Source organism: Kineococcus sp. R86509 (genome assembly GCF_042466365.1).
GTDB lineage: Bacteria > Actinomycetota > Actinomycetes > Actinomycetales > Kineococcaceae > Kineococcus.
In genome coordinates this window covers 3,540,874-3,655,616 of the sequence record NZ_JAXHCE010000001.1, presented here as the reverse complement: position 1 = coordinate 3,655,616, position 114,743 = coordinate 3,540,874, and the positions used below count along the sequence as shown (strand labels likewise).

111 protein-coding genes, 1 tRNA gene and 3 pseudogenes (1 of these 115 running past the window's edge) are annotated in these 114,743 nt (G+C 72.0%); 45 read left to right on the top strand and 70 right to left on the bottom strand.

Features of this window, described 5'->3' with window-relative positions; genetic code table 11:
- Window positions 1–55 precede the first annotated feature (55 nt).
- Window positions 56–196, bottom strand: coding sequence for a hypothetical protein (locus SJY07_RS17860; protein ID WP_328292876.1), 141 nt, complete (start codon window positions 194–196; stop codon window positions 56–58).
- Between the two features lie 294 nt (window positions 197–490).
- Window positions 491–631, bottom strand: coding sequence for a hypothetical protein (locus tag SJY07_RS17855; RefSeq protein ID WP_380160921.1), 141 nt, complete (start codon window positions 629–631; stop codon window positions 491–493).
- 17 nt (window positions 632–648) lie between these two features.
- Here SJY07_RS17855 and SJY07_RS17850 point away from each other — a divergent pair, with 17 nt between their 5' ends.
- The 4 genes from SJY07_RS17850 to SJY07_RS17835 all read left to right on the top strand — a co-directional run bounded on the left by SJY07_RS17850 (window position 649) and on the right by SJY07_RS17835 (window position 3,455).
- Window positions 649–831 (top strand): hypothetical protein, encoded by a 183-nt coding sequence (locus SJY07_RS17850; RefSeq protein ID WP_328292878.1) that lies wholly within the window; start codon window positions 649–651, stop codon window positions 829–831.
- Between the two features lie 70 nt (window positions 832–901).
- The gene (locus SJY07_RS17845; protein ID WP_328292879.1) at window positions 902–1,069 is read left to right on the top strand and encodes a hypothetical protein; all 168 of its coding nucleotides are present in this window, start codon (window positions 902–904) and stop codon (window positions 1,067–1,069) included.
- A 288-nt stretch (window positions 1,070–1,357) separates the two neighbouring features.
- Complete coding sequence (locus tag SJY07_RS17840) at window positions 1,358–1,975, top strand: hypothetical protein (RefSeq protein WP_380160918.1); 618 nt, start codon at window positions 1,358–1,360, stop codon at window positions 1,973–1,975.
- Window positions 1,976–2,159: 184 nt separating this feature from the next.
- Window positions 2,160–3,455, top strand: a complete 1,296-nt coding sequence (locus SJY07_RS17835; RefSeq protein WP_380160916.1) for a Fic family protein — start codon at window positions 2,160–2,162, stop codon at window positions 3,453–3,455.
- A 1,161-nt stretch (window positions 3,456–4,616) separates the two neighbouring features.
- Here the strand turns inward: SJY07_RS17835 and SJY07_RS17830 are convergent.
- The 5 genes from SJY07_RS17830 to SJY07_RS17810 all read right to left on the bottom strand — a co-directional run bounded on the left by SJY07_RS17830 (window position 4,617) and on the right by SJY07_RS17810 (window position 12,014).
- Window positions 4,617–7,430 carry an alkaline phosphatase family protein gene (locus SJY07_RS17830; RefSeq protein ID WP_380160915.1) on the bottom strand — a complete coding sequence of 938 codons (2,814 nt, stop codon included), beginning with the start codon at window positions 7,428–7,430 and terminating at the stop codon, window positions 4,617–4,619.
- A gap of 6 nt (window positions 7,431–7,436) precedes the next feature.
- On the bottom strand, window positions 7,437–8,792 hold the full coding sequence (locus tag SJY07_RS17825; protein WP_380160913.1) for an ABC transporter permease: 1,356 nt from the start codon (window positions 8,790–8,792) through the stop codon (window positions 7,437–7,439).
- Window positions 8,789–9,721, bottom strand: a complete 933-nt coding sequence (locus SJY07_RS17820) for an ABC transporter ATP-binding protein (RefSeq protein WP_328292884.1) — start codon at window positions 9,719–9,721, stop codon at window positions 8,789–8,791. Before SJY07_RS17820 ends, SJY07_RS17825 begins: the two co-directional genes overlap by 4 nt.
- 137 nt (window positions 9,722–9,858) lie before the next feature.
- Window positions 9,859–10,419 carry a hypothetical protein gene (locus tag SJY07_RS17815; protein ID WP_380160911.1) on the bottom strand — a complete coding sequence of 187 codons (561 nt, stop codon included), beginning with the start codon at window positions 10,417–10,419 and terminating at the stop codon, window positions 9,859–9,861.
- Complete coding sequence (locus SJY07_RS17810) at window positions 10,416–12,014, bottom strand: alkaline phosphatase family protein (RefSeq protein WP_328292886.1); 1,599 nt, start codon at window positions 12,012–12,014, stop codon at window positions 10,416–10,418. Before SJY07_RS17810 ends, SJY07_RS17815 begins: the two co-directional genes overlap by 4 nt.
- Window positions 12,015–12,389: 375 nt before the next feature.
- Here SJY07_RS17810 and SJY07_RS17805 point away from each other — a divergent pair, with 375 nt between their 5' ends.
- Entirely contained in the window at window positions 12,390–12,641 is a 252-nt protein-coding gene (locus SJY07_RS17805) for a WhiB family transcriptional regulator (RefSeq protein ID WP_328292887.1), read from the top strand.
- Between the two features lie 16 nt (window positions 12,642–12,657).
- On the opposite strand, the gene SJY07_RS17800 is transcribed toward SJY07_RS17805, so the two are convergent.
- The 7 genes from SJY07_RS17800 to hisD (SJY07_RS17770) all read right to left on the bottom strand — a co-directional run bounded on the left by SJY07_RS17800 (window position 12,658) and on the right by hisD (SJY07_RS17770) (window position 19,420).
- The gene (locus SJY07_RS17800) at window positions 12,658–13,347 is read right to left on the bottom strand and encodes an alpha/beta fold hydrolase (protein WP_380160908.1); all 690 of its coding nucleotides are present in this window, start codon (window positions 13,345–13,347) and stop codon (window positions 12,658–12,660) included.
- Between the two features lie 17 nt (window positions 13,348–13,364).
- Window positions 13,365–14,252: a carbohydrate ABC transporter permease gene (locus tag SJY07_RS17795; protein ID WP_380160906.1), complete on the bottom strand. Its 888-nt coding sequence runs from the start codon at window positions 14,250–14,252 to the stop codon at window positions 13,365–13,367.
- Window positions 14,249–15,121 carry a carbohydrate ABC transporter permease gene (locus SJY07_RS17790; RefSeq protein ID WP_380160904.1) on the bottom strand — a complete coding sequence of 291 codons (873 nt, stop codon included), beginning with the start codon at window positions 15,119–15,121 and terminating at the stop codon, window positions 14,249–14,251. The genes SJY07_RS17795 and SJY07_RS17790 overlap by 4 nt, the downstream gene beginning before the upstream one ends.
- A 51-nt stretch (window positions 15,122–15,172) precedes the next feature.
- Complete coding sequence (locus SJY07_RS17785) at window positions 15,173–16,477, bottom strand: ABC transporter substrate-binding protein (protein WP_380160902.1); 1,305 nt, start codon at window positions 16,475–16,477, stop codon at window positions 15,173–15,175.
- 74 nt (window positions 16,478–16,551) lie between these two features.
- Complete coding sequence (locus SJY07_RS17780) at window positions 16,552–17,331, bottom strand: HpcH/HpaI aldolase/citrate lyase family protein (protein ID WP_380160900.1); 780 nt, start codon at window positions 17,329–17,331, stop codon at window positions 16,552–16,554.
- Entirely contained in the window at window positions 17,331–18,098 is a 768-nt protein-coding gene (locus SJY07_RS17775; protein WP_380160898.1) for an SDR family NAD(P)-dependent oxidoreductase, read from the bottom strand. Before SJY07_RS17775 ends, SJY07_RS17780 begins: the two co-directional genes overlap by 1 nt.
- Window positions 18,095–19,420, bottom strand: coding sequence for a histidinol dehydrogenase (hisD, locus tag SJY07_RS17770; protein WP_380160896.1), 1,326 nt, complete (start codon window positions 19,418–19,420; stop codon window positions 18,095–18,097). The genes SJY07_RS17775 and hisD (SJY07_RS17770) overlap by 4 nt, the downstream gene beginning before the upstream one ends.
- A 134-nt stretch (window positions 19,421–19,554) precedes the next feature.
- Between hisD (SJY07_RS17770) and SJY07_RS17765 the strand changes: the two genes are divergently transcribed.
- The 3 genes from SJY07_RS17765 (at window position 19,555) to SJY07_RS17755 (ending at window position 22,852) form a co-directional block, all read left to right on the top strand.
- A complete protein-coding gene (locus SJY07_RS17765; protein ID WP_328292893.1) occupies window positions 19,555–20,550 on the top strand; it encodes a LacI family DNA-binding transcriptional regulator in 996 nt (331 codons plus the stop codon).
- Window positions 20,551–20,662: 112 nt separating this feature from the next.
- Entirely contained in the window at window positions 20,663–21,643 is a 981-nt protein-coding gene (locus tag SJY07_RS17760) for an ester cyclase (RefSeq protein ID WP_380160894.1), read from the top strand.
- A gap of 30 nt (window positions 21,644–21,673) precedes the next feature.
- A complete protein-coding gene (locus SJY07_RS17755; protein WP_380160892.1) occupies window positions 21,674–22,852 on the top strand; it encodes a cupin domain-containing protein in 1,179 nt (392 codons plus the stop codon).
- A gap of 9 nt (window positions 22,853–22,861) precedes the next feature.
- Here the strand turns inward: SJY07_RS17755 and SJY07_RS17750 are convergent, their stop codons facing one another.
- Window positions 22,862–23,788, bottom strand: coding sequence for a LysR family transcriptional regulator (locus SJY07_RS17750; protein WP_380160890.1), 927 nt, complete (start codon window positions 23,786–23,788; stop codon window positions 22,862–22,864).
- 79 nt (window positions 23,789–23,867) lie between these two features.
- Between SJY07_RS17750 and hisD (SJY07_RS17745) the strand changes: the two genes are divergently transcribed.
- Together hisD (SJY07_RS17745) and SJY07_RS17740 are read left to right on the top strand one after the other, a co-directional pair.
- On the top strand, window positions 23,868–25,193 hold the full coding sequence (gene hisD / locus SJY07_RS17745) for a histidinol dehydrogenase (protein ID WP_380160889.1): 1,326 nt from the start codon (window positions 23,868–23,870) through the stop codon (window positions 25,191–25,193).
- A 19-nt stretch (window positions 25,194–25,212) separates the two neighbouring features.
- On the top strand, window positions 25,213–26,028 hold the full coding sequence (locus tag SJY07_RS17740; protein WP_380160888.1) for a nitrilase-related carbon-nitrogen hydrolase: 816 nt from the start codon (window positions 25,213–25,215) through the stop codon (window positions 26,026–26,028).
- Window positions 26,029–26,102: 74 nt separating this feature from the next.
- Here the strand turns inward: SJY07_RS17740 and SJY07_RS17735 are convergent.
- The 5 genes from SJY07_RS17735 to SJY07_RS17715 all read right to left on the bottom strand — a co-directional run bounded on the left by SJY07_RS17735 (window position 26,103) and on the right by SJY07_RS17715 (window position 31,472).
- Window positions 26,103–26,175 (bottom strand) — tRNA-Lys (locus SJY07_RS17735).
- 98 nt (window positions 26,176–26,273) lie between these two features.
- Window positions 26,274–27,689, bottom strand: coding sequence for a gamma-aminobutyraldehyde dehydrogenase (locus SJY07_RS17730; protein WP_380162398.1), 1,416 nt, complete (start codon window positions 27,687–27,689; stop codon window positions 26,274–26,276).
- Window positions 27,690–27,706: 17 nt separating this feature from the next.
- A complete protein-coding gene (locus SJY07_RS17725; protein ID WP_380160886.1) occupies window positions 27,707–29,242 on the bottom strand; it encodes an APC family permease in 1,536 nt (511 codons plus the stop codon).
- Window positions 29,239–30,105: a universal stress protein gene (locus SJY07_RS17720; RefSeq protein WP_380160884.1), complete on the bottom strand. Its 867-nt coding sequence runs from the start codon at window positions 30,103–30,105 to the stop codon at window positions 29,239–29,241. The genes SJY07_RS17725 and SJY07_RS17720 overlap by 4 nt, the downstream gene beginning before the upstream one ends.
- On the bottom strand, window positions 30,102–31,472 hold the full coding sequence (locus tag SJY07_RS17715) for a flavin monoamine oxidase family protein (RefSeq protein ID WP_380160882.1): 1,371 nt from the start codon (window positions 31,470–31,472) through the stop codon (window positions 30,102–30,104). Before SJY07_RS17715 ends, SJY07_RS17720 begins: the two co-directional genes overlap by 4 nt.
- 119 nt (window positions 31,473–31,591) lie before the next feature.
- Here SJY07_RS17715 and SJY07_RS17710 point away from each other — a divergent pair, with 119 nt between their 5' ends.
- Genes SJY07_RS17710 through SJY07_RS17695 form a run of 4 tightly spaced genes read left to right on the top strand, consistent with a single transcriptional unit; the run spans window position 31,592 to window position 35,002 of the window.
- Entirely contained in the window at window positions 31,592–32,248 is a 657-nt protein-coding gene (locus SJY07_RS17710) for a TetR/AcrR family transcriptional regulator (RefSeq protein ID WP_328292909.1), read from the top strand.
- Between the two features lie 30 nt (window positions 32,249–32,278).
- Window positions 32,279–33,067, top strand: coding sequence for an SDR family NAD(P)-dependent oxidoreductase (locus tag SJY07_RS17705; protein ID WP_328292910.1), 789 nt, complete (start codon window positions 32,279–32,281; stop codon window positions 33,065–33,067).
- 25 nt (window positions 33,068–33,092) lie between these two features.
- Window positions 33,093–34,130, top strand: coding sequence for an alcohol dehydrogenase catalytic domain-containing protein (locus SJY07_RS17700; RefSeq protein WP_380160879.1), 1,038 nt, complete (start codon window positions 33,093–33,095; stop codon window positions 34,128–34,130).
- Window positions 34,127–35,002, top strand: a complete 876-nt coding sequence (locus tag SJY07_RS17695; RefSeq protein WP_380160877.1) for an NAD(P)-dependent oxidoreductase — start codon at window positions 34,127–34,129, stop codon at window positions 35,000–35,002. Before SJY07_RS17700 ends, SJY07_RS17695 begins: the two co-directional genes overlap by 4 nt.
- 177 nt (window positions 35,003–35,179) lie before the next feature.
- On the opposite strand, the gene SJY07_RS17690 is transcribed toward SJY07_RS17695, so the two are convergent.
- Genes SJY07_RS17690 through SJY07_RS17680 form a run of 3 tightly spaced genes read right to left on the bottom strand, consistent with a single transcriptional unit; the run spans window position 35,180 to window position 38,942 of the window.
- A complete protein-coding gene (locus SJY07_RS17690) occupies window positions 35,180–37,048 on the bottom strand; it encodes a CheR family methyltransferase (RefSeq protein ID WP_380160875.1) in 1,869 nt (622 codons plus the stop codon).
- Window positions 37,045–38,088, bottom strand: coding sequence for a chemotaxis protein CheB (locus SJY07_RS17685; protein WP_328292914.1), 1,044 nt, complete (start codon window positions 38,086–38,088; stop codon window positions 37,045–37,047). Before SJY07_RS17685 ends, SJY07_RS17690 begins: the two co-directional genes overlap by 4 nt.
- 26 nt (window positions 38,089–38,114) lie before the next feature.
- Window positions 38,115–38,942, bottom strand: a complete 828-nt coding sequence (locus SJY07_RS17680; RefSeq protein ID WP_380160873.1) for a GAF and ANTAR domain-containing protein — start codon at window positions 38,940–38,942, stop codon at window positions 38,115–38,117.
- Between the two features lie 58 nt (window positions 38,943–39,000).
- On the opposite strand from SJY07_RS17680, the gene SJY07_RS17675 reads away from it, so the two are divergent.
- Window positions 39,001–39,642: a trimeric intracellular cation channel family protein gene (locus SJY07_RS17675; protein ID WP_380160871.1), complete on the top strand. Its 642-nt coding sequence runs from the start codon at window positions 39,001–39,003 to the stop codon at window positions 39,640–39,642.
- Between the two features lie 27 nt (window positions 39,643–39,669).
- On the opposite strand, the gene SJY07_RS17670 is transcribed toward SJY07_RS17675, so the two are convergent.
- Entirely contained in the window at window positions 39,670–40,563 is an 894-nt protein-coding gene (locus tag SJY07_RS17670) for an SDR family oxidoreductase (protein ID WP_380160869.1), read from the bottom strand.
- A 94-nt stretch (window positions 40,564–40,657) separates the two neighbouring features.
- On the opposite strand from SJY07_RS17670, the gene SJY07_RS17665 reads away from it, so the two are divergent.
- Window positions 40,658–40,984: a DUF3140 domain-containing protein gene (locus tag SJY07_RS17665; protein ID WP_380160867.1), complete on the top strand. Its 327-nt coding sequence runs from the start codon at window positions 40,658–40,660 to the stop codon at window positions 40,982–40,984.
- Window positions 40,985–41,126: 142 nt separating this feature from the next.
- Entirely contained in the window at window positions 41,127–41,585 is a 459-nt protein-coding gene (locus SJY07_RS17660) for an SRPBCC family protein (protein ID WP_328292919.1), read from the top strand.
- Between the two features lie 174 nt (window positions 41,586–41,759).
- Here SJY07_RS17660 and SJY07_RS17655 read toward each other — a convergent pair.
- The 3 genes and pseudogenes from SJY07_RS17655 to SJY07_RS17645 all read right to left on the bottom strand — a co-directional run.
- Window positions 41,760–41,828, bottom strand: a pseudogene (locus SJY07_RS17655) (ANTAR domain-containing protein); the annotation flags it as partial.
- Between the two features lie 334 nt (window positions 41,829–42,162).
- Complete coding sequence (locus tag SJY07_RS17650; RefSeq protein WP_328292920.1) at window positions 42,163–42,306, bottom strand: hypothetical protein; 144 nt, start codon at window positions 42,304–42,306, stop codon at window positions 42,163–42,165.
- A gap of 23 nt (window positions 42,307–42,329) precedes the next feature.
- On the bottom strand, window positions 42,330–44,462 hold the full coding sequence (locus SJY07_RS17645; RefSeq protein WP_380160864.1) for a catalase: 2,133 nt from the start codon (window positions 44,460–44,462) through the stop codon (window positions 42,330–42,332).
- Window positions 44,463–44,722: 260 nt separating this feature from the next.
- Here SJY07_RS17645 and SJY07_RS17640 point away from each other — a divergent pair, with 260 nt between their 5' ends.
- Window positions 44,723–45,511, top strand: a complete 789-nt coding sequence (locus SJY07_RS17640) for a sigma-70 family RNA polymerase sigma factor (RefSeq protein ID WP_380160862.1) — start codon at window positions 44,723–44,725, stop codon at window positions 45,509–45,511.
- On the opposite strand, the gene SJY07_RS17635 is transcribed toward SJY07_RS17640, so the two are convergent.
- On the bottom strand, window positions 45,397–46,437 hold the full coding sequence (locus SJY07_RS17635) for an NAD-dependent epimerase/dehydratase family protein (protein WP_380160860.1): 1,041 nt from the start codon (window positions 46,435–46,437) through the stop codon (window positions 45,397–45,399). The two genes, SJY07_RS17640 and SJY07_RS17635, sit on opposite strands and share 115 nt — an antisense overlap.
- Before the next feature lie 173 nt (window positions 46,438–46,610).
- On the opposite strand from SJY07_RS17635, the gene SJY07_RS17630 reads away from it, so the two are divergent.
- A complete protein-coding gene (locus SJY07_RS17630) occupies window positions 46,611–47,495 on the top strand; it encodes a Rieske (2Fe-2S) protein (protein WP_328292924.1) in 885 nt (294 codons plus the stop codon).
- Between the two features lie 53 nt (window positions 47,496–47,548).
- Window positions 47,549–48,757: a zinc-dependent alcohol dehydrogenase gene (locus SJY07_RS17625; protein WP_380160857.1), complete on the top strand. Its 1,209-nt coding sequence runs from the start codon at window positions 47,549–47,551 to the stop codon at window positions 48,755–48,757.
- A 139-nt stretch (window positions 48,758–48,896) separates the two neighbouring features.
- Here SJY07_RS17625 and SJY07_RS17620 read toward each other — a convergent pair whose 3' ends face one another.
- The 4 genes from SJY07_RS17620 to SJY07_RS17605 all read right to left on the bottom strand — a co-directional run bounded on the left by SJY07_RS17620 (window position 48,897) and on the right by SJY07_RS17605 (window position 52,734).
- Entirely contained in the window at window positions 48,897–49,571 is a 675-nt protein-coding gene (locus SJY07_RS17620) for a glycosyltransferase (protein ID WP_380160855.1), read from the bottom strand.
- Window positions 49,568–50,965 (bottom strand): PIG-L family deacetylase, encoded by a 1,398-nt coding sequence (locus tag SJY07_RS17615; protein ID WP_380160853.1) that lies wholly within the window; start codon window positions 50,963–50,965, stop codon window positions 49,568–49,570. The genes SJY07_RS17620 and SJY07_RS17615 overlap by 4 nt, the downstream gene beginning before the upstream one ends.
- Window positions 50,953–51,933, bottom strand: a complete 981-nt coding sequence (locus SJY07_RS17610) for an acyl-CoA dehydrogenase (RefSeq protein WP_380160851.1) — start codon at window positions 51,931–51,933, stop codon at window positions 50,953–50,955. The genes SJY07_RS17615 and SJY07_RS17610 overlap by 13 nt, the downstream gene beginning before the upstream one ends.
- 63 nt (window positions 51,934–51,996) lie before the next feature.
- Entirely contained in the window at window positions 51,997–52,734 is a 738-nt protein-coding gene (locus SJY07_RS17605; RefSeq protein WP_380160849.1) for a GAF and ANTAR domain-containing protein, read from the bottom strand.
- Between the two features lie 247 nt (window positions 52,735–52,981).
- Here SJY07_RS17605 and SJY07_RS17600 point away from each other — a divergent pair, with 247 nt between their 5' ends.
- Window positions 52,982–53,884: a dihydrodipicolinate synthase family protein gene (locus SJY07_RS17600; RefSeq protein WP_380160847.1), complete on the top strand. Its 903-nt coding sequence runs from the start codon at window positions 52,982–52,984 to the stop codon at window positions 53,882–53,884.
- Window positions 53,885–53,989: 105 nt separating this feature from the next.
- Entirely contained in the window at window positions 53,990–54,946 is a 957-nt protein-coding gene (locus SJY07_RS17595; RefSeq protein WP_380160845.1) for an arginine deiminase-related protein, read from the top strand.
- Here SJY07_RS17595 and SJY07_RS17590 read toward each other — a convergent pair.
- A pseudogene (locus tag SJY07_RS17590) lies at window positions 54,937–55,661 on the bottom strand (alpha/beta fold hydrolase). The gene SJY07_RS17595 and the pseudogene SJY07_RS17590 overlap by 10 nt on opposite strands.
- Before the next feature lie 152 nt (window positions 55,662–55,813).
- On the opposite strand from SJY07_RS17590, the gene SJY07_RS17585 reads away from it, so the two are divergent.
- Window positions 55,814–56,377 (top strand): MarR family winged helix-turn-helix transcriptional regulator, encoded by a 564-nt coding sequence (locus tag SJY07_RS17585; RefSeq protein ID WP_380160843.1) that lies wholly within the window; start codon window positions 55,814–55,816, stop codon window positions 56,375–56,377.
- 10 nt (window positions 56,378–56,387) lie between these two features.
- Entirely contained in the window at window positions 56,388–57,305 is a 918-nt protein-coding gene (locus SJY07_RS17580; protein WP_328292934.1) for an NmrA family NAD(P)-binding protein, read from the top strand.
- Here the strand turns inward: SJY07_RS17580 and SJY07_RS17575 are convergent.
- Window positions 57,293–58,252 (bottom strand): glycoside hydrolase family 43 protein, encoded by a 960-nt coding sequence (locus SJY07_RS17575; RefSeq protein WP_380160841.1) that lies wholly within the window; start codon window positions 58,250–58,252, stop codon window positions 57,293–57,295. The genes SJY07_RS17580 and SJY07_RS17575 overlap by 13 nt on opposite strands.
- Window positions 58,253–58,331: 79 nt before the next feature.
- Here SJY07_RS17575 and SJY07_RS17570 point away from each other — a divergent pair, with 79 nt between their 5' ends.
- Genes SJY07_RS17570 through SJY07_RS17560 form a run of 3 tightly spaced genes read left to right on the top strand, consistent with a single transcriptional unit; the run spans window position 58,332 to window position 60,429 of the window.
- Window positions 58,332–59,180 carry an alpha/beta fold hydrolase gene (locus tag SJY07_RS17570; RefSeq protein WP_380160839.1) on the top strand — a complete coding sequence of 283 codons (849 nt, stop codon included), beginning with the start codon at window positions 58,332–58,334 and terminating at the stop codon, window positions 59,178–59,180.
- Complete coding sequence (locus SJY07_RS17565) at window positions 59,173–59,745, top strand: TetR/AcrR family transcriptional regulator (RefSeq protein WP_380160837.1); 573 nt, start codon at window positions 59,173–59,175, stop codon at window positions 59,743–59,745. Before SJY07_RS17570 ends, SJY07_RS17565 begins: the two co-directional genes overlap by 8 nt.
- 9 nt (window positions 59,746–59,754) lie before the next feature.
- The gene (locus tag SJY07_RS17560; RefSeq protein ID WP_380160835.1) at window positions 59,755–60,429 is read left to right on the top strand and encodes a hypothetical protein; all 675 of its coding nucleotides are present in this window, start codon (window positions 59,755–59,757) and stop codon (window positions 60,427–60,429) included.
- Window positions 60,430–60,441: 12 nt separating this feature from the next.
- On the opposite strand, the gene SJY07_RS17555 is transcribed toward SJY07_RS17560, so the two are convergent.
- From SJY07_RS17555 to SJY07_RS17545, 3 genes are all read right to left on the bottom strand, one after another.
- On the bottom strand, window positions 60,442–61,470 hold the full coding sequence (locus SJY07_RS17555; RefSeq protein ID WP_380160833.1) for an ABC transporter substrate-binding protein: 1,029 nt from the start codon (window positions 61,468–61,470) through the stop codon (window positions 60,442–60,444).
- Window positions 61,471–61,646: 176 nt separating this feature from the next.
- Complete coding sequence (locus SJY07_RS17550) at window positions 61,647–62,969, bottom strand: hypothetical protein (protein WP_380160831.1); 1,323 nt, start codon at window positions 62,967–62,969, stop codon at window positions 61,647–61,649.
- On the bottom strand, window positions 62,966–63,721 hold the full coding sequence (locus SJY07_RS17545; RefSeq protein ID WP_328292941.1) for an SDR family NAD(P)-dependent oxidoreductase: 756 nt from the start codon (window positions 63,719–63,721) through the stop codon (window positions 62,966–62,968). The genes SJY07_RS17550 and SJY07_RS17545 overlap by 4 nt, the downstream gene beginning before the upstream one ends.
- A 161-nt stretch (window positions 63,722–63,882) precedes the next feature.
- Between SJY07_RS17545 and SJY07_RS17540 the strand changes: the two genes are divergently transcribed.
- The 3 genes from SJY07_RS17540 to SJY07_RS17530 all read left to right on the top strand — a co-directional run bounded on the left by SJY07_RS17540 (window position 63,883) and on the right by SJY07_RS17530 (window position 66,548).
- Entirely contained in the window at window positions 63,883–64,608 is a 726-nt protein-coding gene (locus tag SJY07_RS17540) for a FadR/GntR family transcriptional regulator (protein WP_380162396.1), read from the top strand.
- A gap of 84 nt (window positions 64,609–64,692) precedes the next feature.
- Complete coding sequence (locus SJY07_RS17535) at window positions 64,693–64,992, top strand: hypothetical protein (protein ID WP_328292942.1); 300 nt, start codon at window positions 64,693–64,695, stop codon at window positions 64,990–64,992.
- Window positions 64,989–66,548: an amidase gene (locus tag SJY07_RS17530; protein WP_380160829.1), complete on the top strand. Its 1,560-nt coding sequence runs from the start codon at window positions 64,989–64,991 to the stop codon at window positions 66,546–66,548. Before SJY07_RS17535 ends, SJY07_RS17530 begins: the two co-directional genes overlap by 4 nt.
- A gap of 64 nt (window positions 66,549–66,612) precedes the next feature.
- Here SJY07_RS17530 and nrdF read toward each other — a convergent pair whose 3' ends face one another.
- The 8 genes from nrdF to SJY07_RS17490 form a co-directional block, all read right to left on the bottom strand.
- Window positions 66,613–67,584: a class 1b ribonucleoside-diphosphate reductase subunit beta gene (gene nrdF / locus SJY07_RS17525; protein WP_380160827.1), complete on the bottom strand. Its 972-nt coding sequence runs from the start codon at window positions 67,582–67,584 to the stop codon at window positions 66,613–66,615.
- Window positions 67,585–67,612: 28 nt separating this feature from the next.
- Entirely contained in the window at window positions 67,613–69,772 is a 2,160-nt protein-coding gene (gene nrdE, locus SJY07_RS17520) for a class 1b ribonucleoside-diphosphate reductase subunit alpha (protein WP_328292945.1), read from the bottom strand.
- A complete protein-coding gene (nrdI, locus tag SJY07_RS17515; RefSeq protein WP_328292946.1) occupies window positions 69,769–70,167 on the bottom strand; it encodes a class Ib ribonucleoside-diphosphate reductase assembly flavoprotein NrdI in 399 nt (132 codons plus the stop codon). The genes nrdE and nrdI overlap by 4 nt, the downstream gene beginning before the upstream one ends.
- A gap of 20 nt (window positions 70,168–70,187) precedes the next feature.
- The gene (nrdH, locus tag SJY07_RS17510; RefSeq protein ID WP_328292947.1) at window positions 70,188–70,427 is read right to left on the bottom strand and encodes a glutaredoxin-like protein NrdH; all 240 of its coding nucleotides are present in this window, start codon (window positions 70,425–70,427) and stop codon (window positions 70,188–70,190) included.
- 520 nt (window positions 70,428–70,947) lie between these two features.
- A complete protein-coding gene (locus tag SJY07_RS17505) occupies window positions 70,948–72,792 on the bottom strand; it encodes a phosphatase PAP2 family protein (protein WP_380160823.1) in 1,845 nt (614 codons plus the stop codon).
- 203 nt (window positions 72,793–72,995) lie between these two features.
- Complete coding sequence (locus SJY07_RS17500) at window positions 72,996–73,775, bottom strand: carbon-nitrogen hydrolase family protein (RefSeq protein WP_380160822.1); 780 nt, start codon at window positions 73,773–73,775, stop codon at window positions 72,996–72,998.
- Between the two features lie 59 nt (window positions 73,776–73,834).
- Window positions 73,835–74,836: a LacI family DNA-binding transcriptional regulator gene (locus SJY07_RS17495; RefSeq protein WP_380160820.1), complete on the bottom strand. Its 1,002-nt coding sequence runs from the start codon at window positions 74,834–74,836 to the stop codon at window positions 73,835–73,837.
- A 76-nt stretch (window positions 74,837–74,912) separates the two neighbouring features.
- Window positions 74,913–75,242 (bottom strand): L-rhamnose mutarotase, encoded by a 330-nt coding sequence (locus SJY07_RS17490; RefSeq protein WP_328292951.1) that lies wholly within the window; start codon window positions 75,240–75,242, stop codon window positions 74,913–74,915.
- A 180-nt stretch (window positions 75,243–75,422) separates the two neighbouring features.
- On the opposite strand from SJY07_RS17490, the gene SJY07_RS17485 reads away from it, so the two are divergent.
- Both SJY07_RS17485 and SJY07_RS17480 read left to right on the top strand, forming a co-directional pair.
- A complete protein-coding gene (locus SJY07_RS17485) occupies window positions 75,423–76,352 on the top strand; it encodes an exopolyphosphatase (protein ID WP_328292952.1) in 930 nt (309 codons plus the stop codon).
- 252 nt (window positions 76,353–76,604) lie between these two features.
- A complete protein-coding gene (locus SJY07_RS17480; protein WP_328292953.1) occupies window positions 76,605–77,426 on the top strand; it encodes an IclR family transcriptional regulator in 822 nt (273 codons plus the stop codon).
- 72 nt (window positions 77,427–77,498) lie between these two features.
- Here SJY07_RS17480 and SJY07_RS17475 read toward each other — a convergent pair whose 3' ends face one another.
- The 3 genes from SJY07_RS17475 to SJY07_RS17465 all read right to left on the bottom strand — a co-directional run bounded on the left by SJY07_RS17475 (window position 77,499) and on the right by SJY07_RS17465 (window position 80,184).
- Window positions 77,499–78,671: an MFS transporter gene (locus SJY07_RS17475; protein WP_380160817.1), complete on the bottom strand. Its 1,173-nt coding sequence runs from the start codon at window positions 78,669–78,671 to the stop codon at window positions 77,499–77,501.
- 64 nt (window positions 78,672–78,735) lie between these two features.
- Window positions 78,736–79,281 carry a hypothetical protein gene (locus tag SJY07_RS17470; RefSeq protein WP_380160815.1) on the bottom strand — a complete coding sequence of 182 codons (546 nt, stop codon included), beginning with the start codon at window positions 79,279–79,281 and terminating at the stop codon, window positions 78,736–78,738.
- Window positions 79,282–79,431: 150 nt separating this feature from the next.
- On the bottom strand, window positions 79,432–80,184 hold the full coding sequence (locus SJY07_RS17465) for an SDR family NAD(P)-dependent oxidoreductase (protein ID WP_328292956.1): 753 nt from the start codon (window positions 80,182–80,184) through the stop codon (window positions 79,432–79,434).
- Window positions 80,185–80,247: 63 nt separating this feature from the next.
- Here SJY07_RS17465 and SJY07_RS17460 point away from each other — a divergent pair, with 63 nt between their 5' ends.
- On the top strand, window positions 80,248–80,964 hold the full coding sequence (locus SJY07_RS17460) for an SDR family oxidoreductase (protein WP_380160813.1): 717 nt from the start codon (window positions 80,248–80,250) through the stop codon (window positions 80,962–80,964).
- Window positions 80,961–81,701: a FadR/GntR family transcriptional regulator gene (locus tag SJY07_RS17455; RefSeq protein WP_380160811.1), complete on the top strand. Its 741-nt coding sequence runs from the start codon at window positions 80,961–80,963 to the stop codon at window positions 81,699–81,701. Before SJY07_RS17460 ends, SJY07_RS17455 begins: the two co-directional genes overlap by 4 nt.
- On the opposite strand, the gene SJY07_RS17450 is transcribed toward SJY07_RS17455, so the two are convergent.
- Entirely contained in the window at window positions 81,659–82,192 is a 534-nt protein-coding gene (locus SJY07_RS17450; protein ID WP_328292959.1) for a cysteine hydrolase, read from the bottom strand. The two genes, SJY07_RS17455 and SJY07_RS17450, sit on opposite strands and share 43 nt — an antisense overlap.
- On the opposite strand from SJY07_RS17450, the gene SJY07_RS17445 reads away from it, so the two are divergent.
- A complete protein-coding gene (locus SJY07_RS17445) occupies window positions 82,191–82,625 on the top strand; it encodes a RidA family protein (protein WP_380160809.1) in 435 nt (144 codons plus the stop codon). The two genes, SJY07_RS17450 and SJY07_RS17445, sit on opposite strands and share 2 nt — an antisense overlap.
- Here the strand turns inward: SJY07_RS17445 and SJY07_RS17440 are convergent.
- Window positions 82,612–82,911 (bottom strand): hypothetical protein, encoded by a 300-nt coding sequence (locus SJY07_RS17440; RefSeq protein ID WP_328292961.1) that lies wholly within the window; start codon window positions 82,909–82,911, stop codon window positions 82,612–82,614. The two genes, SJY07_RS17445 and SJY07_RS17440, sit on opposite strands and share 14 nt — an antisense overlap.
- A gap of 196 nt (window positions 82,912–83,107) precedes the next feature.
- Between SJY07_RS17440 and SJY07_RS17435 the strand changes: the two genes are divergently transcribed.
- The 5 genes from SJY07_RS17435 to SJY07_RS17415 all read left to right on the top strand — a co-directional run bounded on the left by SJY07_RS17435 (window position 83,108) and on the right by SJY07_RS17415 (window position 87,666).
- Window positions 83,108–83,539 (top strand): VOC family protein, encoded by a 432-nt coding sequence (locus SJY07_RS17435; protein ID WP_328292962.1) that lies wholly within the window; start codon window positions 83,108–83,110, stop codon window positions 83,537–83,539.
- Between the two features lie 79 nt (window positions 83,540–83,618).
- Window positions 83,619–84,680: a helix-turn-helix transcriptional regulator gene (locus SJY07_RS17430; protein ID WP_380160806.1), complete on the top strand. Its 1,062-nt coding sequence runs from the start codon at window positions 83,619–83,621 to the stop codon at window positions 84,678–84,680.
- Between the two features lie 450 nt (window positions 84,681–85,130).
- Window positions 85,131–86,351 carry a saccharopine dehydrogenase family protein gene (locus SJY07_RS17425; RefSeq protein ID WP_380160804.1) on the top strand — a complete coding sequence of 407 codons (1,221 nt, stop codon included), beginning with the start codon at window positions 85,131–85,133 and terminating at the stop codon, window positions 86,349–86,351.
- A gap of 315 nt (window positions 86,352–86,666) precedes the next feature.
- On the top strand, window positions 86,667–87,197 hold the full coding sequence (locus SJY07_RS17420) for a hypothetical protein (protein WP_328292965.1): 531 nt from the start codon (window positions 86,667–86,669) through the stop codon (window positions 87,195–87,197).
- Window positions 87,198–87,339: 142 nt separating this feature from the next.
- A complete protein-coding gene (locus SJY07_RS17415; protein ID WP_328292966.1) occupies window positions 87,340–87,666 on the top strand; it encodes a hypothetical protein in 327 nt (108 codons plus the stop codon).
- A 680-nt stretch (window positions 87,667–88,346) separates the two neighbouring features.
- On the opposite strand, the pseudogene SJY07_RS17410 reads toward SJY07_RS17415, so the two are convergent.
- The 7 genes and pseudogenes from SJY07_RS17410 to SJY07_RS17380 form a co-directional block, all read right to left on the bottom strand.
- A pseudogene (locus tag SJY07_RS17410) lies at window positions 88,347–88,691 on the bottom strand (PIN domain-containing protein); the annotation flags it as partial.
- A gap of 35 nt (window positions 88,692–88,726) precedes the next feature.
- A complete protein-coding gene (locus tag SJY07_RS17405) occupies window positions 88,727–89,023 on the bottom strand; it encodes a type II toxin-antitoxin system Phd/YefM family antitoxin (protein ID WP_380160802.1) in 297 nt (98 codons plus the stop codon).
- A gap of 202 nt (window positions 89,024–89,225) precedes the next feature.
- Window positions 89,226–90,278 carry an ABC transporter permease gene (locus SJY07_RS17400; protein WP_328292969.1) on the bottom strand — a complete coding sequence of 351 codons (1,053 nt, stop codon included), beginning with the start codon at window positions 90,276–90,278 and terminating at the stop codon, window positions 89,226–89,228.
- On the bottom strand, window positions 90,275–91,345 hold the full coding sequence (locus SJY07_RS17395; RefSeq protein ID WP_380160800.1) for an ABC transporter permease: 1,071 nt from the start codon (window positions 91,343–91,345) through the stop codon (window positions 90,275–90,277). The genes SJY07_RS17400 and SJY07_RS17395 overlap by 4 nt, the downstream gene beginning before the upstream one ends.
- Window positions 91,342–92,892, bottom strand: coding sequence for a sugar ABC transporter ATP-binding protein (locus SJY07_RS17390; protein ID WP_328292971.1), 1,551 nt, complete (start codon window positions 92,890–92,892; stop codon window positions 91,342–91,344). The genes SJY07_RS17395 and SJY07_RS17390 overlap by 4 nt, the downstream gene beginning before the upstream one ends.
- 54 nt (window positions 92,893–92,946) lie before the next feature.
- On the bottom strand, window positions 92,947–93,921 hold the full coding sequence (locus tag SJY07_RS17385; protein ID WP_328292972.1) for an ABC transporter substrate-binding protein: 975 nt from the start codon (window positions 93,919–93,921) through the stop codon (window positions 92,947–92,949).
- A 124-nt stretch (window positions 93,922–94,045) separates the two neighbouring features.
- Entirely contained in the window at window positions 94,046–95,089 is a 1,044-nt protein-coding gene (locus SJY07_RS17380) for a LacI family DNA-binding transcriptional regulator (protein WP_328292973.1), read from the bottom strand.
- 122 nt (window positions 95,090–95,211) lie between these two features.
- On the opposite strand from SJY07_RS17380, the gene SJY07_RS17375 reads away from it, so the two are divergent.
- Together SJY07_RS17375 and SJY07_RS17370 are read left to right on the top strand one after the other, a co-directional pair.
- Complete coding sequence (locus tag SJY07_RS17375; RefSeq protein WP_380160797.1) at window positions 95,212–95,688, top strand: GNAT family N-acetyltransferase; 477 nt, start codon at window positions 95,212–95,214, stop codon at window positions 95,686–95,688.
- A 127-nt stretch (window positions 95,689–95,815) separates the two neighbouring features.
- A complete protein-coding gene (locus tag SJY07_RS17370) occupies window positions 95,816–96,211 on the top strand; it encodes an ATP-binding protein (RefSeq protein ID WP_380160795.1) in 396 nt (131 codons plus the stop codon).
- Window positions 96,212–96,220: 9 nt separating this feature from the next.
- Here SJY07_RS17370 and SJY07_RS17365 read toward each other — a convergent pair whose 3' ends face one another.
- From SJY07_RS17365 to SJY07_RS17325, 9 genes are all read right to left on the bottom strand, one after another.
- Window positions 96,221–97,045 carry a hypothetical protein gene (locus SJY07_RS17365; RefSeq protein WP_380160793.1) on the bottom strand — a complete coding sequence of 275 codons (825 nt, stop codon included), beginning with the start codon at window positions 97,043–97,045 and terminating at the stop codon, window positions 96,221–96,223.
- 90 nt (window positions 97,046–97,135) lie between these two features.
- Window positions 97,136–98,023: an ABC transporter permease gene (locus SJY07_RS17360; RefSeq protein ID WP_380160791.1), complete on the bottom strand. Its 888-nt coding sequence runs from the start codon at window positions 98,021–98,023 to the stop codon at window positions 97,136–97,138.
- Entirely contained in the window at window positions 98,020–98,913 is an 894-nt protein-coding gene (locus SJY07_RS17355; RefSeq protein WP_328292977.1) for an ABC transporter permease, read from the bottom strand. Before SJY07_RS17355 ends, SJY07_RS17360 begins: the two co-directional genes overlap by 4 nt.
- On the bottom strand, window positions 98,913–100,088 hold the full coding sequence (locus SJY07_RS17350; RefSeq protein ID WP_380160788.1) for a spermidine/putrescine ABC transporter substrate-binding protein: 1,176 nt from the start codon (window positions 100,086–100,088) through the stop codon (window positions 98,913–98,915). Before SJY07_RS17350 ends, SJY07_RS17355 begins: the two co-directional genes overlap by 1 nt.
- A gap of 26 nt (window positions 100,089–100,114) precedes the next feature.
- Entirely contained in the window at window positions 100,115–101,245 is a 1,131-nt protein-coding gene (locus SJY07_RS17345) for an ABC transporter ATP-binding protein (protein ID WP_380160786.1), read from the bottom strand.
- Window positions 101,242–102,927 (bottom strand): amidohydrolase, encoded by a 1,686-nt coding sequence (locus tag SJY07_RS17340; RefSeq protein ID WP_380160784.1) that lies wholly within the window; start codon window positions 102,925–102,927, stop codon window positions 101,242–101,244. The genes SJY07_RS17345 and SJY07_RS17340 overlap by 4 nt, the downstream gene beginning before the upstream one ends.
- A 181-nt stretch (window positions 102,928–103,108) precedes the next feature.
- Entirely contained in the window at window positions 103,109–104,470 is a 1,362-nt protein-coding gene (locus SJY07_RS17335; protein ID WP_380160782.1) for an NAD(P)/FAD-dependent oxidoreductase, read from the bottom strand.
- Entirely contained in the window at window positions 104,467–105,861 is a 1,395-nt protein-coding gene (locus tag SJY07_RS17330) for an aspartate aminotransferase family protein (RefSeq protein ID WP_380160780.1), read from the bottom strand. The genes SJY07_RS17335 and SJY07_RS17330 overlap by 4 nt, the downstream gene beginning before the upstream one ends.
- Before the next feature lie 75 nt (window positions 105,862–105,936).
- Entirely contained in the window at window positions 105,937–106,404 is a 468-nt protein-coding gene (locus SJY07_RS17325; protein WP_380160778.1) for an Lrp/AsnC family transcriptional regulator, read from the bottom strand.
- Between the two features lie 96 nt (window positions 106,405–106,500).
- Here SJY07_RS17325 and SJY07_RS17320 point away from each other — a divergent pair, with 96 nt between their 5' ends.
- Window positions 106,501–107,883 (top strand): NAD(P)/FAD-dependent oxidoreductase, encoded by a 1,383-nt coding sequence (locus SJY07_RS17320; protein WP_380162394.1) that lies wholly within the window; start codon window positions 106,501–106,503, stop codon window positions 107,881–107,883.
- 11 nt (window positions 107,884–107,894) lie between these two features.
- Here the strand turns inward: SJY07_RS17320 and SJY07_RS17315 are convergent, their stop codons facing one another.
- Complete coding sequence (locus tag SJY07_RS17315; RefSeq protein WP_380162392.1) at window positions 107,895–109,856, bottom strand: primary-amine oxidase; 1,962 nt, start codon at window positions 109,854–109,856, stop codon at window positions 107,895–107,897.
- A 144-nt stretch (window positions 109,857–110,000) separates the two neighbouring features.
- Here SJY07_RS17315 and SJY07_RS17310 point away from each other — a divergent pair, with 144 nt between their 5' ends.
- Complete coding sequence (locus SJY07_RS17310; RefSeq protein WP_380160776.1) at window positions 110,001–111,527, top strand: APC family permease; 1,527 nt, start codon at window positions 110,001–110,003, stop codon at window positions 111,525–111,527.
- A gap of 1 nt (window position 111,528) precedes the next feature.
- Here the strand turns inward: SJY07_RS17310 and SJY07_RS17305 are convergent, their stop codons facing one another.
- Window positions 111,529–112,626, bottom strand: a complete 1,098-nt coding sequence (locus SJY07_RS17305) for an N-acetylglucosamine-6-phosphate deacetylase (RefSeq protein ID WP_380160774.1) — start codon at window positions 112,624–112,626, stop codon at window positions 111,529–111,531.
- Window positions 112,623–113,663, bottom strand: a complete 1,041-nt coding sequence (locus tag SJY07_RS17300) for an SIS domain-containing protein (protein ID WP_380160772.1) — start codon at window positions 113,661–113,663, stop codon at window positions 112,623–112,625. The genes SJY07_RS17305 and SJY07_RS17300 overlap by 4 nt, the downstream gene beginning before the upstream one ends.
- Before the next feature lie 97 nt (window positions 113,664–113,760).
- On the opposite strand from SJY07_RS17300, the gene SJY07_RS17295 reads away from it, so the two are divergent.
- A complete protein-coding gene (locus SJY07_RS17295; protein WP_328292989.1) occupies window positions 113,761–114,684 on the top strand; it encodes a MurR/RpiR family transcriptional regulator in 924 nt (307 codons plus the stop codon).
- On the opposite strand, the gene SJY07_RS17290 is transcribed toward SJY07_RS17295, so the two are convergent.
- Window positions 114,624–114,743, bottom strand: the end of a protein-coding gene (locus SJY07_RS17290; RefSeq protein WP_380160770.1) for an AraC family transcriptional regulator. The gene runs 771 nt beyond the window's last position; the window shows 120 of its 891 coding nt (coding positions 772–891); its start codon lies beyond the right edge, outside the window; its stop codon occupies window positions 114,624–114,626. The two genes, SJY07_RS17295 and SJY07_RS17290, sit on opposite strands and share 61 nt — an antisense overlap.

Genomic DNA, 114,743 nt, shown 5'->3' with positions numbered 1-114,743 from the left:
GCGCGCACCTGCTCCAGACCGGAACGGCCTGCGGCGCTGGCCCCGGCCGCGGCGGTCAGTACCCCGGCGATCTCGTGGGTGCCGTTCGCGGCGCCGCCACGGTGCGGGCCAGTTCACCGGTCGTCGCCGTCTGTTCCTCGACCGCGGCGGTGATGCCGGCCTGGTGGTCGACGTCCGCTCGTTCACCCGTGGCCACGCGCGCCAACCGGACGCGGTGCAATCCCGCCTGCTGGCGAACTTGCAGGCGTTTTCGACGACGGTCGGGGCGCCAGCGCTGCCCGACGCGAGCGAGCCGGGAAACTCTCGGGAGACGGGCTGGCCCCCTCACACGCTGCACCGGCACGCCGATCGGAACGCAGGCCAGGACGAACTGGTCGTCGTCCGGGCCGGTTCGGCGCACTACGACCACTCAGTCGTGACCATGGCCCGCCGGGCCGGGGCGCGGTTCTCGATCGACACCCGGGCGAATACCTCTGTGCGGCAAGGCAGCTCATCGATCCTCGAGGAGGAGCGGATCGGCATCGAGTACGTGGAGGAGGTCTGGAACGAGGAGGATCAGCGGTGGGTGTCCGACGCCGAGGTCGCCGAGATCGAGTGCGCCACCTTCACCGGCTGCCGTGAGATCGAGCATCTCACTGCCGCCTCCTGGTGCGGCGGATCCGGCGCCCGAACCTCGCCGCGGCGGCCGCGGGGCAGGGTGAGTCGTTCGGCACCTACCGGTACCACGCGGTGTTCACCGACTCCCCGCTGTCGATGGTGGAGGCGGAGAAGGACCACCGCGCGCACGCGGTCATCGAGTCGGTGATCAGCGACGTCGAGGGCGGGCGTTGACGAACCTGCCTTCGGGAAGTTCCAGGCGGACGCGGCGTGGTCGGCGTTGGTGATGATCACCCACGACCTGATGAGGGTGTTCGCCGCGGTCGCCGGTGACGGGCATCGGCGGGAGGGGGCGGCGAGGATCCGCCGTGAACTCGTCCAGGTCCCGGCCCGGGTCGTGCCCTCGGCCCGCCGGTTGCGGTTGCACACCCCTGCCTGGTGGCGGTGGCAGACGGGTTCGAGAACGTCCTGACCACGATCGAACTGTGTGCGAGTTCGTTCCCCGGTCGCGTTCGGGCGTCACGAGCGCGCGGTGGTGGGCTGCGAGCAGGACGAACGTCGAGTTCTCCCCCGCGGGCAGGGACTGGTGCTACCGTCGATGACGTCGGGTACCCCGCGGCCGGAGCCTTCGTGCCCCGGATCGTCCAGCACGCGGGTCTTGAAGATGAGCAGTTCCAGCCAGACTCCGTTCATTCGGCCACCCACCACGCCGGTCCCGGATGATGTCCCAGACCAGGCCCAGGTAGGCGCACGCGCGCAAGTGGTCCGGTTCCACATCGCGGACTGGGAGATCGGGTGCTGCAGCCCGCGCCCGATCGTCGGTCAACCCCTGGACACCTACCGACTGTTCTTCTCCCCTGCCGGTCCCGACAACGCCGGGTGGTCCGGCTTGGACGAGGACGTCGATCTCGATGCTCTCCCCGAAGAGGTCTTCTACCCGGCAGACATGGATGAGGTGACCCCGGGTGCGACGGGTCGACGGGTCCGGCGCGGGCACTTGATCGGGGAGTTCCACACCACATCCGAGACCGTCCCCGCCATCTACGGCACCGTCGTGCGCACCCGCATCGTCGTCCTCGATCGCGTCCTGGTCTCCCAGGTCCTGCAGGAGGGCTACGAACCAGCGGACGTGTGGGTGCCGGTCCCGGAGAGCTTGCGCCTGCGTGAGGTCACCGGCCCTGCGTGGGACTTCGAGCAGCACTGTGCACCTGCGCAGGCTCTGCACGGGGACGTCAGCCACGATCACGACGACGGCGTGCTGGTGGACCTGGTCGTGCAGCAGCGACCCGCGAGCACGAAGGTCCCGCCGGGGCCGCCGCAGCGGCCGGTGCGAGGCAGGGAGTGGTTCACCCGGCGACCGCGCAAGAGCAGCGCCTGAGCGGCTCTCCGCCCGGTCGTGGAGTGACGGCGGGGTCGTGGCTGCGTGGGACCTGGACAGCGCGAGCAGTCGAGGACCGAACGCGGGCGTACGGTGAAGCCACCCAACCTTTCACGTTCACCCCAGATGCGCTGGTTTACGGACTATCCTTGCGCATCCGGAGTGGAAGGGAAAGGATGAGTCCGTGGCCGGCACGCACGAGACGCACTGGGAGGGCCAGCCCGACGCGGCCAGCCGCATCGGCCGCAAGGGTGGGCCCTACCGCGTCTACACCCCAGACCGGCTCACGAGCCGCCCCCTCATCCTCGACCGCGACGTCGATGCCCTCGCCGCCCGCACCGAGACCAGCGTGCGCCGCCTCGTGGACCACCCCGGCTCTCGCGGACTGGAAGGACTCTCCCGCTTCCTCCTGCGCTCCGAAGCCATCGCCTCCTCCCGCATCGAAGGCCTGGAAGTCTCCCCCCAGCAGGTCGGCATCGCCGAACTCTTCTCCAGCGAGGGCCTGCACCGCAAAGCATCAGCGACTGCGCGACGCGTCGCCGCGAACATCACGGCCGTGCAGCAAGCCGCCACGACCGTCGCGGGCATGGACTCCATCACCCTCGACGCCGTCGAAGCCGTCCAGCGCACCCTGCTCGACGGCGAACCCGAGGCCCACGGCGTACGCCAGACCCAGAACTGGATCGGCGGCAACGGCTACAACCCCGTCGCCGCCGACTTCGTACCGCCCGTCCCGGACGACGTGCCCGACCTCATGCAGGACCTGATCACGTACCTCAACGGCGGCACCCACGCGCCCCTCGTCCAGGCCGGCATCGCCCACGCCCAGTTCGAGACGATCCATCCCTTCCCCGACGGCAACGGCCGCGTCGGGCGCGCCATCATCCACGCCGTCCTCGTACGCCGCGGCCTCACCCGAACCGCCGTCCTGCCCATCAGCCAGGTCCTCTTCACCCGCTCCCGGGACTACGTACGAGCCCTCACCGCCTACCGCTACGACGGCGCCCCCACCAGCCCCCAGGCATCCGAGGGCATCTCGCAGTGGCTGCGCACCTTCCTCACCGCCACCCAGACCGCCGTCGAGCAGGCCGCCACCTTCGCCGCCGAGTTGGAGAACCTGCGCACCGAGTGGACCACCGCGCTCGCAGCCCACCGCTTCCGCAAGGGCCTGCGTCCTCAACCTCGCGCCAACTCCGCCGCCGCGAACATCCTGCTGGGCTTGCAGGAGACCCCCGTGCTCACCACGACCACCGTGATGGACACCTACGGCGCCTCAGCGCCAGCAGCACGGGACGCTCTCGACGAACTCACCGAGGCGGGCATCCTGACCCGCAAGAAGTACGACCAGAAGACCAACTACTACCTGGCGTTGGACGTCTTCGACCTCATCACCAGCGTCGAGCGTCAGCTCGCGAGCACCCAGTGGGACACCTCCCAGCAACGGCCCTCACGCCCAGTGCCCTACCGCCCCCGATCCTGAGCCACGGGGCCCGCGGGACCCACCCCGTCGGTGCCGCTCGGCGCTCCACCGGCACCACGGTGGGCGAAGTGCCCCGAACACCCCACTGCCTGGCTACGTTGCGTGGGCGGACGCTGGAGCGGGAGATGGCCGACGAGCCGTCGAACACCGCCCGCGGGCCGCGCCGCACTCCCCCGTCCGCCTCGACGACCCTCCCGAGGCCCCGACGGGGACCTCAGGTCGAGGTCCGCGAACCGCGCCATCGGACGCAAACGTTTCCTGCGCGTCTTCTGGCGCGATGCCTCCGGCCACATCCCCCTGGGTGTTCCAGCCGTGATCCTGTCGATCGCCATCGTGACCGGGTACGACCTCACCAACGGCGACTCCTCCCCCGAGACCGGACCTGAACCACAGGCGGATCAGATGGCTGAAGTCTTGGAAGCCGGCGCGGAACTCCAGCGCCTCGGCGAGGGACCCGCTGCACCCGACGTTGCGGTGTGGTGGTGTGAGGACCACACCGCCGTCACGCCGACTCCCCTGATCTCCGGTTTCGCCCAGGCGCGAGTCGTCATCCGGAACCAACGACACCCGGCCTCACTCGTACCGCGTCGCCATGGACGTCGACCGTGGAGGAGGAGACGTCGACGACCTGCAGGCTTCGGTGACGTCGATCCTGGAACCACGACCGTGCACGACGTTGCCTACCGGTACGACGCGGTGTTCACCGACTCCCCGCTGCCGATGCTGGTCGCGGAGAAGGATCACCGCGTTGGCTGCGATCGCGCACAACGTGACCGGCGCCATTGCCGCGTTGGCCGGGACCACCCACCCGTCTCGAACGGGCCAGGACGATTCGGTGCAAGCCGATCAGCTTGCCGGCGCGAGTCGCGTTCTCGGCCCGACGGCTGCGGCTGCACGCCCCGTCCGGCCGGCCCCGACCGTCCGGATCGGAGAACGTGTTGGCCGCCATCGGTCAGATCGTCCGGCCCCAGCCGGTCGCGACCCGCCGGACCTGAGCACTGCCCGACGCTCACCGCCCGAGAGAGCACGACCAGGAATCGCGGCGGAAGATCCGGTACCCGGTCGGCGGCTGCCTCATGCCTCGCTCGTGGTGACCGGTCATCCGGCAAGTCACCACGAGCTCACCGGTCATCCGGCGATGGATCCAGGTTCAGTGCTCGTTCAATCCGCGTCGGCGCTGGGGACGTAGGCGCCGGGGACCTGCGACGGGGCGTAGATCACCGAGTCGCCGGGGTAGGGCACCTTCCAGCCGTGGGTGCGGTACCAGGTGTAGCGGTTCATCTGCTCGGGGTTCGCGTGGTCGGCGACGGCGTTGGTCCCGGTGAAGCGCTGGTCCTTCGCCCAGGTCGTCCACTGCCCGGCGACGTCCGTCTGCTCGTCGGGGACGGTGAGCTTCTGCTGCACCTCGGCGCTGAGCAGCTGCGCCGCCTTCCCGGTCCGCCCCAGGGTGTCCGTGCCGCAGTTCGGTGCGGTCGCGACCCCTTCGGTCAGCGGCACCTGGTTGGGCAGCGCGGTGAAGGGGGTGTTGTCGGGCTGGGCGGTGAAGGCGCTGAACATGGGCGTGGCCGCGGCCAGCTTCTGGTTCAGGGGTTGGGCGCCGAGGATCTGCTCGATCGTGCGCACCACCGTGAGCTGGGAGTAGTAGGTGCTGTCCACCTTCCCGCGCTGGGCCCAGGGGCTGATGATCTGCACGGGGGCGCGGTGGCCGTCGACGTGGTCGGCGCCGGCCTGGCTGTCGTCCTCGACCACGAAGATCGCGGAGTCCTTCCAGTACGGGCTGTGGGAGATCTCGTCGACCACCTTCCCGACCGCGAGGTCGTTGTCGGCGACCTGCGCCTCGGGGTCGGGGGTGCCGCCGGTGTGGTCGCTGGAGAGCCAGAACGTGTTCAGGGCCGCGGGGCCGTTCTTCTCGAAGTCCTGCTTCCAGACCTGGTAGCGGTAGAGGTCGGGGATGTCGGTGTCGAACTTCGGGTAGGCGTGGTCGGTGATCGCGTTCAGCGAGGGGATCGGGGACTGGGTGTCCGTCCGGATCGCGGGGTCGAACAGGGTGGCGGGATCGGCGCCCTGTTCCACACCCGTCGCGGCGCAGTAGTACGACTGCCAGGTGGCCGTGGGGGGTTTCGTCTCGAACTGGGTGAACTCGCCGAAGTTGCGCGCCGACTTCCCGGCCGACTGCGCCGCGGTCCACAGGAACCCGGAACGCTGGTGGCCCAGGACGTCGTCCTCGGTGTCGTAGCTGCGGACGTACTCCCCCGCGGAGGACTCGCTGTAATCGGGGTTGTCGCCCTGCATCAGCCAGTTGTGGCCCTCGGCGGAGTTCGTGCCGACGTCGTAGAGGTTGTCGTAGAGGCCGAACTGCTGGGCCAGGGCGTGCTGGTTGGGGGTCACCTGCTGACCGAACTGGGCCAGCGCGGGGTCGCCGTTGCCGCGGGGGTCGTCGCCGTAGATCTGGTCGTAGGTGCGGTTCTCCTTCACCAGGAGGAACACGTGCTTGATGGTGGAGGGGTCGCCGACCCGTTCCGGCACCGCGACCGGGGCCGCCGGGTGGCGGCCGGCCTGGGCGACGTCGTCCTGGCCCCAGCCGTTCTGGGCGAACACCGTCGCGGTGTCCCGCCGGATCTGCTGGTCCGTGGGGAGACGGAAGCGGGTCAGGGACGCCGTCGTGCTGTGCGTGCCGTGGCCCGTCGCCGGGATCGTGCCCGTCCCCTCCTGGAACGTGAGTTCCGGACCGCGGGCGTCGATGCCGCGGGTGTTGGTGACCACGACCTGGTCGCCGACGGTGGCCACGTCGGCCGGGTAGTAGTCGGTCGGCAGCAGCCCGACGTAGCCCACGGGTTCCTGGGGCCGTCCCGCGTAGCGGTAGACGGCGACGGCGTTGGCCCGGCCCAGGGTGACGAGGAGGTGGCCGTCCTTCGTGGTGGTGACGGCGGTGGGCTGGTACCCCACCACCGAGGACGCCCAGGGTTTGGTGGAGATGGTCTGCACCACCCTGTCCTTGCGGGTGTCGATCACCGAGACGGTGTCGGAGTTCGTGTTGGCCACGAACAGCGCACCGGCGCGGACGTGCAGCGCGGTGGGGTGCAACCCGACGTCGATGGAACCGACCGCGGCGTCGGGACGGGTGGGGTCGATGACGCTGACCGTGCCGGTGGTGGACGTGCCCAGGTACGGGTCGGCGGGCACCTGGGTGCCGTAGGAGTCGATCGCCGCCTCGCCCGGGCGGGCCGGGCGGCCGCCCTCGTCGCTGACGTAGAGCTTGCCGGCGACGACGGCGATCTCGCGGGGGGCCGTTCCCACGGCCCAGGTGCGCAGGACCCGTCCGCCGGCGGCGTCGAGGGCAGCCACGGTGTTCTGCCCGTTCAGCGGCACGTAGAGGGTGGAGTGGTCCGGGGAGTACACCGACCTGCCCGGCAACGCCGACTGACCGTTCAGCTGCGGCAGCGCGATCGTCGTGCCGGCACCCAGGGTTCCGTCGGGGTTCACCGGGAACCGGGTCAGCGCGTCGGCCTGGGACAGCCACAGCCACTTGCCGTCCGGGGAGAACGTCGGGGCCTCCTGCCCGACGCTGCCGTCGGTCACCTTCAGGTCGGCCGTGGCCGCCGTCCCGACCGTCCAGACGAGTTTGTACGTCTTCAGGTCGAAGACCTGCAGGACGATCGACTTGTCGGTGCTCGCGGCGGCCAGGAACCGGCCGTCGGGGCTGACGGTCGAGCCCATGATCTTGCCGTTGTCGGTGACCAGCCGGTCGCCGATCGGTTTGAGGACCTGGTCGTCGGAGACCTGCAGGCCCTCGGGGTAGAGGGTGCCGACCTGGTGGTGGTCGAAGCCCGTGGTGCCGGCGTAGGCCACCCCTCCCCCCACGACGACCAGGACGGCGGTTCCGGCGGCGGCGACCTGCAACGGCCGCCGACCGAGGCGCTGCAGGAGTTCGATCCGCGCCTTCGGGGTCGTGCGGCGTCGGGTGACGGGGTTCATCGGGGTTCAGCCTCTCGTCGTGGCGGTGAGCAGGTCGACGGAACCGTCGAACTGCCACAAGGGGTTGGGGGCCTGGCCGGTGGCGGCCTGGACCGGGAAGAAACCGTTGACCTCCTGCGGTCCGTCCCCGTCGGCGACGTAGCGCCCGTCCGCGGTGACGTCCAGCTGGTAGATCGCCGAACCGACGGCGGTGGCGCCGGGGATGTGCCAGGTCACGACGCAGCGCCAGTCGTTGCCGGGCCCGGTGTCCTCGACCCGGTCGCCACCCTTGTCGCAGGTCGCGTCGGTGCGCAGCTGCGCCTCGGTCACGTCCGGGCGGGACAGTTCGCGCGCCTGCAGCCGGTACAGGTGCGCGTAGGCGGTCGCCAGCGACGTCTGCAGCTTCTCCCGGTCGACGCCGGAACCGCTGACCGGCGTGGCCGCCGCGACGACCCCGACGGTGAGGGCGAGCAACCCGGCCAACGGCAGCACCGCGTGGCCGAGGACGAGCCGCGGGGACCCGTCGTGGCCCGGGCCGGTGAAGTCGCGGCGCAGGAACAGCCGACGCGCCAGGGCCGTCGCCACCACCGTCCAGGCGAGGCTCACGAGGACGCCGAGCAGCAGCGGCGCGGTCCGGGCCGGTGCGGTCGACAGACCCCGCCAGGCGGTGAAGGCGTACCCCGGCAGCGCCACCCGCACCACGGCCGGCACGGGCAGCAGTTGCACGAGCTGCAGCACGAGGGCCAGCAGGGCGGGCAGGAGCAGGCCCACCGGCGAGCGCCCGAACGCGACGGAACCGAGCAGCCCCACCGCGGCGAAGGCCAGCGTCGGGGCCAGGGCGGCGGCCCAGGCCAGCAGCACCGTCAGGGCCGCGCGGCCGGGGCTGAGCAGGTGCCCGTCGAGACCCACCAGCGGGTGGGAACCCACGGCCAGCAGGCCACCGGCGGTGCTGGAGAGGGCCAGCCCCGCCACCAGGACCAGCAGCACGGTGAGGGCGGCGAGGGCCTTGGTGACGAAGATGCGCCGGGGTGAGCCGACGGAGGTCAGGAGGTGCCGCCAGGTCCCGAGCCGGTCCTCGGCGGCGAAGACGTCTCCGGCCACGAGGGAGGTGAGCAGGGGCAGGAACCAGCTGCAGCAGAACGACAGCACGACGAGCGGCCCGGCCCAGCCGGTCTGGCCCATCCAGCGTCCGAAGACGGTGTCGGTCGGCAGGGTGCTCTGGCGGCTGATGGCGGCCACGAAGGCGCCGGGCCCCACCCAGCACACCAGGAGCAGCAGGCGGGTGCGCCACTGCGCGGTCAGCTTGAGGAGTTCGAACCGGTACCCGGGCAGGGCCGGCGCGGGACGGGTCAGCGGGGCGGGGCGTGCCTCGACGGCGCTCACCGCACGTCCTCGGTCAGGGCCAGGAACGCCGCTTCCAGGGGGGAGACGACGGGCGCGACCTCGCGCACGGCCACCCCGGCGTGGACGAGCCGGGCTACGAGTTCCTCCAGCGCCGGGACGGCCCCCCGCACGAGCAGCGCGTCCGCGTCGCGCTGTTGCGCGAGGTCGTCGGCCGGCAGCAACCGCACCCCCGGCGAGGACGCCGCGACCCGCCGCGCCTCCTCGGGCCGGGAGGTCCGCAGCCGGTGGTCCAGTTCGCCGGACTCGGCGGCCAGCTTGGCCAGCGGTCCGGTGAAGACGACCCGTCCCGCGGCCAGGACGCTGACCTCGCTGCACAGCGCCGCGAGGTCGTCCATGCGGTGGCTGGAGAGGATCACGGACGTTCCCGCGGCGGCGAGCCGGTCCAGGACCCGCTGGACGTGGCGGGCGCCGGCGGGGTCGAGGCCGTTGGAGGGTTCGTCCAGGACGAGCACGCGCGGGTGCACCACGAGGGCGGCGGCCAGCCCGAGCCGTTGACGCATGCCGAGGGAGAACCCGCGGACGCGGTCCTCGGCGACGTCGCCCAGGCCGACCTGCTCGAGCGCGTCGTCGACCCCGCGGCGGTCGCGGCGACGCAGGTCGGCGACGGCGGTCAGGTTCTGGCGCGCGGTGAGCTGGGGGTAGAGACCCGGGCCGTCGACGAAACCCGCGACGCCGTCGGGGACCGCGCTCCCGTGCCGCAGCGGGGTGCCCAGGAGTTCCACGCTGCCGCGGTCGGCGACGGAGAGACCGAGCAGCAGGCCGAGGAGGGTCGTCTTGCCCGCCCCGTTGGGACCGACCAGCCCGTGGACCTGCCCCTCGCCCACGTCGAGGTCGACGCCGTCGAGGGCGATGACGTCCCCGAAGTTCTTGTGGACGCCACGCGCCCGTACCGGCCTCACCTGTTCCACGGGTAGCTCCTCAACCTCGCTCAGAGCGAGAGGCTAGGGGCCGTTCGGGTGAGGGTGGCCGGCACCAGGGAAACAGCGGATGAACGTTGCCGGAGGCAATCGATACCGCCCGCGCTGCCGTACCCGGGGAACTCGGGTCAGTCGATCTCGACGACGAAGTCCCACGTCACCAGCGGCGTCCCGAGGGGTTGCCACGTCAGGGTGGTGTGACCCGTCGCGAACGTGGACGACAGGTGCAGCGTCGCCGGGTGGCCCGGTTCGACCGTCACCGACGGGGCGTCGGCGGTGAGCGCCTCCGGGTCCTGCTTCTCGTCGAGCCCCAGGAAACCGGCCGCCGCGACGTCGAGGTGGCCCGAGGTCGCGGTGAAGGTGACGGTCAGCACTCCCGGCGCCGACACCGCGGACAGCGGTTGGCCGGGAGCGGGCGTCGGCACCTCGACGTCCGGCCCCGACACCTGCGCGGTCACGTCGGCGTCGGGCAGGACGACGCGGACCGGGTCTCCCGCGGCCACGAGCTGGTAGCCGCCCGCCGAGGCGGTCGGGGTCGCGAGGACCTGGGTCTGCGGCGTGGCCACGGGGTAGGAACCCGCGCCCGGGGCGGCGTCCGCGCACCCGGCCGTCGCGACCAGCACCAGGGTGCCGGCCGCGACGGTCCGCGCGAGCGCCGCGGGGCGCCGTGCGTTCGAGCGGTGTCTCACTTCACCTGGTCCAGGGGCTGGTGGCTGACGGGTTCCTGGACCTCGTCGAGGCGGGCGACGGCCGCGTAGATCCCGCCCTCGCCGGACGGTCTCGGCGCCAGGACCTTCGCCTTCGGGTTGTTGTAGACGTCGGGTCCGAACGGTCGCAAGCCGTCCGCCCCGGCGTAGCCGAGGTGGCCCTGGCCGTCGGAACCGCCGCGGTCGACCTGGAACAGGTCCTCCATCGACCGCAGCCAGCTGTAGTGGTTGTACGGCTGGTCGGTCACCGACCCCGGGGTCACGTAGGGGCTGATGAGGACGGAACCGGTGATCCCGCCGCCGGGGGTGGTGTCCTGGTTGAACGCCCGGTCGCCGGGCTGGTCGGTGTTCGGGCCGGGCAGCTCGTTGCAGCAGGCGACGACGGACTGGGCGGTGTTCGCCTGGCTCTCGACGCTGCTGCCGTTGTTCGCAGCACTGGCCGCACCCGTCACGGTGCCCAGCCCCGCGTCGGGCGTGTAGTTCTTGTCCGCGATGGAGTTCCCGTAGACCTTGTAGGGCGGGAACCCCTCGTCGAAGGTGATGTCGATGAGCCCGCCGTCCTGGTAGGCGGGGCTGCGCATGATCGCCGGGACGACCTGTTCCAGGAACAGGTCAGCGGCGTACAGGCCGCCCTGGGTGTTGGCCGGGGTCTTCCGGTCGCCGGTCAGCACGTTCGACCCGCCGGAGAGGTTGTCCCCCTTGCAGGTGGCGTCGTGCGCGTCGCTGCAGTTGTCCGGGCTGATCCAGGAGAAGGCGGGGGTGGTCTTCTCGCTCTTGAGGTCCGCCAGCAGGTTCTTCGCCAGCGGCACGACGTGCCGGGCGCAGTCGCCGTTGTCGAGCAGCGAGTGGAACCACGCGAAGGGGTTGTGCTTGGGGACGTACTGGTCGTCGACGGTGGTGCTCGGCGCGGCCAGGCTCCCCGGGGAGGCGTAGGGCCCCTCGGCGGCACCCGGGTCGACCACGGCGGGACCCGGACCCGGCAGCGGGTTGCCGCAGGTCGTCGCCTCGCGTGCGGGGTCGTTGCCCATGTCCTGCATGTAGCCCTTGTAGCTGACGTGCTGGGCGTCGAACTGGTTGAACAACGTCTTGACCTGCCGGGGGAAGACGCAGCCCGGCTGGGTGGACCCGTCGTGGTAGGTGCCGTCCGGACGCTGGGTGTCGTCGAGGATCTTGAACTGCCCGTCCGCGACCTCCTGGACCGGGCCGGTCTCGTTGTAGTAGGGGCAGTCGGCCTGCGGACCCGGCGACGGTGCCTGACCGCTGACGAGCGAGAGGTAGTTGTCCTCGCTGAAGTGGCCGGTGCCGTAGTACTGGCGGGCGAGGACGCCGTAGGACGGGAGCGTCTTCCAGAGGTAGGAGTTCTGGTTCAAGCCGGTGAACGACGCCTCGTACGACTTGTTCTCGAGGACGATCGTCCACACGTGCTTGATCTTCGGCGGCGTCCAGGACGGGCCGGAGTGGGCCTGGGCGGCCGCGGTGCTGCCGGCGACGAGGAAGCCGGCGACGAGGACGACGATCGAGACGAACGCCGCGCTGGACCGGCGTCGAGGCCGGGTAGAACGTCCGGTGGGATCCACGGGCCACACCCAAGCAGTTCCTGGCCGTTCGCGGTAGTTGCTTCGAGCGATCAGTCTGTGAACACCTGACCTCGCGTCCCCCGGCACGGACTGGGCCGGACGGGTTGCGGGAGTCGGGGACACGGGCGCTACCCGGGGTATGGTCGTGACACGAGCTGCGCCCGTGAGGGCGGTGCTTCGTGCGGGTCAGGTGTCCGTGGTGACGCGCTCCGGTTCCACCGGAGAGGGCCAGGTTCAAGCCCTGGGACCCGCTCTTCCTCCCCTCCTCCGCGGGCGGTCACCCGTACGGCGCCTGTGCCGTGGAGCAACCGTTGCCGATACCTGTTCTGCCGCCCCCACCAGGCGGGGAGCACCACGGCGACGAGAGGCACGACCATGCCCGGCACCGACTGGGAGCAGCGCGCGAGCTGCCGCGACTACGTCGAGGTCTTCGACCAGACCTTCGACTCCACGACCCGCACCAGTGCCCGCCACCACGGTCTCGCCGCCGAGGTCTGCCAGACCTGTCCCGTGCGGCGCGACTGCCTGCGGGAGGCGCTGGCCGTCGAGACGGCCACCACCCGCTTCGGGATGCGGGCCGGCCTCATGCCCGCCCAGCGGAGTCACCTGGCCCGGCAGAGCGCGTGACGCGGAGCGGGGCAGGTCACCCGGGGGTGGAGCCGGGTCCCGCCTGGTGCAGCAGCGCCGCGAACGCCCGGGGGTCCTCCAGCGGTCCCAGGTGACCCGTCGACGTCGTGGTGAGCTCCGCCCCCGGGACGGCCGCCGCGATCGCCGTGTGGAACTCGGGCGGACAGAGGGCGTCGTGGATCCCGGAGACCACCCGGACGGGCACGGTGAGCGTCGGCAGGCGGCCGAGCAGGTCCTGTCGGCTGTCCTGCAGCGCCAGTTGACGACGCAGCACCGCCGCTCCGACGGCGTCCGCCATCGCCAGGGTCCGTTCGACCAGGTCCGGGCGGGCGACCGCCGTGGACGGGGCGAGCAGCAGGGGCAGGATCTCCTCCTGCAGGACGCGCGGCGGGACGCCCGCGTCCAGCCGCCGTCGCCACTCCCCCCACCCGCGGCGTTGCCCGTCCGTGGGCGCCCGGGCGTTCGTCGCCGTCAGCAGCAGCCCCGCGACGCGTTCGGGGGCGCGCAGGGCCAGGGCCGTCGCGACGACGGCCCCCAGGGACGAACCCCCCAGGAGGAAGCGCGGCGGCAGCGTGCGCAGCAGGTGCCCGACCTGCTCGTCCACGCTCTCCCGGTCCAGCGGCGGGGTGAGGGCGTCGTCCACCCCACACCCGCTCCACAGGTCCTCGGAGCAGTTCATCCCCGCCAGCAGCACCCAGCGCGTCACCCTGCCGGCCCCCCCGTTCAGCCCTTGACCGCCCCGTCGCTCAACCCCGCCACCAGGTACTTCTGGGCGACGAAGGCAATGACGACGACGGGCAGGGTCAGCAGCAGCGACGCCGCTCCGGCCTGTTGCAGCATGGGCAGGGTCTGGCCCAGCTGGGTGGCGATGAACACCGGGACGGTCTTGGACGAACTGTCCGTCAGCACCAGCGCCGTCAGGTACTCCTGGAAGGCGAAGAGGAAGACGAAGATCCCCGCGGTCAGGATCCCGGGCCGCATCAGCGGGATCATCACGCGACGGAGCATGCCGATGCGGGTGCAACCGTCGATCATGGCCGCCTCGTCGAGTTCCCGGGGGATCTCGGCGAAGAAGTTGCGCAGCAGCCAGATGGTGAAGGGCTGGTTGATGGCGACGAGGGCCACGGCCAGGGCGAACGTCGTGTCGTAGATGCCCAGGGCCCGGCTGATGTCGTACATCGGCAGCACGACCGAGAACCGCGGCAGGGCGCGGAACACCAGGGCGAGCACGAGGAGGAACGCCGAGACGTAGGTCGGGAACCGCGACAGCGCGTACGCGGCCGGGATGCCGATGACGAGGGCGATGACGGTCGAGATGACGGCCACCGCGAGGGTGTTCGTCAGGTAGTCGGCGAAGTACGTCGTCTGCCACAGGTCCGCGAAGGCCCGCAGCGTCGGGGTGTACCCGGAGAACACCGGCGGGTTGGCGAAGGCCACGTTCGTGGGTTTCGTGACCGAGAGGGCCATCCACAGGAACGGCAGCAGCGTCACGACGCACACGGCGCCGAGCAGGACCCCGGTCACCACCGGACTGCGCGGCCGGACCTGCCGCAGGACCGGCGTCCCCGACGGGTGGTCCAACCGGGTCGGTGGTTCGGTGTGCACGGTCATCGGGCCACCTTCGCTTCCTTGAAGATCCCGCGGATGAACGGGACGAGCATGAGGAGGATCAACCCAATCGTCAGGACGTTGATCGCACTGCCCAGGCCCAGGTTCTGCGCTCCGTCGGCGAAGGCCACCGAGTAGACGTACATCATGATCGACTCGTTGCCGATGGCCGCGGCCTGCGGGGACAGCGGGATGAGGCTGTCGAAGGTGCGCAGCACGTCCATGATCGAGATCAGCGTCACGAAACCCAGCACCCCGCGGATGGTGGGGATGATGACCCGCACGTGCGTCTGGACCGCGGAGGCCCCGTCGATGGTCGCCGCCTCGCGCAGTTCGGCGGGGACGGACTGCAGCGCCGCCAGCACGATCAGCATCGCGAACGGCAGCATGTGCCACACGGTGTTGGACGTGACGAGGAAGGCGTTGGGGACCTGGTCGGTGAACCACAGGACCGGGGACCCGCCGAGGGCGTCGACGAAGCGGTTGACCAGCCCGCCGAAGTTGTCGTCGAACAACCACGAGTAGGCGACGGCCCCGACGAGGTTCGGCAGGACGTAGGACACCAGCATGATGCCGAGCACGAGGGGCCGCGAGGTCGTCAGCCGGTTCACCCCGACGGCGACGAGGTAGCCGAGCACCAGCAGGACGGCCGTGGTCACCACGGTGATGACGACGGTGAACAGGACGGCCCGGCCGAACCGCGCATCGGTCAGGGCCGTGGCGAAGTTCGCCAGCCCGACGAACGTGCCGGGCGTCCCGTACCGGACGCTCTCCAGGCTCCACTGCACCGTGCGCACGAGGGGCAGCACCAGCAGACCGACCATGACGACCAGGCTGGGTGAGAACAGCAACCAGAACTCACGGGGTTTCACGGACGACCTCCCGGATGACGGCGGACTGGGTCGAGACCTCGCACCCCGACCTCAACCGACCAGACCTTCGCCGGCCGCCTGCATCTGGGCCGTCCCCGCCTCGACGCTGACCTCACCGGTGAGGACCTGCACGAGGATCGGCCGGATCGCCGTGCTCAGGTCGGCCAGGACCGGGGAGACGACCGGCGGCATGGTGGAGGCGATGGAGGCGTTGGCCGCCTCGCCGTAGGGAGAGTTCGACGGCGTGACGAGCCCTTCGCGGGCCGGGTAGGCGGCGGGGATCGACGCCTTCGAGGCGTCCTCACCGACAGCCGAGGCCATCATCGTGAAGAGCATGTCGTGGTCGAGCTTCGTGTTCGTCGGGATCGACCAGCCGTCGATGGAGAGGCGGCTGTAGCTGTACGGCGCGTCCGCGGTCACCTTGGGCGCACCGGCGAAGGCGAAGTCCTTCGAGAGGTCGCTGTTGGTGGGCAGCGTGAGGTCGTTCATCCGGCCCGAGAACATGATGGCCATGGCGGCGGTGCCGTTGAACATCTGCTGCTGGACCTTGGGCTGGTCGAACGTCGTCACCTGCGGGTCGAGGTACGGCTTGAGGCTCAGCATCGCCTCGAGCGCCTGCTTCGCCTCCGGGGTGTCGAGCGTGACCGTGCCGTCGGCGTCCACGAAGTCGGCACCGAAGGAGTTCATGGCGGCCTCGAAGCTCGTGGTCACGTCGGACGTGGCCAGCCACGGGAGGGCGATCGGGTACTGCATGGTGCTAGCGGCCTTGATGGCCTCGGCGGCCGTGACCATGTCGGCGAACGTCGTCGGCGCAGGCAGCCCGAGTTCCTCGAAGACGTCGGCGCGGTAGGCGAGGACGAACATCTGCGCCTGCATCGGCAGGGCGTAGAGCTTGCCGTCGTAGGACATCCCCTGCCGCATGGACTCGCTGATCGCGTCGAGCCCGAAGTCCTTGCCGTGTTCGTCGTAGAGGTCGTCGAGAGGGACGAGTTTCTCGTCCTCGGCCAGCGACGGGATGACGAACCCGTAGGTCTCGAGGATGTCGTAGGTCCCGGTGTCGCCGGCCAGCGTCGCGGTGGTCTTGGTGACCTGGCCGCCGAAGTCGATGGGGTCGTGCTTGACCGTGACGGGGTCCTTGGTGCAGCTCGAGACCATCGTGTTGGTGAAGGGGTCGATGGCCGAGGAGTTGTAGGCGAGCACGTTGACGGTGGTGTCCGACGCCGGGGCCTCGTAGTCGCAGGTGACCGAGGTCGCGTTGTCGTTCCCGACACGACTCCCCGCACCGCAACCGGTCACGACGAGAGCACCCGCGACGGCCGCGGCGATGAGGACGAAGGCGCGCTTCTCTGTGGGCATGATGCGACCGTATACGTATGCATTTCTGAAGGGAAGGGTTCCCGGTAACAGCTGTGTGAACTCCGCTCCCGGCGTCAGGCGTGCGGGACGAGGAGTTCCGTGAGGTGCGCCATGAGGGCGTGCGCGAGGTTGTAGACCACGATCTGCGCACCGTCCTCGAACGCCGCCGACGCCCGCGGGGAACTCCCGACGATGTCCACCCGGAGTTTCCCGCCGGCCGCGACGGCCGCGTTGACCCGGGCGATCGCCGCGGGGACCGGCAGGTCGTCCGGACCGGTGGCCGCGGCGAGGTCGGCGGGTCCCACCATGATGCCGTCCAACCCCGGGGTCGCGACGATCTCCTCGACCGCACCGACCCCGGCGGGGGACTCGACCATGCCCAGGACAAGGGTGCGGCGCAACAGGTCTGCCAGGTGCGTCCGGGCGTCCGTGGTGCCGAACCGCCCGGCCCGCCCGTACGTCGCGAAACCCCGCCGACCCACCGGTGGGTAGTGCGCGGCGGCGACCACCGCGGCCGCCTCGTCGGCGCTGTCGACGTGCGGGGCGAGGATGCCCTCGGCCCCCTGGTCGAGGACCCGCAGGACCATTCCCGGGTCGTCGCTGCCGACCCGCACCAGGACGGGAACCCCGTGCAGCGCGGCGCAGGCGATGTGCTGGCGCAGCGCCAGCACGTCGGCCGGGCCGTGCTCGCAGTCGATCAGCACGAAGTCGTGACCGGCCACGCAGACCATCTCCACGAGTTCCTCCGCGGGCATCCGCAACAGCACCCCGAGCAGACGTTCGCCGGCCTGTGCGCGCTCGCGCAACGACGTGTCGGCGCGCTCGCGCAACGACGTGTCGCGCAGCGCCGCCATCACGCCACCATCCCGGCGGACAGGTCGACGTCGGCCCCGCACATGCCGGGCATCGCGAGCATGGCGAGCACGGCCGCTCCGACCTCCTCCTCGGTGACCATGCGCCCCAGGGCCGCGCGCGAGACGAACGCCTCCTCTGCGACCTCGACCGGGACCCCCCGACGTTGCGCCTCGAGCCGGAGGTTGCGTTCCATCCGCGGTCCGAGCACGGGCCCGGGCGAGAGGGAGTTCACGCTCACCCCCGCCGGACCGACCTCGAAGGCCAACGTCGAGGTGAGTCCGAGGACGGCCATCTTGGACGCGCAGTACGGGGTGCGGTTCGCGAGCGGGCGCTTGCCCGAGACCGACGCGAGGTTGACGACGTCCCCGGCCCCCCGCGCGACCATCGCCGGCAGGAAGGCGCGGCACAGCAGGAACGTTCCCCGCACGTTGACGTCGAACACCGCGTCCCAGTCGTCGACGGAGATCTCCGTCAGGGGGGCCACCGGCCCGGGGACCCCGGCGTTGTTCACCAGGACCGAGATCTCCTCCTCCGCCAGCTCGGTCCGCAGGCGCTCGACCGCGGACTCGTCGGCGACGTCGCAGGACGCGGTGCGGGTGCGCTCCCCCAGCCGCCCGGCGACCTCGGCCAACCGGCCGCGGTCGCGTCCCACCAGCACGACGCGCGCGCCGGCCCCGTGCAGCGCGGTCGCGATGGCGGCCCCGAGACCGCTCCCGCCGCCGGTGACCAGCGCGGTCCGGCCGGTGAGGTCGGTGAGGTCGGTCACGGCGTCCCCGTCCCGACCGCGAGCGCGTCCTCGATCCAGCCGAAGCGGCGGCCGGTGTGCTTCCAGGCCCGGACGTCGCCGGAGCGGGCGTGTCCCTCGAAGAGCTCCACCCGCGCGGCACGGCCGCAGACCTCCCCCAGCCGGGCCGAGGACGCTGGGTCGCTGATCTCCTGGTAGGTGACCGTGCGCAGGTACTTGCCGACCCACAGACCTCCCGTGTAGCGGGCCGCGCCCAGCGTGGGCAGTACGTGGTTGGTGCCGATCACCTTGTCGCCGTAGGAGACGCAGGTGTTCTCCCCGAGGAACAGCGCGCCGTAGTCGTGCATCTTCACCAGCGCCTCGCGCGGTGCGCGGGTGAAGACCTGCACGTGCTCGAAGGCGAAGGAGTCCGCCAGCGCGTACGCCTCGTCGAGGTCGTCCACCACCAGCACCTGACCCCAGTCGCGCCAGGCCGGTCCCGCGTAGTCGGCGGTCGGCAGGCCGGGCAGCAGCCGTTCGACGTGCTCGAGCACCCGCTCGCCCAGCGCGCGCGAGGTGGTGATGAGCACCGCGGGCGACTCGGGACCGTGCTCGGCCTGCGAGAGCAGGTCGACCGCGACGAGGAAGGGGTCGGCGGAGTCGTCGGCGACGACGAGGATCTCGGTGGGTCCGGCGAACAGGTCGATGCCGACCTCCCCGAACAACTGCCGCTTCGCCTCCGCGACGTAGGCGTTGCCGGGACCGGCCAGGAGGTTCACCGGGGCGATGCTCTCCGTGCCCAGGGCCATGGCCGCGATCGCCTGCACCCCACCGAGGACGTGGATCTCGTCGGCCCCGGCGAGTTTCATGGCCGCGACGGTGGCGGCCGGGACCTCACCCCGGATGGGTGGGGTGCAGGCCACGACGCGGGGCACGCCCGCCACCTTGGCGGTGACGATCGTCATGTGCGCGGACGCCGTCAGCGGGTACTTCCCCCCGGGGACGTAGGCGCCGACCGCCTGCACGGGCACGTGCTTCTGTCCGAGCCGCACTCCGGGCAGGGTCTCGACCTCGAGGTCGACGAGGGAGTCGCGCTGGGCCTGGGCGAAGGTGCGCACCTGGTCCTGGACGAACCGGATGTCCTCGATCACCTGGGGGTCGAGGCCGGCCACGATCTCCTCGACCTGGTCGTCGTCGAGCCGGGAGGGTCGCGTCCAGCCGTCGAACTGCTCGGCGTAGCGGCGGACCGCGTCGTCGCCCTCGCGACGGACGGCGGCGACGATCGTCCCCACCCGCTCGGCGACGTCGGCCTGGGCCGTGTCCGCGAAGGACTTCGTGGGGGCGCTCTTGAGCTGCAGGGGCATCGTCGGACCCTCGTTCCGTCGTGGTGTGCAGGGGTTTGCGTATACGTATGCTCAAACTGCGTCTACGTATACCGGACCGAGGCACCCGTCGGCTAGACTCCAGCGGTCGCAGCGGGTCGCGGAAGGGTTCACCCATGGCAGTCACGAGCCGCGACGTCGCCCGTGTGGCCGGCGTCTCCCAGCCCACGGTCTCCCGGGCCCTGCGGGACGACCCCCGGCTCTCGAACGCCACGAAGCAGCGCGTCCGCGAGGCCGCCCAACTGCTCGGGTACGTGCTCAGCGACGCCGGCCGGGCCCTGTCCTCCGGGCGCACCCGGCGCATCGGGTTGCTCGTCACCGACCTGAACAACGAGTTCTACCACCACATCATCGCGCCGGTGCACCACGAACTCGAGAGCCGCGGGTACCAGCTCCTGCTGCACACCGAGTCCGACGACAACGGGAGCGTGGTGGACCGCCTGCTGGCGAACGGGATGGACGGGGTCGTCCTGGCCACGACCACGATCGACTCCACCGCCCCCCTGCGGTTGCGCGACCGGGGGCTGCCGTTCGTCTACCTCAACCGCACCAGCACCCAGGTCGACGCCGACGCCACGGTCGTGGATCCCGTGCCGGGCTTCACGGCTGCCGTCCGCCGCGCGGTCGAGTTCGGCCACCGCCGGGTGGGCGCCGTGCTCGGACCGACCAACACCAGCACGGGACAGAGCCGGGAACTCGCGCTGCGCTCGGCCCTGGCCGACCACGGCCTGCCCCTGGAGACGCGGTACGTGCGCCGCGGCCCCTACGACACCGCCGTCGGCGACGCCGCGGTGAGCGAACTGCTGGAACTGCCCGAACCTCCCACGCTGATCTTCTGCGGCAACGACGTGGTCGCCTACGGCGCCCTCAACGCCGCCGGCCGCACCGGCGTGCACGTCCCCCGGGAGGTCTCGATCGTGGGTTTCGACGACCTCCCGCCCGCCGCCTGGCCGATCGTGCAGCTCTCGACCATCGCCTACGACTTCGAGCAGATGGCCCGCGAGGCGGCCCGGCTCGCCGTGCGCCGCATCGAGGATCCAGGAGCCCCCCTGTCCCACACCACGTTCACCACCACCTTCGTCGAGCGCGGAACCCTCGGAACCACGGGCTGACCCCCCGAGCCACCGTGCGCAACCCCTTGCACCGGTTTGTGCATACGCATACGCTCAGCGTCGTGGTGGGCGCAGCAGCCCACCGCGACCACCGACGAAGGGATGCTCCCCAGTGGCTCTCGATCCGGTCGCGTACGCGCCGTACGCGGATCCCGACGACTTCATCCGCGAGGTGACCGACCTCATCTGGGTCGACCGCTCCATCAGCTTCATCCGCGAGAACTACGAACCGGACTCGATCGTCCACGGCGCCTACGGGACTTCCACCACACGGCAGGAGGTGATCGAGGGGACGCTGCAGCGCATCTCGGCGGACCCGGACCGGACCGGCCAGGCCGAGGACGTGGTGTGGGAGGCGCGGGGCCAGGACGCGTTCCTCAGCTCCCACCTCGTGCTGTCGGGGCACCTGCACACCTCCGCGCACAGCCGCACCATCGCCAACTGCCTCTACCGACGCGGCCGCATGGTCGAGGAGTGGGTCGTGCGCGACTCCCTCGCCGGCGCGCTGGACCTGGGGCTGGACCTCGACGAGCTCGCCCGGGCCCAGACCTTCCGCGGGTACACGGGTTCCTGGACCCAGCCCGCACCGGTCGACGTCGTCGCCGCGGGCGACTCCGGCCCCCGTCCGGACGAGCACCGCCCCGAGGTCGAACGCGTCCTGGAGATGATCCGGACGGTCTGGAACGACCGCGACCTGCAGAAGGTGGAGGCGTTCTTCGCACGCGACCTCGTCCTGCTGACCGTCGGCAACCAGGTCGTCATCCGTCCCGAGGGGTACCGCCGGGCCCTGCTGCGGTTCCTGAAGTGCTTCCCCGCGGGGCAGTTCGAGGTCCGCGACGTCCAGACCAACGACGACGTCCGCTACGCCGGGCTGCGGGTCGCGGTGACGTGGAAGTTCGTCGGCGACTACACCGGCGCCCCCACCTACGGTCCGCGCACGGGGAAACCCGTCGACGTGCTCGGGATCTCGCAGTTCACGTTCCACCGCGGCGCTCTCGTCAAGGAGGTGCGCCTGTACGACGACATCGCCCTGCGCACCCAGATCGCGGCCGCCCGCGGCGACGGCGACACCGTACCCGTCAACATCTACTGAGAATCCGCACTCCCTCTGGAGGAGGAACGCATGACCACCACCGAGCACGTGCGCCCGGAACTGAGCGACGTCACCGTCGGGGCCGCGGAGATCCAGCGCCGCACCGTCCGCAAGAGCGACTGGGTCCCCTGCAACGCGGCCTTCATCGACTGCCGCACGCCCGGCTCCGACCGCAAGGAAAACTACGCCTTCATCGGCGGCGGCGTCTCGCAGAACGCCTCCCAGTTCATCAACCTCACCGAGCCGCACGGTTTCAACACCGGGGCCGCGGGGATGCCGAACGGCATCTCCAACAACCTGCACCTGCACTTCACCGCGGAGGTGTTCGTCAACCTCGGCGGCGAGTTCCGCCTGCGCTGGGGCGTCGACGGGCAGCAGGGCGAGTACGTCAGCACCGACGGCGACGTCGTCTCGGTCCCGACCTGGATCTTCCGCGGGTTCACCAACGAGGGACCGGACGACGGGATCCTCTACACCGTGCTGGGCCGCGACGTGACCGGCGGGATCATCTGGGGTCCCTCGGTGCTGGAGGAGGCCGAGTCCCACGGCCTGCACCTGACGGCCGACAACCGGCTGATCGACACCGTCGCGGGCGACGCGCTGCCCGAGGGCGTCGCCCTGATCACCCCGATGAAGACGCGCTACATCGACGAGCTGACGTCCTACTCCGTCGAGGAGATGCGCCGTCGCGTCGTGCAGCCCGGCGACCGCGTCTACAGCCGCAACGCGTTGCTGTGCGCGACGTTGCCCGGCGGGGCGGCCGAACTGGCCCTGGTCATCGGGTACGGCATGACGCAGGACCGTCGCCAGACCCCGTCGATCACCGAACCGCACTCGTTCAACCTCGCCTGGGTCCGGGCCGTGGCGGAGGAGGGTCTGCTGCTGCACCGCCACGACCGCAACCAGGCCCTGCTGGTGAAGTCCGGTCGCTGGTCGGTGACCCTCAACGGCGATCCGGCCACGGCGGTGGAACTCGGCGTGGGCGACTCGTTCTCGGTCCCGCCGGGGGCCTGGCGCGCGTTCCGCTGCGTGCAGGAAGGCCCGGACGGCCCGGGTGAACTGCTGGTCATCAACTCCGGTGACGACCGCGTCTACCTGGAATGGGCTCCCGAGGTCGTCTACGCCGCCCGCCGCACCGACCGGATGATCGACCCCAACGGCTACCTCGCGCCGGTCGGCGTCATGGTCACCGCCACCGAGGACGACTGACCGCCCCGCTCAGCCGGGCCAGGCCCCGCCGGCCCCGTCGGCGTCGTGCGCGAGCAGGCGTTGACGGGCCAGCCGGGCGAGTTCGCGCGTGGCCGGCGACAGCGCGATCCCTTCACGCTGCACCAGGGCCACGACGTCGTGCAGGGGGGTTTCGAAACCCACCGTCCCGAGCCCCGGGGGGAACGCCGCGCTGTCCACCACGGCCCGGCTGACGAAGGTGTCGCCGATCCCCCGCGCCACGAGGCCGAGCGCCGCCTCGACGTGCTCGACCTCGATGAGGGGTTCCAGCCTGACGCCCTCCAGCCGTGCGCGGTCGGCGAGCTGCCGCCGCGTCGGGTCCCGCCAGCCGTGGTGGGCGTCGTAGAGGACCAGCGGCGCGGCGGCCAGGTCGGCCATCGTCACCGGCCGCCGCAGTCGGGCCGGGTCCGCGCTGACGTAGCGGACCTCGTCCCGCAGGACGGGGGTGACCGTCAGCCCGGCGTCGTCGACGGGCAGGACGACCAGACCCGCCTCGATCTCCCCCGCCGCCACGGCGGCCGCCACCGCCACCGAGTTCAGCCCCACCAGCCGCACCCGGACCGCGGGGTGGCGCCGGTGGAACTCCGCGACGAGGTCGGAGAGCAGGTAGTAGTCGGCGTTGCGCAGGACCCCGAAGGTGGCGACCCCGCCGCCCAGGCTGCGCAACGCCCGAACCGCGTCGCTCCCGGCGTCGGCCGCGGAGACGGACTGCTCCGCGAAGGGCAGGAGCTGCTCACCCGCGCCCGTGAGGACGAGCCGCCTCGGCCCACGCGTGAACAACGCGATCCCGTGCTCCTCCTCGAGCCGCCGGACGAGTTCGGAGGCCGAGGCGGAGGCGATCTCCAGGTCCACGGCCGCCGCGGTGAACGACCCCGTCCGGGCGGCCGCGAGGAAGGCCCGGAGCTGGTTCAGCGTCACGATCGACAGGGTAGTCCTGCGGGTACCGGAGGATCTCCGGGTCTTGTCCTGAGGGTTGCGCAGTTCCTAGCCTTCCCGCATGCAGTTCACCCCCGCCGTCCTCTCCGCCCTCGCCGGCCGGTTCTCGCCGGTGAAGGTTCCCGCCGTCCAGACCCCGCCCGCCCAGCGCGACCCCGCGGTCGCCGCGCGCGTGTCCGGGATGCTCGCCGACATCGAGGCGGGCGGGCTCGACGCCGTCCTGCGCTACGCCGCGGAACTCGACGGCTACGACGGCAGCGACGGCCGCGCCGTGGAACTCGACGCCGACACCATCGCCCGCAGCGGCGAGCGCCTGCCCCCCGAGCTGCGCGAGGCGATCGAACTCGGTGGTGAACGCACCCGGGCCTTCGCCGCGGCCCAGCGCGCGCACCTGAGCGACTTCTCCGTGGAGCTGACCCCGGGCCTGCTCGTGGGCCAGCGCTACGTGCCCGTGGGCCGGGTGGGGGCCTACCTGCCGGCCGGGCGGTTCCCGCTGACGGCGAGCGCGTTCATGACGGTGGGCGTGGCCAAGGTCGCCGGGGTTCCCTCCGTCGTGGCGTGCACCCCGCCGCAACCCCACGGCGGCGCCAACGACGCCGTGCTGTACGCCGCCGCGGTCTCCGGGGTCGACCGGGTGTTCGTCCTCGGCGGGGTGCAGGCCCTGGCCGCGATGGCCTTCGGCCTCGTCGGCGAGGGCCCCGTCGACATGCTCGTGGGAGCCGGCAACGCGTTCGTCGCGGAGGCCAAGCGCCAGCTGTTCGGCACCGTCGCGATCGACCTCCTCGCCGGTCCCTCGGAGGTCGCGGTGCTGGCCGACGACAGCGCCGACCCGGTCCTCGTGGCGGCCGACCTGCTCGGGCAGGCCGAGCACGGTCCGAACTCCCCCGCGGCGCTGGTGAGCACGTCGCGGGAACTCGCGCAGGCCGTCGTCACCGAGGTCGACCGGCAGCTCGGGGGGCTCGCGACGCGCGACATCGCCGGTGCCGCCTGGCGCGACCACGGCAGCGTGACCTGGGCCGCGGACCGCGAGACGGCCGCGACGCTCATGGACGACCTGGCCCCGGAACACCTCGAGGTGCTGACGTCCGAGGACGACTGGTACCACGACCGCCTGACGAACTACGGCTCGCTCTTCCTCGGGGAGTGGTCGACGGTCGCCTACTCCGACAAGGGCATGGCCGGGACCAACCACACGTTGCCGACGGCCGGCGGGGCCCGGCACAGTGCCGGGCTGTCCGTCGCGCGCTACCTGAAACCGCTGACGTACCAGCGGATCTCGCGCGAAGCCACGCCCGACCTCGCGACGGCGGTCCAGGTGATCTCCGACTCCGAAGGCATGGCCGCGCACAGCGCCACCGCCACCCTGCGCACCGCCCGCTGGCGGTGACGCGGTGCACGGAGCGCGCATGACCACCTCCGTGGTCCGGATCGCCTGCCACAGCTCCGCCCCCCGCATCGCCGACCTGGCCGCCAACACCCGGGACGCGCGGGCCGCCGTCCGCGGGGCCGTGGACGCCGGGGCCGACCTCGTCGTCCTGCCCGAACTCGTCACGTCCGGCTACGTGTTCGCCTCGCCCGAGGAGGCGGCGGGGGTGGCGATCACCCGCGACGACGAGGTGTTCGCCGGCTGGGCCGAGGAGGCCGCCCGCGGGGACGCGGTCGTCGTCGGGGGGTTCTGCGAACGCGGGGAGGACGGTCTGTACAACAGCGCCGCCGTCGTCGACGCGTCCGGTGTCCTGGCCGTGTACCGCAAGGTCCACCTGTGGGACGAGGAGAAGCGGTTCTTCCGGCCCGGCAACGCTCTGCCGCCCGTGCTGGCGACGCGGGTCGGCGCGATCGCCCCGCTGGTCTGCTACGACCTGGAGTTCCCCGAGTTCACCCGCGCCCTCGCGCTGGCCGGCGCGGAACTGCTGGCCGTCCCCACGAACTGGCCCCTCGTCCCGCGCCCGGCCGGTGAACGTCCGCCGGAGGTCGTCATCGCCATGGCCACGGCCCGGGTCAACCGGGTCGTCGTCGCGTGCTGCGACCGCACCGGGACCGAGCGGGGCCAGGAGTGGACGGCGGGAACGACGGTCGTGGGGGCCGACGGGTGGCCGGTGGCGTCGCGCGACCACGAGGGTCTGCTGCTCGTCGACGTCGACCTGGCGCCGACGCGCGACAAGCAGCTGACCCCTCGGGCCCACCTGTTCGACGACCGACGACCCGACGTCTATCCGGCGTGATCGTCTTCGACAGACCACGGTCCATGTCGTAAGAGGGACCTGCACCCCTGCCGACGTCGGAGCCGGGATGGTCGTGGGCCCCGTCGGGATCGAACCGACAACCCGCGGATTAAAAGTCCGCTGCTCTGCCAATTGAGCTAGAGGCCCCGGACCCCGGAAGGTCCGCGGCCATCATCGCAGACCTGCCCTCTCCCCCGCGACCGAGCACGCCCCGATGGCGACGTGCCCAGTCACGAGGGGACGGGTCAGGAGTCGAGGTTGGCCATCACGTGCTTGATGCGCGTGTAGTCCTCCATGCCGTACATCGAGAGGTCCTTGCCGTAGCCGGACTGCTTGAACCCGCCGTGCGGCATCTCGGCGACGAGCGGGATGTGGGTGTTGATCCACACGCAGCCGAAGTCGAGGGCCGCGGAGACGCGCATGGCGCGGCCGAAGTCCTTCGTCCACACGCTGGAGGCGAGGCCGTACTTGGTGCCGTTGGCCCAGCGGATCGCCTCGTCCTCGTCGGTGAAGCGCTGGACGGTGATGACAGGGCCGAAGATCTCGTTCTGCACGGCCTCGTCGTCCTGGGTCAGGCCGGACACGACGGTAGGGTCGTAGTAGAAACCGCGGGCGAGGTCGCCGACGGAACGCGCGCCACCGGCCCCGAGGACGGCGTGGTCGGGCAGGCGGTCGACGAACCCGGAGACGTGCGCCAGCTGGTTGGCGTTGTTCACGGGGCCGAGGGCGGCGTCGGCGTCGTCGGGCAGACCGACCTTGGTGTTCCTCGCCTGTTCCGACAGGGCGGCGACGAAGTCGTCGTGCAACCGCGGCGCGACGAGGACGCGGGTCGCGGCGGTGCAGTCCTGGCCGGCGTTGAAGTAGCCGGCGCCCGCGATCGCCTCGGCGGCCGCGGCGACGTCGGCGTCGTCGAACACAACGACGGGTGCCTTGCCGCCGAGTTCCAGGTGGACGCGCTTCACGTCCTTCGACGCCGACTCCGCGACCTGCATGCCCGCGCGGATGGAACCGGTGATGGCGACGAGCTGCGGGGTCGGGTGCTCGACGAGCGCGCGTCCCGTCCCGCGGTCACCGCAGACGACGTTGAGGACCCCCGGCGGGAGCACCTCGTTCGCGACCTGCGCCAGCAGCACCGACGACGCGGGCGTCGTGTCGGACGGCTTCAGGACGATGGTGTTCCCGGCGGCCAGGGCGGGGCCGATCTTCCAGATCGCCATCATCAGCGGGTAGTTCCACGGCGTCACCTGACCGACGACACCGATCGGTTCCCGGCGCACCCACGAGGTGTGACCCGCGAGGTACTCCCCCGCCGCCCGGCCCTCCAGGACCCGCGCGGCACCGGCGAAGAACCGCAACTGGTCCACCGCGGGCGGTAGTTCCTCGCTGCGGGTCAGCGCGATCGGCTTCCCGGTGTTCTCCACCTCGGCGGCGATGAACTCCTCGGCACGTTCCTCGATCGCGTCGGCGAGGTCCAGCAGGAACTTCTGCCGTTCCGAGGGGGTCGTGCGCCCCCAGGTGGAGAAGGCCTTCGACGCGGCCTGGTACGCCGCGTCGACGTCGGCGGCACCCGAGACGGGAGCCGTCGCGTAGGCCTGTCCGGTGGAGGGGTTCACGACCTCGCTGGTCGCACCGTCGAGCGCGTCCCGCGATTCACCGGCGATGACGTTCTGGAACTGCTTCACGACTGGACTTCTCCTTCGAGGTCGGCGGAACTGCTGCGGCCACGGACGATCGTCTCGCCCCGGAAGAACCCCGGGCGGGCCCGGTACTGGAAGAACATCACGACGACACCGAGAGCGAGCACCCCCACCCCGAGCAGGAACACCAGCCCGATGCCGAACACCTGCGACCCTGAACCGTAGTCGGGGTCCATCGAGTCGACCGCGGTCTGCACGAAGAACACCAGCAGCAGCACCCCACCGACCAGCGGCGCGAGGCAGCGGGACAGGAACGCCTTCACGTCACCGGCCCAGCTGCCGCGGAAGTACCAGACGCAGGCGAGCGCCGTGACGCCGTAGTAGAAGCAGACCATCATCCCCAGTGCGGAGATGGTGTCCCACAGGACGTCCTCGGACACGACACGCATCGCGGCGTAGAACGCCGAGGCGACGACGGCGGAGACGATCGTCGCGTACCCGGGCGACTGGAACGTGCGGCTGACCCGGGCGTAGGCCGGCGGCAGCGCGCCGTAGTGGCCCATGGCGAGCATCGTGCGGGCCGGGGAGATGAACGTCGACTGCAGCGACGCGGCCGAGGACGCGAGCACCGACAGCGACATCAGCACGGCCACGGGGCCCATGACGGGGCCGGCGAGAGCGGCGAAGATGTTCTCCTGGATGTCGGCGTTCCCCAGGCCGAGACCGTCGGATCCCGTCCCGGAGAACGACAGCACGGCGAGGGCGATCGTCAGGTAGAGCACGACGATCGCGGCGATGGTCGCGAGCGCCGCGCGTCCGGGGGTGCTGCGGGCGCCGGAGGTCTCCTCGTTCATGGTGAGGACGACGTCCCAGCCCCAGTAGATGAAGACCGACAGCGAGATCCCGGTGGCGAAGGCGGAGAACGACCCGACGCCGAGGGGGTTGAACCACTCCGGGTCGATCGCGAGACCGGCCGGCGCGGAACCGTCGACGACGTGGACGAACGCGGCGATCGCGAACCAGAGCAGCACGACCACCTGGAACGCGACGAGGACGTACTGGACGACCTTCGTCGCCTCGAGCCCGCGGTAGGAGATCCAGCACGCGAGCGCCATGAACACCAGGCAGGTGGCGACGTTGACGACGACGTTCGTCGAGAGGTCGGCGATCGAGTCCCGGCCGGTCACCTGGGAGAGCATCAGGTAGAAGAAGTCGACGGCGATGCCGGCGAGGTTGGACAGGACGAGCACGGTCGCGGCGAGGAGGCCCCAGCCGCCCATCCAGCCGATCCAGGGGCCGAAGGCTCGGGAACTCCAGGTGAACGTCGTCCCCGCGTCCGGCATGGCGCTGTTGAGGGCGCGGTAGCCGAGGGCGACGAGCAGCATGGGGACGAAGCCGACCAGGAAGATGGCGGGCAGGTGCTCGCCGACCGCGGAGGCGGTCGGACCGAGGGCGCCGGTCAGGGTGTAGGCGGGGGCGATGGTGGAGATGCCGATGACGACGGCACCGAGCAGCCCGACCCGGCCGTCACCGAGTCCCTTGGACTCGCTGACCTGTCGTTCCGGTGCGGCGGTCACGAGTCACCCCGGGGCACGACGACGACGGGGACGGGGACGTGGCGCAGGATCCGCGCCGCGGTGGGCCCGAGGAACGTCTGGCGGCCCTGGGCCAGGCGGGAGGAGCCCAGGAGCAGCAGACCTCCTGCGGCCCAGTCGATCGAGCCGACTGCTTCAGCCATCGTGCGTCCTCGCCCCATCTCCACGGTGACGTCCACCCCGCGGGAGCGGCTCGCGACGTCGTCGACCAGGTGCTGCACCGTGGCGACGGCCTCGCGGTCCGCGCCGGCGTTCTCGTCGAGTTCGACGAGGCTGACGACGTGCAACGGCAACCCGGTGCGGGCGGCCGCTTCCCACGCTTCCTCCAGGACGGTCGGTGCACCCTGGCGGGTGCCGACCGCGACGTAGAGCTGATCGATGCCCGCCGGGGGTTCCCGTCGGGGCACGAGCATCACGGGCAGCGGTGCGGAGTGCAAGAGGGCACGCGCCGCGGGGCCGACGCCGAACGGGATCGCTCCCCCGCCGGCGCCGACGACGACGGCGGACGCGCCGAACTCCGCGGCGGCGTCGAGCAACCCCTCCGGGACGGAGCCGGCGGTGCGGACGTGGGTGCGCAGCTCGACGTCGTCGGGCAGTTGCGCGACGGCCTCGGCCAGCCAGCTCTCGGCCTGTGCGGTGATGAGGCCGGTGACGTCCCCGACCGGCGGGTACGGACCGCCGAACGGGTCGTCGGTCTTGACGACGGAGACCACGTCGAGGGTGACGTCGAGGGAGCGGGCGAACACCGCGGCCCAGCTCAGCGCGTCCTGGCCGCGGTCACCGCCGTCGAAGGCGACGACGTAGGACGGGTGGGAGTACCGGAGGACCCGATCGACGGGGGTCACGACAGCGCTGCGGTGACGTCGGCCGCGGCGTCCCGTCCGCTGCGCAGGGCGCCGTCGACGTGCTGGTACCCCTCGGCGGCGAGGTCGGAGCAGGCCCAGTGGATCGGCCCGACGGGGCGGCGCTGGTCGGCGCCGTAGCGGGAGAGGCCGCCGAGGTCGAAGCTGGCGGCGTAGGCCCCGCGGGTCCACTCCTCGCTGCCCCAGTCGGACTCGAAGTAGACGTCGGGTTCCAGGGCGCGGTCGCCGAGGAACTCCGCGATGGAGGCGAGGATGCGCGCGCGGCGCTCGCCCTCGGTCAGGGCGTGCAGCTCGTCGGCCTTCTCGTCGGAGACGAACGCGACGAGGGTGCCGCGGTCGTCGCCGTGCAGGGTGTTGTCGTAGACCTCCTGGACCAGCGTGGAGGTGCCGAACGCGGTGCCGGACAGGCCGTCCGCGCGCCAGAACGGCGTGGGGTAGACGGCGTGGACCTTGATGACGAGCCCCATGGAGAGGTGCTGGTGCATCTGGTGCTGGCGGCGCGGCAGCGGCGGGTCGTAGCTGATGCGGGAGAACAGCGGCGGCGGGACGGCGACGACGACGCGGCGGGCGCGCACCGTGACCCGGTCGGACTCGACGACGACGCCGGCGTCGGAGTGGCGGATCGTGCGGACCGGCGTCGAGAGGTGCACCCGGTCGCCGAGGTCGGCGGCGAGGCGTTCGGAGACCGACTGCATCCCGCCGACGACGCGCTCGTCGAGGATGAAGGACTCGTCGGTGAGGTTGGTGAACGAGCCGGCCGAGGCGGCCATCAGCACGGCCTGCAGCGTCGAGAACGCGTGGGCCGGTTTCGTCAGCATGGCCCCGGCGATGAACAGCGCGACGGCGGTCCGGGCCTCCTCGTCGTCGGACTGCTGGTGCAGCCAGTGCTCGAAGGAGACGGTGTCGAGTTCCCGGGCGCGGGGGTGGGCCCACGGTGCGTGCGCCCCGACGGAGGCGGCGAGGTCGTCCATCAGCTCGGTGAGGCGGTGGATCTCCTTGGCCGTGGCGTCGGAGACGGGGAACGTGTCGCCGCGGTAGCGGGAGCGGACGCCGTCGGCGCCGATGAAGACGTTCTCCCCGTCGCGGTAGCGCGAGTAGGTGTCCATGCCGAGTTCGGCGAGGAGGCCGAGGAGTTCGGTCTGGTCCGGGGAGACCCACTGGCCGCCGATCTCGAGGGTGGCGCCCTCGACCTCGTCGGTCCAGGTGCGCCCGCCCACGCGGTCCCGCGCTTCCAGGACGACGACGTCGAAGCCGGCGCGGGTGAGGTGGCGCGCGGTGTTGAGGCCGGCGGGGCCGGCGCCCACGACCACGACGTCGGCGATCGGTTCGGGGGGTGTTGCGGACTCCACGGGTCCTCCTGAGGTCGTCGTCGGCCAGGCACCACCTAAAGTGATTGGGCTTCATTAATGACCTGCGGAACGGTGCTGTCAAGGGTTGCGGAAGGATTCGAGTGCGTCAGGATGACCCGGTGATCGTCCCACCCCGCCGTCCCCGCGGCCGGCCCAGCAACCCGCTGCTGACCGTCGACGGCATCACCACCGCCGCCGTCGCGCTGCTCGAGGAACGGGGGCAGGACGGGCTGACGATGGCGGCGCTGGCCCGCAGGCTCGGTGTGGCGCCCTCCGCGCTCTACAACCACGTCACCGACAAGCAGGACGTGCTGCGCGCGGTGCAGGACCACGTGAACGCCCGCATCGACTGCTCGGCCTTCGAGACGCTGCCCTGGGACGGGGCGCTCGCCGCGTGGGCCCGGTCCTACCGCGACGCCTACGCCCGACACCCCGCCCTCGTGCCCGTCATCGCGATCACCCCGGTCCGCAGCGCCCCGCACACCGTCGCCATGTACGAACGCGTCACGGCCGGGCTGCTCGCGGGCGGCTGGCCCGAGCACCTGCTGACCGACGTCGTCGTCGCCGTCGAGTCCTTCGTCCTCGGCTCCGCGCTGGACACCCAGGCGCCGGCGGACATCTTCGACCCCGGCGACCTCGAGGACTCGGCCCCGGTGTTCACCGCCGCCACCCGTGCCCGGCCCGGCGGTGACACCGCCCTCGCCGCCTTCGACCTCGGCCTCGGCGCCCTCCTCGCGGGCCTGCGCGCCCTCCTCCCCGCACGTCGAGGAGGATGAGGGGACTCACCGAGGAGAACAGGAACCGCCATGGCCCTGCCGCCGTACCCGGCCAGCCCCTTCCCCCTGCAGCGCACCGCGATCGTCACCGGCGCGGCCTCCCCGCGCGGGATCGGCCGGGCCACCGCCGGCCGGCTGGCCTCCCGCGGGTGGTCGGTGGCGGTCCTGGACCTCGACCCGACCGCCAGCTCCGCCGTCGCCGCGGAGCTGCAGGAACTCCACGGCGTCCCCTGCCTGGGCCTGGGGGTGGACATCAGCGACCGGCCGAGCGTGCGGGACGCCGTCGCGACGGTGGTCGCCGAACTCCCGCAGCTCGTCGCGCTGGTCAACAACGCGGGCGTGAGTTCACCGGTCCCGTTCCTCGAGGTCACCGACGAGGAGTGGCGACGGGTCGTCGACGTGAACCTGCACGGCACGTTCCACGTCACCCAGGAGGCCGCGCGGGTGATGGTCGCCCACCGCCTCGGACGGATCGTCAACGTGTCCTCCGCCTCGGCCCAGCGCGGCGGCGGGGTGTACGGCCGGGCCGCCTACTCCGCCTCCAAGGCCGCTCTGCTGGGTCTGGCCCGGACCCTGGCCCGCGAGCTCGGGCCCTACGGGGTGACGGCGAACTCGGTCTCGCCCGGCTCCATCGACACCGACATCATGGGCGGCCCGCTCACCGACGAGCGCAAGGAGTTCCTGCTGCGGGAGCTGCCGGTGGGACGCATCGGTACGGTGCAGGACGTGGCGGCGGTCATCGCGTTCCTGCTCAGCGAGGACGCGGGGTACCTGACCGGCGTCACGTACGACGTCAACGGCGGATCGCACATCGCCTGAGCACGACCGATCGAGGAGTGACGACGTGAGAGCCGTGACCGTGCACGCCCCGGGTGACCTGCGGGTCGAGGAGTTCCCGACCCCCGAACCGGCCCGCGGCGAGGTCCTCGTCCGCATCGTCTACGGCGGGATCTGCGGGTCGGACCTGCACTACGCCCAGGACGCCCGGAACGGGAACTACCGCGTCCTGGAACCCCTCGTCCTGGGACACGAGGTCGTCGGTGTCGTCTCGGACGTCGGGGCGGACACCCCCGCAGCGCCACCGGTCGGGACCCGCGTCGCGATCCACCCCGCGACGCCCTCGGCACCCGCCGGCGCGACCGGAGCGACCGGCCTGCACCTGCAGCACGGCGGGACGTACCTGGGCAGCGCGTCGACGCAGCCCCACACGCAGGGCGGTTTCGTCGAACTGCTCCGCGTGGGCGTCGACCGGTTGCGGGTCCTCCCCGACGGTCTGCCGCTGCGCCGGGCCGTGCTGGCCGAACCGCTGGCCGTCGCCCTGCACGGCGTCTCCCGCCTCGGGGACCGGGTCCGCGGCGCGCGGGTGCTGGTCAGCGGGGCCGGGCCCATCGGCGCCCTCGCGGTCGCGGCCCTGCGCCACGCCGGTGCCGAGCACGTCACGGCCGCCGACCTGCAGGAACTCCCGTTGCGGGTCGCCTCCGCCGTCGGCGCCGACGCGACGGTGAACCTCTCGACCGGCGGGCTCCCCGAGGCGGAGTTCGACGTCGTCGTCGAGGCGGCCGGTGTCGTCCCCTCCCTCGTCGCGGCGATCCGGGCCGTCCGGCCGGGCGGCGCGATCCTGCAACTGGGCATCCTGCCGGCCGGGCCGCAGCCGATCCCCGTGTCCGAACTCGTCGGCAAGGAGGTCGCGTTGTTCGGGACCCAACGCTTCGACGTCGAGCTCGACGCCGCCGTGGCCCTCCTCGCCGCCGAACCCGGGTTGGCGGCCGTCGTCACCGACGTGTACGAGATCGACGACGCGGCAGCCGCATTCGCCCGGGCGGCGGACTCCGCGCAGTCGTCGAAGACCGTCCTGGCCGTCAGCCCCGACCCGGACGCGTGAGCAGCGCCGCGGTTCTCGGGCTCGGCCCGATGGGGCGCCCGATCGCCGGGCACCTCCTGGACCACGGGGTCGACCTCCGGGTCTGGAACCGCACGGCGTCCGTCGCCGCCGCGTTCGGCGACCGCGCCGTCGGGAGACCGTCCGAGGTCCGCGCCGAGGTCGTGTTCTCCGCCCTGCCCGACGTCGACCAGTTCGACGACGTCGCCCCCGACGACGTGGTGCGCACCTGGGCCGGGCACGGCACCCGCCACGTCGTGGTGCTCAGCACCACCTCGCGCGACAAGGTCACCGCTCTCCAGGACCGGTTGCAGGGGCACGGGATCGCCCTCGTCGACGCTCCGATGAGCGGTGGCGACGCGGGCGCCCGGGCGGGAACCCTCAGCCTGATGGTCGGCGGCAGCCCCGAGTCGTTCGCCACCGTGGAACCCCTGCTGCGCAGCTTCGCGACCACGGTGGAGCACCTCGGACCGGTCGGGACCGGAACCGCCGCGAAGCTCGCGAACCAGGTCGTCGTCGCGGCCACCGTCGCCGCCGTCGCCGAGGCCCTCGACCTCGCCCGGCGCGCCGGGGTCGACGGGGAGCAGTTGTTGCGGGTGCTGCGCGGCGGTCTCGCCGGGGGCGTGTTCCTGGACAGCAAGGCCGACCGGATGCTGACCGGCGACCACAGCCTCGGCGGCAGCATCGACAACCAGGTCAAGGACCTGCGCTACGCCGCGGAACTGGCGGACCAGACCGGAGCCCCGCTGCGTCAGGCCCGCCGCACCGCGGAACTCTTCGTCGAGGCCGTGGAACGCGGTCTGGGTGGTCTCGACCACACGGCCGTCCACCGCGTCGTCTCCGCCGACCGGCCACCGGGCGACACGGGCGGGTGAACGCCCCTCGGTCGAGTTCCGCGGTCGAGGGTCGAGGGTCGCGGCGCGCCCCGGTGCGGGCGAGCACGCCCACGATGAGCGACAGGTGCTGCGCTGCAGTGACGCGCGGACGAGAACAGGTTCCGGCTCACGCCCCCGTCCTGTCCCGGGGGACCCGGGGGCAGACGACGAGACGACTCAGGACTCCGGACGCTCCGGCGCGTCGCGCGGGTCGACCTGCTCCATGATCACCACGGCTCCCGCGTCGCCCTCGCCCTGCAGCGAGCTGACGGTCACCTGCACCGTCACCGGGCGCCCCCGCCGGTTGACCGAGGGCACGAGCAACGTCGAGGACACACCGTCGGCGACGGCAGCCCGGACGGCCGGTCCGATGCGTTCCAGCGGGAGGCCGATGTCGAGGGTCAGCAGGTGCGCTCCCACGACCTCGTCGCTGCGCACCCCCCAGAGGTCCGCGGCCCAGGAGTTCCAGATCCGCACGCCCAGGTCCGCACCCACCACGGCCACCCCGACCTGCAGACTGGCGAAGACGCTCTCCATGTAGGAGTTCAGGGCGTCGACCTCGTCGGTCCGGTCGCGCAGCTGGGTGTTGAAGATCTGCAGCTCGTCGTTCATCGACTGCAGCTCCTCGTTCATCGTCTCGAGTTCCTCGTTGGTCGAGTGCAGTTCCTCGTTCGTCGTCTCGAGCTCCTCGACGGTCGACTGCAGCTCCTCGTTCGTCGTCTCGAGTTCCTCGTTGGTCGACTGCAGTTCCTCGTAGGCGGTCTCGAGCTGGCGGTGCGTGGCCTCCAGCTCGACCTGCAGCCGGTGGGTCCGGGTCACCTCCACGAAGCTCACCGCGGTACCCAGCGTGGCCCCCTGGGGGCCGACCAGCGGAACGACCTGGACGTCGACCCACTGGACGTCCTGGCGGGCGCGTGACCACTCCACGTCCCGGATCCAGACCGTCCGCCGGTGCGCGTGCGCCTCCTCCACCGCCGACCGCAGCTCCAGCGGGCGGTAGGAGACCTCCAGGTCCTGGAACGGGCGGCCGACGTCGGCGGCGGACAACCCGAACGAGAGGTCGGCACGCTGGTTGGAGGTCACGACGCGACCGTCGGCGTCCAGCACCAGCTGGGCCACCGGACTCGCGGCGAGCGCCGCCGAACGCAGCACGTCGTGGTCGGAGGCCTGGTCCCCACGCTCGCGCAGCGACGTCCGGCTCCCGGCCTCGCGCAGACCTTCCACCCGGCGGAACAGCCGGTTCTTCAGGTCCGCGGGTTTGAACAGGGCCGAGTGACCCAGGAGCATCTCCGCCTTGCCGAGGAACAGGATCCCGTGGGGTCGCAGGGCGTAGTGCAGACGTCCCGCGATGTGCGCCTGGGTCTCCGCGGTCAGGTACATCAGGGTGTTGCGGCACACCAGGAGGTCCAGGTGCGAGATCGGCGCGTCCTGGACGAGGTCGGCCCGGCCGAAGATGACCGAGCGCCGCAGGTCCTGCCGGAACGTGAACTGACCGCCGCGTCGCTCGAAGTACCGGGCGAGGAGTTCCTCGGGGATCCCCTCGACCTCGCGTTCGGAGTAGGTGGCCGTCCGGGCCTGCGCCAGCGCCGCCTCGTCGGCGTCGGTGGCGTAGATCTTCACCCGGCTCCGGAACTCGTCCGGGCCCAGCAGTTCCGCGAGGACCATCGCGACGGTGTACGCCTCCTGGCCCGAGGCGCACCCGGCGCTCCAGACCCGCAACGTCCCCTCGGGTCGCCGGGTGAGGACCTCCGGGAGCAGGACGTCGCGCAGCACCGCCCACGCCTCGGGATCGCGGAAGAACGACGTGACGTTGATGAGGATCGTGTCGAACAGGGCCGCGAACTCCTCGGCCTCCACCTCGAGGACGTCGCGGTACTCGGCGAAGGAGGCGACCCCGACGTCGCTCATGCGGCGGCGCACCCGGCGCAGCAGGCTCGCCCGTTTGTACCCCGTCAGGTCCAGCCCGCGGACGGAGCGCAGGTGTTGCAGGAAGTCCTCGAACTCCGCGCCCTCCTGGACGCCCGCCGCTCCCTCCTCGGTGCTCATCCGGCCACCCCGCTCCGCTCGTCCGGCTCACCCGGTGGCGGGGTCGTGGTGTCGCCCCGTTCCCGCCCCACCAGCAGGTGGCGGATGAGGTGCGCGGCCTCGGCGGTCTCCGCAGCGCGTTCGTCGAAGCGCGTCGCGCTGATGCGGCGACCCGACTCCTCGGCGCGCCGGCCGAGTTCGCGGTTCAGCGCGGAACGCTCCTCGAGACTGCGCAGAGCCATCCACAACGCGCGGTCGAGGGCGGCCGACTGCTCCTGCAACAGGCTCTCGGCCGACCAGGCGTGCCCCACCCGGCACCGGAACCGCAGGAACCCGTGGTCCTCGATGCGCCAGAGCACCCCGGCGCAGTCGGGGCAGGAGAAACCGGACGGCGTTCCGGGGTGGTCGTCAGCGGCCATGACCCCGAGGTCGAAACCCGCTTCGGCGATCTCCGCGTCGAGTTCGGCGCCGGTCCCCACCGGCGCCTCCGGCGCCGTCTCGCGCACCAGCTTCCCGAGCAGGGCCGGGATCTCCGCCAACGGCAGGACGTGTTCGGGGTCCGCGGCGGCGATCGCGTTCAGCGGCATCGCCGCGTAGAGGGCGTCCGAGGGTTCCTGCACGACCCCGATCCCGCCGCGGGCCCGGAGGGCGACGAGGCCGGCGGAACCGTCGTCCAGCGTTCCCGAGAGGACGACCCCGATCGCACGCGGTCCCACGGCCTTTGCGGCAGAACGGAAGAGGGTGTCGATCGAGGGACGGTGACCGTTCTCGTGCGGCCCCGCGGAGAGCGCGACGTGGTCGTCGGTGAGCATCAGGTGCCGGTCGGGGGTGGCGACGAGCACCGTGGACCGCGGCAGGGCCTCTCCCGGGACCGCAGAGCGGACGGGAAGCGGCGTGCACCGGTCCAGGATGGCCGCGAGCGCCCCGGTCCCGCTCGCCGACACGTGCAGCACGACGAGCACCGTCGCAGGGAAGTCGGCCGGTAGACCGGCGACGAACTCGCGCAACGACTCCACCCCGCCGGCACTGGCACCGACGAGCACGACGTCCCGGGTGCTCACCTCGCGAGCCTAGCCGTGACGACGGGTCACACCCCGCCGGCGTCGTCGAGCAGGGGGTCCCACCGGCCCTGAACGACGGCCTCGGCGAGTTCGTGGACCGTTCGGCCGGTGACGAAGGCGACGGCCTGCAACCGGCTCACGATTTCGTCGACCTGAACCCCGTGCCGTTGCCGGAGGACCCCGAGAGCCGTCGACACGGTGTCGGGACGCAGGTACGGGACCGTCTCCCCGGCCGCCGACGACCCGCTCGCGGTGGGCGGGGCCGTGCGCGTCAGCAGCAACGCCAGCAGGAGGTCGGCGAGGCGGGTGAGGACGAACTCGTCCTGGCGGTCGAAGGCCCGCGGCAGGTCGCGGGCGACGGTCAGGACCCCCACCGTGCCCGTTCCGGGGGAGGCGACGGGCAGCGCCGCGAGGGACCGGAAGGACGCCCACCGCCCGAGACCCGCGAGGTAGGGCCAGCGCCCGCGCTGCGAGGCGAGATCGGCGACGAGCACGGGGCGTCCGGTCCGGAGCGCCTCGACCTCAGGTCCCTCCTGGACCGAGTGCTGCTGGTCGACGAACAGGACGAGCCCCGGGTCGGAGCCCGCCAGCGGAGCGACCGGCACGCCGGCCGAGACCAGGCTGACGGCGGCACGGTCGAAGGGCACGACGCGGGCGGTCTCGAGGCACAACGCGAGCTCGGGCGAGGTCTCCGAGAGCCGCGGCGGCCGCGGGTCGTCACCGGGCGAGGGGCGACCGCCCAGACGTCCGGCCAGCTGCCGGTTGGCCCACCGCAGCCGCTCGTCGGTCCGTCGGGCTCGGGCCATCACCTGGGCCGCCTGGCCCAGCACCTCGCGGGAGGACGCGGCGCTCATGGGTCCATCGTGGCGGCTGCGGGCCGGTCCCGCACCGTCGAGACGGGAGGATCGTGCGGTGACCGCTCAAGGCTTCCTGCTGCTGCTCGAACTCGTCGGGGTCTTCGCCTTCGCCCTCGACGGTGCGTTGTCCGCCATGCGGGCCGCCCACCTCGACCTGTTCGGGGTCGTGACCCTGGGCATCGTGACGGCGCTGGGGGGCGGGATCCTGCGGGACCTGCTGCTCGGGGAACTCCCGCCCGCCACGTTCCGCACCTGGTACTACCTGACGACCGCGACGGTCGGCGCTCTCGTGGCCTTCTGGGGACACCGCCTCGTGGGCCGCATGTCCCGCCCCATCCTGGTCTTCGACACGATCGGGCTGTCCCTGTTCGCCGTGACCGGCGCGCAGCTCGCCGTGCACTCGGGACTCGGGGCGGGCCAGGCCATCCTCCTGGGGGGGCTGACCGGCGTGGGTGGCGGCACCCTGCGCGACGTCCTGGTCCTGAAGGTCCCGACCATCCTCACGGGCGGCCTCTACGCGGTCCCGGCGCTGGTGGGTTCGTCCGTGGCCGTCGTGGGTCCCCTGGTCGGTCTGGAGTCGGGGGTGGCCGCCTTCGCCGGGGGTGTCGTCTGCGCCGGGCTGCGCGTCGGTGGGGTGCTGGGCGGGTGGCGGGCCCCCAACGCACCCCGGTCCGCACGCGACGCCTCCGGGGAGTGACCCGCCACCCTGGTCACGGCGAGCCCGTCACGGCGTCGGCATGCCGCCGTTGACGTTGATCACCGCACCCACGACGTAGCTGGACTCCGCGGAGGCCAGGAACACGTACGCGGGGGCGACCTCGGCGGGCTGACCCGCGCGACCGAGCGGCGTCGACGTGCCGAACTCCGGCATCGCGTCGTCCGGCTGCCCGCCCGCGATCTGCAGCGGCGTCCAGACCGGGCCCGGTGCGACCACGTTGACGCGGATGCCCTTGGGGGCGAGCTGCTGGGCCAGGGCCTGCGACATGGCGATGATCCCCGACTTGGTCGTCGCGTAGTCGACGAGGTTCGGGGAGGGCTGGTAACCCTGCACCGAGGCGGTGTTGATGATCGTGGACCCCGGCGGCAGGTGCGGGACGGCCTCCTGCACGATCCAGAAGAGCGAGTTCAAGTTCGTGCGCATCGTCTCCTCGAACTGCTGCGACGTGAGGTCGGCGATCTCCTCGACGTGCTGCTGCTTGCCGGCGACGTTGGCGACGAGGTCGATGCCACCCAGCTCTCGCACCGTCGTGGCGACGAGGCCACGGGCGAACTGCTCGTCGACCAGGTCGCCAGGGGCCAGCACGGCCTTGCGCCCGGCCTCGGTCACGAGTTTCGCGACCTCCTCGGCGTCGACCTGCTCCTCCGGCAGGTAGCTGAGGACGACGTCGGCACCCTCCCGGGCGAAGGCGATCGCCGCGGCCCGCCCGATGCCGGAGTCCGCCCCGGTCACCAGGGCCTTGCGACCCGACAGCCGACCGGTCCCCCGGTACGTCGACTCCCCGTGGTCGGGTTTCGGGGACTGCTCGGCGGCGAGTCCCGGGCCGTCCTGCGGCTGGGGGTCGAAACCGCCCTGGTGGTAACGGGTCACGGGGTCGCTGAAGGTGTACTGGTCGGTCATGGGTTCCACGGTAGGCAGGACGGAGGAACCCCGCTCGCCGGATCGCACGACCCGGCGGCGTACGACCGGGGCGGGGGAACCTCACGCTGGTGGCATGGACGACGACGAGGAGGAGGACGTCGCGCAGCGCTTCGACGACGCCGTGAACACAACCCCGAAGGAACTCGAGGACTGGCTCGCCACCGAGGAGTCGAAGTCCGTCGGGGTGGGTGAGGGAGAATCGGTCGGGCACCACTCGGGCCGGCGCATCGTCGAGATCCTCCGCGGGAAGAAGGGGGACCGCACCGACGCCGACGACGAGCACATGCGCCAGGTGGCCGGTTGCGTCGCCCGGCACTCGAAGCAGCGCCCCGACGGCGACGTCACGGACACGAAGTGGCGCTACTCCCTCATGGACTGGGGCAACGACCCGCTGAAGTGAAGATCCGGAGAACACGGCCGGTTCAGGATGCGGGGCGGCGCGGTCGTGGGCACTGTGGACACAGGCGCCCGCAGTTCAGGGCGCACCACAGAGAAGACCTCGATCCAGTCGGCGTCCCGCGACGCCGCAGGAGGAGCACCGCATGAGCAGTGTCATCGAAACCGTCGACGTCTCGGTCCCGGTCCACACCGCGTACAACCAGTGGACCCAGTTCGAGTCCTTCCCCGAGTTCATGGGCGGCGTGGAGCGCATCACTCAGACGGACTCCACGCACACCCACTGGGTGACGAAGATCGCCGGGGTCGAGCGCGAGTTCGACGCGGAGATCACCGAGCAGCACCCCGACGAGCGGGTCGCCTGGAAGAGCGTCGACGGCAAGGAGCACGCCGGTGTCGTGACCTTCCACCGCCTCGGTGACAACGAGACGCGCGTCACCGTGCAGCTCGATTGGGAGACCGAGGGTCTCATCGAGAAGGCAGGCGCCGCGATCGGCGCCGACGACCGTCAGATCAAGGCGGACCTCAAGCGCTTCAAGGCGTTCATCGAGTCCCGCGGCGGCGAGACCGGCGCCTGGCGCGGAGACGTCACCCCCGCGACCTGACGTGCGCGCGCAACGGCCCGGCACCCTCGAGGTGCCGGGCCGTTCGCGTACCCCGGGTCGCAGGGTGGGCACTGGAGACGGCCGCGGTGCGTCCGACGGCCGTCGCCACGACCTCCTGGCGATCGAGTGGAGTTTCTGGTTCTGGGACCGCGACGTGAGGAGTCCGAACGCCACGTCGGGCGTGATGCCGTGCCGGGCGATGAGCACACCCTTGGCCTGCTCGATGACAGCTCGGGGCTGCATGGCGACCACCAGGTTGTCCGCCCGGCCGTCGGACTCGGCGGGCGGCGCGGCGTTGCCCAGGGCCACAGCCGCGTACTGCGCGAACAGCCACAGGGACTGATCCGTCTCGTCGCCGAGGAGAAGTCCGGGAAGGCCTCGACGGTGCTGGTGTCCTCGATCCGGAGGGTGGTGTCCGCCTGCGCCGCAGCCAGGTAGGGTCCGAACCCCAGTGAGCACTGCCGTTCGTCGCGGTCGACGGTGTGGACGCGACCAGGGCCGAGCAGTCGTGCGTGTGGCTGGAGGTTCAACCCGCGGAAGAACCTGCACGACGACGCCCGGCCCCGGTCACAGGAGGTCAGGTCGGTTCGGGATCCTCGTGGGTGCGCTCGTCGGCCTCCTCGGCCTCCTGCGCGAAGCCCGTGTCGTTGCCGTAGCCGTCCAACGTCGGCGACTCGGCGGCCTCGTCGGTGCCGGGCGTTTCCTCGGGTTGTGTGGACACGTCGATCCTCTCCTCGGTGGGACTCACTGGACGGGCGGGACGGCGGAGGCGGTCACGAGGTCGGCTCGGTCCCAGACGCGGTGCGTGCCGAGAGCGGCGAGCAGCGACGGAGCGAGCTGCGTGGCGTCGGCGGCCACCAGGACCCCGGGCCCGCCGGCGCCGATGCCGGCGCCGGCGAGGACCGCGTCCCCGCTGCCCCAGGTGCCGAACGCCTTCAACTGCCGGTAGGCCTCCTGCAGGAGCACGACGGCCTTGACGTCGGCTCCGGTCGGTGCGCCGTCCGCGACGACGACCGCGTCGAACTCGATGGACCGGGCCGTCACGTAGGTGCGCTCCACGACCTGTTCCGCGTCGCTCCCAGCGCCGAGCACACCGCCGACGGGGGCGATCACCTTGAGCTGCACGCCGTCGGCGAGCAGGGCCGCGCGAAGGGTGGCGATGCCGGCGAGGTCCGCGTCGGGACCGGCGACGACCCCCACGATCCGGCCGGCGACCGGGTAGGTCTCCCCTGTGATCTGGGCGAGAGCCGGCGAGGGCGGGAGGTGGTCCACGGCGTCCTGCGCCGGGGCGGGCAGCCCGAGTCCGGCGGCGACGGTCGCGGCGAGGTCGGTGTCGATCTTGGCGAGGACGGCGAGCGTGCGTTCCTTGATGCTCTGTTCGCGGACCTTGCCGAGTTCGAAGGTGTAGGCCTCCGTGACGTGCGTCCGCTCCACCGGCGACAGGCTGGCGTAGAACATCGCCGGCTGCGTGAAGTGGTCGTCGAAAGAGGCAGGTGCCCCACGGACGACCTCCCCCTCGACCCGTCGCGGGACGTTGACGTAACCACCCTCCTCCGCGCTGGAGGGGAACGGCGCACCGCCGTCGAGGGTGTTCGGCGTGTAGGGAGCGACGCCCTCGTGGACGGCGTGCTGGTGGAACCCGTCACGCACGTTGTCGTTGACCGGCGCGTGCGGACGGTTGATGGGGATCTGCGCGAAGTTCGGCCCACCGAGGCGGGTGAGCTGGGTGTCGAGGTAGGAGAAGTTCCGGCCCTGCAGCAGCGGGTCGTTGGTGAACTCGATGCCCGGGACGACGTGCCCCGTGTGGAAGGCGACCTGTTCGGTCTCGGCGAAGTAGTTCGTGGGGTTGGCGTTCAGCGTCAACCGGCCGACCTTCTGCACCGGGCAGAGTTCCTCGGGGACGAGCTTCGTCGGGTCGAGCAGGTCGATCCCCTCGAACGTCTCCTCGTCGGTGTCGGGCATGACCTGCAGCCCGAGTTCCCACTCCGGGAAGGCGCCCGCGGCGATGGCCTCGGAGAGGTCGCGCCGGTGGAAGTCCGGGTCGACACCCATCGCGATCTGTGCCTCCTCCCAGGTCAGGGAGTGGACCCCGAGGACGGGCTTCCAGTGGAACTTCACCAGGCTGGTCCCGCCGTCGGCGTTGACCAACCGGAAGGTGTGGACCCCGAAACCCTCCATGGTCCGGTAGGAGCGCGGGATCCCCCGGTCGCTCATGTTCCAGATCGTGTGGTGGGTCGCCTCGGTGTGCAAGGAGACGAAGTCCCAGAACGAGTCGTGCGCGGACTGCGCCTGGGGGATCTCGGTGTCCGGGCTGGGCTTCCCGGCGTGGATGATGTCTGGGAACTTGATCGCGTCCTGGATGAAGAAGACCGGCATGTTGTTGCCGACGAGGTCCCAGACCCCTTCGCCGCTGTAGAACTTCACGGCGAACCCGCGGGTGTCGCGGGAGGTGTCGGCCGATCCCCGCGACCCGAGGACGGTGGAGAAGCGCACGAAGACGGGCGTCTGCAGGCCTTCCTGGGCCAGCACCTGCGCCCGGGTGACCGACGCGGCATTGCCGTAGGCGGTGAACACCCCGTGGGCCCCGGCACCCCGCGCGTGGACCACGCGCTCGGGGATGCGCTCGTGGTCGAAGTGCATGATCTTCTCGCGCAGGTGGAAGTCCTCGAGCAGGACGGGTCCACGTGGTCCGGCCTTGAGGGAGTGGTCGGTGTCGGAGATCCGGACGCCTTGGGGGCTGGTGAGCCGCTCCCCTCCCTGCGCCCGGGGATCGCGGCCCGCGCGGGGGCCCTGGTAGGTCACTCCGGTCGGACTCACCGACCGGGGCGCCGACTGGTCCGCACGTCGACGGATGGGCTGTTCGGACTCGGTGGTCATGGGTGGGCCTTCCTGGTGAACCGCTCCGCCGCCTGCGCGACGCTTTCGACTGCTGGTCCTGCGGATCGACCGTAGGCCCGGGTTGCGCGGGTCGCTCGTTCAAGGCCCTGGCCCCGCAACTGCCCAGGGCGCACCCCGACCCGGAGCGTGCGGCTCCCCGAGGCCTCCGCTTGCCGACGTCGACGGTGGGTGCTGGAGTGAACCTCACCGGGTGCAGCAGGCCGCCCTGACGACCGTGGAAACGGCTTCGGAGGCTGCTGATGGAACCACCCACCGCGACGGTGGTCGATGATCCCGCTGTCGACCAGCTGGTGCTGACGCACCTGAGTCTGGCGAGGTCGCTCGCTGCGCACTACCGCAACCGCGGCGAGCCCTACGACGACCTGGTTCAGGTCGCGAGCCTCGCGCTGGTCAAGGCGGCCCGGCGCTACGACCCCACCACCGGCTACCGGTTCGCCTCCTACGCCACCCCCACGATCATCGGCGAGATCCGCCGCCACTTCCGCGACCACGGGTGGTTCGTCCGCCCCCCGCGCAGTCTGCAGGAACTGCGGTTGCGCCTGCAGGCCGAGGAGGCCGGCCCGGACGAGGTCCTCGCCGCCCGCCTGGGAGCCAGCGTGGCCGACGTCAGGGCCGCACGGGAGGCCTCCAACGCCTACTCCGCCGTACCCCTCGACGCTTCCTGGGACTCCGACGACGCACCGCTGACCGAGCTCCTCGCCGACGGTTCCGACGACGTCGCCACCGTCGACGACCTCCTCTCCCTGCGCCGCATCGCAGCGGACCTCGACGACCGGGACCGCCGGATCCTGCACCTGCGCTTCTACGAGGACGCCACGCAGTCTGAGATCGCGGCTGAACTCGGGGTCAGTCAGATGCAGGTCTCGCGGCTGCTGAACACCTTGTTCCGACGGATGCGCGCTCTCCTCGAGGATCAGGTACCCGTCCGCGAACTCACCGCCGAACGAGGGCGGAGCGGCCCCGTGGCCGCCCCTGCGTGGTCGCGCATGCCGTCGAGGAGTTCGGTCAGCACGTCCCGGGCGGCGTGAACGGGCCTCCAGTCCAGCACCTCGCGCGCGCGGGTGGTGTCCATCACCGGCACTCCCAGGCCGAGATCCAGCCACCCCGGCTGGACCGGGTGCACGTGGGCGCGGTAGCTGACGTCGACCGCCGCTCGCACGAGCCTGCGGTTCAGCGCCACGTGGCGGGGCGCCTTGAACGCCCGGGCCAGGTCGTCCGCCGTGAGCACCGGGTCGTCGGCGACGTTGAAAGCTCCACCGGGAACCCGCTGCACCGCACGGGTGATGGCGTCGGCGAGGTCGTCGGCGTGGACCACCTGGAAACGCAGACCCGTCGGGAGCGGGAGGGTCGGCAGCGGGATCCGCCGGATGGTCCGGGTCGGTGCGAACCCACCGGCGAAGTAGCGGGCGATCTCGCTGCCCGCGTCCCGCTGGAACACCAGGGCCGGACGGATGCGCGTCACGACGAGTTCCGGGTGCTCGCGCTCCACGTCGTCCAGCTGGGTCTCCACGAAGGCCTTCTCGCGGGAGTACTGCGAGGACGGGATCCCGGTGGCGGGCCAGGACTCCTGGACGGGTTCGTCGTCGCTCGGGTGGGTCGTGTAGGCACCGACGGAGGAGACGTGGACGAGGTGCGGGACCCCCGCCCGCAGCGCCGCGTGCACCACCTGCCGGCTCCCCGTGACGTTGACCCGGGTCATCTCCCGGGGATCCCGGGCCGGCTGGATGAGCCACGCGGTGTGGATCACCGCGTCGACGCCGGCGAAGACCTCGGTCAACCGCTCCAGCGCAGCGGGTCCGGCGACGTCGAGGCTCTCCCACCGGACCCCGGCGTAGACCCCGACCGGGTCGGGCAGCCGTCGGCAGATCCCGACGACCTCGACGTCCTCCGCGGCGAGGCGACGCAGCAGGGCGGTTCCGACGTTGCCGGTGGCTCCGGTGATGGCGATGCGCATGTCACCACGCTCCCATCGGGTTCCGGTCCGGCAACCGGACGTCATCGCACGCGGGACGTCGACGACGAGGGGCGGAGGAGGGACTCACGAGTTTCCGCTACCCCCTCACGGACCCCCCGAAACATCGTTCGTTCCACCTCGCGCAACCTCGGCGGAGGGCGTAGGACCGTCGCATGCCCCTGATGCGTTCCCTGTTCGACGCTCCCTCGCGGTGGACGGTCCTCGACCCGGTGGCCGCACGGGCCAAGGACACCGCCGACCGTCTGCTGCCCGGTGGTTCGCTGCGAGGTCTGCTGCACGGCCGCCCGGCGGGCCATCCCGTCCACCCGGCGATGGCGATGGTCCCCGTGGGCACCTCCGTCTCGGCGTTCGTCCTCGACGCCGCCGCGGTGCTGCTCCCGGGAGGGCAGGCTCTGGGCGCCCCCGCGCGGCTGCTCGCCGCCGCGAGCGTCGCCACCGTCGCGCCGACCGCTGTCGCCGGCTGGGCCGACTACGTCGACCTGCACCCCGACCAGCAGCGCACCGCGATCGTGCACGCGGCGGGCAACGCGGTCGCGGCCACGCTGTGGACGGCGTCGTTGTTCGCCGGTCGACGGGCCCGGCTGCTGCGGACCGCAGGAACCCTGGCCGCCGGGGCGGCCGGAGCCCTGGGCGGCCACCTGGCCTACCGCTGGTCGGCGGGAGTGAATCACGCCGAGCACCTGGTCCACCTGGCCGGCGACGGGCAGGAGTTCTCCGACATCGGGACGCTCGACGACCTGGCCGAGGGCCGTCCGGAGCAGCGGTGGATCGGGGACGCGCCGTTGTGCGTCCTGCGCCGAGGCGGTTCCGTCATGGCCCTCACCGACACCTGCACCCACCTCGGCGCCCCGTTGCACGACGGCGAGGTCACGGGGACGGGTTCCGCGACGACCATCACCTGCCCCTGGCACGCGAGCGAGTTCCGCTTCGCGGACGGTGAGGTGGTCGACGGTCCGGCCACCGCTCCGCAGCCGGTCGTCGAGACCCGGGTGGAGGCGGGGCGCGTCATGGCGCGCGTCGTCGGACCGCCCCTCTGAGTTCAGGAGCACCCGACGAGAGTTCTGGAACACCCGACGAGAAGGAGAACAGCGTGCGAGCACTGACGTGGCAGGGCAAGCGGTCGGTCAGCGTCGAAGACGTGCCGGACCCGCAGGTCGTCGAGCCGACGGACGCGGTCGTGCGGATCACCTCGACGGCGATCTGCGGGTCCGACCTGCACCTCTACGAGGTCCTGGCCCCCTACATGGCCAAGGGTGACGTGCTGGGGCACGAACCGATGGGCATCGTCGAAGCGGTGGGGTCCGCCGTCACGGACCTGAGCCCGGGCGACCGGGTCGTCATCCCGTTCAACATCTCCTGCGGCCACTGCTTCATGTGCGACCGCGGGTTGATGTCGCAGTGCGAGACCACCCAGGTGCGGGAGAAGGGCTCCGGGGCGGCCCTCTTCGGGTTCAGCTCCCTCTACGGCTCCGTCCCCGGCGGCCAGGCGCAGTACCTGCGCGTCCCGCACGCCGACTTCGGCCCGATCAAGGTCGGCCGGGAGGGCGACAACGGGCTCGCGGACGAGCGGTACCTGTTCCTCTCCGACATCCTCCCCACCGCCTGGCAGGGCGTGCAGTACGCCGACGTCCCCGAGGGCGGCACCCTCGCGGTGCTGGGCCTGGGGCCGGTCGGTCAGTTCGCGGCCCGCATCGGCCGGCACCTCGGGTACGAGGTCATCGCCGTGGACCCGGTCGAGGAACGTCGCCAGATGGCCCACCGCAACGGGGTGACGGCGATCGACTTCACCGACGGCAGCGGTTCCGACGTAGTCACGCAGCTGCGTGAACGCACCGACGGCCGCGGCCCGGACGCCGTCCTCGACGCCGTCGGCATGGAGGCTCACGGCGGGACGGAGGGGGCCGTGGCCAAGGCGGCCCAGACCGCCGTCGGTCTGCTGCCGGACAAGCTCGCCCAGAAGGTCATGGAGACCGGCGGGATCGACCGGTTGTGGGCCGTGCGGACGGCCGTCGACGCCGTCCGTCGCGGGGGCACCGTGTCGTTGTCGGGCGTCTACGGCGGCGAGGCGGACCCGATGCCGATGATGACGATGTTCGACAAGCAGCTGCAGTTCCGCATGGGCCAGTGCAACGTGAAGAGCTGGATCGAGGACCTGCTGCCCATCGTCGAGGACCCGACCGACCCGCTCGGCATCGACGACCTCACCACTCACCGGGTCCCGCTCGAAGACGCCCCGGACGCGTACGAGATGTTCCAGACCAAGCGTGACGGGTGCATCAAGGTCGTCCTCAAACCCTGACGCCTGCTGCACCACCCGCGCCGCGGTCTCGCGCTGCGGACCGCGCTCGCCGCGCCCCTCGCCGGGATCGTGGCGGGCGCGGTGTCGTCCCGCGGTCGCCGAGGAGTGACGGGGCCCTGGTCCCCACCCGTGAGCGGCGTCAGGCGCTGAGGTCGTGGGCGACACCGGCGGGAGTCCGTCCCAGGAGCCGGTCGCTGGTGAGGACGGGGTGCGCGGTGGAACTCAGGACGTTCGCCCCCGGCAACGCCCGGACCCGGTCGACGAACTCCCGGTCCTCGTGCGCCGGCCGGGACGGGAACCCACCGGCGGCCCGGTACGTCGAGGCGCGCACGCCGAGGTTCGCGCCGTGCACGTGGCGGTGGCCCGCGGCGCAGGTACCTGCGGCGTACCGTCTCCGCCACTCGGTGTGGACCGTGACGGGCCCTGCGAGTCGGACGGTTCCGAGCAGCAGGTCGATCCCCGCGTCGCCCGCGCGCCGGTGGTGCGGCAACCACTGCCCGGGCACGACCGAGTCCGCATCGGTGCAGGCGATCCAGGTCGAACGCAGTTCCCGGGCAGAGCGGCCCGCGAGCGCCTCGTCGACTCCCGCGGCCCGGGCCGCACCGACGTTGCCGGCCCGGGAACGGATCACGTGAGCGCCTGCGGCGCTCGCGTTCTCGGCGGTCGCGTCGCGGCAGAGGTCCGCCACGACGACGAGGTCGACGGGGATCCCGAGACGGCCGGCCGAGAGGAGGACCGAGGTGACGGCGGCGGCGATCGTCCTCTCCTCGTCGCGGGCCGGCACGACGACGACCATCCGCTCGAGGGCGGTCACGGGGTCAGTCCACCGGCCCGGGCGACGGAGGTGGCGGGGGGTCGGACGAGGACGTCGAGCAGGAAGTCCTCCTCCTCGTGGTGGGCGAGGACGGTGAGTTCCGGGGTGGCGCGCAGCACGCGGTGGACCTCGTCGCCGGTCAGGGGGTACCCCTGGACGAGGTGTCGCCAGTGGCAGGCGACGAGCACCCCGTCCGCGCTCAACGCGGCCGTGGCGCGGGCGAGGAGGTCGGCGAGGTCGGCCGGCCCGCAGTAGTAGGCGACCTCGGACAGGACGACGAGGTCGAACTCACCGGCGGGGAACTCCTGCGGGACCCGGGCCACCCTGGTCTCGACGGTTTCCCCGAAACCCGCGGCGCTGACGCGGTCCCGGGCCTGCCGGACGGCGGACGCAGCGATGTCGAGGGCCAGGAGCCGGTCGCACCGGGCGGCGAGGTCGACGGTGAAGACCCCGGCGCTGCAGCCGATCTCGAGGGCGGACGTGAACCTCGGCCGGGGCAGCACCGCAGCGGTGAGGGCACGTTTGCGCTGCTCGTACCAGCGGTCCTCGAAACCCCAGGGGTCGTCGCCGTTCTCGGTGTAGAAGCCGTCGAAGAACTCCACGCCGAGGCTCCCGGTGAGTTCCTGCCCGTCGGGGACCAGGAAGACCTCGACGTCCCGGTCGAAGTGCTGCTGGACGGCGGGCGGCAGCAGGACCTCGTCCCCCGGGAGTTCGGACAACGGTCGCGTCTGGGAGACGTGCTCGGCGAGGGCGGCGCCCTTGTGCCCGCGGGCGACGGGGTCGAGGTCGAGGCGGACCCCGGCCGTCCACGGGATCCGGTGGTCACCGGGGTGCGCCCAGTGCCACGCCCACACCGGGTACTGCAGGCAGCGGACGCCGGCGGTGACGGCCAGTTCCGCGCAGACCAGGCCGGCGGCGTCGTGGTCGGGGTGGGCGTCACCGGACCACGGGCTGATCAGCAGGGTTCCGGGCCGGAGCAGGTGCTGCACCGCCTCGCGCACGCGAGCGGGGGCTGCCGTCAGTGTCCCGTCGGGGATCTGCGCCCGGTGCACCCGGGCGTCCGGCGCGCTCAGGGCGACGGCGCGGGCGACCTCCACGGCACGGACCTCGGCGAGGCGGTCGGGGGTCGTGGTGGACGACGCGGGGTGCGACGCCTCGCCGTCGGTGAGGACCAGGACGTCCAGGGGCAGGCCGCGGGCGGCGGCGACGGCGAGGAGCCCACCGGCGCCGAGGGTCTCGTCGTCGGGGTGGGCGGCGACGACGAGCACGTGCGCGACGCCGTCCCAGGACAACCGCGGGAGGTCGCGCAGGCCGGGCCACGCCAGCCAGTCCGCTTCGGGTGTCCCGTCCCCGTCGTGGGTGAACTCGACGGGTTCCTCGTTCACGACGGCCATGTCGTCCCCTCCTCGGTCTCCTGGTCGGCTGTCTCGTCGAGTTTCTCGAGCATCTCGCCGAGGGCGGCGACGTCACGTTCGGCGTGGTCCTGGCGCAGGTACACGGTGAGGTCGGCGACCCGGGCCGCGTGCGCGGCGTCGAAGGTCAGCGGTGCCGGCCCGAGGTCGTGGCCCACGATCCGCAGGACGTCCTCGGCCGCTTCCGCGACGATCGCGCGGGTCTGCGCGGCCAGCACCTCACCGGCCCGTCCGGTGGCCGCTCCGGCGTCGACGTCGACGGCGGCCGCCTCGAGCGCCAGCCGGGCGTTCCGCAGCCGCAGGTCGACGGTTCCGCGGTGGTACCGGGCGAGCTGGTCGTCCCGGGTCCCGTGCCGCAACGCACGGGCGACGCCCACGGCACCCCCGAACCAGCAGGCCGCGACCCCGATGCCGCCGTGGGCGAAACCCGGTCGTCGCAGGTACCAGCCGGCCTCACCGACGGGCTCGGCGGGCGCGCGGTGCAGGTGCACGGGTCCGCTGGGGACCTCGACGAGCCCCCGGCTGTGCCAGGCGCCGACCTCGACCTCGACGGCCCCGCTCTCCCGGCCCGCCGCGAGGTCGACGGCGAACAGCCGGCGACCGGACGGCGTGTGGGCGGTGACGAGCGCGTGGGAGAGGTCGCCGGCGAGCGAGCACCAGGGTTTGGTGCCCTCGAGGACCCACCGCCCCGACGCGGTGCGGGCGTCCAACCGGACGGCATCCGACTCGGCGGCGAAGACCCCCCAGGTGCTTCCCGGGGGGAGGGCTTCCCCGGCTTCGGCCAGGATGGCGACCGCGTCCAGGTGGGCCTCGAGGATCCGGGCCGTCGTGAGGTCCTCCGCGGCCGAGGCGGCGAGGAACTGCCAGCGACGCAACGTGTCGCCGGATCCGGGCAGCGGCACGGTCGCCGAGGAACTGCTCGCCACGGCGAGCGCCTGCTGGATGGGCACGTGCGGGAACCTCCGGATCTCGATGTCGCGGAGGGCTTCACGACCAGCTGGAACGTAACCCCGTCAGGCCTGCCCGGCGCGTCGGAGTACACCGTCCACCGGGTCCAGGTCGTCGACGATCTCCTGGGCGACGTCGCGCAGTCGCCGTCGCTCGGCCCGGGCCCGGGCCCGGAGCCGCTGGAACGCCTCGTCGGGGTGGCAGCGGTAGCGCTCCGCGAGCGCACCCTTGGCCTGTTCCAGCACGATCCGGCTGTCGAGGGCCTCCTGCAGCTGGGCCCGCACCCGCGCCCCTTCGGCGACGTGCTCGAGCTGAGTGAGGCCGATGGCCCCGAACGAGGCCATCGCGTGGGCGACGTCGGACTCGACCGCCGAGTAGGGACCCTCGTGGTCGCGGAAGAGGTTCAGGGCCCCGATGGTCCGACCGCCGCTCCCGACCGGAACGCTGTGGACCGCCATCACCCCGGCCTCGCGGGCGCTGCGGGCGAACTCGGGCCAGCGGGCGGTGAGCTCGGCCGCGGTGGGGACCGAGACGACCTGCCCCGTGCGGTAGGCGTCCAGGCAGGGGCCCTGGCCCGTCTGCAGCTGCACGACTTCGACGCCGCGGACGTCGTCGGACGTGGCGGCCAGCGGTTGCAGGTGCCCGTCGCCGTCCTCGACGACCAGACCGACCGCGCTGGCCGACAGCAGCCGGGCGCAGTGGTGCACGAGGCGGTGGGCGAGGTCCAGCGCCTCACCGTGGTCGGCGAGCACCTGGGCGACGTCGTTGACCGCCGCGGCGACCGCATCGGCGCGTACGTCCACGCCAGTCCTCCACGAAGCCGGCGTTCTGCCGGCTGGTCGTCCCGCCACACCTCGTCGGCACGCCCCGGGCTGCACGTGCCCGTCCATTCTTCACGACCACGCGTCCTGGGCGACACCGGGTCCGGGTGGTGATCACGAGGCTACGATCACCGGGGTCCCGCGACGAGGACCGCCACGCATGACGGGACAGGCACGACGATGACGCGGATCCAGCGCACGGTCACCTCCGAGGAACGGGTCTCCTGACGTGTTCGGGCCGCTGAGCGCGTTCCCCGTCACGCCGCTGGACGACGGCCGCGTCGACGCGCGGGGCGTCCACACCCTGGTGAGCAGGGCCGTGCGGGGTGGTGCCGACTCCGTCGGCGCCCTCGGTTCCACCGGTGGTTACCCCTACCTGAGCCGGGCCGACCGCCGGCGGGTCGCGGAACTCAGCGTCGAGGCCGCGGGCCCGGTCCCGGTGCTCGTGGGTGTCGGGGCGCTGTCGACGCGCGAGGTGCTGGAGCACGTCGAGGACGCGCAGGCCGCAGGGGTGGCGGGCGTCCTGCTGGCGCCGTTGAGCTACCAGCCGCTGACCGACGACGAGGTCTTCGCGTTGTACGAGGACGTGACCGGGGAACTGTCGGTCCCGTTGTGCGTCTACGACAACCCGACGACGACGCGGTTCCGCTTCGGCGACGAACTGCTGGGCCGGGTCGCCGCGTTGCCGCACGTGGTGTCGGTGAAGATCCCCGGTGTCCCGGGCGATCCAGCCCAGGCCGCCGAGCGGGTCGCCCGGCTGCGGGCCGTCCTCCCGGCCGGGGTCAGCGTCGGCGTCTCCGGCGACGTGCACGCCGTGACCGGTCTGCGGGCCGGCTGCGACCTCTGGTACTCGGTGCTGGCGGGGGCCCTCCCCGGTCGCTGCCGCGCGGTCGTGGACGCCCTCGCCGCCGGCGACGGTCACCGCGCACGGGAACTCTCCGACCAGTTGCTGCCGCTGTGGGACCTCTTCGCCGGGTACGGCGGACTGCGGATCGTCTCGGCGGTGGTCGAGGTGCTCGGGTACGTCCCCACCGCCACCCCGCCCCGGCCCCTGCTGCCGCTGCCCGAGGCGGCGCGCCGTCAGGTGCAGGAGGCGCTCGCCCTGGTCTCGGCGAGCGGTCCGCTGGCCTGACCCCGCACATCGTCGGTCGCAACTGCGCGCTCCGCGCAGCGTGGGGCCACGAACGGTGCAGCTCGCCGCTGGTCTGCGCGCACCGCCGCTGCCTACCGTCGTGGGGTGACCGCCACCCTCGACACGCCCACGTCCACCGGGACCGCCCAGGCCCCGGCCGCGGTGGTGCTGGTGCGGCCGCACCACTTCCGTCCGAACCCGGAGACGGTCGCGGACAACAGCTTCCAGCGGCCCGCGCGGGGAGGGGACACCGCGGGCCCGGCCCACGCCGAGGTCACCGCCCTGACGGCCACCCTGGAGGCGCACGGGGTCCGGGTGCACCTCGTCGAGGACACCGGGCACACCACCCCGGACAGCGTCTTCTGCAACAACTGGTTCTCCACCCACCCCGACGGCACGGTCGTGGTCTACCCGATGCACGCCGAGAACCGACGGGGAGAACGTCGCGCCGACGTCCTGGAACTCCTCGCCCGTGACTACGTCGTCACCCGGACCCTCGACCTGGGCGCGGGGGTCACCCCCGGGACGGCCCTGGAGGGGACGGGCGCGATGGTCCTGGACCACCGTTCGCGCACCGCGTTCGTGTGCCGTTCCCGCCGCACCGACCCGGCTCTCCTGCAGCGTTTCTGCCGGGAACTGGAGTTCGAGCCCGTGGTCGTCGACGCCGAGGACGACGGGGTTCCCGTCTACCACACGAACGTGCTGATGTCCGTCGGCACGGACGTCGCGCTCGTCGGTACCGGGCTCCTCACCGACGCGGGCCAGCGCCGCCAGCTGGTCGCCGCCCTCGAGGGTTCCGGCCGCGAGGTCGTCGACCTGCCCCGGGAGGCGATCCGGAACTTCGCCGGGAACTGCCTGGAACTCCAGGGTTCGCAACGCCTGCTCGCCCTCTCCGAACGCGCCGAACGGGCTCTCCCGGACCGGGTCCGCGCGGTCGTGGAGAACCACGTGCGGTTGCTGCCGGTCCCCGTCCCCACCCTGGAACTCGCCGGGGGTTCCGTCCGCTGCACGTTGGGCGGGATCCACCTCACGCCGAGGAGCGGGTCGGACCATCAGAGGTGACGGAACGTCGTCCAGATCTCCTCGACGAGGAGTTCCGGCTGTTCCAGCAGTGCGAAGTGGCCACCGCGGGCGACCTCACCGAAGTGGACGAGGTCCGGGTAGCGACGTTCGCCCGCCGCCGGGACCGCCGGACGTACTCGCCCGGCATGACGCTGAGCCCGACCGGGACGGTCAGGGGGTCCTCGAGCGGGAACTCCGACGTCCTGGAACATCGCGTCGATCCAGGACGCCAGTCCGGGGAGTCGGTCAGGGAGTACCCGATGGTCTGGGGTCGGGTCGACACCTCCTGCGAGTACGCCGACAGCACCCGCCAGTGGTAGCCGGACCCCTCCAGCATCGTCCGTTCCTCGGGGGTCGTCGCCCGGACCTCCTCGTCGGTGGGTGTGAACAGGGCCGTGGTGAGGTGGACGCCGGCGAGGCCGATGGTGGCGGTGGCCTTGAGGGCGGCGAGTTCGGCGGTGACGGAGGCGCCGAGGTCGCCTCCCTGGGCGAACCACCTCGGGTACCCGAGACGCTGCATCAGGACGGTCCAGGCCTTCGCGGTCCGGCCGAGGGTCCAGCCGGTCGTGGTGGGTTTCCCGGAGAAGCCGACCCCGGGCAGGCTGGGGATCACGAGGTGGAAGGCGTTCCCGGCCCGCGAAGGCCTGGGCCGTCGACGCGGGTCGTGAACTGCCCCCAGCCGGGGCCACCGGGTGTTCACGAGGCGACGCTGCAGGTCGTCGAGGTCGGCCTGGGCGACGTCGAGGGTGAAGGGGACGACGGCCGTGGCGTCGGCCGTGGCGTGGTCTCCCGTGCGCTCGCAGGCTTAACCATCTCCATGAGAGATGATCCTTGGACATGACGTTCTGTAGGACGTACAGTCCTGGGGTGACGAGTTCTCTGCGAGCGGTGGATCCCCTGCCCGAGATCGACTGGGACGCCGGCGGGATCGAGACCGAGCTGGGCTGGGGGCTGGCCGCGGTGCAGCAGGGTTTCTCCCGCGCCGGGACGACCGCGGTCGCCGACGTGCCGGCCGGGCCCCGGGGGTACCAGGTGCTCGTGGCGGTCACCACCGAGGAACTCTCCTCGCAGCTCGCGCTGGCCCACCGTCTCGGCATCGACAAGACGCAGATGACCTACGTCGTCGACGCGCTCGAGGCGGCGGCGCTCGTCGAACGACGCCCGGACCCCGTCGACCGGCGCGTCCGCCAGGTGCACCCGACACCGGCGGGCCGGACGGCGCTGGCCGCGGCCCGCACCGCCCTGCGCGCGGCGGAGGCGGACCTGATGCGGCACCTGAGCGAGGCCGAACGGACCCGGCTGCGACACCTCCTGGCCCGGGTCGCCCTCACGGCCGTCGACGTCGCGTCCGGCGCGTCGGCCGTTCCCGACGTCCCCCTGGCCGTCCCCGGTCGATCACGTCGACCGACCACTGCTCCCGAGAAGAAGTGAGACGAACCCCGTGACCACCACCGTCCTCGTCGCCGGCGCCACCGGCGACCTCGGCCACCGCATCGTCCGCGAACTCCTGCGGCACGACCTCCGTCTGCGGGTCCTGACCCGCCCCGGCAGCACGACGGCCACCACGTCGTTCGGTGCCGAACCCCGCGTCGAGGTGGTCGTCGCCGACTACTCCGACCACGCCGCTCTGACCGCGGCCGCGACGGGGGTCGACGTGGTCGTCTCCGCGGTCAGCGGCACCCGTCCCGTGATCGTGGACGCCCAGCGCGCCCTGCTCGCGGCCACGGTCGCCGCCGGCGTCGCGCGGTTCGTCCCCTCGGACTACTCCGCGGACTACCGCAGCATCGCCCCGGGCAGCAACCGCAACTTCGAACTCCGGCGGGAGTTCGCCGCCGACGTCGACGCCGCACCGGTCCGCGCGACGTCGATCCTCAACGGGATGTTCACCGACCTGCTCACGGGTGAGGCGCCGATGATCCTCTTCGGCCGCCGTCGGGTCCTGTTCTGGTCCTCGCCCGACCAGGTGCTCGACTTCACGACGAAGGACGACGTCGCCCGCTTCACCGCGCTCGCCGTCCTGGACCCGGACACCCCGCGCGTCCTCGAGGTCGCGGGTTCGCGGGTCTGCGCCCGGGACGTCGCCCGGACGATGACGGAACTGACGGGAACCCCCTTCCGGCTGCAGTGGGCCGGTACGACGGGAACCCTCTCAGCCATGAGCAAGGTCGCCAGATCACTGTCCCGCGACCCCGACGAGACCTTCCCGGCCTGGCAGGGCATGCAGTACTTCGCCAGCATGTTCAGCGGTCACGCGCAGCTGCGCCACGTCGACAACGACCGCTACGGCCCCCACGCGTGGACCAGCGTCCGCGACGTCCTGGGCGACCACGTCGGGGGTGCACCGGTTCAGGGCCGCTGAGCGCCGAACCGGGCCTCGACGCGCTCGAACTCCCCCGCCCGCAGCGGGAGGATCCCGCCGTGCTTGGTGTTCGCGGGGACGTGGAACTCCTCGGGCGGCAACGGGTACCACCCGCCCCGGAGCGGGTCGTCGCTGGTGAGGACCAGGTAGCCCTGCGGGCGCACCGAGAACTGGTCGACGAAGAGGAACCACCGGTCGCGCCGCGCGTCGTGCACCAGCACGGGGGCCTCGACGTCGGCGTAGAGGTCGTCGGCGATCCGCTCGGCCACGACGCGGAAACCGTCACCGGTGTCGACCTCGGCGAAGAGCTTGCGCGAACCCGGCAGCCGGGAGTCGTCCTTGGACACCCGGAGCACGGCACCGGGGAACCGGTGGACGGTGGTGTCGATGACCGCGACCCCGCGGTCGATGAGGACCTCGACCCCCTCGACGCTGCGGAAGTCCCGCGTCCTGGCGGTGAGGACGCGGCTGTAGCTGTCGCCCGCGTGCTCGACGTCGGCGGGGTCGTAGAGGGCCGAGGACCAGACGAGGGTGAACTCCCCGCTGCCGGGGTCGAAGCTCGCCTCCGGGGCCCAGGCCATCCCGGCCTCGGGCGGGGCGACCTCGAGCAGCCACGGGTCCGACCAGGTGAGCAGGTCGACGGAGCGCCACACCACGATGCTGCGCGCACCGTGGCGCGTCCAGGCGTCCCAACCGCGGTCGTCGCCGCCGTAGATCCGCAGGTCGGTGGCGAGGACGAAGAACTCCCGGTCCCCCCGCACGAGGAAGGGGTCGCGGATGCCGCCGGTGCCCAGCGTCGGCCGCAGGACGGGCGCTCCCCCGTTGAGCCGGCGCCAGAACCTCGGGTCGTCGCCGTCGCTGAGGGAGAAGAACACCTGCTCGCCGTGCCCGTCGGGGTCCTCGACGTGGTGGACGAAGAGGTAGCCGAACTCGTCCGCTGAGGTCACGTCAGCAGGCTAGTTGACAGCTACGGCTAATGGTCTTAGCTTTTAGCTAACGCAATTAGCCACTAGCCCGGAGGACCACATGCTCCAGCACCTCACCACCGACGAGGGCACCCTCGCCTACGACCTGACCGGCACGGGACCGCTCGTCGTCCTCGCCCACGGGATGGGCGACAGCCGGCACTCCTACCGCTTCGTCGCCCCCGCCCTGGTCGCCGCCGGCTACCGCGTCGCCAACGTCGACCTCCGCGGCTGCGGAGACTCCAGCCCGACCTGGGCGAGCTACAGCCGCACCGACATCGCCGGCGACCTCGTCGCCCTCGTCCGCCACCTCGGCGGCCCCGCCGTGATCGTCGGCCAGTCGATCAGCGGTGGCGCCGCGACCATCGCCGCCGCCACCGCACCCGACGTGATCTCCGCCGTCGTCGAGCTCGCCCCCTTCACCCGCAAGCAGTCCGTGGACCTCGTCGGCCTGCTGCGCAACAAGAACCACCGCAGCGGGACGCTCCAGCTCGGGAAGGTCATGACCACCGGCAGCCTCAAGGGCTGGCTGGCCTACCTGGACCTGGCCTTCCCCACCCGACCCGCGGACTGGGACGCCGAACGCGCCCGCATCCAGGACACCCTCGCCCGGCCCGAACGGATGGCCGCCCTGCGCGGCATGACGAAGACCTCCCCCGTCGACGCCGGCGCCCAGCTGGCCAACGTCCGCTGCCCCGTCCTCGTCGTCGAGGGCGGTCTCGACCCCGACTGGGCCGACCCCCGCGCCGAAGGGGAACGCATCGTCGCCGACCTGCCCGCCGGTCTCGGCGAACTCGCCGTCATCGACGGCGCCGGGCACTACCCGCACACCCAGACGCCCGACGCACTGCTCGCCCTCGTCCTGCCCTTCCTCGCCCGGACCCTCCCCGCGGAGCCCGCTCGTGCCTAGAGCCGGACTGGATCCCGCCACCGTCACCGAGGCCGGCGCCGCGCTCGCGGACGAGATCGGCATCACCCAGCTCAGCATGGGGGGCCTCGCCGAACGGCTCGGTGTGAAGACCCCCTCGCTCTACAAGCACGTCGACGGCCTCGCCGACCTCACCCACCGCATCGCGGTCCTGGCCGCCACCGAGGTCGGCGACGCGCTGCGCGACGCCACCCAGGGCCGGGCCGGGGGCGAGGCGCTGGCCGGTGCGGCGCAGGCGCTGCGGCGCTACGTGAAGGCCCACCCCGGCCGCTACGCGGCGACCGTCGGCGTCCGCGCGAGCGGATCGGACGACCCGTTCGTCGCCGCCTCGCTGCGGACCCTCGCGTCCCTCTCCGCCGTGCTGCACGGCTACCGCCTCGACCCCGCCGACGAGGTCCACGCCCTGCGGATGCTGCGCAGCGTGCTGCACGGGTTCGCCACCCTGGAGGCCTCCGACGGTTTCCAGATGGCCACCGACGTCGACGAGAGCTTCGACTGGCTCATCGAGTTCCTCGATCGGGGTCTGCGGGCGAACGCGGAACGGTAGCTTCGCGTCGTGATCAGCGCGCCGACGGAGTTCCTGCCCCCGACCCGGGCGGCGTGGCGGGGCTGGGCTGCGGTCCGGACGGCGTTGCTGGTCCTCACCGCCGTGACCGTGCTCGCGGCGCTGGCGCTGGGAGTGCGGGAGTCCACCGTCGCCGACCTCGAAGGAGCGGTGCTCGCGGGCCGGGTGTCGAGCGTGCAGGTCTCCGGCGGGCTGCCGCCGGACGCGACCAGGGGTGAGGCCACCCAGCAGGTCTCCTGGCGCGAAGGCCGGCAGCGCCACCGCACCGAGAACCGCCAGGTCCTCGGCGGGACGAGCACCGCGCCGGACGTCAGGGTGCTCGTGGCGTCCTGGGACCGCAGCGTCCCGGTCGAGACCGTGCCCGAGCACTTCGGCTCCACGTGGACCGTCCTGGGTCTCGGGGTTCCCCCCTGGGTCGGCGTCCTCACCCTGGTGCAGGGGTTCGGCGGGCTGGTGGTGCTGGTCAACGCCGCCCCGCCCTGGCGCGCGACCCGCTGGGCGTGGTTCTGGTTGTTCTCCCTGCCCTTCGGCGTGACCGCGTTCCTGCTGCTGAGCGGGCCGCTACCGGGCCGCCCCACGGAACGCACGAGTTCCCGGCGGCTGCGGGGCGGCTGGGCGTTCGTCCTCTCGATGGTGGTGCTCGGCGGGGTGCGGGGTTCGTTCTGACCCCGCCGACGCTCAGAGCGTGCCGGGAACCGTGCCGGGGTCGTCGTCGGCCGCGACGGCGAGCGCCGGGACGGCCTGCTCGATCGCGTACGGCAACGAGAGCGGGCTGGAACTGCCCAGCGCGCCGGCGAAGTCGCTGTCGAAGGTCGGCACGTAGACGGTGCGGCCCTGCGTCACGACGGCCAGGGCGGCGGCGGCCGGGTTGCTCGCGAACTCCGCCGCGCTGCGCCCGAGGACCACGAGCACGTCGGTGTCCAGCAACCCGACCTGTTCCTCGCTGAGGCCCTTCGGGTCCACGGCGGTGTTCTCGTCGAAACCGAACTGCAGGAAGAAGTTCCCGCGGGGGTCGGTGGAGTCGAGGGGGTAGTAGCCCTCGTTGAAGAGCACCACGCTGACGGTCTTGCCCGTGAACTCGGGGTGCGCGTCGGCGGCGGTCTGGAACTGGCCCTCGACCTCGTCGGTCAGTGAACTCGCCTCGTCGGCCTTGCCCAGCGCCTTCCCGATGGCGGCGAGCTCCTCCTGCCAGCTCGCGGCCGCCGTCGAGTTCGCGGCCTGCCCCGCGGGGACGAGGTCGCCGATGGTCGGAGCGATCTGGGAGAGCTTGTCGTAGTCGGCCTGCTCGAGGTAGGCGTAGGCCCCGATGATGAGGTCGGGTTCGAGCGAGGCGATCGTCTCGAAGTTCAGCTCCGCCTGCCCGACCGAGGTGATCCCGCCGGCCGGGAGCAGGTCCACGGCCCACGGGCGCTTCGAGGCGTCGTAGCTGCCCAGTGGGGTGCGGGCCCCGACGGGGGTGACGCCGAGAGCCAGGACGAAGTCCTCCTCGTTGTAGCCGACGGTGACGACCTTGGTGGGGGCCGCTTCGATCGTCGTGGAACCCAGCTTGTGCTGGATGGTGACGGGGAAGACGCCGTCACCGGCGGAGGAGGTGGTCTGCGACGACGCCGACCCCGGGGTGGTGGAGTCGTCACCGCCTCCGCAGGCGGCGAGGGTGGTGAGGGCGCCGGAAGCAGCCAGCGCGGCGAGGACGGATCGACGGTGCACTAGTCAAGGCTAGCCTACCCTCACCTCCAGTTCTCGCACCGCGGCCGGTCAGGCCACGTGGCGGCGGACCTCACCGGGTTCGAGGACGAGATCCGTTCCGGCGAGGTCGACGACCCGGACGTCGTCGGCGAGGTTGACGACCAGGACCACGTCACCGCCGGCCCTGCGACCGCCGATCAGGTGGACCCCCTGCGGCAGAACGCATCCCGGCGCGAGCCGCAACCGCCGCGACCCGTCGAGCCCGGCCAGCAGCCGCAGGCCGGCGGCCGCGAGACCGTCGACGTCGCCGAAGCTGACGCTCGCGACCCCGGGAACGGCGAAGGCGGCGGCGCTCGCGACCACCCAGGCCGCGAAACCCTTCGAGCCACGAGGAGGATCGCCACCGCCTGCCGGGCGGTGAGCTCCTGGACGGTGAGGGCCTCGAGGACCTGGTTCCGACCGGTGTCGTGCATCTGCGGCGTGCTGGCGAAGACCACCCCGGCGTCCGCGGGCACCACCTCCACCGTCCGGTTCAGTTCGGTGAAGTGCGACCGGGCGCCGGCGACGAGGTCGGCGGTGAGCCCCGCGCAGGCCGCGCGCAGGGCGGCCCAGAGTTCCGGGGTGCTGACGTGCGTCGTGCGCGAGTGGACGCCGAACCGGAGCACCTCGACGCCGTGCGTCGCGTTCACCACGGCCCCGACCTCGGCCGGATCGTCGGTGACGATGCGGACGTCGAGGGGGCGTCCGCAGCGCCGGGCGCGTTCCAGCACCCCGGGCCACTCCGGGTCCGCGGTGACCAGGTCGACGAGCAGCGGCCCGGCGAAACCCTCGACGTCCGACGTGGTCCCCCACTGCGGCAACGGTTCGTCGGTGACCACCAGGTCGACGCGGGTGGGCCGGGCGGGGACGGGCGCCGGGAGGGCGTTGGGTGCGCAGCGGACCACGACCTGCTGGCGCACGACCGCCCCCGGTTCCAGCCGCACGGGGAACGGTTCGGACAACGGGGTGCTGTACGTCTTGAACGACGCGTCGCTCCAGTTGCGCTGGTCCTCCAACTCGAACACGTCGCCACGGAACTCGACCGCGACGTCGACCCCGGGGCGGCTCCACCGCAGTTCCGCGACGTCGCGGGCCGGCTGGTGCGGGGCGATGGCGACCGGGAACTCCGACGCCGTCCACGCGCCGTCCGGGTGCCGAACCCGCAGGGGCGTCCCGGCGTCGGCGCGGGCGCCGATCTCCCACGTCGCGTCGACGACGTCCTCACCCCCCTCGTCGTGGAACGGGCCCTGGAACCGGAGTTCCCCGTCGCGCGTGGTGACGTCGAGGACGGTGGCCGGCGCGGTCCGCCAGTCGCGGTCGCGCAGGACCCCGCGGACGGCCCGCAGCACCGGGACCCCGGAGAAGGTCAGGTTCGACAACGACCCGCCCCGGCGCAGTTCCAGCGACCACGGCCCCAGGTCGACCCGGCGGGGTCCGGGTTCCTCGTCGCGCCAGATCCCGCCGAGGTCGAGGGAGTTCACAACGTCGTCATCCCCCCGTCGACCCGGAACAGGCTGCCGGTGGCGAAGGAGGACTCGTCGCTGGCCAGGTAGACCATGATGCCGACGACGTCGGCGGGGCGGCCGGGGCGACCCAGCGGGGTCCGGGCGACGATGGCGGCCCGGGACCCGGCGTCGCCGGAGATCGAGGTCACCAGGGGTGTCTCGGTGTACCCGGGGACGACGGTGTTCACCCGGATCCCGCGGTCGGCGTAGGCGGCGGCCACGGTCCGGGCCAGGCCGTGGATCCCGGCCTTGGTGCTGGAGTAGGCGGTGAAGTCCCGGCCCTCGCCGTTCAGGCCCGTCGGGGAACCGGTGAGGACGATGGACCCACCGGTCGCCAGCATCGCGCGCACGGCGTGCTTCACGGTCAGGAAGGTTCCCGTGAGGTTCACGGCCACCGTGCGTTCCCAGACGGCCAGGTCGAGGTCGGCGATCGGGGCGTCCTGGCCGAACAACTGCACCCCGGCGTTGGCCACGACGACGTCGAGGGTGGACCCGCGTTCGAGCACCGCGGCGAACGCGGCCTCGACGGAACTCTCGTCGGCGATGTCGAGGGTGAGGCCGAACGATCCGCCACCCGCCGCGCGCGCCGCCTCGGCGGCGCCGGCACCGTCGCGGTCGGTGAAGGCGACCCGCGCCCCCTCGGCGACGAACCCCTCGGCCACCGCCCGGCCGATGCCGGAGGCGGCCCCGGTGACGAGGATGGTCTTGCCCTGCAGTCGCTCGCTCACGCGTCTCCCCTGACTCCGACCACTGCGTCGCGGACCGGTCCGGCTCCGCATCGTGCGCGGCACCCGTCTGTGTGTCAACCGGTTGACCGGTGCCCCTCCCCACTGTCGGGTACCTTGACGGCGTGCCGGCCTACCGCAGAGACGACCCTGCGCTCGTGCAGATGGAACTCAAGGCCGTCCCCCGCGGCAGCGCCGTGTCGGAGGTCGTCCGCCAGCTGACGGGTCTGCTGTCCTCCGGTCAGTTCGCCCCCGGTTCCCGTCTGCCCCCCGAGCGCCAGCTCGCCGAGGAACTCGGCGTCGGCCGCTCCGCCGTCCGCGAGGCGCTAGCCGCTCTCGACGTCCTCGGCATCGTCACCGTGCGTCCGGGCTCGGGGACCTACCTGCGCGACAGCATGTCCGAACTCCTGCCGACCACGCTGAGCTGGGGACTCATGCTCTCGGCCAAGCACACCTCGCAGCTCTCCGAGGTGCGCAGCGCCCTCGAGGTGCACGCGGCGGCGCTCGCCGCGGAGCGCATCGACGACGGCGGCGTCGAGACCCTGCGCACCTCGCTGGGGCAGATGGAGGCGAACCTCGACGACCTCCCGGCCTTCGTGGAGGCCGACGCGCTGTTCCACGTCACCATCGCCCGCTCCTCCGGCAACGACGTCCTGGGCGATCTCCTGCAGACGACGCGCAGCCTGCTGCGGCTGTGGGTGGACCGCGGGCTGCGCCGCCGGGAACAGGCCGAGACCGCCTGCGTGGAGCACCGCGCCGTCTACGAGGCCGTCGCGGCCCGCGACGCGCACCGCGCGGAAGCGGCGATGCGGACGCACATGCGCACCGCCGGCAGCCGGGTCGAGCACTCCGACGAGGACAACGCCACCCCCTCCGACGCACAGACGTAACCGGCAGGTAACACGGGAGGTCTTTCCCCCCGCCTCAGGAGTCACCACAGTCACAGGTGACCCATCCTGATGCGGAGGAACCTCGTGATCGACCTGGCAACTCTGAGCGAAGAAGCTCTCGACACCCTCATCACCACCCGGCTCGCCCTGGCCGGTGTCGACCTGGCGCAACTCCCCGAGGTCGCCGACCCGGCGACCGGGGTCCCGACCCGCGCCGCGGCCCTGGAGTCGCTGCGCGCGTTCCTCGTCCAGACCGTGCCGCAGCTCAACGCCTGGGAACCGCCCGTCGCCTCCCCCGAGGCCGCGCAGCAGGCCGCCGCGCCACTGCTCTACCCCTCGATCGCGACGGCCTGGGCCCCCGGGTCGGAAGGGGGTGCCGCGTGAGCCGCGCCCTGAACCGCCGGACGTTCCTCGCCGCCTCCGGCGGGGCCACGTTCGCAGCCGCTGCCGCGGTGTCCCCCACCGCCCAGGCCGCGCCCGACGTGACGTTGCGCGCGGCCGCCGTGGACGACCCCACCGAGGCGACCATCGCCGAAGCCCTGACGATGCTGCGGGCCGGCACCCTGTCCGCGACCGAACTCGTCCAGACCCACCTCGACCGGATCAACCGGTTCGACGACACCTACCAGGCGTTCAACACCGTGACCGCCGACAGCGCACTGACGAAGGCCTCCGAGGTGGACGCCCGGGGCGACGTGCGGCGGGCGTTGTCCGGGATCCCGCTGTGCATCAAGGACAACTACTGGACCGCCGGCGTGCGGACCACCGCGAACTCCCGGATCTTCGCCGACTTCGTCCCCGACACCGACGCGACGGCGGTGTCCCGACTGACCGCGGCCGGGGGGATCGTCCTCGGCAAGGGACAGATGGGCCCGCTCGCCACGACCCGCGCGACGACCCCCGCCGGAGTCGTCACGACGGTCAACGCCTGGACCCCCGAGGACGTCACCGTGGACCCGGGCGGTTCCTCGACCGGGCCCGCGACCTCGGTGGCGGGCCGGCTGGCGACGAGTTCCATCGGGACCCAGACCGGCGGGAGCATCACCGAACCGTCGCGCCGGCAGAACCTCACGGGTCTCAAACCGACGATGGGCCGCACCTCGATCCACGGGATCATCCCGTTGTCCTTCACCCGCGACCACTCCGGCCCGCTGGCCCGGGACGCCATGGACGCGGCGATCGTGCTGTCGGTGCTGGCCGGCCCGGACCCGCTGGACCCGCGGACGCTGGGGTTGCCGAAGGTCCCCGACCTCGTCACGGCGGCGACGCCCGTCTACGGCGCCAGGGGGGTCGAGCTGCGCCGGGCCACCCGGATCGGGGTTCCGGGCGACTTCTTCACCGACCTCACCCCGGAGGTCGCCGCCGCCCGCCAGAGCTTCCTCGACCGCGTGACGGCCGTCCCGGGAGTCACCCTCGTGGACGTCACCTACCCGACCGACTGGGAACTGCTCACGGGAGCCTTCAACGCGATCCGGCTCTCCGAGCGCACTGAGCCGTTCCGGCACTGGCTGCGCCAGGACCTGTCGCTGTTCGGGGTGAGTTCGTTGTCCTGGCTGCAGGGCCTGCTGCTCTCCGGGGACGAGTGGATCACCGGGCAGCGCGCCAAGACGTGGCTGTTGCAGGAACTGTTCTCGGGGTTGTTCACGCAGTGCGACGTGGTGCTGCAGACCTCACCGGTGCCCTTCGACATCCTCGGCCTGCCCGAGATCGCGTTCCCGATCGGCGAGGCTCCGGCCTACGACGGCGGGCCGCTCGCCCCGGTCGGCGTCATCCTGGGCGGCCAGCCCTACGAGGAGGACCGGTTGCTGCAGGTCGCCGCCGCGCACCAGGCGGTCTCGGACTTCCACCTGCGCCGCCCCGCCGACCCGGCACCGGCGCGACTGCTCAGTTCGGCTGCGCTGCAGCTGGACGCGGCCACCGTCGCCCGCACCGCCCAATGACGAACCCCGCGGTGGTCGAGCACGTCGAGTGCTCGACCACCGCGGGGTCAGGGGTGTGAGGAGGTCAGAACTCCCAGTCGGCGTCCTCGGTGGCGACGGCCTTGCCGATGACGTAGCTGGAACCGGAACCCGAGAAGAAGTCGTGGTTCTCGTCGGCGTTGGGCGACAGGGCCGAAAGGATCGACGGGTCGACCTTCGTCATGTCGGAGGGGAACATCCCCTCGTAGCCGAGGTTCATCAGCGCCTTGTTGGCGTTGTAGTGCAGGAACGTCTTGACGTCCTCGGTGAGGCCGACACCGTCGTAGAGGTCGGCGGTGTACTTGCACTCGTTGTCGTAGAGCTCGTAGAGCAGCTCGAAGGCGTAGTCCTTGATCTCGTCCCGCTTGGCCTGGTCGACAAGTTCCAGACCGCGCTGGAACTTGTAGCCGATGTAGTACCCGTGCACGGCCTCGTCCCGGATGATCAACCGGATGAGGTCGGCGGTGTTGGTCAGCTGCGCTCGGGACGAGAAGTGCATCGGCAGGAAGAAGCCCGAGTAGAAGAGGAAGGACTCCAGCAGGGTGGAGGCGACCTTCCGCTTCAGCGGGTCCTCACCGCGGTAGTACTCCATGACGATGGAGGCCTTGCGCTGCAACGCCTCGTTGTCCTCGGACCAGCCGAACGCCTCGTCGATCTCGCGGGTGGTGGCCAGCGTCGAGAAGATCGAGGAGTAGCTGCGCGCGTGGACCGACTCCATGAACGAGATGTTCGTGTAGACGGCTTCCTCGTGCGGGGTGAGGGAGTCGGGGATCAGCGAGACCGCCCCGACGGTGCCCTGGATCGTGTCCAGCAGGGTCAGACCGGTGAAGACGCGCAGCGTCAGCGTGCGCTCCTCGGGGCTGAGGTTCTGCCACGACTGGACGTCGTTGGACAACGGGACCTTCTCCGGCAACCAGAAGTTGCTCGTGAGGCGGTTCCAGATCTCCAGGTCCTTGTCGTCCTGGAGGCGGTTCCAGTTGATCGCGTTGACGCGGTCGACGAGCTTCAGCTTTTCCATCGTTCCCTCTTCTCGCGGCTGCAGCTGCTCAGAGCATGCAGCTGACGCAGCCCTCGACCTCGGTGCCCTCGAGGGCCATCTGCCGGATCCGGATGTAGTAGATCGTCTTGATGCCCTTGCGCCACGCGTAGATCTGAGCACGGTTGATGTCACGGGTGCTGGCGGTGTCCTTGAAGAACAGCGTCAGGGACAGACCCTGGTCGACGTGCTGCGTCGCCGCGGCGTAGGTGTCGATGATCTTCTCGGGGCCGATCTCGTAGGCGTCGGCGTAGTACTCCAGGTTGTCGTTCGTCATGAACGGCGCCGGGTAGTACACGCGGCCGAGCTTGCCCTCCTTGCGGATCTCGATCTTGGAGGCGATCGGGTGGATCGAGGAGGTCGAGTTGTTGATGTAGCTGATCGAACCCGTCGGCGGCACGGCCTGGAGGTTCTGGTTGAAGATGCCGTGCTCGACGACCGAGGCCTTCAGCTCGGCCCACTCCGCCCGGGTCGGCAGCGCGATGCCCGCCCGGGAGAACAGCTCCGCGACGCGCTCGGTGGCCGGCAGGAAGTCGGTCTCGAGGTACGTGTCGAAGAAGGTGCCGTCGGCGTACTTCGAGTTCTCGAAGCCCTCGAAGGTCTCGCCGCGTTCGATAGCGATCCGGTTGCTGGCGCGCAGGGCGTGGAACAGCACCGCCGCGAAGTACACGTTGGTGAAGTCCAGACCCTCCTCGCTGCCGTAGTGGACGCGCTCGCGGGCGAGGTAGCCGTGCAGGTTCATCTGGCCGAGGCCGATGGCGTGCGACTTCGAGTTGCCGTACGCGATCGAGGGCACCGACTGGATGTCGCTGGCGATCGACACGGCGGTCAGCGCACGGACGGCCGTCTCGACCGAGCGGCCGAGGTTCCCGCCGTCCATGGCCAGGGCGATGTTCAGCGAGCCCAGGTTGCAGGAGATGTCCTTGCCGATCTCGGCGTAGGTCAGGTCCTCGGCCAGCGTGCTGGGTGTGTTGACCTGGAGGATCTCGGAGCAGAGGTTCGACATGTTGATGCGGCCGGCGATCGGGTTGGCCTTGTTCACCGTGTCCTCGAACACGATGTAGGGGTAGCCCGACTCGAACTGCAGTTCCGCGAGGGTCTGGAAGAACTCGCGGGCGTTGATCTGCGTCTTGCGGATGCGGTCGTCGGCGACCATCTCGCGGTAGTTCTCGCTGACGGGGACGTCACCGAAGGGCTTGCCGTACACGCGCTCCACGTCGTACGGCGAGAACAGGTGCATCGGCTCGTTGTTCTTCGCGAGCTCGAACGTGATGTCCGGGACGACGACCCCGAGGCTCAGGGTCTTGATGCGGATCTTCTCGTCGGCGTTCTCGCGCTTGGTGTCGAGGAACCGCAGGATGTCCGGGTGGTGCGCGGAGAGGTACACCGCACCCGCGCCCTGACGCGCACCGAGCTGGTTGGCGTAGGAGAAGGAGTCCTCGAGGAGCTTCATCACGGGGATGACCCCGGAGGACTGGTTCTCGATGCGCTTGATCGGCGCGCCGTACTCGCGGATGTTGCTCAGCAGCAGGGCGACGCCACCCCCGCGCTTGGACAGCTGCAGGGCGGAGTTGATGCTGCGGCCGATCGACTCCATGTCGTCCTCGATGCGCAGCAGGAAGCACGAGACGAGCTCGCCGCGGGAGGACTTGCCGGCGTTGAGGAACGTCGGGGTGGCGGGCTGGAAGCGGCCCGCGATGACCTCGTCGACGATCGCGGTGGCCAGCGCCTCGTCACCGACGGCGAGGGTGAGGGCGGTCATGACGGCGCGGTCCTCGAAGTTCTCGAGGTACTCCTTGCCGTCGAAGCTCTTGAGCGCGTAGCTCGTGTAGTACTTGAAGGCCCCGAGGAAGGTGGCGAACCGGAACTTCGCGGCGTGCGCGTGGTCGGTCAGCGACCGCACGAACTCCGGGGAGTACTGGTCGAGCACGTGCTGCTCGTAGTAGCCGTTGTCGACCATGTGCGCGAGACGCGCCTCGAAGGTCGGGAACTTCCGGGTGCGCGGGTTGACGTGCTGCAGGAAGTACTGCCGCGCCGCCTCGACGTCGGCCTCGAACTGGATCTTCCCGTCCTCGTCCCAGAGGTTCAGCATCGCGTTGAGCGTGTGGTACCCGGGGGAGGTGGGAGCGGGAACGGTCTCCAGCTCGGGGGCGTCGGAGGTGAGGGTCACAGCGAGTCCAATCCGTCGCGCACACGGCGCACGTCGTCGGGAGTCCCGAAGAGTTCGAAGCGGTACAGGTGGGGCACCTTGCACTTGACGGCGACGACGTCACCGGCAGCGGCGTAGTGCTCCCCGAAGTTGGTGTTGCCCGCGCCGATCACGCCTCGGACGAGGCCACGGTTCACGGGGTCGTTGAGGAAGCGGATGACCTGCTTGGGGACCGCTCCCACCCCACCGCCGCCACCGTAGGTGGGGAGGATGAGGACGTAGGGGTCGGTGACGACGAGGGGTTCGTCACGCGAGTGCAGCGGGATCCGCAGGGCCGGCCGCTCCAGCTGGAGCTTGTCGACGAAGCGGTGCGTGTTGCCTGAGACGCTCGAGAAGTAGACGACGCCGGGCTTCACGGCCGTTCCTCCGGACGTGCTCAGACCGAGGCGGTGGCGCGAGCCAGAGCGTCGATGCGGTCGGGACGGAAGCCCGACCAGTGGTCCTCGCCGGCCACGACGACGGGCGCCTGGACGTACCCGAGGGAGCGCACCAGCGCCAGCGCATCGGCGTCCTGCGTCACGTCGACGACCTCGTAGGCGATGCCCTTGCGGTCGAGCGCGCGGTAGGTGGCCTTGCACTGCACGCAAGACGGCGTGCTGTAGACGGTGGTGGTCATCGGGGTGGTCCTTCCCTCGGGTGGTGTCGTGCGGGTCCAGCTGATCGGCACCAGGTGGAGCGTGGAATCCGTGTCGGCTGGACGACGCGTCCCGTGCTGCTGGGGTCTCTCAGACACTACCCCTAGGGGGCCGGATGGCAAACCACCACAAGATGGTGTGTGACAAGGATGTTATTCACCCCATCGGCCGGAGCGGACGGCCACCGACCGTCGCAAGCCTCTGACCTGCGCTTCTACCCCTGCGTCACCCGCCTGGCGGGCACTCGTCGTCAGTAGAGATGTACGCAGCGTGACCGGCGTGTCGATCTGCGTCGGCGTGTCCTCCACAGGCGTCCACACCTCCGTCCCCATGACGTCCACACACTCATCCACAACACCTGGGGGCCCCGAACCCTTTCCGCCCCAGATGTGGGGGTGGCCTGATGGCGGTGAACGCCTGCTCGAGCGGTTCTGGAGCCGCCCACGACGATCGCGGCACGGATCCAGCCGGCCTCCCCAGCGCCCGCCGCAGCGCGGGAGCTCAGCCCGCGAGCCGCCGCACGCCGACGCCCTGGCGGGTCGCCACCAGTTCCGCCCGGCCGCCCCCGAGCACCGACACCGCACCGAACCCGCCGCGCACCGAACGGGCGGCCAGCACGGGCCGAACCTCTCCCACCCGGCAGTCCTCGCCCAGGTCGACCTCGAGGCGGCTGCCGGGCGCGAGCGTCGCCGTCCCGGAGACCGTCAGCGGAGCCCGGTGGCCCCCGACCGGCACGTGCAGGACAGCGCCGGCCGCCTGCATGAGGTCGCCGGCCAGTCGCAGCTCGGTCGTGAGCGTCAGCGTGCCCCCGCGCAGGTCGACGTCGCCGCACCCCAGGGCCGTCGCGGACCCCGCGAGCAGCGTGCCCGCCTCGACGCGCACACCGCCGCGGAAGGTGTTGCGGCCCGTGAGGGCCAGGCGGCCGGACCCGCGCTTGACGAGCCCACCCGCACCGTCGACGTCGTTGCGCCACGCGTCGGTGGCGCAGAACCCGCCGGCCGCGGCGTCGAGCACCACGTCGACGGTCGTGTCGAAGCGGCCGTAGCCGTCGGCGGCGTCGAAGAGGTTCAACCGTCCCCAGAGTTCCGGGCCGTCCAGGACGGGGTAGCCCGCGGGCAGTGCGGTCGTGCGCAGCACCTCACGGCGCTGGGCGGCGTCCAGGTACGGGTGGCGGGTCTCCAGGAGCAGCTCGGCGCCCTTCGGCACGACCATCGCGCGGTGGCGACCGGTGCGCGGGAAGCCGAGGGTCAGGTGGTCCAGCACCTGGGCGCGCACGGCGTCGCGGTCGGAGACGGCGAACTCCACCAGCCCGGTCGCGTCCCGGCCGGTGGCGTCCTCGAAGTGGGCCAGCGCGCTCGCACGGGCCGCCCGCTTCAGCGCCGCGTTCGCGGGATCGGCCAGGGTCGCGGCGGCCAGGGCGGTGGCGAGCACCCGCCCACCGAGCACGTCCAGCGGTGAGTGCATGCCCGCGACGATCCGCAGGTGCGAGCGCTCGACCGCCCGGGCGACGAGCGCCTGGTAGCGCTCCGGCACGGCGTGGGCGAAGGCGAGGGCGGCGAGGTGGAAGGCGTTCGTGTGCCCGCTGGGGAAACCGCCGTCGGTCTCGGGGGTGCTCGAGCGCTGCCGCAGGAGCGTCGGCACGACGGCCACGTCCGAGCGATACACGGGGTAGCCGAGGGCGTCGGTGCGGCCCGTGGGCCGCACGGTGCTGTCGGGGGCCAGCCGCCACGGCCGCGGGTACTGCAGGGCGTTCTTGCTGGGGTTGCCCGAGGCGAACGGCCCGCGGACGGTCTGGACGAGCCGGACGACGTCGCCGAGGTCGGAGTCGGGCGAGCCGGCCCCGGTCGCCGCTCCTGCCGGAGCACCCTCGGGGACCTCGTCCTCGACCTTCGTGGGCGGGGTGGTCGCCGGCGCGGCGGTGATGCTCGTGACCGCGAGGCTGCCGGCCAGGTACGACTCGGCCAGTGGACCGAGGGCCGCGATGAGGGCGTAGCTCTGGTCCTGCCGGTCGGCGACGAAGGCCTCCGCCGCCTGCTCGGCGGTGCGCGAGGCCGTGGTGCGGGCGCAGTAGCGGACGTTGCGGCGCAGCACCGCGGGGTCGAGGACCCGGCCGGTGTCCCACGTCGGGCCCGTCCGCCAGTACCGGCCCAGGTCGGAGAGGATCCGCACCGCGGCGTTCGTGGCGGCGGTCGTGTTCTCCGGGACGTTGGTGCGGTAGCTGTCGACGAACGCGGACGGGGACGCTGACGGCGCGGCCTGGGCGGCGCGGGCCGGTGCGAGCAGGGCGACGGGCGCGGCGAGGCCGACGGCGAGGAGGCTGCGACGGGTGGGGGCGACGACGGACACGGGACCTCCGGGGTGGAGCGCGGACTCGGACCAGGCGCAGCGAGGCGGAGCACGCGATCTCCGGCCACGCTGCCGTTGCGGATGGTAAGCGGTTTCCCGAACGGTGGACAAGGTCCCCGCACACCGGTTCACCGCGCCCGTCGCCGCCCTGCCGGTGATCGCCGTCGGCCTCGCCGTCCTGGCCCGCCGTCCGGGCCGGGCGATCAGAACCGTCGGTTGAGCAGGACCGGGAGGACCGCGCGGACGTCGTCGGCGAGCGCTGGATCGAGGTCGACGACGAGGCGACCCGGTTCCTCCCCGAGCTCGGCGAGGAGCTCACCGTCCGGGGAGACGACGACGCTGTGCCCCACACCGGTCGGCGCCCCGCCGTGGTCCTCGGTGGCCAGCGCCTGCCCGCAGGCCACCACGAAGGAGGTCGAGTCGAGCGCCCGGGCGCGGGCGAGCAGTCGCCACTGCTCGACCTTGCCGGGCCCGGCCCCCCAGGAGGCCGAGACCACGACGATCCGGGCCCCGGACCCGGCGAGGTGCGTGAACAACCCCGGGAAGCGCAGGTCGTAGCAGGTGGTCAGCCCGACGCCGACCCCGTCGACGTCGAGCAGGACGGGTTCCGCCCCCGGTTCGACGCTGTCGGACTCGGCGAAGCCGAACGCGTCGTAGAGGTGGACCTTGTCGTAGTCGGCGTGGATCCCGCCGCCCCGGGCGAAGAGGGTGTTGCGCACCCGCCCCCGCGAACCGGGGGTGAAACCACCCGCGACGACGGTGAGGCCGGCCGCGTCGGCGAGCTCCGTCAACGCGCTCGCCCACGGTCCGTCGGCGGGCTGGGCCACCGGCGCCAGCGGAACCCCGAACCGGCACATCGTCGCCTCCGGGAGGACGAGCAACCGGGCGCCGGCCGACGCGGCGGCCGCCACCTCCTCGCGGACCAGTTCGAGGTTCGCGGCGGGATCGGCGGAGCTGGAGATCTGAGCCAGGGCGATGCGCACGCCCCAACCCTGCCGCACGGACGGTCGCAGTGGGAACCGGGGAGATCAGGGGGAGGAACTCAGGGGGTGACGCGTCGAGCCGTCGAGCGCCGCACGACGAGTTCCGGCTCGAAGACGATCTGCTGGGCCGGCCGACCTTCCACCTGGGCCAGCAGCAGTTCCACGGCCGTGCGTCCGAGGAGTTCCCGGGGTTGGCGCACCGAGGTCAGCGGAACGCTGGCGGTCGCCGCGAAACCGATGTCGTCGTAGCCCACGAGGGCGAGTTCGTCGGGAACCCGGACTCCCCGCCGCACGCACTCGTTGAGGACCCCGAGGGCCATCAGGTCGTTGGTGCAGAACACGGCGGTGGCCCGTTCCCCGGGCGGGGAGGCGAGGATCTGCGCGGCGGCCTGCGAACCCGCCCGGACCGAGAGCCCCGTGGCGTTGACGACCTCGACGATCCCCGCCGCACCGACGGCCTCCCGCACCCCGCGCAGTCGTTCCTCGACCTGGCGCAGCGGTGTCGCGACCCCCACGTAGGCGATGTGGCGGTGCCCCGCACCGACGAGGTGCTCCCCCGCGAGCCGCCCGCCGAGGACGTCGTCGACGGCCACCGAGGACTGTCCCGAGCTGGCGGCCCCCCGGTCGACGAGCACGACGGGCGTGCCGTGGTCACGGACCTCCGAGAGAGCTGCGCTCGGTGCGTCGTGGACGGGGGTCAGCAGCACCCCGAGCACCCGCTGCTGGTCGAGGCGGCGCAGGTGACGCGCCTCCCGGTCGGCGGAGTTCGCGCTGTTGCACATGACGACCAGCGAGTCGTGCCGTTCGGCGAGCTCCTCGGCGCCGGCGATGACGTCGGTGAAGAAGGGGTTGGCGACGTCGAGCACGACCATCGCGATCGTCCGGCTGACCCCGGCCCGCAGCTGGCGGGCGGACTCGTTGCGGACGAAACCGAGTTCGGCGATCGCGTCGAGGACCCGGGTGCGGAGTCCCTCGGAGACGACCTCGGGTCGGTTGAGGACGTTGCTCACCGTCCCCAGCGACACCCCGGCGCGCCGGGCGACCTCCTTGACCGTCGCCATCCGGGCAGGATGTCACCTCCGCGGCCGGCGCTCGGCACAGGACCGCGGGCGTGGCGCGCTCCTCGTCCTCCGCGGGTCAGTCCAGGTGGAAGTACTCCACGAGCCGCTCCCGGGGCCGGTCCTCCCCGGTGGCCGCGGCGCTGGGCTGGAAGTACCTCCCCATCGCCTGCTCCCAGCGGGCCGACACGTCCTCGCGGTCCATCGCCGCCGTCGTCGCCGCGAAGTCGTCGGTCTCGCAGTACCCCACGACCAGGCCGTCGGCCTCGCGGAGGAAGAGGGAGTAGTTGCGCCACCCGGTCCGGGTCAACGCCTCGAGCACCTCCGGCCACACCTCGCGGTGGACCTCCAGGTACTCCGGCAACGTCTCCGGCCGCAGGTGCAGCAGGAAGCAGGCTCGTTCACTCACGCGGGTTCCTCCGGAGGAGCGGTCGACGGTGACCGGACTCGTTGACACGATTCACGACAGGGCTCCGGCAGTGTGGGCGAGCCCTCCCGGACCGTCAAGCCGCCGGTGGGTGGCCGGGCGGTCCGCGATCCGTCCCGACGAGGGGTCAAGCCCGGCCCCGGGGCAGCCGATCACTGAACCGTGAGCGACACCTTCCGCCTCGTGACCCGCAGCGACTTCGACGGGCTGGTCTGCGCCGTCCTGCTGCGCCAGCTCGACCTCGTCGACGAGATCACCTTCGTGCACCCCAAGGACGTGCAGGACGGGGTCGTCGAGATCTCGAGCCGGGACATCCTCACGAACCTGCCCTACGACCCGCGCGCGCACCTGGTGTTCGACCACCACCACTCCGAGACGCTGCGCAACGGCGAACGCGCCAACCACGTCATCGACGCGGACGCACCGTCGGCGGCCCGGGTGGTCTTCGACCACTACGGCGGCGCGGACCGCTTCCCGAAGATCTCGGACGAGTTGATGCGCGCCGTCGACCAGGCCGACTCGGCGCAGTACTCCGTCGAGGAGATCCTCCAGCCGACCGGCTGGACCCTGCTGAACTTCCTCATGGACTCGCGCACCGGTCTGGGCCGTTTCCGCGACTTCCGGATCTCCAACTACCAGTTGATGATGCAGCTCATCGACATCTGCATCGAGTACCAGGACGTCGAGGAGATCCTCGCGCTGCCCGACGTCGCGGAGCGGGTCGAGCTGTTCCACGCCCAGGCCGAGCTGTTCGAGGCCCAGCTGGAACGCGTCACGACCCTGCACGGCGACGTCGCCGTCCTGGACCTGCGCGAGGAGGAGACGATCCACGCCGGGAACCGGTTCTTCGTCTACGCGATGTACCCGCAGGCGCGGGTCTCGATGCACGTGCTGTGGGGCAAGGCGAAGATGAACACCGTCTTCGCGATCGGCAAGTCGATCGTCGACCGCACCTCCCCCGTCGACGTCGGCGCCGTGTGCCTGGAGTACGGGGGCGGCGGTCACCTGGCGGCGGGGACCTGCCAGGTCCCGCACACCGACTCCGTCCGCGTCCTCGACGAACTGGTGGGGAAGCTCCGCGCCGAGCGCTGAGGTTTGCCGTGATCACGATGTGGGGTAGACACGTCGTGCGGTGGGGTCGGGCGTCTGGAGGGGCGAGCGGGGCGGTCACGTCCGACGCGGTGGAACTCCCGGGGTGGCACCTGTCCACCGGTCACGCGAACCCGGCCCCACCGTCCGCCCCGTACCTGGTCCCCGTCCACGCTGGTGAACGCCGAGCAGCCGGCGGTCCTCCCGGACCGCCGGCTGCCACCCCTCTAGACTCGCGGTCTGGAGGTGGGACCGGTGACGACGCAGGACACCGAGGCCGAACAGCAGGAGTCCGACGCAGGGCGCGGGCCGGTGAAGTCCGCCGAGCGGACGGTCCGGATCCTGCAGGCCCTCGCCGAACCGCCGTACGTGCTGACCGTCGCGCAGCTGCAGGAACGCACGGGCTACCCGCGCTCCAGCCTGCACGCGCTGCTGCGGACGCTCGTCGACCTCGACTGGATCGAGACACCCACGGGGGGCGCGACGGGGACGGGCGGGTACGGGATCGGCGCGCAGGCCCTGCTGACCGGCACCGCCTACCTGGACCGCGACCCGGCGCTGCCACCGGCCATCGCCGCCATCGAGGCCGTCCGGGACGAGAGCCGGTGCACGACCCACATCGCGCGTCTCGAGGGGGGCAGCGTCGTGTACCTCGCGACCCGCGAGGCCGCCGACGCCCACCGCGGACACTCCCGGGTGGGCCGTTTCCTGCCCGCCTACGCGACGTCGCTGGGCAAGGCGCTGCTCGCCGAACGGAGCGCCGCGGAACTCGACGCCCTGCTCCCCGGCGACGTCCTGCCCCCGCTCACCCCGGACACGGTGTCGAGCCGGGCCGCGCTCGACGAGGAACTCGCCGCCGTCCGCGGTCGCGGTTGGGCCGTGGAACGGGGGCAGAACCTGCCCGGGACGGTCTGCGTCGGGGTCCGCGTCGAGTACCGCATCCCCGCGACCGACGCGATCAGCTGCAGCCTGCCCGCCGAGATCGCGACGGAGGAGGAGATCGAGCGGGTCGCGGAGATCCTCACCCGGCACGCCGGCGAGCTCGCCCGGCACCTCCGCTCCGTCGGGATCCGCTGACGCCGCAACCCCCGGGTGGTGGCCGACCCACCCGGACCGGGGTTCGGCGGCGACTCGCCACGACCGGGGAACTCACGGCCCGGGTCGGTGTCGCGGCACGAACCTGAACAACCCGGCGGCGGCCCCGACCGCCAGCACCGCAACGCCTCCGGTCGCCACGACGAGGCTCCCCGCACCGGCCAGGACCCCTACCAGCAACGGGCCGGAGGCGGCACCCGCGTCGGTCACCAGTCGCCAGGCCCCGAGGAACACGGCCCGTCCCCCCGGAGGGGCCGCGTCGGCGCCCAGCGTCATCACCAACCCGGCGCCCATGCCGTTGCCGAAGCCGAGGACCACCCCGACCAGGGCCACCGTCCAGGCGGTGTGCGTGAACGGGAGCAGCACGTGCCCGAGCGCGAGGACGAGCATCGAGGGAACTCCCACGGCCGCCCGGCCGAAGCGGTCCATCACCGAACCCGCCGGGTAGAAGAGCAGCATGTCGACGGCACCGGACACTCCCGCGACGAGGCTGGTCGTGGTGGCGTCGAGGCCGATGTGGTCGCACCACAGGGGCAGCACGGTCTGGCGCGACTGGCGCACGGCCTGGACGGCGAGCGCCGCGACGCCGAGGGTGGCGAGGACCCTTGCGTGGGAACGCAGGACCTCGCGCAGCGTCGGGGCCGGTCCGTGCTGGGAATCCTGGAGTTCCGGGTCCGGCAGCAGCAGGACGACTCCGGCGGCCAGCAGGACGGCGATGCCGGCGACGACGTAGGAACCCCGGAGCCCGAACAGCGCGCTCCCACCGGCGCCGAGGAACGGTCCGACGAAGGTCCCGATCCGGCCCACCCCGCCGAGCGTCGACAACGCCCGCGCCCGCAGGTGGACGGGCGCGGCCGCGGTCAGGAAGGACTGCCGGGCGAGGCTCCAGACGGCGGCGGCCAACCCGAGGGCGAGGACGCAGAGCGCGAGCACGGCCTCACCGGGGGCGAACACCGCCCCGGTGAGCGCGGCGGCGGAGACGAGAGCGGCCAGCAGCATCGCGCTCCGTTCCCCGGACCGGGCGACCAACGCCCCGGCCGGCAGCGCCCCCGCGACCTGTCCGACCCCGAGGAGCGCGACGAGGAAGGCCGACACCGCGACGGAGGCGCCGAGGTCGCGGGCGGTGAGGGGCAGGACGGGGAGGACGGCCCCCTGACTGGTGCTGAACAACGCAGCCGGGGCGTAGATCGCCGCGAGCGAACGCCAGGGGACCTCGCGGCTCGGCATCCGGCAACGATCCCAGACGGCTGCCCACCACCCCGCCCGCCCCTCCGGGGAGGGGTCGGGCGGATCAGAGCGCGGGGGTGCGGGAACCGAGCACCGTGGCCTCGCGGGTGACGGTGCCGGCGCGGACCAGCATCCCGGCGGCACGGCCGAGGAGCATCCCCAGCACCGAGAAGACGATCCCGTTGGTGATGACGGCGGTGATGTCGTCCAGCGCGACACCGTGCCCGTAGAGCCAGGTGCCCATGTCCTGCCCGAACCAGTGCTGCGCGCCGTAGCTGAAGGCGAAGCGGGCGGCGCAGGCGGCGATCCAGAAGGCGAAGTAGGCGGTACCGGCGCGGGTGACGGCCTGCCCGGTCGTCTCGTCCCGGCCGACCCGGGCGAGCAGTGCAGCGCCGGTCCCCACGAGGAGACCGAGGACCGCGCCGGCCGCCTCGACGGCGAGTCCGGTGCCACCGGTGACGAGGTGTGCCGTGAAGAACAGGGCGATCGGGACGCCCACGAGCAGGGGGCGCAGCACCCGCCCCCGGCCCACCGGGCGGACGCCGCGGTCGAAGAGGAGCGTCGAGACGATCATGACGAGGGCGATGACGAGGGCGGTGGTGAGAGACATGGTCCGGCCTTCCGTGGGGTGTTCGTCGGTGTTTCCTGCAACACCTCGAGGTTCGCCCGGCGGGGCGCCCCACGTCGTCCACCGCCGAACCGATCCGGGGTGGAACCCGGGTGGAGACGGTCTCCACCCGGGCCCCCCGGCGCCCGGTCGTCAGAGACCCTCGTAGGCCCGTCGCGGAATCTGGGTGGCGAGCTTTCCCCCGGAGACGTCGACGAGGGTGCCGGTGATGTATCCGGCCGCGTCGCTGGCGAGGAAGACGAGCAGGTCGGCGACGTCGTCGGCGCTCTCCCAGCGGCGCAGGGACAACGTGTCGAGCAGTTCGTCGGCCTTCTCGGGCGGGAGTTCGGCGAAACCGTTCATCGCGGTCGGGATCATCCCCGGTGCGTAGGCGTTCACGGTGATGTTCCACGGCCCGAGTTCTGAGGCCAGGACGCGGGTGAACTGCACGACGGCCGCCTTGGACGCCGCGTAGGCGGCACTGCCGACGCTCGGCACGATGGCCGCGAAGGAGGCGGCGTTGATGATCCGCCCCTTCCCGGCGCGTTTCATGACCTCGGCGACCGCCTGGCTGACGAGGAACACCCCGCCGACGTTGACGTCGAAGCAGCGCCGCCAACCGTCCCAGGTGAGGTCCGCGACCCGGCCGTCGACGTTGATCCCGGCGTTGTTCACGAGGACGTCGATCGTCCCGGAACGGCGCACGACCTCCTCGACCGCGGCGGTCACGGAGGCGGGGTCGGTCACGTCGCAGACGATCTCGGTCACCCCGTCCTGGGGTTCGAAGGCGCGGTCGAGACCGACGACCTGCGCGCCCTCCGCGACGAAGCGGCGGGCGAGGGTGTGCCCGATCCCCCGTCCTGCTCCGGTGACGACGACCACCCGGCCTGCGACGTCGAGGTGCACGGGGTTCTCCTCCCATTGGACATACTATTGTCGTCGGAGAACCTACGGTCGAGGAGGCCCCACGTGCAACGAGTACTCTGGATCACCGGTGCCGGATCGGGCATGGGACGGGCCGTCGCTCTGTCCGCCGCCGCTGCGGGGTGGACGGTCGCCCTCAGCGGTCGTCGGGCGGAACTGCTGCAGGACACCGCCTCCACCATCTCGAGGTCCGGCGGGACCGCGTTCGCGCTGCCCCTCGACGTCCAGGACGGCGCGGCGGTCGCCGCGGCCCGGGCCCGGATCGTGGCCGAGTTCGATCACCTCGACGGCGTCGTCCTCGCCGCCGGCGTGAACACCCCGAAGCGTCGCTGGGACGACCAGGAGATCTCGACCTTCCACGACGTCGTGGCGACGAACCTGGGTGCGGTCGCGACCACGGTCGACGCGGCCCTGCCGGACCTGCGGAAGACCGGTGGCGTCGTGGTGGTGATCTCGTCCTACGCGGGCTGGTCGTTCCACCCCGGTGCCGGGGTGGCGTACTCGGCGAGCAAGACCGCCCTGGGTTCCCTGGTCCGCACGTTGAACGCCCACGAGGCGGCGTCCGGGGTCCGCGCGACGCACCTCTGCCCCGGTGACGTCGCGACCGACTTCCTCGACCAGCGCCCGAACGTTCCCGACGCCGCCGCCCGGGCCCGGATGCTGACCCCGGAGGACGTCGCCCGGACGGTGCAGTTCGTCCTGGACTCCCCCGCCCACGTGCGCATCGACGAACTGGTCGTCTCCCCCGTCTCCCAGGCGTGAGCAGCCGCAGTCCCGCGTTCCGCCGCGTGCTCGACGACCTCGGCCGGGCCGTCGTGGCCGGGGAGTTCCCACCGGGCCACACCACGTCGGTGGAGACGCTGACCGCGCGGACCCTGACCTCCCGCAGCATCGTCCGCGAGGCGACCCGGGTCCTGGCCGCCCTCGGGATGCTGACGGCGTCGCCGCGCGTCGGGCTCGTGGTGCGTCCGCGCCCGGCGTGGAACCTGCTGGACCCCGAAGTCATCCGGTGGCGACTGCAGGGCCCGGACCGCGACGCGCAGCTGGAGGAACTGCGGGAACTGCGGGCGGCCGTGGAACCCGCCGCCGCGGTGGCCGCCGCCCGGCGGATCTCCCGCTCGGGGATGGCCCAGCGCCTGCTCGACGCGGCAACGGCTCTGGAGGACCCGGACGTCCTGGCCGACCCCACCCGCTTCCTGGCCGCCGACGAGGAACTGCACTCCGCCGTGCTGGAGGCCTCCGGGAACGCGATGTTCGTCCGGTTGGGTGCGGTGGTCTCGCAAGCCCTCGAGGAACGCGCCGAGATCGCCCCGGTCGCCCGCGACGTGGAACTCCACACGACGCTGGCCCGCGCCGTCGCCGCCGGCGACGACACCACCGCGGGGGCCGCGATGGGTGAACTCGTCGCCCGCACCCGGGACCGGCCGAGGGTGCGGCGACCCGCCGCGCAGGCGGGTCAGAGGTCGCGCGAGGTCACGACCGAGACAAGGGGCGCGTAGAGGCGCAGGGCGTCGAGCGCCCGCTCGTGGTCGACGTCGCTCGCGCCGGCGCAGGCGTCGGCGACCACCGTCACGGGAACTCCGTCGTCGGCCGCGGCCAGGACCGTCGACAGGACGCAGCAGTCGGTGGACACCCCGCCGACCACGACGGGGGCGTCCCCGACGATCTGCGCGAGTTCCGGACCCCACTTGCCGAACGTGGTGCGGGTCAGGACGGGCATCCCGCGCCCGGAGAACCCGTCGACGAGGGCGTAGAGCGGGTCCTCGTCGGGGACGAGGGCGAAGGGGAACTGTTCGTAGTAGGGCTTCCACGCCCCCCGCGGTTGCGCCGGGGCGACGAACCGGGTGAGCACGACCCGCGGCGCGTAGCGCTCGAGGAGTTCCGCGCAGACGCGCGCGGCAGCGTCGAACCGGGGCGCGGCCCACGGGCTCTCCGGGGCGCCGAAGATGCGTTGCAGGTCGATGAGGACGAGCCAGGGGGCGGGCACCATGGTGCGGACGCTACCGGCCGGGCCCTGGTGGCACAGTCTCCCCGTGAGCACTCGACAGTCGATCTCCAGCGGCGGGACCTGGGAGCCGATCGTGGGCTACTCGCGGGCGCTGCGCGTCGGCGACCACGTGAGCGTCTCGGGCACCACCGCCGCGACCCCGGACGGTCCCGTCGGGGGCGACGACGTCGGCGAGCAGACCCGCACCTGCCTGACGCGGATCCGCGCGGCGCTGATCGAGGCCGGCGCGACCCTGGAGGACGTCGTGCGCACCCGGATGTTCGTCACCGACATCTCCCGCTGGGAGGAGGTCGGACGCGTCCACGCCGAGTTCTTCGGCCACGTGCGGCCGGCCACGACGATGGTCGAGGTCCGCGCGCTCATCGAACCGGACCTGCTGGTCGAGGTCGAGGCCGACGCGATCATCCAGCGCTAGGGTCACCGCCGGCTCCGGCCGCACGCAGGTTCACCGCCTCGACCCACGCCTCGACGACGACGGGTTCCGGACCCGGCACGACGTAGACCACCCGGCCACGCCACCCCCGGGGTCCCCTCGACCAGGCGACGACGATCCCCGGCCACGGCTCCGCCCCGCCGTCGGCCGGTCGCACCCAGCAGTGCCGGACGGCGGGGCGCTCCCCGGCCTCGCGACGGGCCTGGTGTTCGCGCACCAGCTCGTAGAGCGGGCGCTGCCCGTTCCTGCGCGACTGACCCCCGGACACCCCGCGAGCATCGCACAGCTTCGAACACCTGTACGAACCCTCGCGCGGGGTCCCGGTCGTCTGCGCGCGCACCGCTCCCCGAACGGCGGAACCGCGGAGAACTGCGCACTGGCGCAGGACAGCCCCTGACCTCTTCTCCCGAGATGGTTCTTCCACACCCGAGCGGACGGCCCGCTCAGGTCGGAGGAGGACCACCGTGAGCGTCACCAGCACCCTGCACGTCAACCTGCGCGGCAACGCCAAGCAGGCCCTGGAGTTCTACCGGTCCGTGTTCGGTGGCGACGTCGTCGCCATCCCCTACGGCAGCGCCCCCGCCGGCCAGGAACCGGACCAGGCCGAGCAGATCGCCTGGGGTCAGGTGGTCTCGCCCAGCGGGTTCCACGTCATGGCCTACGACGTGCAGGGGTCCAAGCCCTACGACCAGGGCCGGAACCCCTACTACCTGTCCCTGCGCAGCACCGACGCCGAGGAGATCACCCGGTACTGGAACGGCATGCGCCCCAGCGCCGTCGACGTCGAGGTGGAACTGGGCCCGTCGATCTTCAGCCCGCTCTACGGCAAGCTCACCGACCAGTTCGGGGTCACCTGGATCATCGACGTGATCGTCCCCTGGTCCCCGGCCGAGTGAGCCCCGGTCGTGGGGCGGCGCCTCGAGGTCGTCCGGACGTGCGGACACCCGCTGACCACCGAGAGGGCACGCTGTCGCCATGGCTCTTCCCGCCTCCGCCACGTCCTCGCGCCTCCTGTCGCTGCTGTCCCTGCTGCAGTCACGACGCGACTGGCCCGGGTCCGTGCTGGCCCGGAGGCTGGACATCAGCGAGCGGACCGTCCGCCGTGACGTGGACCGTCTGCGGGAACTCGGCTACCCGATCAACGCGGTCAAGGGACCCGACGGCGGGTACCGGCTGGAGGCCGGTGCCCGACTGCCGCCGTTGCTGTTCGACGACGAGCAGGCCGTCGCCCTGACGGTGGCCCTGCAACTCGCCGTCGTCACCGGTGCCGGGATCGCGGAAGCCGCCGCCCGAGCGCTCGGCACCGTCTCGCAGGTCCTCCCCTCCCACCTCACCCGACGCGTCGAGGGGTTCCGCCCGGTCGTGGTGGAGCGGACCGCGGGAGGAGGTGGCGAGCAGGTCGACGTCGACGTGCTGCTCGCCATCGCCCAGGCCGCGCAGCGCAGCGAAGGGCTGCGCTTCGACTACGGCGTGCCCCCGGCGGACGAGCACGACACCGTCCCCCCGACCGGACCGGCGGCGGTCCGGGAGGTCCACCCCCACCGGCTGGTCCTGCGCGCCGGCCGCTGGTACCTGCTCGCCTGGGAACCCCGGAAGGAGGACTGGCGGACCTACCGCGTCGACCGGGTGCGACTGCGGGTACCCGGCGGGGCCCGCTTCACCCCGCGCGAGATCCCCGGTGGTGACGCGGCTGCCTTCGTCGCGGGCCGGTTCAAGGGTTCGCCCGCGGGCGACGCGTGGCCGTGCACGGGGGTGGTCGTCGTGCACGCGTCCGCCGCTGAGCTGTCACCGTTCGTCGGGGACGGAACCCTCGAGAGCATCGGTCCGCGACGCTGTCGTCTCGTGCTGGGATCCTGGTCCTGGACCGGGCTGGCGGCCTCTCTGGCCCGTCTGGACGAGGACGTCGAGGTCGTCGAACCCCAGGAGTTGCGGGACGCCTTCACCCGCCTCGCCGAACGGGCAGGACGGGCTGCGGCCGTCGTTCCACGACCCGCAGAACTCCGGCAGGCGGATCAGCCGGGAGAAGTTCCCTCCTGACCTCGTCCGCCGGCACCGGAGGATCGCTGCGACCCGACGTTCGACGTCGGTGTTCAGACCGGTGTGGACCGGCCCGGAAACCTCCTGGTGGTTTCGGGGAGGAGAACACTGCGTCGTTCTCAAGCTTCTGTGCTGCAATGCACTTGACACCGATCTTCCATCGGAGGAACTCCGCCCGCACAGAGGCCGACCCGGCTCGTTCCACGGTCACCGGTCCTGCTGCTGATCTCCGCCAGGGTGCAAGCACGATCGAGCAGCACCAGGTTCACGGGTCCGACGACGACCACCGCGCTGGGAAACTCCCCCTCGTGGAGGAAACTCCCACGGCGCCCCGGCCGGATCCAGCAGCCGCCGGTCCCGCCCTGCCGAGACCTGCTCGATGGCCGTGGTCGACAGCCCGGCGGTGAGGGCAGGGGACCAGGACCGGGGCCGGCGGGTTAGCGTGACGGCGTGGCTCGCGACATCGACATCGTGCTCTTCGGCGCCTCCGGCTTCGTCGGGCGCCTCACCGCGGCGCACCTCGCCACGCACGCCCCCACCGGGACGCGGATCGCCCTGGCCGGCCGCTCGCGCGAACGGCTGACGGCCGTGGCCCGCGACCTGGGACCCGCCGCCGCGAACTGGCCGCTCGTGGTGGCCGACGCCTCCGACGAGGCGTCCCTGCGCACGCTCGCCGAGTCGACCCACGTCGTGGTCTCGACCGTCGGCCCCTACCTGAGGCACGGGCTGCCGCTCGTGCAGGCGTGCGCCCGCGCCGGCACCCACTACGCCGACCTGACCGGCGAGGTCCTGTTCGCACGCCGCAGCATCGACACCGCCCACGAGACGGCCCGCACCAGCGGAGCCCGGATCGTGCACTCCTGCGGCTTCGACTCCGTCCCCTCCGACCTGGCCGTGCTGCTCGCCCACGACTGGGCACGGACCCACGACGCCGGACCGCTCGCCAGCGCGACGCTCGAGGTCGTCTCGGCGCGCGGCGGCTTCAGCGGCGGCACGGTCGACTCGCTGCGCCTGCAGCTGGACACCGCGCGCCGCGACCCGCAGGCCCGACGGCTGGTGGCCGACCCGTACGCCCTGAGCCCCGAGCGCGCGAGCGAACCCGACCTGGGCCGCCAGCCCGACGCGTTCGGCCCCCACCGACGCGGGGCGACGGGCGACTGGGTGGCCCCCTTCGTCATGGCCTCCTACAACACCCGGGTGGTACGACGCAGCAACGCCCTCCTCGACCACGCCTACGGCCCGCGCCTGCGCTACGCGGAGGTCATGGCGTTCTCCGGGCGCACCGCGGCCCTGCGGGCGACCGCCGTCACGGGGGTGCTGGCCGGGCTGACCGGCCTGCTGGCCGTCCAGCCCCTGCGGCCGCTGCTCGACCGTCTGCTGCCCTCCCCCGGCACCGGCCCCAGCGAGCACACCCGCCGCACGGGCCGCTTCCACCTGCGCCTCGACGCGCGCACGCAGTCCGGCCGCCGCGCCACCGTGACCGTCGCCGCCCAGGGCGACCCGGGCTACGCCGCGACCGCGGTCATGCTCGGCGAGAGCGCCCTGGCGCTCGCGCTCGACGGCGACCGCCTACCCGCCCGCGCGGGGGTCTTGACCCCCGCCACGGGCATCGGGCTCCCGCTCGTGGATCGTCTGCGCCGCAGGGGTTTCACGCTCGACGTCGCGGGCTGACGCCCCGGGGCGTCGAGCGCGCCCACCGTTGACGACGGTGAGCCTGGACTCCCCGGTGCTCGCGACGGCGCTGCGGCCGGCCGGGACGGGCGGGGCCCGGAACCTGACCGTGCCTTGCACCCCTGGGCTGTTGGTGCGTCGATGTGGCAGGCTCACTCCAGGACGACGACACGGTGGACCCGCAGTGAAACGGAACAACCCCTCGACCCGATGACGTTGTAGACCGACGACGTCGCCTCCACCGGAGGTGTCGTCGCCACCTGGGTCGAGGAACACACCGGTGAACCGACATCTGCAGCAGGCAGGAGTGATGACGTGCCCCGCACCACCATGCGCCGCGCCGGCACCGTCGCCCTGACCTCCTTCGCCACCCTCACCCTCCTTCCCCTCCTGGCCCCGGCCAAGCCCAGCGAACGGGTGCTCCTGCTGCTCGCCGCCGTCCCGGCTGCCGTGCTCCTCGGCTACCTCGCCGGCCACACCGCTGCGACGGGCCCCCACTCCCACGACGAGCGGCTGCAGGAGATCCAGCAGCACATCGATCAGCTGCAGGCCGCACAACGCAGTGCCGCCGTCACCGCCCAGCCGGCTGCGCCGGTGGTCACCGTGGTCAGCGAGCCCGTCCCCGGCCCCGGGACCGGTTCACCCATCGGGGGTGGCCACCTCGCCGCCCTGGCCCGACCCCCGGCAGACCAGCTCCGGCCCGGGCTCCACCTGGTGGACGCGTCCAGCCGCGGAGCCGTCGCGACCCCCGACGCACCGGCTGACGCCGCTCCCGGCGGGCTCGACGAGAGCAGCCCCCACCTCACCCTCATCGTCACCCACCCCGATCGGCACCTCACCAGCTGAGACCCGGCCCGACTCAGTTCGAGCACCTGCTCCGCTGAGGGCCGCACCGACACAGCCGTACGCCGTGCACGGGCCCTGAGCAGCAGGGCTGTCCGCAGATCGCTGGCACCTCCCATCCCAGGACCACACCGAAGGACCCGCCATGACCCAGATCCCCAGTCACGAGCCCACCAGCACCCGTGCAGGCGCTGATGGCGATGCTGACGTCGTCGTCCTCAACCACGAGGGTGAAGACCCCGCCACCCGCGCTGCCCGGACCCGCCACAACAACGCACAACGTGCCGGTTACGCCGCCCAGGCCCTCCACCACCACACCCGCGCCAGTGCCAGCGACGCCGAGGACGTGCAGCAGGCCCTCATCGAACTGCTCACCGACATCCACCACCTCTGCAACACCTGCGACCTCGACCTCGCTCCCCTCCTCCACACCGCCGACCTCATCTACGCCGCCGAGGTCCAAGCCGCCTGACCACCTGACGGGCACGACGGACAGGGCAGGGGGGTACGGCCGGAACAGCTCCGCCGCCGCCCGCGGGGCGCACCCGCACGGAGTCCACCCGAGCGGCGCCCCGGGTCTGGCACCGCTCTGGTTCGCTGCTGACCTCCGAGGACCATGGTCCTCGCTGGAAGCGATGACCCGGAAGCGATGACCCCGTGCCCGCGCCGTTCCGGCGGAGTTCTGCCGCGACGTGATCGCCGTCGCCCGCCACGGCAGCCCCTCCCGAGCTGACACCGCCCACAACGTCGACATCTCCGGGTCCTGCCTCGGACGCTGGTCGGAGACCGCCCATCACGACGAGGGTGCGTCCGACTCCGCCCCGCGGTCAGCGTGGATCTCGAGGCGGAGAACCGTGAGCTGCGCGGACGAGCGAAGCAGCTCGACCAGGAAGACGACATCCTGCGTCAAGCGACGTGTCCTGTCACAGGACGTCGGTGACACTCTCGTGCCGAGAGGTCGAGGAACCGACGTCCCGGCGCCTACCGGTGCCGACGTACCTCACGTTCCCGCCGGGCGTTGGACGCCAGGTCAGGGCCCACCGCGCGAGCCCCGTCGGTCGTTGCGGCACGCGCGGATCGGAGAGCGGGCGGCCTGACCGGGAGGGTCCTCGCGTTCGCGCGTGCGGTTCTCGGCGACTCACCCGCCTCGCGTCAAGGGCTTCGCAGGTCGAGCAGCGCTTCCAGCCCTCGGTAGTCGTCGAGGTTGGAAGTCACCAGGGAAAGCTCGTGTGCTCGAGCGGTCGCCGCGATCATCAAGTCCAGTCGCCGAGGCCTCGGCTTGCGACCGATGGCCACCACGGCAGCGTCGATGTCGGGGTAGGCCTCGAGAACCCGTCCGGACACCGGGAAGGGGTCGAAGACCGAGGCGGCGACGTCGTAGCGCCGCTTGCGGGCCGCCCTCACCGCCGGGTCGGCGATGCTGTTGATCCCTCCGGCCAGCTCGAACATCGTCAGGATGGAGATGGCGGCACCGTCGACGACGATCCCGTCGATGAGCACGTTGGTGTCGATGAGAACGGCTGCGTCGGAGTTCACCGTTCCCCGCGGAGGGTGGCCCGGAGGTACGGGTCGTCGAGCTCGTCGTCGACGACGTCGCGGACGTCCCGCTTCCAGGCTTCGACCTGTTCGGTGCTCAACGGTGCCTCGGCGTACAGAGCTCGAAGGGCGTCGGCGCTGACGAACCGTTGGGGCCTGGCAGGGGGTGGGGTCATCCGCAGGATGCCGAAGCTCTCCCCGTTGATGGTGACCTCGAACTCCTCCCCGTCGCGCAGCTCGCGGAGGATCTTCCCGCTGTCGTTGCGGAGCTCCCGCTGACTGATCGTCCTCACGGGACAACCGTAGCATCGATCTGCTACACGCGGCCGAGACCACGAGGTCGAAGATCCTCGGAGCACGGATTCGGAGGACGTTCACGACGGTGGCCTCGGCCGCAGCAGCGGCCACCTCACGAGCTCGCCGTCGGACTGCACCGGTCTCGGTCCGCCGCTCCACCACTGCCGTGCCGGCCCGCCGACGGTGCGGCCGCCGCGCTCAGGTCCGGCGCGCGGTGACGACCTTCTGCAGGACGACGAAGGCCAGCAGCACGGCGCCGATGAAGACTCGGGTGTACCAGGAGTCCAGCCCCTCGCGGGCGATGAGGACCTGGATCAGGCCGTAGACGAGAACCCCGGCCCCGGTGCCGAGGACGAACCCGACACCCCCCGAGAGCAGGGTCCCGCCGATGACGACGGCGGCGATGGCGTCGAGCTCCATGCCGATCCCGGTGAGGTTGAACCCGGACTTCGTGTACAGGGCGAAGAGGATCCCCGCGATGCCCGCGCAGGTTCCGGAGATGACGTAGACCCCGATGCGGGTACGGGCCGGACGCAGGCCCATGAGTTCGACCGCGACGCCGCGGTCCCCGGCACCGAGGCCGTACACGCTGCGCCCGAAGCGGGTGTAGTGCAGGACGTAGACCGCGAGCAGCAGCACGGCGACGGCGATCACCATGCTGGCGTTGATCCGCCACGTCCCCCGGCCCTCACCGAACTTGATGCTCCACGACGCCAGGGCGGAGAAGGAGGGGTCGTCGATGACGAGGGAGTTGGTGCTGACCACGTTGGCCAGGCCGCGGGCCAGGAACATGACGGCCAGCGACGCGATGAACGGCTGGATGTCGAAGACCTGGACCATGACCCCGATCAGGAGCCCGCAGCAGGTTCCGATGAGGACCCCCACCACCAGCACCACCGGCAACGGCGCCCCGGCGGTGAACAACTTGGCGGTGATGAGTCCGACGAGAGCGACCACCGCCCCCACGGACAGGTCGATCCCGCCCGCGAGGATGACGAAGGTCATGCCGACGGCCAGGACGAGGAGGTAGGAGTTGTCCAGGAGCAGGTTGGAGAGCAGTCGCATGCTGAGGAAGTCGGCGCGTGCGGTGCTGTACCGCTGCTGACCCACCCCGAGCATGACGACCAGGGTCAGGACCGTGCCGACGACGGGGAGGAACCGACGGTCGAGGCGGTCCAGGACCCGGCGGACGCGGTGCTCGCGCGGGCGGCGGGTGGCGCTCGGGGGCGCAGGGGACAGTTCGGTGCTCATGCCGCCACCTCCGTGGGGATCGATCGCTGGGGCCGGGGTGCGGACCGGTGCAGACGCGACCGCAGGTACGGCGACGCCGCGACGCAGACCGCGATGAGCACGAGGGCCTTGAACAGGGGTGTCGTCTGGCTGGGGAGCTCGAAGACGATGACCGCGCGCTCCAGGGTCGAGAGCAGCAGAGCGCCGACGACGAGACCACCGAGGTGGAAACGCCCACCGTCCAGCCGGGTGCCGCCGAGGACGACCACCATGATCGCGTCGAGTTCCTTGAGGAGCCCGATGTTGTTGGCGTCGGCGGCCATCGTCGGTGCGCCGTAGACGATCCCGGCCAGAGCGGCGAGCACCCCGGCCAGGACGTAGACCGTCCAGGTCGTCGAGCGGGCCTTCACCCCGGCGAGCCGGCTGGCCTCGCGGTTGATGCCGATGGACTCCAGGAACATGCCGAGCGCGGTGCGGCGCACGGTGAGGGCGACGAGGACGAAGACCACGGCGGCGATGAGAACGGGGACGGGGACGCCCAGGACGAAGCCGGAACCCAGGAACTTGAACGGCGCGCTGGTGACGGTGGTGATCTGCCCCTTGGTGATGAGCATGGCGATGCCGCGCCCGGCGACCATGAGGATCATCGTCGCGATGAAGGGCTGGATCCCCAGCGAGGTCACCATGAACCCGTTGAAGGCGCCGACCACCAGACCCAGCGCGAGACCGAGCACGACCGCGATCACGACCGTCCCGGGGGAACCGGGGTCGGAGGCTCCGGCGAGGTAGGTGAGGGAGACGGCCAGCGAGATCGCCATGACCGCTCCGACCGAGAGGTCGATGCCGCCGGTGGCGATGACCAGGCACATGCCCAGCGCCAGCAGCAGGGGCGTCGCGCTGTTGCGCAGCAGGTCGATGAGCTGGCCGTAGAGGTTGCCGTCACGGGTGGCGACGTCGAGGAACCCCGGGCTCTTCAGACCGCAGGCCAGGAGCAGGACGACCAGGGCCAGGACCGGCCAGAGCAGACCGTGCTGGGAGACCCGTTGCAGCACCGCGGACGGGTTCGCGTTCTTCGGGGTGCCGCTCACGACGCCCTCACCTCCGTGTCGGCGATGGTTTCGAGGATGGTGTCGGTGGTGACCGAGGCGTCGTTGGTGATCTCGGCGATCTTCTGCCGGTCGCGCATCACGACGATGCGCTGGCTCAGGCGCAGCACCTCCTCCAGTTCGGAGGAGATGAAGACGATGGACATCCCGTCGGCGGCGAGGTCGGCGACGAGGCGCTGGATCTCGGTCTTGGCCCCGATGTCGATGCCCCGGGTGGGTTCGTCCAGGACCATCAGCCGGGGGGCGGTGGCCAGCCAACGCGCCAGCAGGACCTTCTGCTGGTTGCCCCCGGAGAGGTTGCGGATGAGCGCGTTGGGGTTGGGCGGGTTGATGTTGAGGACGACCATGTACTTCTGGACGATCTCGTCGAGTTCACGCGCGGGGATGCGCCGCCAGGTACCGCGGCCGGCCTGCAGGGCCAGTGCGATGTTCTCCCGGACCGTGAGGTCGCCGATGATCCCCTCCTTCTTGCGGTCCTCGCTGGACATGGCGATGTGGCGGCGCAGGGCTGCCAGCGGGGTGGGCAGCTTCACGGGACGGGCGTCCAGCGTGAGCGTCCCCTGGTCGGGGCGGTCCGCTCCGACCAGGAGCCGGGCCGCCTCGGAACGGCCTGATCCCAGCAGACCGGCGAAACCCACGATCTCCCCGGGGTAGAGGTCGAGGTCGAAGGGTTCCACCACGCCGGAGCGCCCGATCCCGAGGCCCGTCATGAGCGGGGTCTCGCGGGCGGAGTGGGTGGTCACGGCGGCGCGGGCCTGTTCCTCGATGCCGGCCAGCGCCTCCCCCGACCGGCCGATCATGTGCGAGATCAGTTCGCGCCGAGGCAGTTCCGCGGTGAGGAACTCTCCGACGAAACGGCCGTTGCGCAGCACCGTCATGCGGTCGGAGAGGTCGTACACCTGCTCCAGGAAGTGGGAGACGAAGAGGATCGCGACCCCCGCGTCGCGCAGCTGACGGATGACGCGGAACAGTTCCGCGACCTCCGCGCGGTCCAGGCTGGAGGTGGGCTCGTCGAGGATGAGGACCCTGGAGTCCACGACCAGGGCCCGGGCGATGGCGCACAACTGCTGGACGGCGATGCTGTGCGCGGAGAGCTGGGAGCGGACGTCGACGTCGAGGTTGAGCCGCTGCAGGTAACCACGCGCGGCCCGGCGGGTGGCCGCCCAGTCGATGAACGGACCGCGCCGGATCTCGTGGCCGAGCATGACGTTCTCGGCCACCGTGAGGTTCGGGCAGAGGTTCACCTCCTGGTAGACGGTGGCGATCCCGGCGGTCTGGGCCTGGCTGGGACCGGTGAAGCGCACGTCGCGCCCCTCGACCGTCATCCCGCCGTGGTCGATGCGGTTCACCCCCGTCAACGCCTTGATGAGCGTGGACTTCCCGGCGCCGTTCTCGCCCATGAGAGCGTGCACCTCACCCCGGCGCAGGGTGAGGTCGACCCCGTCGAGGGCCTTGACCCCGGGGAAGCTGATCGTGATCCCCGTCATCCGGACGACGGTTTCCCCCGCCGTGGTTCGCGTGTTCGACATCAACGCCCTCTCTGGGCCGTCAGGGTTCCAGGGACCCGGGGTTCCGGGACCGCCTCAGTAGGCCCGGGCGTCCACGGTGGCCTGGGTGGTGGTCTGGTCGAACGCCTCGTCCTTGACGATGGTCTCCTTGGGAACGTCCTCGCCGGCCGCCACCTTCTTGACCAGTTCCGCGAGCTGGGTCCCGAACACCGGGTTGCACTCCACGACGTAGTTGAACTTGCCGTCCACCAGGGCCTGCAGGCCGTCGCGGACGCCGTCGACGGAGACGATCTGCACGTCCTTGCCGGGGGTCTTGCCCGCGGCCTCGACGGCCTCGATCGCGCCCAGCCCCATGTCGTCGTTGTGGGTGAAGATGAGGGTGGTCTCGGGGTAGGTCTGCAACGCGGCCTCGACGGCGGTCTTGCCCTCGGCCCGGGTGAAGTTCCCGCTGGCCTTGCCGACCACCTGGTTCCCGGCGATCGCGTTGAAACCCTTCTCGCGGTCGACCTGCGCACCGGAGCCGAGGGTTCCCTGGAGTTCGAAGACCTTGGCGCCCGGGGCGTTCTTGGCGACCCACTCCCCCGCGGTCTTGCCCTCCTGCTCGAAGTCCGCGCCGATCCAGGTGGTGTAGGGGTCCTCGACCGAGGTGTCGACCGTGCGGTCGACGAGGACGACGGGGATCCCGGCGTCCTTGATCTCCTGCAGGACCTCGTCCCAGCCGGTCTCGATGACCGGGGAGAAGGCGATGACGTCGACGTCCTGGGCGATGAAGTCGCGCAGCGCCTTGATCTGGTTCTCCTGCTTCTGTTGGGCGTCGACGAACTTCAGGTCGAACCCCTTGGCCGTCGTGAGGCTGGCCTTGACCGACTCGGTGTTCGCCGTGCGCCAACCACTCTCGGCCCCCAGCTGGGAGAAGCCGACGCTGACGGCGTCGCCGGCCGCGGCGGTCCCGGTGGACTCGTCCGCACCGCAGGCGCTGAGCCCCCAGACGGCGGCGGCGAGACCGGCGGCGACGAACGAGCGGCGAGAGGGGGAAGGGAACGTGGACATGGGCTCCTCCTAGAGCGTGGCCGACTGCTGTGTCGGGCCGACTTGGATTGTGAGCGCTCACAACCACGGGGGTCAAGCGGTTCCCGGTCACGGCCGAGTCACGACCGAGTCGCCACCCTGGAACTCAGCGACGCGGTGGACCGCTGCTGGCCCGCACGGTCAACCGCGCACCGACGAGGGCCCCCTCGGCGGGCAGGTGGTCGATGGCCGCCGTCATGCGTTCCAGGCAGCGGGCCCCGAGCGCGGCCCAGTCCGGCGTCACGGTGGTCAACGGCGGGAAGAAGTGCTCGGACCCCTCGACGTCGTCGAAACCCACCACGGACACCTCCCGCGGGACGCTGACGCCGGCGTCGGCGAAGGCGTGCAGCAGGCCGAGGGCGAGTTGGTCGTTGGCGGTGAAAACGGCCGTGGGCAGAGCCCGGTCGTCCCGCTGTCCGAGCAGGGACCGCCCGATGGCGAAACCCGAGGACGCCGTCCAGTCCCCCGGAACCGGATCGCGCGGCACCGCTCCGGACTGCAGCATCGCGTCGAGCCACCCGCGTTCCCGCGCCCGCGCGTCCAGCCACATCGACGGCCCGCTGACGTGCAGGATCTCGGTGTGCCCCAGGTCCAGGAGGTGGCCCACCGCGAGACCCGCTCCGGCGTACTGGTTCACGGCCACGGTGTGGATGTCCCCGTTGACGCGCGTGGGCCCCACCATGACGACGGGCAACCGTCGGCTGTAGTCCTTCACCGCCCGCACGGCCTCGTCGTGCGAGGCGATGACGACGACGCCGTCCACGCCCTGGTCCAGGAAGTGCTCCAGGGTCGCCTGGACCGTCGCCACCTCCCAGCGGGTGACCGTGGCGACCGAGACGTAGGTGCCCTGACTGCGGGCCGCGCCCTCGATGGCGATCAGCGTCATGGTCGGCCCGTAGAGCGGGGAGTCCTCGGTGATGACGCCGATCGCCCCGGTGCGGCGCGTCACGAGGGCCCGGGCGGCCTCGTTGCGCCGGTAGCCGAGCTCCGCGATCGCCGAGCGCACCCGCGCCCGCGTCTCGTCCTTGACGTTGGGGTGGTCGTTGAGGACCCGCGACACCGTCTGGTGGGAGACCCCCGCGAGCTTGGCCACGTCGCTCATCGCCGGGGGCCGGGCACCGTCGACGTTCCCGCGGATCGTTTCAGACACGGCGGGACATCCGGACAGTGCGCATGGGACCCCTTCACCGTTGAGAGCGTTCACATCCTAGGGCGGTGGGCGAGCGCAGGGAAGCCTCCCTCAGTTTCCGGGGCGCCGTGCGACCCTGAGTCGTGACCGGGCTGACCCTGCGACCGATGACCCCGGCGGAGTTCGAGGCCTGGCAGGACGAGGTCGCCCGCGCCTACGCCGACGAGCAGGTCACCGCCGGCACCTGGTCGGCAGCGGAGGCCCTCGAGCGCTCGCGCCGCACGAACGCCGAACTGCTGCCCCAGGGGTCGGACACCCCCCGGATGCTCTTCCTGTGCGCTGTCGTCGCCGGCACCCCCGTCGGACGGGTGTGGATCGGTCTGGACCACCCGCGGGGCACGGCGGACTGCGCCTTCCTCTTCGACATCGAACTCCTGGACGAGCACCGGGGCCGCGGTCTCGGTCGGGAACTGCTGCTCGCCGCGGAGGAGGTCGTCCGGCAGCGGGGGACGGCCGCCCTGGAACTCAACGTGTTCGGGGCGAACACCCGCGCCGTCCGGCTCTACCGCAGCGCCGGCTACACCGTGACCACGCAGCAGATGCGCAAACCCCTGACCTGACCCGTGCCGGGGTGACCACCACCTCCGCGGGGACGCTCCTGGTTCCGCGGGTTCGCGGTTGGGTAGTCTCCGCCCGACCCGGGAGGAGGCACCGTGCCGCTGTTCGTCCACGATGCCCGGCCCCCTCGTGCCTGAACCCCGACGCCTGATCCTCGACGCCGAGACCTCGGCCGTCCCTCTCGCGCGGCACTGGGCCTCGGAGGTCTGCAGCGGACAGGGCCTGCCCACCGAGGCGCTCGGGGTCCTCCAGCTGCTCGTGACGGAAGCCGTGGCCAACGCCGTGGAGCACGGCAGCGGACCCATCACCGTCGAGGTCGGCGCCCTCGGCCGGGGTGTGCACGTCACCGTGCACGACACCTGCCCCGACCACCCCGTCCTGCGCCACGTCGGTGCCATGGCCACCGGCGGTCGCGGCGTCGCGCTGATCGACCAGCTCGCCACCGGCTGGGGCGTGGCAGAGCAGCCCGAGGACGGGAAGACCGTCTGGTTCGACGTGGCCGCCGACGCCGAGTGGCCGACCTGAAGCTCGCTCTCAGCTGCGCTGCAGGCCCTGCCGGACGTCGTCCCGCAGGTCCACGACGTCCGGCGCGGGCAGTTCGACGCGCCGCTCGCTCGACGGGACGAGCACCACCGGCGAGCGCAACGTCCTGATCGGCATCGCCCGTACGCTCGCAGCCGCGACCACGACGAGGTCGCCCACCGTGAGGCGCTGCGGGACGACCTCCCCCACCGACCCCTCGGTCACGTCGGCCCGCACGGGACGAGCCGTGGCGGCGGACAGCACCGCGCGGACGGCCTGGTGGCGACCCGCGGCGACGAGGTGGGCGCGACGTCGTTCGACGTCGCTGGGCCGGGTCGCGATGGAGCGCGCCTGCCACGTCGTCAGCAGGCGCAGCGGGAGGTCACCGCCCCGCTCCAGCGCCCACTCGCTCACGGCGGCGTCCGTCGAGGAGACGATCAGCAGCCGCCGGGGGGCCGTGAGGACGGCCTGCGGGCCGACGAGGACGACGGCGGCGGGGCTGCGCGGCAGGACCACGCTGAGGACCTTCCCCGTCCCGGGACCGATCGGGGCCACCTTCCGCCCGCACCCGAGGACCAGTTCCGCACTGTCGGCCGCCGCCCGCAGGAGGGCGCTCGCCGGGTCGCCGGTCGTGACGGTGACGTCCACCTCCGGTTCCCGGCCCGGGACCCGGCTCAGCTCCTCGGCGAGGAGGGCGTCCAGTTCACCCGGTCCGGCCGCGGCTCCGGAGGCCAGCACGACGTGCAGCGGGTGCGCGGTCGCCGCGCAGTCCTGGACCGCCCAGCGCAGCGCCCGCCGGGACGCGCCGGACCCGGAGAAACCCACCGTCGTGCGCATGCGCCGCCTCCTCGCGGTCGGACCGCGACGTCAGTGCGGTACCACCCCCGATGGTGCCCCGGTGAGCCCGTGCGCACAACGTGTGACCACTCACCCACCCGCCATCGTGCGGGCGATGTCGGAGGCGGAGTCACCCGATCGGCGCAGGACCAACGCCACGACGCCCAGGGCCACCAGGGTCAGCAGCAGCAACAGGGTGGAGACGGCGGCGATCTCCGGTCGGAGACCGGCCCGCAGGGCCGAGAACACGTAGACCGGCCACGGACTCGCCCCGGGCAGCGACACGAAGCTGGCGACGATCGTGTTGTCGAGGCTCAACGTGAAGGCCATCAGCCCACCCGCGAGGACCCCCGGTGCGGCCAGCGGCAGCGTGACGTCGCGGAACCTGCGCCACGGGGTGGCGTAGAGGTCCGCGGCGGCCTCCTCCAGCCGGGAGTCCAGCCCCGAGACCCGGGCCCGCACGATGAAGGTGACGACGGCCGTGGAGAGCACCGAGTGCGCGATGACGAGCCGGGCGATCCCGTCGCCGAACAACGGCAACCCGGCCTCGGTGTTCAGCGAGACGAACCACCCCAGCAACGAGATCGCGTCCATGATCTCGGGGGTCACGAGGGTGAGGCCCAGCAACAGGGTGAGCAGCGCCGTCCAGCGCCCCGCACGACGCGCCAGCGCGAGGCCCGCCAGCGATCCGATGACCGCCGACAGCACCGCGGCGCCCAGCGCCGACTCCAGCGACGTCACGACGGCGGCCCGGATCACCGGGCGGTCCAGTCCCGCGACGTAGGCGTCGAACCCCGCCCCCTGCCAGGAGGTCAGCAACCGCCCGGTGTTGAAGGAGTAGACGACGATGACGACGATCGGCAGGAACAGGAACGCCAGGACGAGCACGCCCCAGATCCCCAGCACCGTCGCCGACCCCGACCGGCGCCGCCGCCGCGCGGGGGGAACCCCGACCTCCGCCGGTCGCTCGTCGATCACGCCGTCACCCCCTCGAGGTCGACCCGGCGCGAGGCGCGCACGACGCGGCGCACCACGAGCAGCACGGCCGCCGTCAGCAGGACGGTGCCCCCCGTGAACAGCACGAGGACCACGGCCATCGCCGACCCGAGGGCCCAGTTCTGCGCGGTCTGGAACTGGCTCGCGACCAGCTGCCCGACCATGTTCCCCTTCGCCCCGCCCAGGACGGTCGCGGTGACGTAGTCACCCATCAGCGGGACGAACACCAGCAGGCAACCCGACGCGATCCCGGGGAACGCCAGGGGCAGGGTCACGTCGGCGAACGTGCGCCACCGCCCGGCGCCGAGGTCCCGGCTCGCCTCGCGCAGGGCCTGGCTCGTCCGCTCCAGGGCGACGTAGACGGGCAGCAGCATGAGCGGCAGGTAGTTGTAGACGACCCCCAGCTGGACGGCGCCGCGGGTGTAGAGGACGTCCAGCGGACCACCACCGATCGCCTGCAGCGCGGTCGAGAACGGTCCTTCCGGGGAGAGCGCGATCTGCCACCCCAACGTCCGGACGAGGAAGTTCGTCCAGAACGGCACCAGGACGAGCGCCAGCAGCAGACCGCGCCAGCGGGCGGGGACCTTCACCGCGAGCCAGTACGCGAACGGCAGCGCGACGACGAGGCAGATCAGCGTGCCGACGACACCGATGCGCAGGGTGTTCCAGAACGTCCGCAGGAACGACCCGCCCAGCGCCTCGCCGTAGCGGTCGAGGGACAGGACGTCGTTGGCGTGGGTCCCGAACAGCCCGGGTTTGTAGCCGAAGCTGTACCAGACGACCAGGGCGACGGGCGCGACGAAGAACCCGAGCAGGAACACCCAGGCGGGCAGGGCCAGCGCCCCGTGGGGGGCCCGGAGCCGGCGCAGCATCAGGACCCGGCCGCCGCGCGGATCGCGTCGAGGATGGCGACGATGCTGTCGTGCTTCTCGGTGATCCGGCTCGCCGTCAACCGGTCCACGACGTCCTGGCTGGGGAAGACGAGTTCCGGACGGTCGAGCCCGGCCGCCGTGGCCTTGGCCTCGATGTCGGTGAGCGCGGTGTTGTAGCCGATGTAGAGGACGTCCTTGACGGAGTTGTCGACGTCGAGCATGAAGTCGATGAAGGCGTAGGCCGCGTCGGGGTGCTCCGCCCCGGCCGTGATGCACCAGTTGTCCATCCAGAGGTTCGCCGTCGGCGTCGCGTACACGAACTTCCACTTGTCCGGCTCCTCGGAACCGTCCATGCCCAGGCGGGCGTCACCGTTCCAGCACTGCATGAGGGCGTACGTCGACTGCGCGATCGCGCTGCCACCGGGGTTGGACTCGAAACCCTTGAGGTTCGGGGCCAGGTTCGCGACCATCCAGTCCTTGCAGGCCGCGATCTCCGCGTCGTCGGTGGTGTTCGGGTCGATCCCGTTCGCCGCGAAGTACATCGAGGTGACCTCCCAGGGGTCCTCGAGGATGGAGGTGTTCCCCTTGCCCTCCTTCTGCGCGGCGTCGAGGAAGTCGGCCCAGGAGACGAGGTCCCGGCTGATCACGGTGGTGTCGTAGACGAACCCCGTGGTGCCCCAGTCCTTCGGCACCGAGTACTTGTTGTCCGGGTCCCAGCTCTGCCCGAGGTAGGCCGGGTCGAGGTTGCCGAAGTTCTTCAGCTTGCCGTGGTCGAGTTCGGCCAGCAGGCCGTTGCTGGACATCTGCGGGATGTAGACCCCCGTCGGCACGACGATGTCGTACCCGCTGGCCCCGTTGGCGGCGACCAGCTTCGCGAGCATCTCCTCGTTGGACCCGTAGCTGTCGACCTGCAACCGCGGACCGGTCTCCCCGAAGGCCTTCAGGACGTCCGGATCGTCGTAGTCCGCCCAGCTGTAGACGTTCAGGCTGTCCTCGACCTTCCCGTCGACCGAGGTGCCGGCACTGCCGGAACTGTTCCCACCGCAGGCGGCCAGGGCGGCGCTCGACGCCAGCGCGGTCAGGACGCTGCGGCGGCGGGCGAGGGTCCGCCCGACGCGTTCCGCGGTCGCGGTCGGGACGAGGACGGACGCGGCAGGTCGATCGGTGCGGGACACGGGGGCTCCAGGTTCTGGGATCGGTCTCAGGCGGGGAAGACGTGGACGTTCTCGGGCGCGAAACCGCACCACACCTCGACCCCGACCTCGGCGGTGGCGGGTCCGGCGGCCCCGCGGGGAGCACGGGCGAGGAGCTCGATCCCCGAAGCGGTCACGACGACGCGCTGGACCACGTCGCCGAGGTGGGCGACCCCGGCCAGGCGCCCACGGACCCGGTTCGGGGTCGTGACCGGCTCGGTGGTGCCGACGTGCAGCGACTCCGGCCGCACCGCAGCCAGCACCGCCGTCCCGGCGGCGAGGTCGCCCGCGCGGGAGCTCGACAGCGTCGCGTCGGCGCAGTGCAGGACGCCGGGCTGGACGACCGTCGCGGGCAGGAAGTTCTGCTTGCCGATGAACCCGGCGACGAAGGCGCTCACCGGTTCGGCGTAGATGTCCTCGGGTGCCCCGAACTGCTGGATGCGCCCGTCGAGCATGACCGCGATGCGGTCGCTCATCGACAGCGCCTCCTCCTGGTCGTGGGTGACGAACACGAACGTCGTCCCCAGCGAGCTCTGCAGGAGCTTCAGCTCGACCTGCATCTCCTCCCGCAGCTTGCGGTCCAGCGCCGAGAGGGGTTCGTCCAGCAGCAGCACCTGCGGCCGGTTGACCAGGGCCCGGGCGAGGGCGACCCGCTGCTGCTGCCCGCCGGAGAGCGCGGCCGGGGCCCGGGTGGCGAAGGCGCTCATGCGCACCATCTCCAGCGCCTCGCCGACGCGGCGGCGGATCTCGTCCTTGCCGGCTCGGCCGGCTCGGCCCCCCGCCCGGCGCTGACGCAGCCCGTAGGCGACGTTCTCGGCGACGCTCATGTGCGGGAACAGCGCGTAGGCCTGGAACACGGTGTTGACAGGTCGCCGGTGCGCGGGGAGCCCCAGCACGGACGACCCGGCGATGGCGATGTCCCCCTCGTCGGGGTCCTCGAAACCGGCGAGCATCCGCAGCAGGGTCGTCTTTCCGCACCCGGAGGGCCCCAGCAGCGAGAGGAACTCCCCCGACTCCACGGCCAGGTCGACCCCGGCGACCGCGGTCGCGGTGCCGAAGCGCTTGACGATGCCGGTGAGGGTGACGGATCCTCCGCCGACCCCCGTGAGGGACGCCGTGTCCGGGGCCAGGACGCTCACAGGACTCCTCCGCTGGTCAGGTTCTTCTCGTGCACGGGACGGCCCCCGACGAAGGTGTGGTCGACGGCGACCTCCCAGAGGTCGACGGCGTCGACGGCGAAGGGGTCGGTGCTGCAGACGGCGAGGTCCGCCACCGCACCCGGTGCGATCGACCCGGCCCCGGTGTGGCGGTTGATCCAGGCCGATCCGGCGGTGTAGGCGGTGAGGGCCTGCGTGAGGGTGAGGGCCTGGTCGGGCAGGAACGGTTCCCCCGGTTCCCCCGGTGGGGTGCGGTTCACGGCGACGTGGATCGCCTGCCAGGGATCGGGGGTGGACACGGGCCAGTCCGAGCCCATGACCAACCGCGCCCCGGCCCGCAGGAACCCCGCGAAGGGGTACTGCCAGGAACTGCGTTCGGGGCCCAGGAAGGGGACGGTGAGTTCCGACATCTGCGCGTCGTCGCAGGCCCAGAGGGCCTGCGCGTTGGCGGCGACGTCGAGCGCGGCGAACCGCGCGACGTCGTCGGGGTGGACGACCTGCAGGTGCGCGAGGTGGTGGCGACCGGTGCCCGCGGCCCGACGGGCCGCGTCGACCGCGTCCAGGGCGTCGCGCACGGCCCGGTCGCCGATGACGTGCACGTGGACGTCGAAACCCGCGGCGTCGAGCGCCGGGACGGCGGCCAGCAGGAGGTCCCGGTCGAGGTAGGACAACCCCTGTTCACCGGTGCTGCAGCCGCAGCCGTCGAGGTAGGGCGCCAGCATCGAGGCCGTGCGGTTCTCCGCGACGCCGTCCAGCATGATCTTGATGCTCGTGGTGACGAACCGGTCCGACCCGAGTTCCGCCGTCCGCGCGGCGACGGCCTCGCGGTGGGCGGCGAACCCCGCGACCAGGGCGGCGACGTCGGCGACGGTGTGCCCGCGGGGCCACCAGAGCGCCCCCACGACACGAGCCGTCAGGGTTCCGGCGGCCACGGCGTCGAGGTAGACGGGAGTCGTGTCCTCGTGGCCGGCGTAGGCACCGACGATCGCGTCCTGCCACCCGGTCACGCCGACGGAGTGGAGGTAGCGCTGGCCCTCGGCGAGGCCGGCGGCGAGCTGGTCGCGGGTCACCGGGGGCAGGTGCCGGGAGACGAGGTCCATCGCGCCCTCGTGCAGGGTTCCCGTCGGGGTGCCGTCCGGGTCGCGTTCGATCCGGCCGTCGGCCGGGTCGGAGGTGTGCGCGTCGACACCGGCCAGTTCGAGGGCCCGCGAGTTCACCCAGGCCCCGTGGTGGTCGCGGTTCAGCAGGAACACGGGCCGGTCGGGCACCACCCGGTCGAGGTCCTCGCGCCGCGGGGTCCCGCCGGGGAAGTCGGCCATCGCCCAGCCGCCGCCGGAGATCCACTCCCCCGGGTTCTGCGCGGCGAACTCGGCGACCCGCCGCAACGCGCCGTCCGGTCCCGACGTCGCCGTCAGGTCGCACCCCAGCCGTTCCAGCCCGCCCATGACGGGGTGGACGTGGGCGTCGGTGAAACCGGGCAGGACGAGCCGCCCCGCGAGGTCGAGGGTTTCCGCCGCCGCTCCGACCGCCGCCCGCACGTCGGCGTCGCTGCCGACGGCGACGACCCGTCCCCCCGAGACGGCCACCGCGGTGGCCGTCTCGTGGAGCCCGGTCCCGGTGAAGACCCGACCCGAGTGCAGGACGAGTTCTGCGCTGTCCCTCATGGACCGGAACGTACAAGCAACTCGTCGCTGTGACAACGGATTCGATGTTTCGATCGTGTTGCCACCACGGATTCCGCTCCCCTCGTCCCGGGATCAGGCCCTCGTCGACACCAGACGGAGTTTCACCTCGCCGTCGACGGACTTCCCGTGGCGGACCTCGAACGAAGGTTGCGCGGAGGCGTCAGTGCGCGGTGAGGCGGGCCAGGGCGCCGGAGAGCGGTGTGGGACGGTTCAGGACGTTCTCCGCGGCGTCGGCGGCGCGCGCGACGAGCAGGCCGGCGTTCACGCCGAGCCAACGCAGGGGTTCCGGTTCCCACCGTGGCGAGGTGTGGTTGAACCAGGGCAACCGCACCAAGTCGGAACCGGTCCCGGTCACGGCGTCGGCGAGCGTCCGCCCGGCGAGGTTCGTCGTCGCGACCCCGTCGCCGACGTAGCCGCCGGCACTCCCGAGCCCGGAGGCCGGGTCGTGGCGGACCGCGGCGTGCCAGTCCCGGGAGATCCCGAGCGGGCCGCCCCAGGCGTGGGTGAAGCGCGCCCCGGCCACGGCGGGGAACATGTCGGCGAGCGTGCTCCGCAGCCTCCGGAACACGGTCTCGTCCCCGTCGAACTCCGGACGTACGGAGGAGGCGAAGTGGTACGGCGCACCCCGTCCGCCGAACACCAGCCGGTCGTCGGCGGTGCGCTGGCCGTAGACGATCACGTGGCGGAAGTCGGAGAAGGTCTCCCCGCCGGACAGTCCGACCTCGTCCCAGAACGGTGCGGGCAGCGGTTCCGTCGCCACCATGAGCGAGTACACCGGGACGACCTCGCGCGCCGCCCCCGGCAGTCGCGGGGTCCACCCCTCCGTCGCGCGCAGCACGTGCCGCGCCCGGACGACCCCGCGGTCGGTGCGGACCGCACCGGGCGAGAGGTCGAGGGCGCGGGTGTGCTCGACGATGCGCCCGCCGCGGCGTTCGAGCGCCGCGGCCAGGCCACGGGCCAGTCGCAACGGGTGGATGCGGGCGCAGTCGGGGGTGTGCGTCGCTCCGAGGGCGCGGGTCATGCCGACGGTCTTGCGGGTCTCCTCGGCATCGAGCAGGCGCAGGCCCTCGAGCGACCCGCCGGCCTCGTCCTCGGCGACCTCGGCCGTGGCGCGGGCGAGCTGCGGAGCGCTGCGGGCGACGACGACGGTCCCCCCGCGCCGCCAGTGGCAGTCGATCCCCTCCTCCCGCACGACCCGCTCGACCTCGTCGAGGATTCCGCGCATCGCGGTGCGCATCGCCTGCGCCGCGACCGGTCCGTGGTCACGGGTCATCCGCTCGACGCCCTGCGGCAACAGGGCGGAACACCAGCCGCCGTTGCGACCGCTGGCCCCGAACGCCACCGTCTCGGCCTCCACGACGAGGACCTGCAGGGTCGGGTCGCGGCGCAGCAGGTAGTAAGCGGTCCACAGGCCGGTGTACCCCGCGCCCACGACGCACACGTCGACCTCGGTGTCCCCGTCCAGCGGGGACCGTTCCGGGGCCTCCGGGGCGGTGTCGGCCCAGAGCGAGCGGACCCTCACAGGCGCTTCCCCGCCTCGTCGAGGACCGAGCGCAGGCGCCGCTCGATCTCGTCGAAGTCGCTCGGACCGATGATCAGCGGGGGCGCCAGCTGGATGACGGGGTCGCCGCGGTCGTCGGCCCGGCAGTAGAGGCCGGCCTCCCACAACGCGGGGGAGATGAACCCTCGCAGCAACCGCTCGGCCTCGGCGTCGTCGAACGTCTCCCGGGTCTGGCGGTCCTTCACCAGTTCGATCCCGTAGAAGAACCCCGCTCCGCGCACGTCCCCCACGATCGGCAGGTCCAGCAGCTTCTCCAGGGTGGAGCGGAAGAGCGGCGCGTTCTCGTGGACGTGCTGGACGAGTCCCTCGCGTTCGAAGATGTCGAGGTTGGCCATCGCGACGGCCGCCGACACCGGGTGCCCACCGAAGGTGTAGCCGTGGGCGAAGCTGTCCTCGTCGCGGCGGAAGGGTTCGAAGATGCGGTCCGAGGCGATGACCGCCCCCAGCGGGGAGTACCCGCTGGTGAGTCCCTTGGCACAAGTGATCATGTCGGGGACGTAGTCGAAGTCCTTGCAGGCGAACAACTCCCCGATCCGGCCGAACGCGCAGATCGTCTCGTCGCTGACCAGCAGGACGTCGTGCTCGTCGCAGATCTCACGCAGACGCTCGAAGTACCCGGGTGGCGGCGGGAAGCACCCACCGGCGTTCTGCACGGGTTCCACGAACACCGCGGCGACGGTGTCGGGGCCCTCGAACTCGATGGCCTCCCCCACCCGGTCGGCGGCCCAGCGCCCGAACGCCTTCGGATCATCGCGCAGGTGCTCCGGAGCCCGGTAGGAGTTCGTGTTCGGCACCCGGAAGGTGCCGGGCACCAGGGGCTCGAACTCCGCCTTCACCCCGGGGATCCCCGTGATGGACAGCGCGCCGTGCGTGGTGCCGTGGTAGGCGATCGAACGGCTGACGACCTTGTGCTTGCCGGGCTTGCCGACGCGTTTGAAGTAGGCCTTGGCCAGTTTCCAGGCCGTCTCGACGGCCTCGCTGCCGGAGGTGGTGAAGAACACCCGGTCGAGGTCGCCGGGTGCCTCGTGGGCCAGGCGCTCGGCGAGGTCGACGGCCGCCGGGTGCGCGTAGGACCACAGCGGGAAGAAACCCAGCGTCGAGGCCTGCCGGGCGGCGGCCTCGGCGAGTTCGGTGCGCCCGTGCCCGACCTGGACGGTGAACAACCCGGCGAGGCCGTCGATGTACTCGCGGCCGTGCTGGTCCCAGATCCGCGCGCCCTCGCCGCGGACGATCATCGGGACCTCCTCGCCCCGCTCGTAGGGGGCGTGGCGGGTGAAGTGCATCCACAGGTGGTCGCGGGCGGCGGCGGAGCGCTCCGTGCCGCGCGGGGTCGTCGCGGGGAGGCTGGACATGCCCGGAGACTAGGCGCTCAGCCCGGCCCCGACAAGGGATTCAGTCGTCGAATCGAAGACGAACGACGGATCCCGTCAGCGAGTACCCCAGTTGTAGAGCTGTTTGCGCAGCTTGAGGTAGACGAAGGTCTCCGTCGCGACCACGCCGGGGATGGCCCGGATCCTGGCGTTGATGAGCTCGAGCAGGCCGTCGTCGTCCTCGCAGACGACCTCGACGAGGATGTCGAAGGAGCCGGCCGTCACCACGACGTAGTCGATCTGGGCCAGCTCGGCGAGGCGGTCCGCGACGACGCGGGTGTCCCCCTCGGCGCGGATGCCGATCATCGCCTGCCGGGCGAAACCGACCTGGACCGGGTCGGTGACGGCGACGATCTGCATGACCCCACCGTCGAGGAGGCGCTGCACCCGCTGACGCACCGCCGCCTCGGACAACCCCACGGCCTTCCCGATCGCCGCGTAGGACATCCGTCCGTCCTCCTGCAGGACCTCGATGATCCGCTTGGAGACGTCGTCGAGAGCGGGGGCGGGAAGGCGGCTGGACACCGGGTGAGTCTACGGGCCACACCCTGCACGGTCAGGGGTTCCCCCTTGTCCGACCGGCCGGGGAACGGTAGAACTCCCGAGGTGCCGTTCCTCTCGATGAGTTCCCCGGCCGTCGACGACGCTCTGCGCCACGCCGCGAGCACCCCCTTCTGGCTGGACGACCCCGGCCGCCCGGACCCGGAACCCGCCCTGCGCGGGAACTCGACGGCCGAACTCGTCGTCGTCGGCGGCGGCTTCACCGGGCTGTGGACGGCGTTGCGCGCCAAGGAACGCGACCCCGACCGCAACGTGCTGCTCCTGGAAGGGGCGTGGACGGGCTGGGCGGCGTCGGGTCGCAACGGCGGGTTCGTCTCGGCGAGCCTCACCCACGGGCGCAGCAACGGGGAACTCCACCTGCCCGACGAGGTGGACCGGCTCGACGAACTCGGGCTCGCGAACCTCGACGCCCTCGGCAAGTCCGTCGCGCAGTACGGCTGGGTCTGCGACTACGAACGCACCGGTGGCCTGTCGGTGGCGACCGAGCCGTACCAGGTCGACGAGCTGCGGGGGCGGGACGGTTTCCTCGACACCGCGGCCGTCCGGGACCAGGTGAACTCCCCCACCTACCTGGCGGGGGTCTGGACCCCCGAGGACACCGCCCTGGTGAACCCGGCCCGCCTGGTCTGGGAGCTGAAGCGGACCTGCCTCGACCTCGGGGTCCGGATCGCCGAGAACACCCCGGTGCGGGCGATCCGCTCCAACCGGTCGGGGGTGTCGGTGCAGACGACGTCGGGAACCGTGCGGGCCCGCCGGGTGGCGTTGGCCACCAACGTCTTCCCGGCCCTGCTCCGGCGATACCGGCTGCACACCATCCCGGTCTACGACTACGCCCTGGTCACCGAACCCCTCTCCACCGCCCAGCTCGCGGAGATCGGCTGGCAGAACCGGCAGGGCATCGACGACCTCGGCAACCGGTTCCACTACTACCGGTTGACCGCCGACGACCGCATCCTGTTCGGCGGTTTCGACGCCGTCTACCACTACGGACGGTCGCTGTCCTCGGAGCACGACCAGAACCCGGAGTCGTTCCGGACGCTGGCCTCGCACTTCCAGCAGACGTTCCCGCAGCTCGAGGGGCTGGGGTTCACCCACGCCTGGGGTGGGGCGATCGACACCTGCACGCGGTTCTTCCCGTTCTTCGGCACGGCCCACGACGGCCGCGTCGCGCACGTCGCCGGCTACACGGGCCTCGGGGTCGGCATGACGCGGTTCGCCGCGGACGTCCTGCTCGACCTGCTCGCCGCCGACGAGCAGGGCCCCACCGAGCTCACCGAACTCGAACTCGTCCGGCGCACCCCCGTCCCGTTCCCGCCGGAACCCCTCGCCTGGGCCGGGGTGGAGGCGACGACCCTGTCGTTGGCCCACGCCGACCGGCACGAGGGTCAGCGCAACGTGTGGTTGCGGGCCCTCGACCGGTTCGGTCTCGGCTTCGACTCCTGAACCCCGACGGCTCAGGGTTTGCCGGTGGCGGGCGGGTGGCAGTGCCCGGACGGGCTCCGCGGCAGGTCGAGGGTGGGGTTGCGGTCGAAGAACCCCGACGGGGTCAGCGAGAACGAGACGACGTCCACGGGCATGACCGGCCAGTCCTCGGGACGGGGAACGTGGTGGATGCCGAAGACGTGCCAGAGCACGACGTCGGTGTCCACCAGCGGTTCGTCGTCGGCGGTCCAGCGGGTCATCCCGAGGTCCTCGGAACTCTGCGTCGGGTGGTCACCGGCCGGCCACAGCTCGTCGTCGTGGTGGCGGGTGACCCACACGTCGTGCCCGATGACGGGGGCCCGCAGGAACTGCGGCGCATCGGGTGCGAACAGGTGTGGCAACGCGTTCGGGGTGTGCAGGGCGTAAGCCGTCGGGGTCCCCAGGGAGTTCCGCCGGTCGGAACTCACGACCTTCCAGACCCGCTGGCGCTGCCAGTCGACGTCGCGGCCCGCCTCGCGCTCGGAACGGACCGGTGTCGCGGTCGTCGCGAGCGCGAGCCCGTGCGGGTTGTCCGGGCCGGTCGCCACGACGTGGGTGTCGACCTCGTGCACCGTCGTTCGCTGGCCGTCGACGTCGAGGTCGAGGCGGGCGACGAGGAAGTGCTGGTGGATCGGGGCGTAGGTCCGCTGGTCGACGAGGGTTCCCGTCGACGGGGTGGCGGCCCCCTCCGGCAACGGGGTCGTCACCATGATCCCGGTCGCTCGCACCTCGCACTCGATCGTGCCGTCGAGGTAGAGCCGCCAGTAGACGAGGTACTCGTAGTTCGCGACGGTCGCGTGGAAGGAGACGACCATCCGTCGCGACCGGCGGACCTCCGCGCCGGCGTTCTCGTCGACGTGCTTCCACAGGACGCCGTCGTCCTCCTCGTGCAGGCAGATCGCCTGCGGCACGGAGTACGGCTCCCCCCGGGAGTCGGAGAGGACCGCGTCGAGGTAGCGGATCTCCCCGAGGCAGTCGCAGCCCAGTTCGAGCGAGGTCGTCATGTACCCGAGGCCCCACTCGCCGATGTCGTAGGCCGTGCGGCGGCGGTGGTCGAAGCTCGCGTCGCGGTAGGGCACGACCATCTCGGCGAAGGACAGGCGGTAGCCGATCTCGCGTCGCCCGCTGCCGTCGTCCCAGGCGAGCTGGTGCAGGACGAGCCCCTCGCGGTGGGTGAAGCCGAGCCGCAACGACCACTGCGCCCAGCGGAGCTCCCCGTCGTCGGAGATCGTGAACGACGGGCCGTCCGGTTGGGTGATCTCCAGGGGCTGCAACGGTTCCCGCGGGACGAGTCCGGGGACGAGTTCGGGCACGTACTCCCCCATCACGGGGGCCGCCGGCGCCGCGACGTCCTCGTCGACGGACAGCAGTTCGAACGTGTTCACGTCGACGACGAACTTGAGCCCGCTCACGGGGTGGGCGTAGGGGTTCCCGTTCGGGGTCTCGCGCACCCAGACGTCGACCCACCCGAGGCGGCGGTCGCGCCACTGCGGGGGCATGACGGCCGCGCCGTAGGTCCAGGTGTCGAGCAGGACCAGGGACAGGTCGGTGATGCCCCGCGCCGCGAGCGCCGCGATCACGCGGGGTTCCGCGATGAGCGCCTCGGCGACCTCGTGGAACTCGTCGAGGGTGAAGTTCGGCGTGATCCCGGGCAGGTGCTCGAACCGTTCGACCACCCCGCCCTCGAGCTCGACCAGCACGTCGTAGGTGCGGTTGTCGGCGCGGTCCCAGACCGTGGAGCGCGCCCGGCGCTCGACGGGGTCACCGGGCTCCCAGGCCAGCACCCGTTCCTTCGGCGGTTCCGCCAGCACGACCCCGGCGAAGCGCATCGAGGGGGTCAGGCGGCTCTCGGCGCGGAGCACGTCGAGGTTGCGGCGGAACTCCTCCTCGCGGAGGGGGGTGAGCGGGTGCGCAGGCACGTCGGGGTCCTCCTGGGCGGGGCGTCGGAGCCACAGTGTGACCGCATCCCGCACCCCCTACAAGCTCGACCGGCGTTCTCCGTCGCGTGCCTCCCGGTTCACCACGGATTCCGTGGTGAGACCCCCTGGGACTGCTAGTGTCTCCGGGTTCTCGACCCTGAAAGCCCGCAAGGAGCCCCCGTGGCAGCAACCGACCACCCCACCGCCGCACCCTCCGGGAAGGGCCTGCAGTCCGGCGCCCTGGGGTTGTGGGGCAACACCGTCATCGGCCTCGGCGCGACGGCACCGGCCTACAGCCTGGCGGCGACGCTGGGGTACGTGGTGCTCGCGGTGCACGACAAGGCCCCGGCGATGTTCCTGGTCGCGTTCGTCCCGATGCTGCTGGTCGCGATCGCCTACCGCGAGCTGAACCGCGCCGCTCCGGACTGCGGGACGACGTTCACCTGGGGCACCAAGGCGTTCGGGCCGTGGGTCGGGTGGATGGGCGGCTGGGGGGTCGCGGTGTCCGCGATCATCGTGCTCGCCAACGTCGCGGAGATCTCCGCGGTCTACACGCTGCGCCTGCTCGGCCTGGACGCCGCGTCGGAGAACCTGTTCGTCCGGGTCGGCCTCGGCCTGGCGTTCATCGTCGGGATGACCTGGGTCAGCTACCGCGGGATCACCATCTCCGAGCGGATCCAGAACGTGCTGATCCTCGTGCAGTTCGCGGTGCTGGGGATCATCTCGATCGGCGCCCTGTACCTGGTCTACTCCGGCGGGGCGGGCGCCCAGGCGGTGCATCCGTCGTGGGACTGGTTCAGCCCCTTCGGCGTGAGCGGTTCGGCGCTGGCCGAAGCCGTCATCCTCTGCATCTTCATCTACTGGGGCTGGGACGCCTGCCTCGCGGTGAGCGAGGAGACGAAGGACTCCGACCGGACCCCCGGACGGGCCGCGCTGCTCGCGACGGTGATCCTCGTCGTGACCTACGTCCTGGTGGCCGTGGCGGTGCAGGCCTACGCCGGTTTCGGGACGAGCGGCATCGGGCTGGCGAACGAGGAGAACGCCGACGACGTCCTCACCCTGCTCGGCGACCCGGTCGGCGGGGCGGTGATGTCGGGGTTGCTGCTGTTCACGGTCGCGATCTCGGCGGCCTCCTCGACCCAGACGACCATCCTGCCGACGGCGCGCGGGACGTTGTCGATGGCCGTCTACGGCGCTCTACCGCAACGGTTCGCGAAGGTGCACCCGAAGTTCAGGACGCCGTCCTTCGGGACGGTGGTGATGGGGGCCGCGGCCGTCGCGTTCTACCTCGTCCTCAGCCTGGTGAGCCAGAACGCCCTGCAGGACTCGATAGCCTCGCTGGGGCTGGCCGTCGCCTTCTACTACGGCATCACGGCGTTCGCCTGCGTCTGGTACTTCCGCCGCACCCTGAACCGGTCCGCCCGGGACTTCCTGCTGCGGGGTCTGCTGCCCGCGCTCGGCGGGATCGCGATGCTCTGGGCCTTCGTCCAGAGCTGCGTGGACATGCTCGCCCCGGACTACGGCTACACCCAGTTCGGCCCGCTCGGCGGAGTGTTCGTCATCGGCGTCGGCATGCTCGTGCTGGGCGTCCCGCTGATGCTGCTCTGCGCAACCCGCCTGCGGGCGTTCTTCCGCGGCGAGACCCTCGACGCGGACACCCCGATCCTGGTGCCGGAGACCGGCGAGCCCCCCATCGGCGGCCTCTGAGTCAGAGGACGCGCTGGAGGGTCAGGTCGGCGTCGAGGACGACGGCTCCCCCGCGGGCACCGGGTTCCAGGTGCCCGACGTCGGTGCGGCCCAGCACCCGGGCGGGGGTGGAGGTCAGGGCGGCGAGGGCGTCGTCCAGGTCGATCCCCGCGGTGAGCACGGCGAAGCGCAGCGCGCGGTCGAGGGTCAGGGTGCTGCCGGCGATCGAGCCCCCCTCGACGAGGCGGGCGACCCCGTCGACGACGTCGACCTCCAGGTCCCCCAGCAGGTAGCGACCGTCCGCGGAACCCGTCGCGGCCATGGCGTCGGTGACCAGGGCGACGCGGCCCCGGCCGGCCCGGTGCGCGGCGAGCGACACCACGAGCGGGTCGAGGTGCACCCCGTCGGCGATGAGTTCGACGGTGACGCGGTCGTCGTCCAGCAGCGCCCCGACCGGGCCGGGGGCACGGTGGTGCAACGGCGGCATCGCGTTGAAGAGGTGCGTGGCGAGGCTGACCCCGGCGTCGACGGCCCGTCGCGCCGTGGCGGCGTCGGCGTCGGTGTGCCCGATGGCCGCGACCGCTCCGGCCGCGACGATCCGTTCCACGGCAGCCAGCCCACCCGGCAGTTCGGGGGCGAGGGTGACGACGCGGACCAGCCCCGTGCCGAGCAGGCGGTCCAGGTCGCCCGGCTCGGGCTCCCGCAGCAGCGACGGGTCGTGCGCCCCCTGGTGCAGCGGGCTGAGCCACGGCCCCTCGAGGTGGACCCCGGCCAGCACCCCCTCGGTGACGAGGTCGGCGTAGGCGTCGAGGGTGGCGGCGAGGTCGTCGACCGGGCGGGTCACGAGGCTGGCGACCAGCGTCGTGGTGCCGTGCGCGCGGTGCACGGCGGCGACGGTGCGGGCGTCCTCGAGCGAACCCCCGAAGCTCGCCCCGCCCCCGCCGTGGCAGTGGACGTCGACGAAACCGGGGACGACGTGGGCGCCGGTGACGACCTCGTCCGCCGCGGGCGCGGGACCCGTCCCGGCCGCCACGACCTCCCCCGCCCGCAGCAGCACCCACCCGTCGGGGACGACCCGTCCCCCGGTGTGGACCGTCCCCCGCGCGAGGACGGTGCTCACCGGGTCTCCGTCACCTTGCGCAGCCCGCGCGGCGCGTCCGGGTCGAGACCGCGGGCGACCGCCATCTCGAGGGCGAGGCGTTGCAGCGGAACGATCTGCACCACGGGAGCGAGGTCCTCGGGCATCCCGGCCGGCAGGTCGAGTCGGACGGTCGCGTCCGGGGCGCGGCCGGCGGGGGCAACCGCGCAGACGTCGGCGCCCCGGTCCTTCAGGGCGTCGAGGACCGGCGCCATGGCGTCCCCGCCGGGACCTTCGGCCACGATCGCGATGACGGGCCGGTCCGCGTCGACCATCGCCAGCGGGCCGTGCATGAGGTCGGCGGCGGAGAACGCCTGGGCGGAGAGGTAGCTCGTCTCCATGAGCTTCAGCGCGGCCTCGCGCGCCGTCGGGTAGGAGTACCCGCGGGCGGTGACCACGAGCCGGTCGACGAAGCGGTAGCGCGCGGCGACCTCGGGGACGTCCGGGCTGGAGACGGCTCGTTCCAGGAACTGCGGCAACGCCTTCGCGGGCGTGAGGTCGCCCCCGCGCCAGGTCGTGATCAGCAGCCACAGCGTGAGGAGCTGGGCGGTGTAGCTCTTGGTCGCGGCGACGGCGAGTTCCGGTCCGGCGTGGACGTCGAGGTGGTGCTCGGCGGCGGCGGCCAGCGGGGAGGACGGGTTGTTGGTGACGGCGAGGGTGATCGCGCCGGCCCGACGGGCCGCGGCGGTCGACTCGACGAGGTCCGGTGACCCGCCGGACTGGCTGATGCTGATCCACAGCACCCCGCGCAGGTCGGGGGTCGCGCCGTAGACGGTGAGCGTCGAGGTGGAGGTCAGCCCGCAGGGCAGCCCGAGCCCGACCTCGACGAGGTACTTCGCGTAGAGGGCGGCGTGGTCACTGGTGCCGCGCGCGGTCAGCAGCACGGCCCGCGGGGCCGCCTCGCGGATGAGGCCCGCGAGGCGCGCGATCTCCCCCGTTGCGCTGGAGAGGATCCGGTCGGCGACGGCCGGCTGTTCGGCGATCTCGGATCGGACGAGGTGTCCCCGGGGGGTGCTCACGCGCTGCTCCAGTTCCGTGGTGCTGACGATGAAGGAAGTTGACACGACCGTAGCCGTTCGTGAAAGTCAGTGCCAGACCCCTGCTGGACGGAGCTCCGTGACCGACCCCGCGCACGCCCCGACGACCGACCCGACGCACGACGCGACGACGCTGCACGCTCGCCTGCTCTCCGCGCTGCCCTCGGCGACGGCGTCCGCGGCGCGCGTCCTGCGGGAACTGCTCGACGACCCCGCGGGCGCCGCCCAGCTGACCGTCACCGAGCTCGCCCGCCGGGCCGCCACGAGCGAGGCGACCGTGGTGCGTACCGCACGGTCCCTGGGTTTCCCCGGTTACCCGCAGCTGCGCCTCGCCCTCGCTGCGTCCGGCGCCGCCCACGAACCCGCCGCCCTGCTGACCGGTTCGCTCGAGGACTCCGCCGACCTCGCCACCGTCGTCGCGACGCTGGCCGCCGTCGAGACCGAGGCGATCACCGCGACCGCCCGCACGCTGGACGTCGTCGCCCTCGCCGCGGCCGCCGACGCGGTCCACACCGCGCGGGTCGTCGACTGCTACGGCATCGGCGCCTCGGGCCTGCTGGCCGCGGACTTCGACCACAAGGCCGCCCGGGTCGGTCTCCTCACCCGGCTGCGCACCGAGGGGCACGGCGCCCTCGTCAGTTCCGCCCTGCTGGAACCCGGCGACACGGCCCTCGTCGTCAGCCACTCGGGGCGGACGGTCGACGTCGTGACCGCCGCCCGGCAGGCGCGGGACCGGGGAGCCACCGTCGTCGCGGTGACGAGTTCGGCGGGTTCGCCGCTGGCCGGGTACGCGGACCACACGCTGGTCGCGACCGGGCGGGAGACGGCCTACCGCGCGGGGGCGATGGCGAGCCGCGCGAGTTCCCTGCTCGTCCTCGACTGCCTGTACGTGGCGGTCGTGCAGCGACTCGGGAGTTCCGCCACCGCTGCGCTGCAACGGACCTACCGCGCCGTCGAGGGACCGCGGTCGGCCGAGGGCGGGCGACCGGTCCGTCGCCGGTAGGCGGCGCTCAGGCTGAACGCGTCGGCGTAGCCGACCTCGCGGGCGATGGCGGCGATCGT

Bases quoted from the DNA above. Each gene is read 5' to 3' on its own strand.
- SJY07_RS17855 (WP_380160921.1), bottom strand. From the start codon at position 631: ATGCTCGATCTCACGGCAGCCGGTGAAGGTGGCGCACTCGATCTCGGC.
- SJY07_RS17845 (WP_328292879.1), top strand. From the start codon at position 902: ATGAGGGTGTTCGCCGCGGTCGCCGGTGACGGGCATCGGCGGGAGGGG.
- SJY07_RS17830 (WP_380160915.1), bottom strand. From the start codon at position 7,430: ATGAACCCCGTCACCCGACGCCGCACGACCCCGAAGGCGCGGATCGAA.
- SJY07_RS17805 (WP_328292887.1), top strand. From the start codon at position 12,390: ATGCCCGGCACCGACTGGGAGCAGCGCGCGAGCTGCCGCGACTACGTC.
- SJY07_RS17795 (WP_380160906.1), bottom strand. From the start codon at position 14,252: ATGACCGTGCACACCGAACCACCGACCCGGTTGGACCACCCGTCGGGG.
- SJY07_RS17785 (WP_380160902.1), bottom strand. From the start codon at position 16,477: ATGCCCACAGAGAAGCGCGCCTTCGTCCTCATCGCCGCGGCCGTCGCG.
- SJY07_RS17780 (WP_380160900.1), bottom strand. From the start codon at position 17,331: ATGGCGGCGCTGCGCGACACGTCGTTGCGCGAGCGCGCCGACACGTCG.
- hisD (WP_380160896.1), bottom strand. From the start codon at position 19,420: ATGCCCCTGCAGCTCAAGAGCGCCCCCACGAAGTCCTTCGCGGACACG.
- SJY07_RS17765 (WP_328292893.1), top strand. From the start codon at position 19,555: ATGGCAGTCACGAGCCGCGACGTCGCCCGTGTGGCCGGCGTCTCCCAG.
- SJY07_RS17755 (WP_380160892.1), top strand. From the start codon at position 21,674: ATGACCACCACCGAGCACGTGCGCCCGGAACTGAGCGACGTCACCGTC.
- hisD (WP_380160889.1), top strand. From the start codon at position 23,868: ATGCAGTTCACCCCCGCCGTCCTCTCCGCCCTCGCCGGCCGGTTCTCG.
- SJY07_RS17740 (WP_380160888.1), top strand. From the start codon at position 25,213: ATGACCACCTCCGTGGTCCGGATCGCCTGCCACAGCTCCGCCCCCCGC.
- SJY07_RS17705 (WP_328292910.1), top strand. From the start codon at position 32,279: ATGGCCCTGCCGCCGTACCCGGCCAGCCCCTTCCCCCTGCAGCGCACC.
- SJY07_RS17690 (WP_380160875.1), bottom strand. From the start codon at position 37,048: ATGAGCACCGAGGAGGGAGCGGCGGGCGTCCAGGAGGGCGCGGAGTTC.
- SJY07_RS17680 (WP_380160873.1), bottom strand. From the start codon at position 38,942: ATGAGCGCCGCGTCCTCCCGCGAGGTGCTGGGCCAGGCGGCCCAGGTG.
- SJY07_RS17670 (WP_380160869.1), bottom strand. From the start codon at position 40,563: ATGACCGACCAGTACACCTTCAGCGACCCCGTGACCCGTTACCACCAG.
- SJY07_RS17665 (WP_380160867.1), top strand. From the start codon at position 40,658: ATGGACGACGACGAGGAGGAGGACGTCGCGCAGCGCTTCGACGACGCC.
- SJY07_RS17660 (WP_328292919.1), top strand. From the start codon at position 41,127: ATGAGCAGTGTCATCGAAACCGTCGACGTCTCGGTCCCGGTCCACACC.
- SJY07_RS17645 (WP_380160864.1), bottom strand. From the start codon at position 44,462: ATGACCACCGAGTCCGAACAGCCCATCCGTCGACGTGCGGACCAGTCG.
- SJY07_RS17640 (WP_380160862.1), top strand. From the start codon at position 44,723: ATGGAACCACCCACCGCGACGGTGGTCGATGATCCCGCTGTCGACCAG.
- SJY07_RS17635 (WP_380160860.1), bottom strand. From the start codon at position 46,437: ATGCGCATCGCCATCACCGGAGCCACCGGCAACGTCGGAACCGCCCTG.
- SJY07_RS17630 (WP_328292924.1), top strand. From the start codon at position 46,611: ATGCCCCTGATGCGTTCCCTGTTCGACGCTCCCTCGCGGTGGACGGTC.
- SJY07_RS17615 (WP_380160853.1), bottom strand. From the start codon at position 50,965: ATGGCCGTCGTGAACGAGGAACCCGTCGAGTTCACCCACGACGGGGAC.
- SJY07_RS17570 (WP_380160839.1), top strand. From the start codon at position 58,332: ATGCTCCAGCACCTCACCACCGACGAGGGCACCCTCGCCTACGACCTG.
- SJY07_RS17540 (WP_380162396.1), top strand. From the start codon at position 63,883: ATGGAACTCAAGGCCGTCCCCCGCGGCAGCGCCGTGTCGGAGGTCGTC.
- nrdF (WP_380160827.1), bottom strand. From the start codon at position 67,584: ATGGAAAAGCTGAAGCTCGTCGACCGCGTCAACGCGATCAACTGGAAC.
- nrdH (WP_328292947.1), bottom strand. From the start codon at position 70,427: ATGACCACCACCGTCTACAGCACGCCGTCTTGCGTGCAGTGCAAGGCC.
- SJY07_RS17495 (WP_380160820.1), bottom strand. From the start codon at position 74,836: ATGGCGACGGTCAAGGAGGTCGCCCGGCGCGCCGGGGTGTCGCTGGGG.
- SJY07_RS17475 (WP_380160817.1), bottom strand. From the start codon at position 78,671: ATGCCGAGCCGCGAGGTCCCCTGGCGTTCGCTCGCGGCGATCTACGCC.
- SJY07_RS17470 (WP_380160815.1), bottom strand. From the start codon at position 79,281: ATGTCTCTCACCACCGCCCTCGTCATCGCCCTCGTCATGATCGTCTCG.
- SJY07_RS17445 (WP_380160809.1), top strand. From the start codon at position 82,191: ATGGTGCGGACGCTACCGGCCGGGCCCTGGTGGCACAGTCTCCCCGTG.
- SJY07_RS17450 (WP_328292959.1), bottom strand. From the start codon at position 82,192: ATGGTGCCCGCCCCCTGGCTCGTCCTCATCGACCTGCAACGCATCTTC.
- SJY07_RS17430 (WP_380160806.1), top strand. From the start codon at position 83,619: ATGGCTCTTCCCGCCTCCGCCACGTCCTCGCGCCTCCTGTCGCTGCTG.
- SJY07_RS17415 (WP_328292966.1), top strand. From the start codon at position 87,340: ATGACCCAGATCCCCAGTCACGAGCCCACCAGCACCCGTGCAGGCGCT.
- SJY07_RS17400 (WP_328292969.1), bottom strand. From the start codon at position 90,278: ATGAGCACCGAACTGTCCCCTGCGCCCCCGAGCGCCACCCGCCGCCCG.
- SJY07_RS17390 (WP_328292971.1), bottom strand. From the start codon at position 92,892: ATGTCGAACACGCGAACCACGGCGGGGGAAACCGTCGTCCGGATGACG.
- SJY07_RS17385 (WP_328292972.1), bottom strand. From the start codon at position 93,921: ATGTCCACGTTCCCTTCCCCCTCTCGCCGCTCGTTCGTCGCCGCCGGT.
- SJY07_RS17365 (WP_380160793.1), bottom strand. From the start codon at position 97,045: ATGCGCACGACGGTGGGTTTCTCCGGGTCCGGCGCGTCCCGGCGGGCG.
- SJY07_RS17355 (WP_328292977.1), bottom strand. From the start codon at position 98,913: ATGCTGCGCCGGCTCCGGGCCCCCCACGGGGCGCTGGCCCTGCCCGCC.
- SJY07_RS17340 (WP_380160784.1), bottom strand. From the start codon at position 102,927: ATGAGGGACAGCGCAGAACTCGTCCTGCACTCGGGTCGGGTCTTCACC.
- SJY07_RS17330 (WP_380160780.1), bottom strand. From the start codon at position 105,861: ATGTCCAGCCTCCCCGCGACGACCCCGCGCGGCACGGAGCGCTCCGCC.
- SJY07_RS17320 (WP_380162394.1), top strand. From the start codon at position 106,501: ATGAGTTCCCCGGCCGTCGACGACGCTCTGCGCCACGCCGCGAGCACC.